Origin of the sequence: uncultured Polaribacter sp. (assembly GCF_947501385.1) — a bacterium.
In the GTDB taxonomy this organism is placed as follows: Bacteria; Bacteroidota; Bacteroidia; order Flavobacteriales; family Flavobacteriaceae; genus Polaribacter.
On sequence record NZ_CANMVP010000009.1, the window covers coordinates 1 to 115,343 of the forward strand.

General features: G+C 31.8%; 83 protein-coding genes and 2 pseudogenes (1 of these 85 running past the window's edge). 54 read left to right on the forward strand and 31 right to left on the reverse strand.

What is annotated here, in order from left to right:
- Positions 1-149: 149 nt before the first annotated feature.
- From Q0998_RS07355 to Q0998_RS07365, 3 genes are all read left to right on the forward strand, one after another.
- Positions 150-1,526, forward strand: a complete 1,377-nt coding sequence (locus Q0998_RS07355; protein ID WP_299668276.1) for a DUF1800 domain-containing protein — start codon at positions 150-152, stop codon at positions 1,524-1,526.
- A 9-nt stretch (positions 1,527-1,535) separates the two neighbouring features.
- Entirely contained in the window at positions 1,536-2,726 is a 1,191-nt protein-coding gene (locus Q0998_RS07360) for a DUF1501 domain-containing protein (protein WP_299668278.1), read from the forward strand.
- 270 nt (positions 2,727-2,996) lie between these two features.
- Complete coding sequence (locus Q0998_RS07365) at positions 2,997-3,302, forward strand: RDD family protein (RefSeq protein ID WP_299668281.1); 306 nt, start codon at positions 2,997-2,999, stop codon at positions 3,300-3,302.
- Between the two features lie 44 nt (positions 3,303-3,346).
- Here Q0998_RS07365 and Q0998_RS07370 read toward each other — a convergent pair whose 3' ends face one another.
- The 6 genes from Q0998_RS07370 to Q0998_RS07395 form a co-directional block, all read right to left on the reverse strand.
- Complete coding sequence (locus Q0998_RS07370) at positions 3,347-4,489, reverse strand: ATP-binding protein (RefSeq protein ID WP_299668283.1); 1,143 nt, start codon at positions 4,487-4,489, stop codon at positions 3,347-3,349.
- Between the two features lies 1 nt (position 4,490).
- Positions 4,491-5,126: a hypothetical protein gene (locus Q0998_RS07375; RefSeq protein WP_299668286.1), complete on the reverse strand. Its 636-nt coding sequence runs from the start codon at positions 5,124-5,126 to the stop codon at positions 4,491-4,493.
- A gap of 2 nt (positions 5,127-5,128) precedes the next feature.
- Positions 5,129-5,884, reverse strand: a complete 756-nt coding sequence (locus Q0998_RS07380) for an SDR family NAD(P)-dependent oxidoreductase (protein WP_299668289.1) — start codon at positions 5,882-5,884, stop codon at positions 5,129-5,131.
- A gap of 240 nt (positions 5,885-6,124) precedes the next feature.
- A complete protein-coding gene (locus tag Q0998_RS07385) occupies positions 6,125-7,054 on the reverse strand; it encodes a hypothetical protein (RefSeq protein ID WP_299668292.1) in 930 nt (309 codons plus the stop codon).
- A 102-nt stretch (positions 7,055-7,156) separates the two neighbouring features.
- Positions 7,157-7,636 (reverse strand): hypothetical protein, encoded by a 480-nt coding sequence (locus Q0998_RS07390; protein ID WP_299668295.1) that lies wholly within the window; start codon positions 7,634-7,636, stop codon positions 7,157-7,159.
- 271 nt (positions 7,637-7,907) lie between these two features.
- Complete coding sequence (locus Q0998_RS07395; protein WP_299668297.1) at positions 7,908-11,969, reverse strand: two-component regulator propeller domain-containing protein; 4,062 nt, start codon at positions 11,967-11,969, stop codon at positions 7,908-7,910.
- 448 nt (positions 11,970-12,417) lie between these two features.
- Between Q0998_RS07395 and Q0998_RS07400 the strand changes: the two genes are divergently transcribed.
- The 34 genes from Q0998_RS07400 to Q0998_RS07565 all read left to right on the forward strand — a co-directional run bounded on the left by Q0998_RS07400 (position 12,418) and on the right by Q0998_RS07565 (position 74,094).
- Positions 12,418-13,890 carry an arylsulfatase gene (locus tag Q0998_RS07400; RefSeq protein WP_299668299.1) on the forward strand — a complete coding sequence of 491 codons (1,473 nt, stop codon included), beginning with the start codon at positions 12,418-12,420 and terminating at the stop codon, positions 13,888-13,890.
- A gap of 176 nt (positions 13,891-14,066) precedes the next feature.
- On the forward strand, positions 14,067-16,601 hold the full coding sequence (locus Q0998_RS07405; RefSeq protein WP_299668301.1) for a fibronectin type III domain-containing protein: 2,535 nt from the start codon (positions 14,067-14,069) through the stop codon (positions 16,599-16,601).
- A gap of 31 nt (positions 16,602-16,632) precedes the next feature.
- Entirely contained in the window at positions 16,633-19,785 is a 3,153-nt protein-coding gene (locus Q0998_RS07410) for a glycoside hydrolase family 2 TIM barrel-domain containing protein (protein ID WP_299668304.1), read from the forward strand.
- A 61-nt stretch (positions 19,786-19,846) separates the two neighbouring features.
- On the forward strand, positions 19,847-22,930 hold the full coding sequence (locus Q0998_RS07415) for a glycoside hydrolase family 2 TIM barrel-domain containing protein (RefSeq protein ID WP_299668307.1): 3,084 nt from the start codon (positions 19,847-19,849) through the stop codon (positions 22,928-22,930).
- Positions 22,931-23,279: 349 nt separating this feature from the next.
- Positions 23,280-26,354: a TonB-dependent receptor gene (locus tag Q0998_RS07420; RefSeq protein ID WP_299668310.1), complete on the forward strand. Its 3,075-nt coding sequence runs from the start codon at positions 23,280-23,282 to the stop codon at positions 26,352-26,354.
- Between the two features lie 5 nt (positions 26,355-26,359).
- Positions 26,360-28,282 (forward strand): RagB/SusD family nutrient uptake outer membrane protein, encoded by a 1,923-nt coding sequence (locus Q0998_RS07425; protein WP_299668313.1) that lies wholly within the window; start codon positions 26,360-26,362, stop codon positions 28,280-28,282.
- A 46-nt stretch (positions 28,283-28,328) separates the two neighbouring features.
- Positions 28,329-31,127, forward strand: a complete 2,799-nt coding sequence (locus Q0998_RS07430) for a SusC/RagA family TonB-linked outer membrane protein (RefSeq protein WP_299668316.1) — start codon at positions 28,329-28,331, stop codon at positions 31,125-31,127.
- Between the two features lie 25 nt (positions 31,128-31,152).
- Positions 31,153-32,928 (forward strand): RagB/SusD family nutrient uptake outer membrane protein, encoded by a 1,776-nt coding sequence (locus tag Q0998_RS07435; RefSeq protein WP_299668319.1) that lies wholly within the window; start codon positions 31,153-31,155, stop codon positions 32,926-32,928.
- A gap of 11 nt (positions 32,929-32,939) precedes the next feature.
- Positions 32,940-33,872 carry a DUF1735 domain-containing protein gene (locus Q0998_RS07440; RefSeq protein WP_299668321.1) on the forward strand — a complete coding sequence of 311 codons (933 nt, stop codon included), beginning with the start codon at positions 32,940-32,942 and terminating at the stop codon, positions 33,870-33,872.
- A gap of 218 nt (positions 33,873-34,090) precedes the next feature.
- Positions 34,091-35,212 (forward strand): ISAs1 family transposase, encoded by a 1,122-nt coding sequence (locus Q0998_RS07445; protein WP_299668583.1) that lies wholly within the window; start codon positions 34,091-34,093, stop codon positions 35,210-35,212.
- Positions 35,213-35,708: 496 nt separating this feature from the next.
- Positions 35,709-37,898 carry a glycosyl hydrolase gene (locus Q0998_RS07450; RefSeq protein ID WP_299668323.1) on the forward strand — a complete coding sequence of 730 codons (2,190 nt, stop codon included), beginning with the start codon at positions 35,709-35,711 and terminating at the stop codon, positions 37,896-37,898.
- A 1-nt stretch (position 37,899) separates the two neighbouring features.
- Complete coding sequence (locus Q0998_RS07455; RefSeq protein WP_299668326.1) at positions 37,900-40,026, forward strand: glycosyl hydrolase; 2,127 nt, start codon at positions 37,900-37,902, stop codon at positions 40,024-40,026.
- Between the two features lie 45 nt (positions 40,027-40,071).
- Positions 40,072-41,238, forward strand: coding sequence for a T9SS type A sorting domain-containing protein (locus Q0998_RS07460; RefSeq protein WP_299668328.1), 1,167 nt, complete (start codon positions 40,072-40,074; stop codon positions 41,236-41,238).
- A 19-nt stretch (positions 41,239-41,257) separates the two neighbouring features.
- Complete coding sequence (locus Q0998_RS07465) at positions 41,258-42,877, forward strand: T9SS type A sorting domain-containing protein (RefSeq protein ID WP_299668330.1); 1,620 nt, start codon at positions 41,258-41,260, stop codon at positions 42,875-42,877.
- A gap of 27 nt (positions 42,878-42,904) precedes the next feature.
- Entirely contained in the window at positions 42,905-44,473 is a 1,569-nt protein-coding gene (locus Q0998_RS07470; protein ID WP_299668333.1) for an arylsulfatase, read from the forward strand.
- Positions 44,474-44,498: 25 nt separating this feature from the next.
- Positions 44,499-46,124, forward strand: a complete 1,626-nt coding sequence (locus Q0998_RS07475) for a glycoside hydrolase family 172 protein (protein ID WP_299668335.1) — start codon at positions 44,499-44,501, stop codon at positions 46,122-46,124.
- A 21-nt stretch (positions 46,125-46,145) separates the two neighbouring features.
- Positions 46,146-47,414, forward strand: coding sequence for a DUF6786 family protein (locus tag Q0998_RS07480; RefSeq protein ID WP_299668336.1), 1,269 nt, complete (start codon positions 46,146-46,148; stop codon positions 47,412-47,414).
- A gap of 74 nt (positions 47,415-47,488) precedes the next feature.
- Positions 47,489-49,042 (forward strand): arylsulfatase, encoded by a 1,554-nt coding sequence (locus Q0998_RS07485; protein ID WP_299668338.1) that lies wholly within the window; start codon positions 47,489-47,491, stop codon positions 49,040-49,042.
- 1 nt (position 49,043) lies between these two features.
- The gene (locus tag Q0998_RS07490; protein WP_299668341.1) at positions 49,044-50,960 is read left to right on the forward strand and encodes a glycoside hydrolase family 97 protein; all 1,917 of its coding nucleotides are present in this window, start codon (positions 49,044-49,046) and stop codon (positions 50,958-50,960) included.
- Positions 50,961-50,970: 10 nt separating this feature from the next.
- Complete coding sequence (locus tag Q0998_RS07495; protein WP_299668344.1) at positions 50,971-52,578, forward strand: sulfatase; 1,608 nt, start codon at positions 50,971-50,973, stop codon at positions 52,576-52,578.
- Between the two features lie 35 nt (positions 52,579-52,613).
- Positions 52,614-54,023, forward strand: coding sequence for a sulfatase (locus tag Q0998_RS07500; protein WP_299668346.1), 1,410 nt, complete (start codon positions 52,614-52,616; stop codon positions 54,021-54,023).
- Between the two features lie 18 nt (positions 54,024-54,041).
- Positions 54,042-55,472 carry a sulfatase gene (locus Q0998_RS07505; RefSeq protein WP_299668349.1) on the forward strand — a complete coding sequence of 477 codons (1,431 nt, stop codon included), beginning with the start codon at positions 54,042-54,044 and terminating at the stop codon, positions 55,470-55,472.
- Positions 55,473-55,532: 60 nt separating this feature from the next.
- Positions 55,533-56,951, forward strand: a complete 1,419-nt coding sequence (locus tag Q0998_RS07510; RefSeq protein WP_299668352.1) for a sulfatase — start codon at positions 55,533-55,535, stop codon at positions 56,949-56,951.
- 192 nt (positions 56,952-57,143) lie between these two features.
- The gene (locus tag Q0998_RS07515; protein ID WP_299668355.1) at positions 57,144-58,232 is read left to right on the forward strand and encodes a glycoside hydrolase family protein; all 1,089 of its coding nucleotides are present in this window, start codon (positions 57,144-57,146) and stop codon (positions 58,230-58,232) included.
- Between the two features lie 29 nt (positions 58,233-58,261).
- The gene (locus Q0998_RS07520) at positions 58,262-58,795 is read left to right on the forward strand and encodes a DUF5946 family protein (RefSeq protein ID WP_299668357.1); all 534 of its coding nucleotides are present in this window, start codon (positions 58,262-58,264) and stop codon (positions 58,793-58,795) included.
- Between the two features lie 32 nt (positions 58,796-58,827).
- On the forward strand, positions 58,828-60,285 hold the full coding sequence (locus Q0998_RS07525) for a hypothetical protein (protein WP_299668360.1): 1,458 nt from the start codon (positions 58,828-58,830) through the stop codon (positions 60,283-60,285).
- Between the two features lies 1 nt (position 60,286).
- Entirely contained in the window at positions 60,287-62,893 is a 2,607-nt protein-coding gene (locus tag Q0998_RS07530) for a GH116 family glycosyl-hydrolase (RefSeq protein WP_299668363.1), read from the forward strand.
- Positions 62,894-62,902: 9 nt separating this feature from the next.
- Complete coding sequence (locus Q0998_RS07535) at positions 62,903-64,459, forward strand: sialate O-acetylesterase (RefSeq protein WP_299668368.1); 1,557 nt, start codon at positions 62,903-62,905, stop codon at positions 64,457-64,459.
- Between the two features lie 11 nt (positions 64,460-64,470).
- Positions 64,471-65,970 (forward strand): GDSL-type esterase/lipase family protein, encoded by a 1,500-nt coding sequence (locus Q0998_RS07540; RefSeq protein ID WP_299668371.1) that lies wholly within the window; start codon positions 64,471-64,473, stop codon positions 65,968-65,970.
- A 21-nt stretch (positions 65,971-65,991) separates the two neighbouring features.
- Positions 65,992-67,437: a sulfatase-like hydrolase/transferase gene (locus tag Q0998_RS07545; protein ID WP_299668374.1), complete on the forward strand. Its 1,446-nt coding sequence runs from the start codon at positions 65,992-65,994 to the stop codon at positions 67,435-67,437.
- 5 nt (positions 67,438-67,442) lie between these two features.
- Entirely contained in the window at positions 67,443-68,453 is a 1,011-nt protein-coding gene (locus Q0998_RS07550) for a family 43 glycosylhydrolase (RefSeq protein ID WP_299668376.1), read from the forward strand.
- 77 nt (positions 68,454-68,530) lie between these two features.
- Positions 68,531-70,126, forward strand: coding sequence for an alpha-L-fucosidase (locus tag Q0998_RS07555; protein WP_299668379.1), 1,596 nt, complete (start codon positions 68,531-68,533; stop codon positions 70,124-70,126).
- A gap of 12 nt (positions 70,127-70,138) precedes the next feature.
- A complete protein-coding gene (locus Q0998_RS07560; protein ID WP_299668382.1) occupies positions 70,139-71,719 on the forward strand; it encodes a ThuA domain-containing protein in 1,581 nt (526 codons plus the stop codon).
- Between the two features lie 11 nt (positions 71,720-71,730).
- Entirely contained in the window at positions 71,731-74,094 is a 2,364-nt protein-coding gene (locus Q0998_RS07565) for a glycoside hydrolase family 95 protein (RefSeq protein WP_299668384.1), read from the forward strand.
- A gap of 275 nt (positions 74,095-74,369) precedes the next feature.
- On the opposite strand, the gene Q0998_RS07570 is transcribed toward Q0998_RS07565, so the two are convergent.
- Positions 74,370-75,494, reverse strand: a complete 1,125-nt coding sequence (locus Q0998_RS07570; RefSeq protein WP_299668387.1) for a leucine-rich repeat domain-containing protein — start codon at positions 75,492-75,494, stop codon at positions 74,370-74,372.
- A gap of 395 nt (positions 75,495-75,889) precedes the next feature.
- On the opposite strand from Q0998_RS07570, the gene Q0998_RS07575 reads away from it, so the two are divergent.
- Positions 75,890-77,425, forward strand: a complete 1,536-nt coding sequence (locus Q0998_RS07575) for an arylsulfatase (RefSeq protein ID WP_299668390.1) — start codon at positions 75,890-75,892, stop codon at positions 77,423-77,425.
- Positions 77,426-77,766: 341 nt separating this feature from the next.
- Here the strand turns inward: Q0998_RS07575 and ssb are convergent, their stop codons facing one another.
- Complete coding sequence (gene ssb / locus Q0998_RS07580) at positions 77,767-78,105, reverse strand: single-stranded DNA-binding protein (RefSeq protein ID WP_299668393.1); 339 nt, start codon at positions 78,103-78,105, stop codon at positions 77,767-77,769.
- 180 nt (positions 78,106-78,285) lie between these two features.
- Here ssb and Q0998_RS07585 point away from each other — a divergent pair, with 180 nt between their 5' ends.
- Positions 78,286-78,639: a hypothetical protein gene (locus tag Q0998_RS07585; protein WP_299668396.1), complete on the forward strand. Its 354-nt coding sequence runs from the start codon at positions 78,286-78,288 to the stop codon at positions 78,637-78,639.
- A 1-nt stretch (position 78,640) separates the two neighbouring features.
- Here Q0998_RS07585 and Q0998_RS07590 read toward each other — a convergent pair whose 3' ends face one another.
- A complete protein-coding gene (locus Q0998_RS07590; protein WP_299668399.1) occupies positions 78,641-79,108 on the reverse strand; it encodes a CBS domain-containing protein in 468 nt (155 codons plus the stop codon).
- A gap of 106 nt (positions 79,109-79,214) precedes the next feature.
- Here Q0998_RS07590 and Q0998_RS07595 point away from each other — a divergent pair, with 106 nt between their 5' ends.
- Entirely contained in the window at positions 79,215-81,521 is a 2,307-nt protein-coding gene (locus tag Q0998_RS07595) for a M20/M25/M40 family metallo-hydrolase (RefSeq protein ID WP_299668401.1), read from the forward strand.
- 331 nt (positions 81,522-81,852) lie between these two features.
- Here Q0998_RS07595 and pyk read toward each other — a convergent pair whose 3' ends face one another.
- The 5 genes from pyk to Q0998_RS07620 all read right to left on the reverse strand — a co-directional run bounded on the left by pyk (position 81,853) and on the right by Q0998_RS07620 (position 86,088).
- Positions 81,853-83,280, reverse strand: coding sequence for a pyruvate kinase (gene pyk / locus Q0998_RS07600; protein ID WP_299668404.1), 1,428 nt, complete (start codon positions 83,278-83,280; stop codon positions 81,853-81,855).
- 1 nt (position 83,281) lies between these two features.
- Positions 83,282-83,752, reverse strand: coding sequence for an IPExxxVDY family protein (locus tag Q0998_RS07605; RefSeq protein WP_299668407.1), 471 nt, complete (start codon positions 83,750-83,752; stop codon positions 83,282-83,284).
- A gap of 92 nt (positions 83,753-83,844) precedes the next feature.
- Positions 83,845-84,582 (reverse strand): ribonuclease III, encoded by a 738-nt coding sequence (rnc, locus tag Q0998_RS07610; RefSeq protein ID WP_299668410.1) that lies wholly within the window; start codon positions 84,580-84,582, stop codon positions 83,845-83,847.
- Positions 84,583-84,585: 3 nt separating this feature from the next.
- Complete coding sequence (gene fabF / locus Q0998_RS07615) at positions 84,586-85,839, reverse strand: beta-ketoacyl-ACP synthase II (RefSeq protein ID WP_299668413.1); 1,254 nt, start codon at positions 85,837-85,839, stop codon at positions 84,586-84,588.
- A gap of 12 nt (positions 85,840-85,851) precedes the next feature.
- Positions 85,852-86,088, reverse strand: a complete 237-nt coding sequence (locus Q0998_RS07620) for an acyl carrier protein (protein WP_004569249.1) — start codon at positions 86,086-86,088, stop codon at positions 85,852-85,854.
- A 171-nt stretch (positions 86,089-86,259) separates the two neighbouring features.
- On the opposite strand from Q0998_RS07620, the gene Q0998_RS07625 reads away from it, so the two are divergent.
- Positions 86,260-86,832 carry a phosphoribosylglycinamide formyltransferase gene (locus tag Q0998_RS07625; RefSeq protein ID WP_299668417.1) on the forward strand — a complete coding sequence of 191 codons (573 nt, stop codon included), beginning with the start codon at positions 86,260-86,262 and terminating at the stop codon, positions 86,830-86,832.
- Positions 86,825-87,460, forward strand: coding sequence for a ribonuclease H family protein (locus tag Q0998_RS07630; protein ID WP_299668419.1), 636 nt, complete (start codon positions 86,825-86,827; stop codon positions 87,458-87,460). The genes Q0998_RS07625 and Q0998_RS07630 overlap by 8 nt, the downstream gene beginning before the upstream one ends.
- A 3-nt stretch (positions 87,461-87,463) precedes the next feature.
- On the opposite strand, the gene Q0998_RS07635 is transcribed toward Q0998_RS07630, so the two are convergent.
- The 4 genes from Q0998_RS07635 to Q0998_RS07650 all read right to left on the reverse strand — a co-directional run bounded on the left by Q0998_RS07635 (position 87,464) and on the right by Q0998_RS07650 (position 88,664).
- Positions 87,464-87,787, reverse strand: coding sequence for a hypothetical protein (locus Q0998_RS07635; protein ID WP_299668421.1), 324 nt, complete (start codon positions 87,785-87,787; stop codon positions 87,464-87,466).
- Entirely contained in the window at positions 87,775-87,972 is a 198-nt protein-coding gene (locus Q0998_RS07640; protein ID WP_299668424.1) for a hypothetical protein, read from the reverse strand. Before Q0998_RS07640 ends, Q0998_RS07635 begins: the two co-directional genes overlap by 13 nt.
- Before the next feature lie 171 nt (positions 87,973-88,143).
- Positions 88,144-88,422, reverse strand: coding sequence for a type II toxin-antitoxin system RelE/ParE family toxin (locus Q0998_RS07645; protein WP_299668426.1), 279 nt, complete (start codon positions 88,420-88,422; stop codon positions 88,144-88,146).
- Entirely contained in the window at positions 88,422-88,664 is a 243-nt protein-coding gene (locus tag Q0998_RS07650; RefSeq protein WP_299668428.1) for a hypothetical protein, read from the reverse strand. The genes Q0998_RS07645 and Q0998_RS07650 overlap by 1 nt, the downstream gene beginning before the upstream one ends.
- Positions 88,665-88,758: 94 nt before the next feature.
- On the opposite strand from Q0998_RS07650, the gene Q0998_RS07655 reads away from it, so the two are divergent.
- The gene (locus Q0998_RS07655; RefSeq protein ID WP_299668430.1) at positions 88,759-89,547 is read left to right on the forward strand and encodes an AAA family ATPase; all 789 of its coding nucleotides are present in this window, start codon (positions 88,759-88,761) and stop codon (positions 89,545-89,547) included.
- Positions 89,548-89,968: 421 nt separating this feature from the next.
- Here Q0998_RS07655 and Q0998_RS07660 read toward each other — a convergent pair.
- Positions 89,969-90,208: pseudogene (locus tag Q0998_RS07660) on the reverse strand (succinate dehydrogenase/fumarate reductase iron-sulfur subunit); the annotation flags it as partial.
- 362 nt (positions 90,209-90,570) lie between these two features.
- Between Q0998_RS07660 and Q0998_RS07665 the strand changes: the two are divergent.
- Entirely contained in the window at positions 90,571-91,731 is a 1,161-nt protein-coding gene (locus Q0998_RS07665; RefSeq protein WP_299668433.1) for a hypothetical protein, read from the forward strand.
- A gap of 1,132 nt (positions 91,732-92,863) precedes the next feature.
- Here Q0998_RS07665 and Q0998_RS07670 read toward each other — a convergent pair.
- From Q0998_RS07670 to Q0998_RS07710, 9 genes and pseudogenes are all read right to left on the reverse strand, one after another.
- Complete coding sequence (locus Q0998_RS07670) at positions 92,864-93,604, reverse strand: succinate dehydrogenase/fumarate reductase iron-sulfur subunit (RefSeq protein ID WP_299668436.1); 741 nt, start codon at positions 93,602-93,604, stop codon at positions 92,864-92,866.
- 68 nt (positions 93,605-93,672) lie between these two features.
- The gene (locus Q0998_RS07675) at positions 93,673-94,050 is read right to left on the reverse strand and encodes a four helix bundle protein (protein ID WP_299668438.1); all 378 of its coding nucleotides are present in this window, start codon (positions 94,048-94,050) and stop codon (positions 93,673-93,675) included.
- A 39-nt stretch (positions 94,051-94,089) separates the two neighbouring features.
- Positions 94,090-96,087, reverse strand: coding sequence for a fumarate reductase/succinate dehydrogenase flavoprotein subunit (locus tag Q0998_RS07680; protein ID WP_299668440.1), 1,998 nt, complete (start codon positions 96,085-96,087; stop codon positions 94,090-94,092).
- Between the two features lie 12 nt (positions 96,088-96,099).
- On the reverse strand, positions 96,100-96,774 hold the full coding sequence (locus Q0998_RS07685; RefSeq protein ID WP_299668443.1) for a succinate dehydrogenase cytochrome b subunit: 675 nt from the start codon (positions 96,772-96,774) through the stop codon (positions 96,100-96,102).
- A gap of 216 nt (positions 96,775-96,990) precedes the next feature.
- Entirely contained in the window at positions 96,991-97,602 is a 612-nt protein-coding gene (locus Q0998_RS07690; protein WP_299668446.1) for a hypothetical protein, read from the reverse strand.
- Positions 97,603-97,608: 6 nt separating this feature from the next.
- Positions 97,609-98,025, reverse strand: a pseudogene (locus tag Q0998_RS07695) (SRPBCC domain-containing protein).
- A 55-nt stretch (positions 98,026-98,080) separates the two neighbouring features.
- Positions 98,081-100,909: a glycosyl hydrolase gene (locus Q0998_RS07700; protein ID WP_299668449.1), complete on the reverse strand. Its 2,829-nt coding sequence runs from the start codon at positions 100,907-100,909 to the stop codon at positions 98,081-98,083.
- Positions 100,910-100,998: 89 nt separating this feature from the next.
- Positions 100,999-101,256 carry a Txe/YoeB family addiction module toxin gene (locus Q0998_RS07705; protein ID WP_299668452.1) on the reverse strand — a complete coding sequence of 86 codons (258 nt, stop codon included), beginning with the start codon at positions 101,254-101,256 and terminating at the stop codon, positions 100,999-101,001.
- Positions 101,256-101,507, reverse strand: a complete 252-nt coding sequence (locus Q0998_RS07710; protein WP_299668454.1) for a type II toxin-antitoxin system Phd/YefM family antitoxin — start codon at positions 101,505-101,507, stop codon at positions 101,256-101,258. The genes Q0998_RS07705 and Q0998_RS07710 overlap by 1 nt, the downstream gene beginning before the upstream one ends.
- Before the next feature lie 356 nt (positions 101,508-101,863).
- Between Q0998_RS07710 and Q0998_RS07715 the strand changes: the two genes are divergently transcribed.
- Positions 101,864-103,180: a DEAD/DEAH box helicase gene (locus tag Q0998_RS07715; protein ID WP_299668457.1), complete on the forward strand. Its 1,317-nt coding sequence runs from the start codon at positions 101,864-101,866 to the stop codon at positions 103,178-103,180.
- Between the two features lie 332 nt (positions 103,181-103,512).
- On the forward strand, positions 103,513-104,808 hold the full coding sequence (locus tag Q0998_RS07720) for an aminopeptidase P family protein (RefSeq protein WP_299668460.1): 1,296 nt from the start codon (positions 103,513-103,515) through the stop codon (positions 104,806-104,808).
- Between the two features lie 42 nt (positions 104,809-104,850).
- Here the strand turns inward: Q0998_RS07720 and Q0998_RS07725 are convergent, their stop codons facing one another.
- The gene (locus Q0998_RS07725; RefSeq protein ID WP_299668462.1) at positions 104,851-105,855 is read right to left on the reverse strand and encodes a sugar kinase; all 1,005 of its coding nucleotides are present in this window, start codon (positions 105,853-105,855) and stop codon (positions 104,851-104,853) included.
- Positions 105,856-105,932: 77 nt separating this feature from the next.
- The gene (locus tag Q0998_RS07730) at positions 105,933-106,715 is read right to left on the reverse strand and encodes an alpha/beta hydrolase (protein WP_299668465.1); all 783 of its coding nucleotides are present in this window, start codon (positions 106,713-106,715) and stop codon (positions 105,933-105,935) included.
- A 286-nt stretch (positions 106,716-107,001) separates the two neighbouring features.
- Here Q0998_RS07730 and Q0998_RS07735 point away from each other — a divergent pair, with 286 nt between their 5' ends.
- A complete protein-coding gene (locus Q0998_RS07735; protein WP_299668468.1) occupies positions 107,002-107,781 on the forward strand; it encodes a hypothetical protein in 780 nt (259 codons plus the stop codon).
- Complete coding sequence (locus Q0998_RS07740; protein WP_299668470.1) at positions 107,771-108,253, forward strand: hypothetical protein; 483 nt, start codon at positions 107,771-107,773, stop codon at positions 108,251-108,253. The genes Q0998_RS07735 and Q0998_RS07740 overlap by 11 nt, the downstream gene beginning before the upstream one ends.
- 4 nt (positions 108,254-108,257) lie before the next feature.
- Here Q0998_RS07740 and brnQ read toward each other — a convergent pair whose 3' ends face one another.
- Entirely contained in the window at positions 108,258-109,523 is a 1,266-nt protein-coding gene (gene brnQ, locus Q0998_RS07745; RefSeq protein WP_299668472.1) for a branched-chain amino acid transport system II carrier protein, read from the reverse strand.
- Positions 109,524-109,567: 44 nt separating this feature from the next.
- Here brnQ and Q0998_RS07750 point away from each other — a divergent pair, with 44 nt between their 5' ends.
- The 6 genes from Q0998_RS07750 to Q0998_RS07775 form a co-directional block, all read left to right on the forward strand.
- Positions 109,568-110,353, forward strand: coding sequence for an alpha/beta hydrolase (locus Q0998_RS07750; protein ID WP_299668475.1), 786 nt, complete (start codon positions 109,568-109,570; stop codon positions 110,351-110,353).
- A gap of 71 nt (positions 110,354-110,424) precedes the next feature.
- Positions 110,425-111,354, forward strand: a complete 930-nt coding sequence (locus Q0998_RS07755) for a hypothetical protein (RefSeq protein WP_299668478.1) — start codon at positions 110,425-110,427, stop codon at positions 111,352-111,354.
- Positions 111,355-111,761: 407 nt separating this feature from the next.
- The gene (locus Q0998_RS07760; RefSeq protein ID WP_299668481.1) at positions 111,762-112,646 is read left to right on the forward strand and encodes an AraC family transcriptional regulator; all 885 of its coding nucleotides are present in this window, start codon (positions 111,762-111,764) and stop codon (positions 112,644-112,646) included.
- A gap of 10 nt (positions 112,647-112,656) precedes the next feature.
- Positions 112,657-113,781: an AraC family transcriptional regulator gene (locus Q0998_RS07765; RefSeq protein ID WP_299668484.1), complete on the forward strand. Its 1,125-nt coding sequence runs from the start codon at positions 112,657-112,659 to the stop codon at positions 113,779-113,781.
- A 3-nt stretch (positions 113,782-113,784) separates the two neighbouring features.
- Complete coding sequence (locus Q0998_RS07770; RefSeq protein WP_299668487.1) at positions 113,785-114,555, forward strand: hypothetical protein; 771 nt, start codon at positions 113,785-113,787, stop codon at positions 114,553-114,555.
- Between the two features lie 265 nt (positions 114,556-114,820).
- A protein-coding gene (locus Q0998_RS07775) for a serine hydrolase (RefSeq protein WP_299668490.1) crosses the window boundary here: on the forward strand, positions 114,821-115,343 show its start. 542 nt of this gene lie beyond the right edge of the window; the window shows 523 of its 1,065 coding nt (coding positions 1-523); its start codon is at positions 114,821-114,823; its stop codon lies beyond the right edge, outside the window.

Here is a 115,343-nt window from a genome sequence, read left to right on the forward strand (position 1 = left end):
TCTTGTCCTTCAAATTGTTCCATTATCCTAGTTTTATTGACTTAAATATACGGAAATTAAATGACTAACTCAATTTAATTATTTGTATTTTTTTTAACAAAAAAGTGTGCTTAAATTAAACTATCTTAGAATTCTGAAGTCTAAACACCATGAAATCAGCACACATACAACATTTATACAATAGAGTTGGTTTTGGAATTTCTCCAAAAGATTTAGAACGCTTGTCTAAAAATAGCAAACGGGAAATTGTAGATGCACTCTTCAGTTCTTCTTCAACGACAACTCCTTTAAAGGTAGATCTTTCTTTTCTAAAAGACATACAACCTGGCGATTTAAAAGACAGGGAAAAGCGACAAGAGCTTCAAAAAAAAAACAGACAAAAGGTACAAGATTTTTCTGTGGCTTGGGTGGAAAGGATTATGAATCCTACAGAAGTTTTTAGAGAAAAAATGACGCTTTTTTGGACAAATCATTTTGTTTGCGAGCGAAGAAACAACATCCTCTTTTCTCAAAACTACAACAATATGTTAAGAGCAAATGCTTTTGGTAATTTTGCAGATTTTACCAAAAAAGTTTCTAAAGAAGCTGCAATGTTGGGGTATTTGAACAACAAACAAAATAAAAAGAAAAGTCCGAATGAGAATTTTGCTCGGGAATTGATGGAACTTTTCACTTTAGGTCAAGGGAATTATACAGAAACAGATATTAAAGAATCTGCAAGAGCTTTTACAGGGTATAATCATAATTTTCGGGGACAATTTATCCTAAGAAAAAAACAGCACGATGAAGGTGAAAAAACATTCTTCGGGAAAACTGGCAATTTTACTGGTGATGACATTATTGATATTATTCTTCAACAAAAACAATGTGCTAGGTATATTTCTACAAAAATCTACCGTTATTTTGTAAATGAAAACATTCATCAAAATCATATCGAAGAAATGACAATGGTTTTCTATAAGGATTATAATATAGAAAAACTGATGCGTTTTGTGTTGCTTTCAGATTGGTTTTATGAGGCAAAAAATATGGGTACAAAAATAAAATCACCCATAGAATTTTTAGCAGGAATAAATACATTAGTACCTTATAGTTTTGAGAGACCAAAACAGGTATTATTAATACAACGATTGTTAGGACAAGAATTAATGAGACCACCCAATGTTGCTGGTTGGAAAACAGGTAGGTATTGGATTGATAGCAATACCCTAGTAAGACGTTTACGATTGCCTTCTATTTTATTAAATAATGCAGCAATTACATATGCTGATACTGGAGATGAAGAAACCATGCTTACAGATTTGAAATCTAAAAAATTAAAACGAAAAGCATTTATTAAAACAAAAACAGACTGGAATTCTTTTGAAAAAAACTACGCTAAACTGTCAAATAAAGAATTGATTTCTTTTGTTTTAACCTCAAAAATAAATCCTGAAACCAAGAATCTACTACTAAAAAATCGACACATACCGAAGAAAGATTTTTGTATTCAGTTACTATCAATCCCTGAATATCAACTTTGTTAAATTGAGCTTATGAAACGTAGAGATTTTTTAAAACAGACAACTTTTGCTTCAGGAATGTTTTTTGTTCCGCAGTTTTTAAAAGCTTTTGAGCAAATTCCTACTAGTGCTTTTAATCATAAAAAAGTAGTCATCATTCAGTTAAAAGGGGGTAATGATGGTTTAAATACTGTGGTACCATTTGGCAATGACATTTACCATCAGCAAAGAAAAAATATTGCTTTACATAAAAATGATCTTCTTAAAATTTCTGATCAAGTTGGCTTGCACAAAAGCTTACAGCCTTTACAACATTTATATGACAAAGGTTTTGTGAGTATTATTAATAATGTTGGGTATCCAAACCCTAATTTATCACATTTTAGATCTACAGACATTTGGCAAACGGCTAGTGACAGCAATGAATATTTACAAAATGGTTGGGTGGGCAGATATTTAGATATTACCAACGGAAAACCAACAAAAGCCATTGAAGTAGATGAGAGTTTATCTTTATTATTAAAAGGAAAAACGCAAAACGGATTGGCCGTTACAGATGCCAAAACATTGTACAATTCTTTAAGAGAACCATTTTATAAAAATATTTTAAAATCTCAGTCTGATGCGCATTTGAATGAGCACAACTTGGGATATTTGTACAATACAATGATAGATGCAAAATCTTCTGCAACGTATATTTTTGAAAAAACGAAGACAAAATCTGCGTCTAATAATTATCCTAAAAATGTATTTGGAAAACAATTAAAAACCATTTCTCAATTTATAAATTCGGGTTTAGATACACAAGTTTTTTATGCCGGTTTATCAGGTTTTGACACACACGCAAATCAACCCAATACACAAGCAAGATTGTTAAAATCTTATGCGGAAAGTATAAAAGTGTTTGTAGAAGATTTAGAGAAAAACAACACTTTTAATGACGTACTAATTCTTACTTTTTCTGAATTTGGAAGACGTGTAAAACAAAACGAATCTCAAGGAACAGATCATGGTGCAGCCAATAATGTTTTTGTAATTGGTAAACACTTAAAAAAACAAGGTTTGTATAACGACTTACCAAATTTAGCCGATTTAGATGCCAATGGAAATATAAAATATAAAGTAGATTTTAGAGAAGTCTACGCAACCATTTTAGACAAATGGCTGCAAGTTAATGACAAAGCTATTTTGAATAAGCAGTTTTCTAAATTGAAGTTTGTTTAAGTTATGTACTTGACTTTTAAGAAAAATAGTTGATTTCGTTTAACTTCTGCTATAAAATACTGGAATGTTCGGTGTCATTATAGTTGAAGCACATTGACGAAAAACTCATAAGAAACAAAATAAACGATAATCAAACACATGGATACAAATTAGCCTCAAAAGGAAAAAGATTTTTTGCTGCTTTAACAGAGGGAATAATTTTTGGACTTGTAATTTTAGTTATCTATCTAATATTGGGAATGTCTGTTTTCCGAATTTTGGGATAATTATTTGAATAGCGACTTTAAATTTTTAGACATCGTTTATTCTTTGGCTGCAGGCTTAGTTATTGGAGCAATATTTTATCCAATATTTATTGGAAATTTAGGACATCGAATTTTTAATTTAAAAGTCATTTCATCAGAAAATGGAGAAGATTATAAAAAACCTGAAAAAGGAGCAATTAGAGAAGGTTTAAAACATGTTCTTGGAATTTTAATAATTCCGAGTATTTGGATATTATGGGATAAAAAAAACCAGAATCTATACGACAAAATAACAAAAACTTTAGTTGTTGAAAAAAATACAGCTGAATAAAAAATGTGCAACTTTTCCTATACAATAAAGTTAAACAAACCCTTCTAATGATACTTCACTTTTCGAATGATACGCAGCGCTTCTTTATAATTGATATACGTAGTTTTATCTTCTAAATTTCGAATATAATTCTTTGCTTTTTTAAGTTTTTCTGAAACCTTTACAAAACCATGTAGATAACAAATTAAATAATTGGTGGGCAAACGCAAAACCTCTTCATGTTCAGTTGCAGAAAGTGGGCTATTTTCTTCAATTTTTTTAATAATTGAATTGCAACTGTTGTAAATATTCATCATAATTTCATCATCAAAAGTTGGTGGCTGAAATAGAAACTCTTTTACAATATCGTGTTTTCCGTTTTCTTTAAAATGAATGATTGTTTTCTCTAAAGGATAATATTTTTCTTGTTTTTCTAATCCTAAATAAATAAATTCTGTAATAATAAAAGAGTTGGTATTATATGTAATTTGAACATCATCTAAAGCAGAGAAAAACAATTGAACTCGCTCGTTTATCAGTTCTATATCTACTCTAGAAAAAAACTCTTCATTATTAATCATTTTTTGTTCTCCTGCCCAACACAACACAAATTGCTCATTAAAAACTTTGTATTGTGGGTTGTGTGCCGGTTTGTGCTTATTTATAAAATCAAACACGCCATCTAGCGTTAATTCTATATTGTTTCTAGCATTCTTTTCAATAGATTTTACAATTTCTGAATTGGTATTTCTTAGTTCAAAATTTTCACCTAAAAAAGGCATCGAATTACTTCCTATTCTGTAGAAAATAGTATTTCTCTTATATTTCCAAGCATTTTTAGCAAGCGATGTTATTTTATTATTTGGATAAATAGAGACCAAACCCACCACTTTATAGCGTGGTAAACGCGGAAAAGGAACATTTTCATATTCAATTTTTGGTGGGTTGTTTAAATACGCATTTACTAAATTCTGAATTTTACTATCATCAAAAAAATCGACCCCAAATATCTTATTTTCTTCGTCTTCTACTCCAATTACAATGTAAGAATTGTTTAACGGGTTTGAATTTGAAAGCGCACAAATGTGTTTTAAAAACTTCGCTTTTCCATCTCTAGAACTAAAAGATAGTTTTTGCTTTTTATCATAAAAACTATTCTCATCATTATGAGAAAGTAAATTTTTGATTAAAAGTCTTTTGTTGATCATGCTAACGAAGTATGCTTAATTCTTTTTGTAGATTCTTTCGCGCTTTCTCTTCAAACAGATTTTGATATTTTTCTGTAAAATATAGTTTTTCTCTGTTTAAAAAACTTTCCAAAACTTTCTTCCTACTCGGTATGTACATAAAATTTGGAAACATTTTATATTCCTTTCTTATCTTTTGAGTATAATCTTCATAAATACCCCAATTTTGTGCTAAAATAGCCAAGTCAAAATCTAGTAAAAATGAGTTGTCAATATCTTTGTCAGCTATAATTTTATGTGCTTTTGTTGATAAAATTAATTGAGATACTTTTTCTTGCTTCAATTCTTTAAGGTTGAATTTTTTTAAAACTTTTTCAGCAAATTTTACACTTTTTTCTTCGTTCTTTTTAGACCTCGATTTATAAATAATATCATGAAACCAAATTGAAAATAGCACTTCATCGAAATCATTTATGGCTGTTTTATTTTCTTTGGCAAGCGTTAGCATACATTCGATGTGAGCTAAGGTATGATAATGCCTATTTCTTTCTCCATAACGTTTTTCTATTTTCTTCCAAGTAGCATTTAAAAATAATAGATCCTGACAATATTTTTGTCCTAATTCTAACCAATCTTTCTGCAAATTCTTGACATCCATTTCTATAAATTTCTATTCAAAATTGTAGCACTTGCTTGCGCCGTTGGGTATACCACCAAATCTTCGATGTTGACATGGTAAGGTCTTGTAACTACAAAGTGAATAATATCTGCAATGTCTGCTGCTTGCAAAGCTTTGTAACCCGCATAAACCGCTTTTGCTTTTTCGGTATCTCCTTTAAAACGCACTTCAGAGAATTCGGTTTCTACTGCTCCTGGATGAATTGCTGCAACCCGAATATTGTGCTTGTTTAAATCTATTCGCATTGACTTATTTAACGCATTTACAGCATGCTTTGAGGCACAATATACGTTTCCATTAGCATATACTTCTTTACCCGCAATTGAGCCAATATTTACAATAAAACCACTTTTTCTTTTTATCATCTGTGGAAAGATGGCTTTCGAAACGTACAACAGTCCTTTCACATTAATATCTAGCATGGCATCCCAATCATCAATATCTCCGTTTTGAATAGATGACAAACCATGTGCGTTTCCAGCATTATTAATAAGAATATCTATTTTTTGGAAGTCTTTTGGGAGCGATTTTATAGCTGTTTCAACTTCGTTTCTTTTTGAAACATCAAATTGTAATGTGGTTACTTCTGTAAAATTACTTAACAATTCTTGAAGCTTGTCTAATCTATCTGCTCTTCTTCCGCAGAGAATTAAACGAATGTTATTTTTTGCAAAAATTTCTGCAGTGGCTTTCCCAATTCCAGAAGTTGCACCTGTAATAAATGCTGTTGGCTTCATATTGATTTATTCTATTTAAAACAGAAATCTATTTTTTATAGGTTATTTTAATAACAAGATTCCTGTTTTTACAGGAATAACCGTTCTTTGATAAAAGTAAATAATTGTGGTTAGAGAAACAATTCTTTAAATCTCAATTTTTCAGCAATTATTAACAAAGAAAAAACCGTCCTCCTCAGGACGGTTTCTCTTTCAATTGGTTATTAAGAAATAACCAACCAAAAATCAACTAACCAAACTTTATTTTAAATTTCTTCTAATCTTTGTTTTTCTTACTATTTTAGTACGTTTTCTATCTGAATTCCTTACAAGAGACTTTGCACTTTTTTGAGTTTTTTCTCCTTTTAAATAAGGTATAAATTCTCTTCCTTCAAAGTTGTACGTGGTTTCTGAATTTACATTGTAAAGACTAATTTTTCCATCATTTATAACGCTTAATTCAAACTCTTCTATATCTCCACCATCATAATTAAGTGTTAAAATCTTTAGGTCTTGATACCCCGTTACATCATACACTTCATATCCACCAACGTAACTCCAATTTATATTTGCAATTTGCGTGCCAAAGTCGTCTTGAGAGCTACGGAATGTTGTGTTATTTTCTGGTGTGAATTGTAAATAGTTCTCATCATCAAATGCATTCGGAACGCCACCAGTTGTGCTCGATTTTTCCCAAGCTTCATATTCTTGTAAAAAATATTCTATATTTTCATAAAATAATTGGTCGTAATCGAATTCATTTATTTGATAGCCTATTAGAAAATAAGTAACATTTTGTCTGTAATTGTACAATCTTATTTCATTATTTGAAGTTACTGTAACTTCAAAATCGTTTCTACCATCTAAATCATGTCTTGTTTCTAAAAGACCCGTAAAAGTATCGTAGGTTCCAACATCTATTCCTAAACCATTTCCTGTAAAACCAATATCTGCAATGTTATTATTTGCATACAGTACTCCATTTAAAAATGATAGTGTAAATGCTTTAGATACAAAAGGAACGTCTCCATTGCCAATTGTTCTATGATAATCTACGTACCACAAATCATAGTCTGATACTACTTGCTCTAAAGAAATCTCATCAACAAAATTATCTTCAAAAACGGTGGTACATGAGCTTACTAAGGCTCCTGTAACAATAATTGTGAAAAGTAATTTTAAAGTTTTCATAAGCTTTCGTTTTATGGTTACGGTTATGAATATTCAAATTACGTGCCAAAAATAAAACCGCTAAATAATTAGCGGTTTGTATATTGATTATAAGTTAATTAGCTACTTTTTTTTTGCTGAAGGAAAAAAGGCTGGTTGTACTGCTTTTATATTTTCAATTTTAAAATACCTTGTTTTTTCTCCTTTTTTATAACTAAGAATTGCTTCATTCTCTTTCAATTCAAAAGGAAATTTCTCTATCATTGGAGGCGTATTGTTGAATTCCTTTTTAGGATCTATATCTAAAATCAAATCTCTATCTGCTCTTTTTGAAGTTGAAAAATGACCAATTACCTGCAATTTGTCACTTAAGTCTGTCAACTCAACTTTGGTTTTTTTATTCTGGAAATAAAGTGAATCGAAATTAATTTCTGATGCATTTGTTAAATGCAACTCTAATTTAGTTCCACTAACTCCGGGTTGCCCGCCAACCCAATTGTTGTAAAATGCTTTTGCTACTTTAAAAGGTGGGTTCTTAACAAACTTATTACTACCACATTGAGAAAAACCAATTAAAATGGTTAAGATTGATAATATTTTCATGACTTTCATTTTCTACTATTTCTTTTCATGTGTTCAAATGGTATGCCAAGATAAAATAAAATCTACTCAAATGAGTAGATTTTATTTCTTTTCACAACAAATGTTTACTCTCTTTTTGAAAATTGGAAATGAATTAAAAAATAACGCTACAATCCCGTTATAGAAATTTATGTATACCAATACCATCTGTACCTTTCATAGACATCTGTTTTCTAATATAAAAAATACTTTGGTCTGAACTATATAAATTTCAAAATAGAGATTCCTTACATTAGTAATACTTCATTTCTTTTTCTTTAGAAGGATCTTTATTTTGTTTGATATACTCCGTAGGACTTATACCATATTCTTTATGAAAGCATTTGCTAAAGTATTTTTGATTATTGAAACCTGTCATGTAGGCAACTTCAGAGATATACAGGCTATTCTTTTTAAGAAGTTGTTCCGCTCGTTTAAGTCTAATTTTTTTAATGAAATTAACAGGTGTTTCGTTTAAAATCACTTTAATTTTTCGGTACAAATTAGCTCTGCTCATACCCACCTCTGATGCCAAATATTCTACACTAAATAAATGATCTTCCATAGAATCTTCAACAATACCAATTAGTTTTTTTATAAATTTCTCATCATTAGATTCAATATCAATTTCAGAGGGTGCTGCAGTAATTATCTTGCTATATTCTTTTTTAAGTTGTGTTCGAGAAACCAACATGTTCTTTACTTTCCATTTCACATAATCTAAGCTAAATGGTTTTTCTATATAATCATCAGCTCCTAAAGCCAAACATTCTATTTTGGTATCTGTTGAATTTCTTGCCGTTAGCATAAAAATAGGAATATTTTTAATTTCAGAAGTATTTTTTACTCTTTTTAGCATTGAAATTCCGTCTTCAATAGGCATCATAATATCACTAATAATAAGATTTGGTTTTTCCTTCATAACCATATCATATCCTTCTTTTCCTGTAGATGCTTCCAATATATTATATTCGCTTATTAATTCTTCTTTTATCATTGCTCTGAGCTCAGAATTGTCATCTACAATTAATATTTTAAGTTTAGAGTTGTTTTTGGTATTAAGTTTTTCATCAAATTCTGAAGATACTTCATCAATAACCTGAAATTCAGAGTTTTTTATAAAGTTTTTTAATAAAGGTGTACTTGTTTTTATAATTTCCTTTTTGTCAAATCTATTTTTACTGATAGGAAGGTAAAAAGTAAACTTTGTAAATTTTTTTTCTTCGCTTTCAACAAAAATAACTCCATAATGTCTTTCTATTAATTTTTGCACTAGTTCCATTCCTATACCAGTTCCAGGAATTTGATTGCTATAGGGTTTAGTTGCCTGATAATACCTGTCAAAAATATATTTTAAATCTTTTTTAGGAATCCCCACTCCATTGTCTTTAACAATACATTTTATATATTTTCCTTTTTCCAACCCTAGCGTAGCTAGTGCTGATTCTTCATTTGTTACAAGTGTCGCAAAAATACTGATTTCTCCTTTTTTTTGGGTATATTTAAAAGCGTTAGATAGTAGATTAAACAAGATTTTTTCTAAAATATCTACATCATACCAACCTTTTATTAGGGGATGTTCTGATGTAAAGTGATAGGTAATTTCATAAATTTTGGCAAAGTCGTCAAAAGCATTTTTAATGATACTAATATCTTTTATAATATCATTTTTAGAGATGTTTAATTTGAATTTTCCCTGATCAAATTTCCGAATGTCCATGATTTGATTGATAAGTCGGTGCATTCTTAACGTATTATTATAAATGCGTTGTGAAGTAAGTGGGCTTAACGTAAATTTTTTCTCTTTCACTACTCGTTCAATGGTGCCAAGAATTAAAGACAATGGGGTGCGTAATTCATGAGAAATGTCTGTAAAAAAAGTCATTTTCATTTGATTAAGTTCGTTGTCTTTTTCTCTGCTGATGGTTTCTTTTACCAGATTATTTTTTAATTTAAACCATCTATTCATTAAAAGAATAGTACCATACAATAGCAGTATGCCCATGACCACATACGCCAGTACTGCCCAGGTCGATTTCCAGACAGGGGGTTGAATTTTAAAAAACAATTCTGTAGGTGTTTCATTCCAGATACCATCACTATTGGTACTTTTTACTTTGAATTTGTAAGCTCCATAGGAAAGATCATTATAATTAGCATTTCTGTTAGAAGCATTTGTGTAAATCCAATAATCATTCAAGCCTTCTAACATGTAAGCATATTCGTTTTTATTAGGAGCGGTTAAATCTAATGAAGAAAACTTTACTACAATACTGTTCTTATGATAGGGTAAAATAATGGGCTGTGTTTTGGTATTGTTTGCAAGGTCTACCGTCTTTAATTCTAAATCTTTATGCTCATCTTTTGTGGCACCAAGTGTTGCAAAACTTGTAATGACTGTAGAAGGGAGGATTCTTTTTTGAGAAAAATTATTACTGTGCACTGTGTAAAATCCACCTGCGCATCCAAAGTAAAGTTTATTTTTATCTGTATTTGAGGCACTTGAATTAAAAGCAAACTGACTTTCTTTAACTCCGTCTTCAATTTTAAAAGGAATAAATTTTTCGTTTTCTAAATCAAAACGAACCAATCCGTCTTGTGTACCCATCCAAATAGTGCCTTTTTGATCTTCTTTTATAGAGGAAATGGTATTGGACAAAAGACCATTTTGACTATTAAAACTTTTAAAACTATTAGAGGCTTCCAGGTATTGATTCAATCCTCCACTTCGCGTGCCTATCCAGATGTTATTATTTTTATCTTCATGCAAACTTAAAATGGCATTAGAAGTCAACCCATTTTCTTTAGATGGCAAATAAGTTTCTATCGTTTCCTTATTGAGATCGACTTTAAAAAGACCTTCTCCTCTTGTGCCAACCCATAAATGATGTTTTTGAGTTAACAGAAAAACCGAAGTATGATTTTTAGCAAATTTAGCAATTACTTCTTTCTTAAATTGTGATAATGGGTTCTCTTTATTTATAATATCTACCCCACCATCCCAAAGAGCTACCCAAATTTCATTTTTATTAATAATGGCAATATCTGTGATTAGCTTTTTAAAAGTTTTTACCTTTTTAAAAGTAAACTTTTTATTAGGATTGTGAGATATATAGAGTGTATTACCCCTCGCTACTAAAAATTTGTTTTTTTCATAGTTTTGGGTAATGCATCCAATACTCCCCATTCCCAAATCTATTTTAACAGCTGTATTTTTCTGGGGATTGTATTTATAAAGACCGCTATTCATTCCTACTAATAGAGCATTAGGAGAATAAAATAGCAAGCTATTCGCTACATCATCATCTATATCATTTACTGCGTTAATTTGGCTATACTCGAAAATGGAAGTCCTTACACGATACTTATTAATTCCTTTTAAAGAACCAATCCAAAGATTGCCATAGGTGTCGTAGGTAATTGAGGTAATAAAATTGTTTTTTAAATTTCCTGTGTCAGATTCTTTAGAAAATTGATTGAATTGAAAACTGTTGTTATGTCGATGGGCTTTTATCAATCCATTTGTAGAGGCGATCCATAGGTCTTCACTATTTGGACTTATTACCAATGAAGTTAGTCTAGTGCCTTTTTGAAAGTTATTGGAAAAGTTTGGATAGGACTCTAACACCTCTAGTGTAGCGTCTGTTTTATTATATTTTAAAATAAAAAGGCTGTTGGCTGTAAGTGCAATAAATCTGTTATTCCCAAATTTTTTAAAAGCTCTAATGTTCTTACGAAAATTAGTATGGTGGTAAGAATTATTATCTTTTAAGAGATACAATCCGTTTGTAGTGCTTACCCAATATCTGTTAAAATCGTCTTCCACAAAAGAGGTTGCCTGTCTCTTAAAAACTATTTCTTTAAACTTCTTATTAGAAGGTAACGATTTATTATTTGGATGAATTACCACCAATCCTATGCCGTTTAAATTGGCAAAAACGTTTCCATTAGAAACTTTTTGCAGCACTTCGGTAGTGGTATTTTTATTAAATCCCTTAAATCTATTTGTCTTTCGGTTAAAATGAATTAAATAACTCTCACTTCCAATCCATAGGTTTTTATGAGCATCTTCTACAATAGAATTGATACTGTTATTAGGGATTGAAAATGGGTCAAATACATCTTGTTGATAAGAAACCAAATTGTAACCGTCGTATCTATAAAGCCCATCGTTGCTTCCAATCCACAAGTATCCAATACTGTCTTCAAACAACACATTTACTCTTTTATGAAAAGGAGCTCCCTGAATCATCAAATCATCAAAATAAGTTTCACCTACTTGAGAAAAATTATATACACTGTAAAAAAAACTCAAAACAAGAATTATTTTTTTAAGTGTTCGAATGTTATCTTTAAAAATCACAGTTGAAATTTTATGGAAGCTACTTATCAAAAGTACTTTTCTAATAGCATCTTATTCTACTCTATAAAGATATTACAAAAAAAGGTTCGTTTTGTTGCTTTCAAGGGGTTAATATGTTGCAAAATAGATAATTTTGCAACATATTTTTATATATTTTTTAAATACATCGCTTATTTAGAAAGTTATTTTTTGGGTAATTTCTGGATAAAAATAAAAGATACAAACTAAAAAGTACTCTTAAAATTTATGCAGATACTACCATTCATAAAAGGGGTTTTTAAAAATGCAACATTCGTAGGGTATTTGTTATACGTTTCTTTTTTTCTTTAATAATATTTTTGAAGTACCTATAAAATCATGAATTTTATCTATCCGTTTAGGATCGCAAAATGTATCTATAATGAAGAAAAGCCTTAACATTTTACTTATTGTAACCTTCGCATCCTTACTGGGATCTTGTAGTTCTAAAAGCACAAAGGAAGAGAAGTTTTCGCAAATTATCCAAAAAGACAATAGAAAACCTAATATTATATACATTTTAGCCGATGATTTGGGATATGGCGATTTAAGCAGTTATGGTCAAAAAAAATTTAAAACACCAAATATAGATAAACTTGCATCTCAAGGTTTACTATTTACACAGCATTATGCTGGTAATACGGTATGTGCCCCATCAAGATCTTCTTTATTAACAGGTATGCATACTGGTCATACCCCTATCAGAGGAAATAAAGAAGTTAAACCAGAAGGACAACATCCTATTCCAGATGAAACCTTCACCTTGGCAGAAGCATTAAAAAAAGCAGGTTATGTTACTGGTGCTTTTGGTAAATGGGGCTTAGGCTATCCAGGCTCTGAAGGAGACCCTATAAACCAAGGCTTTGATGTTTTTTTTGGATATAACTGCCAACGTTTAGGACATCATTATTACCCATATCATTTGTGGTCCAATAACGATTCTATTGTTTTAAAAGGAAATGCAGGGTTTAAAAAAGAAGTATATGCCCCCAATTTAATTCAGGAAAAAGCATTAGCTTTTTTGGAAAAAAACAAAGATACTACATTTTTTATGTATGTTCCTACCATTATTCCCCATGCAGAATTAGCTGCTCCAGATTCTATACTAAATAAATATAGCGGTAAGTTTTTACCCGAAAAAATATATAAAGGCATAGAAAAAGGACCTAATTATAGGCTAGGGTACTATGAATCTCAAAAAGAGTCTCATGCAGCATTTGTTGCGATGATTGAAGTAATGGACAATCAAGTAGGTGAAATTATGGCTAAATTAAAAGAATTAGGAGTAGAAGATAATACGATTCTCGTTTTTACTTCTGATAACGGGCCTCATACAGAAGGTGGTGCAGATCCAAAATATTTTAATAGCAATGGAGATTTAAGAGGTACAAAGAGAGATTTATACGAAGGCGGAATTAGAGTGCCAATGATCATAAAATGGCCACAAAAAATTACACCAGGAACCAAAACAGATTTAGTATCTGCTTTTTGGGATGTATTTCCAACTTTTTCAGAAATTGCAGAGATAGCTGTTCCAGCAGGACTTGACGGGATTTCTTTTCTGCCAACACTTCTTGATCAATCAGAAAAACAAATTCAACATGATTATTTATATTGGGAGTTTCATGAAAAAGGAGGAAGACAAGCCATCAGAAAAGGCAAATGGAAAGCCGTAAAATACAACGTATTGGAAAAGCCAAATGCGCCTATGGAATTGTATGATCTTTCAAAAGACATTGGTGAAACAACTAATATTGCTGCAATGCATCCTGAAATAGTTGATGAAATGAAACTGATATTCCTAAATGCAAGAACGCCCTCAGAAATATTTACATTCAATCAGGTTTCTTTTTAAACTTGAATAAGGTAGTGTTTTTATTGATTAAAAGTAATCTATCAAAATTAGTATTTGCTTTCTAGTATCTCTTATATCGATTCTAAAAAGCATAGTAAATTAAATTTTTTATGGTGCTTAATTTTTTAAAACATTTTTATTTTCCTACTGTAATGTGTCTTTTACAAATTAGTGCTATGTGCGCTCAAAAAATAGAAGTTATAAACATAAACACAAAGCAAGGACATCCCATTAAAAAAAGAGCTAGTGGTTTTAATGTAAGAATAGCAGATAAAGAATGGAGTTACACACATCCAGATTTCATTAAAGTTGTAAAAGAATTAAAACCTGGTTGGTTAAGGTATTTTTCTGGAACCATGGGCGATGCTTTTAGCAGCGCAACTGGGCAATATAATTTAGATTACATTGCAATGTTTGATCACCCAAAACAATATTTGAAAGGACGTCGTTTTATAGAAGTAAAAGCACCGCACAGAATTATAGATTTATACCAACTTTTAAGAACAGTCAATGGAAAATTGATTGTGACCGTAAATGCATTTTCAGAATCACCAGAAATGATTTTAGAATTGGCTCGATTTTGCAAAAACAATAACATAAAAGTAGAAGTGTGGCAATTTTGTAACGAACCGTATTTTTATATTCCAAATAGAAATCGATATTGGTGGAATGATGGCTATGATTACGCTGCTAAAATGCAACCGTATGCAGCAGCGATTCAGCAAATTTTTCCGGAAGCTAAATTAACACTCAATTATACTTGGGATGGTGTTTGGACTTTTATGAAAGAAATTCATAAATTTCAAAAAGAAAACGGTGCATACTGGAATGTGTTTTCAAAACATTCTTATGCACCTCATACTGGAAAAAAAGAAACTTTAACTCAAGCTTATAAGCGCGCAAATACAAAATTATTAGAAGCAACTTCCAAAAATGCAATGGAACAAATTGAAGCTTATACGTGGAAAGAGGTTCCCATGATTATTACAGAATTTGGAGTTTGGAACAGACCTTTAAATGGAATTTATTCGAGTATTTACAATATAGAATATGTAATGCGTCAGTTAGAACACACAAACACACAATATGTTGGAGCACATGAAGTAAGTAGCAAATATTATCCACTTAACAACAAAAAGGAAATCATTGAAAATGCCTATAAAAATAATGTAACCGTAAATACAGATACTTTATTGACAGGCATCCAAAGAGATTTAGAAGGAAAAGCATATACAATATATCATGAAGCAACAAATAATTCCGAATTTTTATACAAAACAGAAATTTCTGATATCGTAAAAGTGGATGGTTTAAAAAACAAAAAAGAAAATGGCATGTTTGCTCAAACCTATAAAGGTAATAACGGATATAACTATTTGGTTGTTACCAACAGAAGTGATCAAACAAAAAAATTTAAGATAAACGTAAACGGAAAATCGTTAAAAGAAGATATGCAAACCACGTTTATTTCTGGCAATTCTCTTAAAGTGAAAGATACAGAAATACAAAACACCACATTCAAAAAAGGAATACTTACAATAGAGCCGTTTAGTGTTTCAGTAAGTAAATGGAAAAACGATATGTATAAGTTAGAGCAACCTACCATATACAAAGCAAATATAGAAAAAGATGGTGTTTCTTTAAAATGGGGCGAAATTCAAAATGCAACTTCCTATAAAATAATGTATGGTACAGATTCTTTAAATTTAGCAGCATCAGCAATTGTAAATAACACCAATAGTTGTTCCATTAAAAATCTTTCAAAAAACAAAAAGTATTTTTTTAAGCTAGTTGCACAAAATGAAATGCAAACAAGTGATCCATCAAAATGTGTTACTGTTAGTTATCAATTACCTCAACAACCGAAAATATTTAAAGTTTCTAGACGAGACAATACCGTTACGCTTTTTTGGCAAAGTGTACCAAATGCAACAAGTTATTTAATAAATTATCTTGATGAAAATAATAAAAACATCAGCATAGATACTGATAACGTTTTTGGCTATACCATTAAAAATTTAAAAGAAAGCAGAACATATGAATTTACAGTAACTGCCTATAATGGATTAAGCAAAGGAATTGCTTCCGAAAAAGAAAATATTTTTGTGACATCAAGAGTGCCTTTGAGTCCTAGAAATGTATCTGCCATAAAAAAGAATTCTAAAACAATTGAAGTAAAATGGATTCCACAAGATAAAGTTTTAAAAAATACTTGTTATAATGTATATAGAGGAACAAAATTGCACGAATTTTCTAAAATAGCAAGTTGTGTAACGGACACTATTTATATGGACAAATCGATTAATGCAAATACTCAATATTATTACACCGTAAAAGCAAAAACAGAAGCAGGAGAAAGTAATTTTCATCCAAATATTGCTACTGCCTTTTCTTTGGAAAAAAGAAATAAAATCAGAATTCAATCCGTAGAAAAACAAAAAGAGGGTTATGTAGTAAAAGTAGCATTGAATCAAGTAAAAATCAAACCAAAAGATGTTTTCGGGATTATCATCAACAATGTTTCTTATTTAAATGTAGAAGATATTAAAATTCTTGGCGAATATGATAAAGATAGAAACAAATCCTTTCAAGTATTAATTCCTTTAGAAAAATTAAAAGAAAAATCAAATTACGCCATTAAAGCATTTTTATCAAAAAATGGAAAACAAATAGAAAGCGCTATTGTAAATCAAAAAATAAACAACAAATAAATTAAAGATTATACTAATCAACATTATAAAAATGAAAAACAACTTCCTTATCCTTATTGTTACACTTGTTCTTTTTAACGCTTGTGATACCGCTGACAAAAAACCGATATATGTAGCAGAAAAATGGGAAAATCCAGAATGGGAGAACCCAGCGGTTTTTCAAATCAACAGAGAAGAACCAACTGCTACTTTTTATAAATATACAAATCCAAAAGGTGCGTTAGAAAATTTAGATTGGAAAAACTCATCGTTATATACGTCTTTAAGCGGAACTTGGAAGTTTTATTATGCAGATAGCGTACAAGCAAGACCTACCGATTTTTATAAATCTGATTTCGATGTTACAAATTGGGACACCATTTCTGTTCCATCCAATTGGGAGTTAAAAGGGCACGGAATTCCAATATATACGAATAGGACGTATATGTTTCCACCAAATCCACCTTTTATTCCTCATCATATTAACAATAATGGCAGCTATAAAAGAGAATTTACTATTCCAGAAAATTGGGATGGTAAGGATATATATCTTCATTTTGAAGGTGTAAGCGGAGCGATGTACGTTTGGTTAAATGGAAAAATGTTGGGTTATAATGAGGGAAGTAAAACCGCAGCAGCATATAAAATTACAGATTTTGCAAAAAAAGGAAAAAACAGTATTGCAGTTCAAGTATTGCGTTGGTCTGATGCCAGTTATATGGAAGATCAGGATTTCTGGAGATTAAGCGGCATCGAAAGAGATGTGTATGTGTATGCAACAGACAAAATTTCACTTCGAGATTTCAAAGTAACTTCTGATTTAGAAAACAACTACAAAGACGGCATATTTAACGTTACTTTAAAAATTGATAATAACAGCAATTCAAATACAGACAAAGAAGTTGTAGTTCAGTTATTAGATGGAGAAAAAGAAGTGTATTCAGCAAGCAAAACTGTAAATCTAAATTCTGGAAGAACAGAAGTAAGCTTCGAAAAAAACATTCCAAATGTAAAAACCTGGAATGCAGAAACGCCAAATTTATATACACTTTTATTAACTGTTAATGGGGAATCATCAGCCATAAAAGTTGGTTTTAGAAACATTGCTATCAAAAACAATCAGTTTTTGGTGAACGGAAAACCAGTGTTGCTAAAAGGAGCAAATTTGCACGACCATAGCGAAACAGAAGGTCATGTAATTTCTGAAGCATTGACCATGCTTGATTTGAAAGTGATGAAGCAAAATAACCTAAACGCAATTCGTTGCAGTCATTATCCAAAAAATCCGCATTTTTATAGATTATGTGACAAATACGGTTTTTATGTAGTGGATGAAGTAAATATAGAAACCCACGGAATGGGCACTACCAACCAAGGTTTAGATAAAAATAAAAAAGCACAAGCAATACATCCTGCATATTTGCCACAATGGAAAGCCATGCATTTAGACAGAACTATTAGAATGTATGAACGCGATAAAAATTACCCATCTATTGTAACCTGGTCTTTAGGAAATGAAGCAGGAAATGGAGAGAATTTTCTTGCAACTTACAAATGGTTAAAAGAGCAAGATACTACAAGACCTACACAATATGAAGGCGCCACCAACTATTCGAACACAGACATACAAGCTCCCATGTATTGGCAGATTGACCGCATGATAAAATATGCAGAAAACAATCCAACACGCCCATTAATTCAATGTGAATATGCACATGCTATGGGAAATAGTACTGGAAACCTTCAAGATTATTGGGATGTGATAGAAAAATATGATGTGATGCAAGGCGGTTTTATCTGGGATTGGGTAGACCAAGGAATTTTAACAAAAGATGAAGATGGCGAAGCATTTTGGGCGTATGGCGGAGATTTAGGAGGAAATGATTTACATAATGATAAAAATTTCTGCTTAAACGGAATTGTAAATCCAGACAGAACAGCACATCCTGGTTTATACGAAGTAAAAAAAGTATATCAATATATAAAATTTAAAGATGTAAATGTCCAAAAAGGAGAAATTCAAATTAAGAATATATATGATTTTACAAACCTAAATACGTTCGATTTTTCATGGAAAATTCTTAAAAACGGAGAAGAAATCGCAAATGGAGTAATCCCTATTCTAAATATTGAACCGTACGAGACTAAAAATATAAAAATCGATTTTCCAAGGCTAGAAGATGCAACGGCACAATTTCATCTGAACATCTATGCAAAAACAAAAACAGCTACAGATTTAGTACCAAAAGAACATGTTGTAGCGTATGAACAATTAGAAATTTCAAAAGGGACGCAGCGTTTTAAACTAAATACTTCCAAAGAAGAGATTTTATTGACAGACCATACAGATATTTTAGACATAACTGGAAAAGACTTTAAAATAGCTTTTAGCAAAAAAACAGGAAAATTAAATCTATTAGATTACGGCAATGGAAATCTTATTTTAGAAGGAATAAAAGCAAATTTCTGGCGACCAAATACCGATAATGATTACGGATTTAAAAAACCTAAAAAAATGAAAGTTTGGAAAGAAGCTTCAGAAAATCAAGAATTCACTTCTTTGAATCATAAAAAAGATACAGATGGCAATGTAGTGGTAACTGCAAAATATCACTTAAATGCTGTAAAAGGGAACTTGAACATTGCATATACCATTTCTTCTAAAGGAGAAATTTTAGTGACCACAAGTATTTCTGGCATCAATACAGTATTACCAGTATTACCAGTATTACCAAGATTCGGAAATAACTTTATCCTTAAAAATGAATTTAACAGCGTAAAATGGTTTGGCAGAGGGCCGCATGAAAACTATCAAGATAGAAATACATCAGCATTGGTTGGTGTATACGAAGCTTCTGTAGAGGAATTGTATTTCCCATACATTCGTCCGCAGGAAAATGGGTATAAGACAGATACACGTTGGATCTCCTTTACAAATGAAGCAGGAAAAGGAATTAAAGTAACTGCCAAAGATTTCATTTCTTTTAATGCACATCATCAATACAACAAAGATTTTGATGCTGGTGATCAAAAAGCACAACGCCATACCACGGACATCAAAAAAAGAGACTTGGTAAACATCAACATAGATTATAGACAAATGGGTGTTGGCGGAGACAATAGCTGGGGGAAAATGCCACTCGAAAAATACCGAATCAAAGCACAAGATTTGAGTTATAGCTATAAGATTCAACCTATAAAATAAAAAAACACTTAACTAATCTATACCTATTGGAATAATATACTATTTAAATTTTTAAAATAAGATGACTACATACTTTAGCAACTATAAAACTAGTAAAATACAGAGTATCCTCTTTCTTATTGTCTTTGGTTTGATTTCAGGATGCGCAACTAAAAAAGTTAAAGAAATAGGTATAGATACGAGAGCGAGATTAAATTTCGATAAAAATTGGAAATTTATTCAACAAGATGTTACAGGTGCACAAAACGTAAAGTTTGACGATGCTTCTTGGCGAAAGTTGAATGTACCGCATGACTGGAGTATTGAAGGCGAATACCATAAAGAAAATCCAATGGCAGGAACAGCAGGGTATTTGCCCGCAGGTTTTGGTTGGTATCGAAAAACAATAGAGGTTCCAAAAGCTTGGAAAGGAAAACACGTAGCAATTGCTTTCGATGGGGTTTTTATGAACAGTACGGTTTGGGCAAACGGAATAAAATTAGGCACAAGGCCTTATGGATGGATTTCTTTCGCCTATGATATCAGTGAAATTGTTGAAAATTCAAAGGAAATAACCTTTGCTGTTCGTGTGGATAATGAAAAACAACCCGCTGCTCGGTGGTATACCGGAAGCGGAATGTATGCACACACTTGGATTGATATCAAAAACAAAACACATATTTCTAGAGATGGTATTTTTATTAAAACGAAAGGCAGTAAAGTTTTTGTAGAAACGACTATTTCGAGTGAATATGATCAACATAAAAAAGGGTTTTTGATTACTTCTATCGCAGATCAAAATGGACATACGGTTGTTTCTAAAAAAAACGAGTTCACTATCAGCAATACTTCAAAAAACAATACGGAATTGACCATTCAAAATCCAGAAAAATGGTCCGTAGAAACCCCCTATCTATATACCTTGAAGAGTGAAGTAGTAGTCGGTGATAAGATCGCGGATATTGTAGAGACCAAATTCGGTGTTCGGGATATCGAATGGAAACCTGAAACAGGCATGTGGTTGAATGGTGAAAATGTAAAACTACAAGGTGCTTGTAATCATCAAGATGCAGGTGCTTTAGGAGCTGCTGTGCCAGATAAAATTCTTCGTTTTAGAATTCAGCAATTAAAAGACATGGGCGTAAATGCGATAAGAACAGCACATAATCCGCAAACGCCTATTTTTTATGAACTCTGTGATGAACTGGGGATGTTAGTGATGGATGAAATTTTTGATGGTTGGAAAAGAAAAGCAAAAAACGATTACGGAGCGCATCATTTTGATAAATGGTGGAAACAAGACCTTACCGATTGGATCAAACGAGATCGAAATCACCCTTCGATTGTCATTTACAGTGTAGGTAACGAAACAGGGGGTGGCGTAGCAAAAGAACTGGTAGAAGTTTGTAATCTTTTAGACCCTACAAGACCAGTAACCTCTGGACACTCTGGCTCCAAACATATGAATGTTTTAGGCGTAAATGGCAGTAGTGAAAAGAAAGGGTTTTTAGAAAACTTAGAAAAACATCGAAAAGGAAAAGTTTTTATCGGCACAGAAAATACGCATACTTGGCAAGTAAGAGGGTATTATAGATCCCAAACCTGGTATAGAGATGGGTTTCCAAATAAAAACCAAAGACCATACAAAATTCCAGATTTGACAAACAAGGAAGTTTTTACGCATGATTGGACAAAAAATGAAGATAGAAAAAACAAAAAGCAGATATTTAATTCTAGTTATGACAATGCTACGGTACGTGTTTCTTCCCGTTTAAACATTGCGCAACTTCGTGATATTCCAGCCTATGCAGGCTCTTTTCGTTGGACAGGGTATGATTATATTGGTGAAGCCAATTATGTGCATGGTGGTTGGCCATTCAAAGCATTTATGGGCGGTGCCATAGATTTAGCTAACTTCGAAAAAGATCTGTATTATCTATATCAAAGTCAATGGACATCAAAACCAATGGTGCATATGTTACCACATTGGACGCATCCAAAAGTTACTCTGGGAACAGAAATTCCAGTTTGGGTCTATTCTAATTGTGATGAGGTGGAATTATTTTTGAATGAAAAATCACTCGGAAAAATAAAACCAGCAAAAGAATGGGATAAAATGCAATGTCAATGGCTGGTACAATGGCAACCAGGGACTTTAAGAGCTGTAGGTTATAAAAACAACAATATAGTTGCAGAAGAGATGATCAAAACAGCTGATGCGCCTTCAAAAATTAAACTCTCTATAGATGGAAAACCACTAAACAACAAATCAAATGATATTGTACAAGTTCGAGTAACCACAACAGATGCCAAAGGAGAATTTTATCCTTATGGCGAAAATAGAACCTATTTTAATATTATTGGAGCAGGAAAAATCAAAGCATTAGATAATGGAAGCCCAGTCGATGTGGAGCCGCACGTTGGACCCAATCATAGAAAAGCCTTTTACGGGTTAACGAGGGCGTATATAGAAGCTACAGAGAATTCTGATGATATTAATCTTTTAGCCAGTTGTATTTTAGGAGAGAAGAAACTGATTACTTCTAATAAAGTAAGCATAGACACTGATATTATTACTTTGAGAGGAAGCAAAATTCAGCCTAAAATAGAAATTTTCTACACCACAAATGGAGATCATCCCACCAAAAATTCGATTAGATATACCGTGCCTTTTAAAATCGATTTAGAAACTACCGTAAAAGCATTAGTAGTTGTTAATGGTAAACCGATTCAGGCTTTAAAAGAAAAATTCGGAAAAAACGAAGGGTTTACATGGAATGAAAATGATGGTTCTAGTAGTAAAATTGGAGAACAAGCAGAAGATGCTACCATAAAAAACGCACAAGTTGTATCAATAGAAAAAAAATACAATGGAACGGGTTATGTAAGTTTGAATAAAAAACAATCTTCCATAACTTGGTATCAAGAAAATGATGGTGGTGCAGGAATGGTAGATTTATCAATCAGATATATTTCAAAAAGTAATAATACCTATCTGAAAGTTATGGTAAACGATAAAGTAGTAAATGATAAATTGTTTATTCCAAATACTACTTCTTGGAAAACAATAACAGTACCAATTAAAATAGAAAGAGGTGCAAATATCATCAAAATAGAAACTTTGGAAAATAAGGGGCTTCTTGTGGATGAAATAGTAATACAATGAGGTGTAAATTTCAATTCAATACTTGAAAAACAACATCAATTCGTAAGGGTTTAATATTTTTTATAGCCATAAGAATTGAAATTCGAATGATAAATTTGCAACAAAAAAACCCATAAATCAGCTTTTCCTAGGGTATTATTGATCTTTTAAAACAAATAAGCAACATTTTGAACCCCAATTTGAGAAAAAGCAAGTATTTAAATCTTATACTTTTGTCTTAAGAGATTGTTAACATAAGCATAAAATCTTTTCAAATAAAATTAAGAATAGAGTAATTGAAAAATTAGGCTTTAAAAAGTGTTATAACTAATGAGATTCCGATATTCTAAAATACAGAAAATAAAAATTTATGAAGAAAATCAATTTAATTTTACTTTTGCTATCAATTTCATTTTCTTGGAATACATTTTCACAAACTGTTATTAAAGGAACTGTAAAAGATGGAAGTGGTATTCCACTGCCAGGAGTAAGTGTTCTTGAAAAAGGAACTCAAAATGGAACAACAACCAATTTTGAAGGTTTGTTTCAATTAACTGTTAAAGACAATTCTGTTATCGTTTTTTCTTATTTAGGTTTTAAACAACAAGAAGTAAAGGTTACAACTAATTTTAATGGTAACATAGTTTTAAAAGAAGATACCGAAAGTTTAGACGAGATTGTTGTTGTTGGTTATGGTGCTCAGAAAAAGGAAAGTGTATTGGGTGCAATAGGACAAATAAAATCTGAAGCAATTGTAGGTTCTGGTACAACAAATATATCAAATGCGTTAACTGGTTTAACTCCAGGACTAAATATTGTGCAAACTAGCGGGCAACCAGGAGTAGATGCAGGACAAATATTTATTCGTGGTAATGCAGATCCTTTAATATTAATTGATGGTGTAGAAGCAATTGGTGGTTTTGAAAATATAGATTTAAGGAATGTAGAAAACATTAGTGTTTTAAAAGACGGTTCTACTACAGCAGTTTATGGTATTAGAGGTGCTAATGGAGTTATCATTATAACAACCAAACGTGGTAAAATAGGGAAACCTGTTATTAGTGCTTCTAGTGAATTTTCGATAAAATATCTTAACGATACGTATGATTCTGTTGATGCTTTTACAGCAGAAAGTTTACGAAATGTAGGGGTTTTTAACGATGCTGCTTTTGATAATGGTTTTACACCTCAGCAAGATTTAGATAATTGGGAAAGTGGAAGTTTTCCTTATTTATATCCAAATACAGATTGGATTGATTATGTTATTAAAGATTATGCATTAAGTAATAATCATACTGTTTCTATTAGAGGAGGTACAGAATTCGTAAAATATTTTGCTTCTGTAGGTTATTTAAAAGAGGGTGACATTACTGAAAGTAGACAGTTTTTTAATTACGACCCTGAAAATAGATTTGAAAGATTTAATTTTCGTTCCAATTTAGATTTTACCTTATCCAAAACAACAAGGTTAAAAACAGGTATAACAAACCGTTTAGAAAACAGAAACTTCAGTGGTAGTGCTAACTTCCTAGGTTTATATACTGCTGCTCCTGGTACTATACCTTTTTATCCTGCAGAAGCATTAGCCCTTTATCCAGATCCATTGTATCCAGGTTTAGAAGAAGTAAGATTTCCAATAGTTGGTGTGCCTGGAAATGATTTATCAGGTTCTACAAATACTAATAAAGCTGTTTTTTCTTTAAATTTAGAGCTTGTACAAGATTTAGATTTTATTACTGAAGGCTTAAAAGCATCAGCTAGACTAAATTATACAAGCAGTAATACATCATCTAGATCTTATAATTTTGATGGCTCCTTGGCAGTTAGGTTAGATCGGTATGATTTAAATAGAGATGGCACTTGGACTTCTTTTGAAGGACCTAATTATGAAAGACCATTAGAATTTATAGAAGGTTCTGAAAACCCTTCAAATACACAAGAAATTACAGATTATAAATTTCAATTAGATTATAACCGCTCTTTTGGAAAACATAATGTAAGTGCTTTAGGGGTTTTTAGACGTATTGAAAGAGTATTAAATACTGCTTTTCCCTACTATGAAGAAGCTTGGGTTGCTAGAGCTACTTATAACTATGATGCTACTTACTTCTTTGAGATAAATGGTTCTTATAATGGAGATGAAGGTTTTGCAGAGGGAAATCGTTTTCAATTATTCCCTTCAGTTGCGGCTGGTTTTAATCTAGCAAAGTTAGATTTTATTAAAAATAACATACCAGCAATTAATAATTTTAAATTAAGATACTCCTATGGGCAATCTGGTAGTAAAGAAGGTTTAAAAATTGCGAATACAAATCCCTCTCAATATCAACGTTGGCAATATTTTAGTTTTTATAATTTTGTTACACCAGAGCAATCTTGGAGGTATAATTTTGGAGAAGGAGATACAGATAGAATAACTGCTATTTTAGAAACTCAACTGGGTAATGAAGACTTAACTTGGTCAACAGTTACAAAACAAAATATTGGATTGGAATTTGGTTTCTTAAATAATAAAATTTCTGGAGAATTAGATTTTTTTAGAGACAATAGAGACGATCTTATAGCAAGAGTAACTTCTTCAAATGTTATAGCTGCTTTTGGCTCTACTGCTGCATTGCCTTTTGCAAACTTAGGGGCGACTGAAAGTCAAGGTATGGAATTATCATTAACCTATAAAGATAATATAGGAGATTTTAAATATTCTATAACAGGAACCTATGGTTTTTATGAAAATCGGGTAGTTTCAAGTGCTTTGGATGGACCAGGGACACCTAGTTATACTACTCTTTCAGGTAAACCAATAGGGACTAGCAATTTATTACAAACAGATGGTTATTTTCAAAATATAGATGAAGTTGTAAATTATCCAAATTACACTGGTATTGGTTTAGGAGATTTAAGATATATAGATTATAATGCAAATGGAACTGTAATTGGTTCAGGATTAGAAGATCAAGTAAGATTTGATTTACCAACCGCTCCTAAACATAGTTTTAGTTTTATACTAAAAAGTTCTTATAAAAACTGGTCTGTATCTGCTCTCGTTGACGGAATTACCGGTCACGAAGGTATTGTTAATGCAAATTTAGCATATGCATTAGTAAATGGTGCTGCCGTTGCAAGAGAAAGCCAATTAGATTATTGGACACCAACAAATACGGATGCACAGTTCCCTGCTTTGCATGTTGGTACAGCTGACCCAAATTTATTAGCTGCAACAACAGATAGAATAATTGATTTAGATTACATAAAGTTACGTAGCATAAATATATCGTATAATTTTAATATGGATAATTTTAAAGACATTAGTAGTTTAAGACTATACTTAACAGGTAATAATTTACTTACATTTTCTGCTTTAGATTATATAGACCCTCAAGGTAATAGACCACAAAACTACCCAATCCCATCAAGATTTAATTTAGGTTTAAATGTAAAATTTTAAAATTTATGAAAACAAAAAAACACCTATTCGCCTTAATCCTTGCAAGTATATTTTTTAGTTGTGAAGATTATTTGGATAAAGTACAAGGTCAAGACGGTATAACTCAAGAAGATGTCTTTACTGATGTCCGTACTGCAGAACAATATATAGATGCTGGATACTTCTATTTAATAACAGAGGTTTCTGCAAAAAATAACACCCCAGATATTCTACCTGGCATGACAATGTCTGGTGAAGGTTATCCTGGTAGATTCAATAATAATGTGCAAGAGAGATACCAATCGTATGCCAATTCAGATTACATTAATATTATGAATCTTGCACCTGGATTTGATCAAAGAGACACACCTAATATGGTATCAAGATACTTTGAAGCATGGAAAGGGATTAGAGTTGCAAATACATTTTTAGAAAATGTAGATTTAATTGCTAATGCTGATGAAGAAACAATAAATGGATTAAAAGGGCAGGCCTATTTTATAAAATCTTTTTTATATCATTTACTTACAAAAAGACATGGTGGACTTCTATATTTAGAAAATAACCTAGACTTAAACCAACCTTTTAATGGATTAGAAAGAGAAAGTTACGAAAGTAATTTAGAAAATATTTTAAATGACGTAGAGAGAGCTATAGAATTTTTGCCTGTAACATGGAATAGTACTAATACTGGAAGACCAACCAAAGGAGCAGCTATGGCATTAAAATCTAGAATTTTACTTTTTGCTGCTAGTCCGTTAGTTAATACAACAAATGACCAACAAAAATGGGTTGCTGCTGCAGAAGCTGCTGCAGAATTAATAAATTTTTCGCAAACCAATGGTTTATACACCCTTAAAGATGCATCAGGCGCTATTACAATGGATGTAGATAGTAATGGTACAGATTTATTCGTTCCAGAACCTATTGCTTTAGAACCTTACCGAAGTATGTTCGTAGGACCTGGTTTATCAAAAGATTTACCACAAGAAGCAATCTTTATGGAGTATAATGACTTTTCTTTTGGTTTTGGGGGAAGATTAGTCCCATTTCCTAGAATGTATTTGACTGCAGGTTTCGATATTGTTAAAGGGAATAACAATCCAATGAATATAGGAGCAACTGCAAATTTTGTGGACAAATTTGAAACTAAAAATGGTTTACCTATAGAAGATGATCCTTCTTACAACGATCAAGAACCGTTTATAAATAGAGACCCTCGTTTTTATAATGCAATACTATATGATGGTATTCCTTGGACAGTTACAACATCTGGACCATTAAACTCTTCTGGTTTTTCCGATTTAGCAGTAGTTAATGAGAATGGAGTACTTGGTTTAGATTTACATAATCCTGCAACTGCAGTTAATAGACTTTGGCAGGTAAGAAATACAACTGGTTATAGAATTCGTAAATGGGTTCCAAACGGATTTTATTTAAGATCTGGTGGTAATGGTGAAGCTGATTTTTACGTAAACAACATAATTTTTAGAATGGCGGAGATTTATTTAAACTATGCTGAAGCTGCAAATGAGGCATACGGCCCAGGAGGCGTTGCTCCAGGAGCGAATCTAACTGCGCTTGATGCGGTAAATATAATAAGAAATCGAGTTGGTATGCCAAACGTAAATGGTATGTATGCTGGTTCTCAAGATTTATTAAGAGAACGTATTAGAAATGAAAGAGCTATCGAATTATGTTTTGAAGGGTTTAGATATGATGATATAAGAAGATGGAAAACTGCAACTTTAGAAGAAAATAAAATAGTTGAATTTTTAGAAATGCGCTGGCAAGGTGGTCCATCTGCACTTTATCCTACTGGTTTTAGTTTTGAGAATGTAGAACAAACTAATTTAAGAAAAACCTTTGATGAGAGAAATTATTGGTGGCCAATTCCAGCTTCAGATTTAGAAGCAGCCCCATCATTAGGACAAACACCTGGTTGGTAAATTTTTTTTACAAAAACTTAAAATTAAAATGCTTAAAACTAAATAAATGAAAATAAATATAAAAAAACTAAAGTTTTTTATTTTCGGTGTATTTAATATAATTTCGGTTAATATTGGTTTAGCTCAAAATACATCTTTAGATACCATTAAAAATAAAGATTCACTTCAAATATATCATGATGAGTATCTAAAGACTCCATTTGGAACTTTTAATTTAAAAAACACAACTGGAAATGTATTTAGAATCTCTGGAGATGATTTAAGGGTAACTGCAGGCGATAATTTAATTAATGCATTAAGAGGTAGAGTACCAGGCTTAAGAATTACTAGAATTGATAGCAATCCTGCTGCTGGGGGATATTCTTATCTTTTAAATGGAAGAACACCAACTGTTTTAATTGATGGTCAGCCAAGAGGATTACAAGTTGATTTACGAGAAGTAAAAGAAGTAATTGTTTTTAGTGATGCAACCTTTAATTCTTTATTAGGTAATTTTGGAGAAAATGGACTAATTTACGTAATAACACAAAGCGGTAATAATAGTAATAATGTAAAACCTACCATAAATTTTAATTACCAAAGAGGTTTAAGTACTGTAACTCGTTTACCCAAAAGATTGACAGCAGCAGAATATGCCAATGTAATAAATAGGGCTTCTAATAATGATGGCTTTGGAGATATATACAGTGCAGAAGCGATTCAAGCATACGAAAATGAGACAGATCCTATACTTTTTCCTAACGTTGATACACAAGAAACATATTTAAACAATTCATCACCAACAAATTTAATGTCTTTAAATGTTTATGGAGGCAACAAAGAGCTAAATTATAGTGGTTTTATAGGTTATTCTGATTGGAAAGGACTTGAAAAAGTAGGTGATCAAATAGATGGTAGGAACATTACTTTTAGAACAAAAATTGAAGCAAAACTAAATAGCATAATTACGGCAAATGCAAGTATATTTGGAAGATTCTCTAAGAATAAAAGACCTGTAATTGACGACAGTACTGTTTTCAATTGGATAAATAATACGCCTGCAAATGCGTTTCCTATTCAGGTTGGAGATACAGCATATATTGTAAGTAATCAATTTCAAACAAATTTATTATCCGAATTAGAATTTGGTGGAACAAGAACAGATTATAACTCTAACATGATATACGATTTAGGGTTAGATTTTGATCTTAATGAATTTGTTAAAGGACTTTCTTACAGTACTTATGTAATGACAAGAAACAATAACGCACATTCACTTGTTACAAATAATAGACCTGCAACTTTTACTATAGAAACCTTACAAGATATAAATGGCGTAGATTCTTTATCGTTAAAAGTATTTACTACGGAATTTGAAGACCTCCAAATTGGTAGAAATAATGCTACGATAACAAGGTACTTTTCTTATGGGGGTAATTTTAATTATATTAAAGAAGCTAATGACGGTGTTTTAAACTTAAATTTAAGTCATCTTTTATATTATCAACCCAATAGAACTTCTACACAGACAGATATACGTAATTTAAATTTTAATCTTAATGCTACTTATGTATTGCATGATAAATACACCTTTTTTGCAAATGCAAATTCTATCAGTAGCTCTAGGTTTTTAGACAATAATAAATCAAAAATATTCCCAACTTTAGGGGTATCTTGGATAGCTTCTAATGAAGATTATTTAAAAAATAACAAAGTTATAAACTATTTAAAATTTAGAACATCTTATGGAATTGTAGGAACAGAATATGATAATTCTTCTTTATTATATTTAGATACTTGGGCTGGTGGTAGAGGAAATAACACCACATATTTGGGAACAGGTAATACTGCACAAGATGAATTTGGTTACAGGTTAGGAGCAACAGGAAATCAAGAAATAGACTGGGTTATTTATAATCAGTTTAATGCAGGATTCGATTTAAGTTTATTAAATAAATTTAACTTATCTGTTAATTATTTTGATATAGAAATTCAAAACCAGATAACAAACGCGAGTGCTCTTTTTGCAACTGCACTAGGTAACGACGTTTATTTACCACAATTAAACTTTACTGAAAGTAGAAATGTTGGTTTTAATGCAAACATTAATTATACAGATAAAGTTGGAGGGTTTAAGTATTATGTAAACGCTAACTTAGGAACTAATAAAATTACTGGAGAAAAAATAGCGGAAGTGCCATTTCCAGACCAATATAGATTAGAGCAAGGACAACCACAAGATCTTATAACTGGTTATATAAGTGATGGTTTATTTACTGCAGAAAATATTGGTAGTGCTTTGCCACAATTTGGTGATGTACAAATTGGAGATATAAAATATGTAGATCAAAATGGAGATAATATTATTGATCCTAGAGATCAAAGAGCTATTGGTAATACTAATCCAAGGTTTAACTACGGAATTAATATTGGAATGGAATATGAAGGCTTTAATCTAGATGTTATTGGAATGGGATTAGCTGGTTATGATGTCAATCTTAATAGTATTTCGTATTATCAACACAGTGGACTAGGAACTTATTTTGGAAGCGTTAACAGCGATCTTCCAAATGGAAATGCAAACCCAAGACTTAGTACTATTACAAGTGTTAACAATTACAGAAATTCTGACTACTGGTTAGTAGATGGGAGCTATTTTAGAATAGCTAATGTAGAGTTAGGGTATACGTTAAAAGACGCTTTAATTTCTAAAAGTCCGTTTTCTAATGTAAAACTATTTTTTAGAGGTAATAATTTAGCTGTATTTAGTAAGATAAAAGATTTAGATCCAGAAGATTTAAGTGCAGGTGTTTCCCAATACCCTATAATGAGGACTTTCGTTTTAGGTGCCTCTTTAAATTTTTAAAAATCGACTAGTAAAAAATATAAATATGAAATTAATTAATAAAATTTTAATTGTTATTATCTTAATGCTTTGCATGGTAAGTTGTAGTTCTTTTTTAGAAGATGATATTCAATATACCGAAGAAGCTGTGGTTACAACTTCAGGGATAAGATCCAGAGGGTTAATTGAAGATATATATACCGATTATTCTTTCCGATATTTTACAGACTTCTCTGGTGAATATTTGTCAGATAACGGTGTGTTAAATTCTTCAGAAACAAATTTAGCAAATAACAATTGGGGTGTTGCTGAAGGTCATCCGTATAATTATATCTGGCAACAGTCTTACAATAACTTAAGACAAATATACCAATACATAGAACTAATTCATAATTCTGGCTTACCTTACCTACCTTCACCTGAACCTTTAAGTGTGGAGTTAAGCGATAGAATTGTTGCAAGGTATTATGGAGAAGCTTTTTTCTTAAAAGCATGGGCAGAATGGGAATTGTTAAAAACATACGGAGGGCAAGCCGAAGATGGAACGATGCTAGGATTTCCTATTGTAAATGGTATTTTAGAAAATGAAGAATACGCTAAATTAACTAGAAATACGTTTCAAGAGTGTGTAGATCAAATTATGCAAGACCTTGATGTTGCTATTGCTGGTTTGCCTCTGAACTATAATAATAGTGTGGTACAGGACGACCCAGCAACTCCAGATGTTAATGAAGCTAGTTTAGGTTTTGATAATTTAGAGGTTGGTAGAGCTTCTGGTTTAGCTGCTTATGCACTAAAAGCTAAAGTAGCATTATTTGCTGCTAGCCCTGCTTTTAACCCTACAAATGATGTAACTAAATGGGAGTTAGCAGCAAAATACGCTCAGGATGTAATCGATATGAACGGGGGATTAAGAACATTATCTAGTTTTAACGTTGGAAATGAAAACAATCCTAATCATATATGGAGAATGCGTAATTCTAGAAACAACAATAGTTTAGAAAATAGACTATATCCACCTAGTTTATATGGTCAAGGAGAAGTCAATCCATCTCAAAATTTGATAGATGCATTTCCAGCTGCAAATGGTTATCCAATTTCAGATTCACAAAGTCTTTATAATGATTCTAACCCTTATCAATCTAGAGATGTAAGATTTTATAGGTTTATCTTTTATAATGGCGATCAAGGGTTCGGTTCAGAAAATGCAACAGACTTCAATCCTTTAGAAATATATACAGGAGGGGCAGATAATTTTGGAGGATTCATTGCCAATGAAGGAACAAGAACAGGTTACTATCTAAAAAAGTTTTTAAATAATCTAAATTTTGACCCTTCAGCTATAAACCCATTAACAAATCAACCAAAAGTTTACGTTCAATTAGGACTTACAGAAATTTATTTAAGTTATGCAGAAGCTGTTAATGAAGCTTATGGCATAATTAATACAGCACCTCCAGGTTTAAATTATTCTGCAAAAGCAGTTATGGCTAGGGTAAGACAAAGAGCAAATTATTTTTTTGATCCTTACTTAGATGAAGTTTCTAGTGATTCAAATAGATTTAGAGAATTTGTAAAAAATGAAAGAAGAATAGAATTATGTTTTAAAGGAGAAAGATTTCATGATTTAAGACGATGGAAAGATTTACTTACTATTGAAGATATTAGAGGTGTTAAAATTACCAAAGATGAAAGCGACGTAATGACTTACGAAAATACTATTGTAGAACGAAGAGGTTATTCCAACAAAAATTTATATTTGCCAATTCCGTATACAGAAACAATCATAAACCCTAACCTAAAACAAAATATAGGATGGTAAAAAAAATAAAAATGATGAAACGTAACAAAATAAATATTTTGAAAAAATTATTTGTTCTTGCATTTATAACATTTATTACAGTATCTTGTTATGATGATTTCGTAGAGAACGAATTTGACTATACAGCAGTGTATTTTCCTCAAGTTACTATAGACAGAACCTTTATCATGGGAGAAGGTATGCGAATTGGAGTTGGTGTGGTATTAGGCGGAAGATTGGTTAATACAGAAGACGTTGAAGTAACCTTCTCTTTGAGTGACACATTATTAGGAACCAAGACAAGATTACCAGATAATTATTACCAGTTTTTAGATAGCGAAGGAAACCTTGCAAATAATAAAATTACCATTCCTGCAGGAAAATCACAAGGATTTGTGTTCGTAAAAGCAGATTCTATCAATTTTCTTTCAGATCCAATGTCTTTAGGAAACAATTATGCATTAGGATTTGGTTTAGATAATGTAGTTGGAGCTGATTCCATTTTAGTAGATTTAAAAACTACCAAAATTACATTTACGTATATCAATCAATTGTTCGGGAATTATATACAGAAAGGTCAATTTACAAAAACGCCATTAGATGATCCAAATACTCCAGAAGATGAATCAGGTCCTACAGAAACAATTGTTTATCCAGGACAAATAACAGATGTATTAGAGCTAACTATGGTTTCTCCAACAACATTAGAATATAGTGGTATTGCAGATTTGAGAGGTGCAGATAAAAAACTAAACATTACAGTTGCTGCAGATAATTCAATAACTATACAAACAGCAACAGGGGGTATTCCAGTTGTAGATGAAAATGGTTCTTCATACAATCCACAAACTCGTGAATTAATACTCAACTATTCTTTTGATTTTAATGGTAATAGTTATAATTGTTCAGATGTATTAGAATTTAGAAACAGAATAGTAGATGGGGTAAATCAATTTGATATTTAATTTAAAATATTTTTTTTACTCAATTTTATATATACTAACTATAGAAATTATAATTTTAGATGCTGATGGTAAAGATTCAAATTACAGGGCAAACGCATTAAAAAAGTTTTTTCGGGTTAAAATAATTAAATGTGTATAAATCATTGATTTTAAGCTAATTATTTTATGTTTTTTAAAATTATTTTTTATATATTATATTGATAATCAATATTTTATACATTTCGGAAACAACAAATAAACTAAAGACCGTATTTGGTCAACTACCCGATTTTAGACGCTCACACAAGCAACTTTATGATCTAGAAAGCATCCTTCTCATTGGAATAATTTCCGTTATTTGTGGTGCAGATTCTTGGAATGAAATGGAAAACTATGCACGTTCAAAAGAAGAATTTCTACGTACCTTTCTTGATTTGCCCAATGGAATTCCATCGCACGACACTTTTAACCGTGTATTTTCTAATATTGATAGCGCTCAATTTGAATCCTGTTCTATCCAATGGGTAAACACATTGTTAGAATTACAACCACAAGAAGTTGTAGCCATTGACGGTAAAACCATTAGAGGCGCCAAAGCAAATGGTAAAAAATCTCCTGTTCATATGGTTAGTGCGTGGGCGAATGAGAATAACCTTGTTTTGGGCCAAGTTAAAGTATCTGAAAAATCTAATGAAATTACAGCGATTCCAAAGTTATTGGAAGTCTTATCAATAAAAGACACGATAGTGACCATAGATGCCATGGGATGCCAAACCGAAATAGCTTCAGCCATTATAGAAAAGGATGCAGACTATATTTTAGCTGCAAAAGAAAACCAAGCACAATTACATCAAAACATTGAAGATGAATTTAGATTTGGTAAATCTTTAAGCACACATCAATCTCTAGAACTAGACCATGGTAGAATTGAAACTCGGATCTGTAGTGTTATGACCGATTTTAAGTTCATTGAAACAAATAATAAATGGAAGAACTTAACAGCTATTATAAAAATTGAAAGCAACCGTGAGTTTAAAAATTTAGAAAAACCTACAGAGCAAGCTACACTATATTACATCTCTAGTTTAGCTTCCACAAATCCAGAAGATTTTCAAAAAGCAGTCAGATCTCATTGGGCTATAGAAAATAAACTTCATTGGACATTAGATGTAGCTTTCTCTGAGGATGCTTCTAGAAAAAGAATCGGGAATGCAGTACAAAATTTCTCAATACTAAACAAGATTGCTTTGAACCTATTAAAAAATGAAAAATCAAGCAAAATAGGCGTCAAAAGTAGAAGACTTAAAGCGAGATGGGACAATCATTATCTTATAAAGGTGCTAAATCTAATGAAAGTTTAATGCGTTTGCCCTGATTCAAATTACTTAACAGTTTCTGTTGTTGATAAGAATAATAATCTTTGTAATACTGTAAAATGGTGCAATTAACTTTCGAAGTTACGTTCTAGTAACTATTAAATTGGTTTCAAATTATTAATCAAACTCTTTAGAAATGGTAAACTTGTCTACTATAAAAAGTTTATTGATAATTTAATCTTTGCTGTTAAATATAAAAATAAAGGTAGTACAATAATTATAATAATAAAGAGGAAAAGGTTTAAAACCTAAAAGTAATATCTAGCACTTAAAGAAAGAATCTTGAATAAAGCTATTTAATTAAAATTTCCCTCTTTTTACTTACTATAAATTTAATGCTAACGTAAGATCTTTAAATGCAACATTTTTGCCCTATAGTTTGGAAAAAGAACGTTTATATACAGCCTATTTTTGTATTAGCAACAAAATGTAGATAAAACATACACTTAAAGTTGCTATCAGTAAAAAATTTATTTTTAAAATGAAAAATATACAACTTTTAGTAATTGCTTTTTTGATAGTGATACAGGGCTACGGTCAAATAGACAATTGCGGTAGTGTTATAAACGATACATTTGATGAAGCTGGAGCATTACCAGCTGGATGGATAGAATATAATACCTCAGGAAGAGTTACGGTAGAGTCTGGTAAGTTAAAATTTAACCATAATACCACAAAACCTTCTGCACAACGAACTTTTGATCCAACTTCAAATAATTCATTTTTTACTTTTGACGTTTCCGCATCACGAAATTCAGTTAACTGTCAAATTCATTTAGTATCCTCTACAGGTAAATATCTGTCTAGCATTGCAATAGGTATTGGTACAGCAACCATAAAATATGCTACTGCAATGCAAAATGGCGTGCCTAGTAATTTTGTGGATGGTTCAACCGTAAAAAGTTTTTCAACAAACACAGTGTTTACACTTGCATCTCAAATTGATTTTACTTCAAAAAAAGTCAATTTTTATAACAACGGAGAATTAGTTTTTGCAGATGTTCCTTTTTTAGAAGACGCAGAAGACACAGCTAAAATTGATATTCAGTTAATTTACATGTATGCTAATAACGGTCAATTCTATTTTGACAATATTGCTTTAATAAATGGTGGAGAAGAAAAGCTATCGCTCAAGACTGAAATTACCAATGCAGAAAATGTAATTGAATCTGCCATTGTGGGAACTAACTATGGAGAATATTCACAAGCCTCTTTAGATACATTTAATTCTGCGATTGATGATGCCAAATCAACATTAGAAAATTGCGATGCAAATGCTAGTGATATTCAACAAGCAATCTCACAACTTAATGCAGCTCAAGATGTATTTACTGCCTCGAGTGTAAATGATCCTGTTCTTAAAATGTATGCTGGATATAATTTTTCTGGAGACAAGCGAGAAATATATTGTGGTTATTACAATGGTAATTTAGAGAGTTATGACAATTTTGGTGTTTCATTTACCCTAGAGAAAGGATATATGGCAACTTTTGCTGAAGATGTTAACGGATTAGGTTTTAGCAAAGTATACATTGCTCAAGATGAAGATTTAGAAATTAACTTACCAACTGATTTACAGCAATCTATTTCTTTTATTCGAGTAAGTCCTTGGTATCCTGTGGCTAAAAAAGGAAGTTTAGGAGCAGATATAAAATGGAGTAGTGCAAATAATTACAATACTACCTGGCATTATAGCTGGGGATTATCACCAAATGCTCAAGTTCCAGATGTAGAGTTTGTTCCAATGTCATGGAGTACTGGAGATAACTGGACATCTTTAGCAAAGATGAAAGAAGTTGGAGAAAACATGAAGTTTAATCATCTTCTGGCATTTAACGAACCAGATAATTCAGGTCAATCAAACTTAACGGTAGAAGAAGCTTTAGCAGCATATCCTAAATTGTTGGCTTCTGGCCTTAGAATTGGAGCTCCTGGTGTTGAAAACGTTCAATACAGTGCAAATAATGATTCTTTCAACGAAAACTCTTGGATAAAACGATTTATGGATTCTTGTGTAGTGCGTGGCTATCGAGTAGATTTTATCCCTGCTCATGATTATGTTCGTCGATCAAGTTCCACTTTTATAGAACGCTTTAAAGCACTTCACGATAGATATGATTTACCAGTTTGGGTAACAGAATATAATTATGGAAATCCTAATTTTGGTTCTGCAAATTTAACATTAGAACAAGGTTATAATAATATAAAAAGTTTAACAGAGGCGCTAGAAGCCGCTGATTTTGTTGAGCGTTACAATTGGTATTATTTCTTTGGAGCAAATACAGGAATAGGCGGAATTACTAATGGAGTACTCAATATAACTGGTCAATTCTACAGGGATTTGCAATCACAAAATCCATCATACTCTCAAGAAGTTTATGAACAAGGAACATTAAGGGTAAATAATTTTGATGAAAATCAAAGCAATATAATGTTATATCCAAATCCAGTAACTAGCTCAATATTTACTGTGGATTATGGAAATCTTTCCACCTCAAACGATATTGATATTAAGCTATTTACTATTTACGGAAAAGAAATAATGACAAAAAAAGGAGTAGCAAAGCAAATTGATATTTCTAGCTTGAACAACGGTGTTTACCTAGTAAATATTGTTTCGGAAAATATAAACATAACAAAAAAAATAATTATTAATAGAAAAAGGAATTAATATGAAAAAAATATACTTATTGCTTATAACTCTTCTTGTTGTAACAAACACTTATTCACAGACTACATGTGGAACTTCAGTTGATAACACTTTTGATGTAGCAGGTAGCTTACCTGATGGTTGGGTAGAATACAATACTTCTGGGCGAGTAACAGTAGAAGGAGGCAAATTGAAATTCAATCATAATACAACAATGCCTTCTGTTTATCATACGTTTAGTCCAACAACTACAGATTCAAAATTTTCTTTTGATGTTTCAGCTTCTCGTGCTTCTGTAAATTGTCAAGTACACTTAATCTCATCAACAGGTAAATATTTATCTAGTATAGCTATGGGAATTGGAACGGCTACTATAAAACATGCTACTTCAATAACAAATGGAGTTCCAAGTGCATTTACTGACGGAACAAAAGTGGTAAGTTTTCCTACCAATACTGTTTTTACAGTCGCAACTCAGGTTAAGTTTGATACAAAAAAAATTGATTTATTCATCAATAACGAATTGGTAGCAACAGATGTTGATTTTTTAGAAGACGCAGAAGATATTGCTAAAATTGATATTCAATTGATTTTTATGTATGCTAATAATGGTCAGTTTTATTTTGATAATATTTCTTTATTAAGTGGAGAAGAAAACCGGTTGCTTTTAAACACCAATGTTACAGCTGCTGAAAATCTTATAGCTACTGCTTCTATTGGAGATAATTATAATCAATATCCGCAATCCGCAGTAGATACTTTTCAATCTGTGGTAGATGATGTAAATACATTGCTTGTAGATTGTGACGCATCTTCAAGTGCCATAGACAGTTCTATTTCAGATCTTGAAGCAGCTCAAACTGTTTTTGAAGCAGCAAGAGTAAATGATCCTGTATTAAAGTTATATGCAAACTATGATTTTACAGGAGAAGAACGAGAAGTTTTTTGTGGATATTACAATGGAGGTTTAGGTGCTTACGATAACTTTGGAGTTTCGTTTACTCTTGAAAAAGGATATATGGTAACTTTTGCAGAAAATATAAATGGTTTAGGTATTAGTAAAGTATACATTGCACAAGATAATGATTTAGCAATTAACTTACCTGAAAATCTACAAAACAAAATATCTTTTATTCGTTTAAGTCCTTGGTTCAATGTTCAAAAAAAAGGAATAGGTGCAAAAGGGACAGATGTTGTAGCGACACTTGATAATAAATGGTGGTATAACTGGGGTAACAATGGAATAGATGTTGACGGAGCAAAATTTGTACCAAATCAATGGGGAGGAGGTTCTGTTACTACTGCTATAAATCTAGGTAAAAGGATGGATATTGACCATTACATGGCTTATAATGAACCGGATAATGATGATCAATCTAATATGACAGTAGATAGAGCCATTGAAAAATATCCAGAATTATTAGCTTCTGGTTTACGTTTAGGTTCTCCAGCAAATACAGATGGAGCTAAAGGTGAAGCATGGAGAAATGAATTTATGACAAAAGCAGAAGCTGCTGGTTTACGAGTAGATTATATAGTAGTTCACTATTATAAAAAAACATCTCCAGCAAATTTCTATAATTGGCTAAAAGCGATACACGATAAATGGAAAAGACCCATTTGGATAAAAGAATTTAATTATGGAGCAACTTGGACAGCACAACCAGCTTCGAATACGGCAGCAGGAAATGGTTTAATTTCTTACATGAATATGTTAGATAATACTGATTTTGTAGAACGTTATGCTGTATTTACCTGGCAACCAGATAAACCAATTTACTCTTTAATGTCCGTTAGAACTCCAGTAACGTTGAGTAGTTCTGGAATAATGTATAGAGATCATGTATCTCCAGCTGCATATACACAAGAAACTTACGAACAAGGAGGAAATTTATCTGTAGAAGATGATTTATTTTTATCAACTATTTCTGTATTTCCAACTTTAGTTACTAATGGTGTATTAAATGTAAGATATTCAGACGATATCCAAAAAGACACGCAAGTAACTATGTTTAATATAATGGGACAACAAGTAAAAAAAGTAAGCTTATCAAAACAAATAAGTGTTGGAAACTTAGCTCCAGGGTTATATTTACTAAAAATAACATCAGGATCAAAAAGTATTGATAAAAAAATAATTATTCAATAAGTAAAGAATTTTAACGCTTGACTTAGTTACTGATAAAATAAAAAAATGGAAAAAGTAAAACAGTATATTCTTCTACTCATATTAAGCATTTCTTTTTGCACTTATGCACAAAGCATAAAGTATGTAAATGATATGGACTACGTTTTGGGTGACGTAAAACAAGCTTTCATTACAAATAGAATAAGTAATCAATCACAAGCAGATAACCTGCTTAAAGGATTCAAAACTATGGGCGTAAATGGCATTCGTATTCCTATTTTTGGAAGAGACGTCAACGGAAATGCGCTTACTCCAAATAAAGAAATGCTCGATTATTTTTATACCAAAGCATTAGAACAAGGTTTTTTAATTTTTGCAAATCCTGCTCAAGGTGGAGGTGGCGCGCGTATTGCCAATAATATGCTTAATGGAACTGTACCTAGTGTTAAAGACAATTCAGCAGCTACTACTGAATTAATATTAAGGGTATTAGAGTTTTCATCAGAATATCCAGATTGTAAATGGATAAATCCTTTTAATGAAGATGGTAGAGCAACCAATAGTACTTGGAGTGTAGATCAGATTAATACAATCTACGCAGCATTGTATAATAATGTGAGCGGAGCAGAATTAATAGGACCATGTACTTGGGGTCTTCCAGCCGGGATTGATATGTTTCAAAATACGCAAGTAGCAAATTACATAACAGTTGCTGCCACCCATAATTTGGGTTTTCATCACAATCAATGGTCTTCATTTATCAATTTAGCCAAAAATGAAGGATTACCAGTTTGGGATTCTGAAGTCAATCATAACGATGCAAAAGGTAATGGGACTCGTTTAGAAAAAGCAATAGAGAACAAAGTAGACGGATTGGTTTTATATAATTCATGGACTAATATAAGTTTAACAACAGGTGCTGTAAATGCAGGTGGAGAAAGGATGATGGCATTATATTTAGATCAAACATCATTATCTACAGACAATTATGAAGATTTTAAATTACAAATATCACCCAATCCTTTTGTAGATAAGTTAAAAATAGTTTCACCAAATGCAAATATTGCTAGTTACACTATTTATAACCTGAATGGAAAAGAAATATTACGAAGCAAAAACGAAATATTTTCAACTAAAATAGAAATTAATACAAGCAAATTTTCTAAAGGACTATATCTCATTAAACTTAATGGAGATAGTTTTTCAAAAAACTATAAATTGATTAAAAATTAAAAAAGAAATAATACATATTATGAAAAATAACCCTAAAAACAATTTTAAAACACTCATTATCATTTTCTTATTTATGTTAAGTGGAAATGTATTTTCACAGTCTATATATACTAATGACATGGATTATGTTTTGGGTGATGTTAAACAACGCTTTATTACTGGTGCGGTAACTACTGAAGCACAGGTTTTGAATTTGTTAAAAGGATTTAAAACGATGAGAGTTAATGGAATACGTATTCCTATCTTTCCTGAAGGAGAAAATCCTCAACCAGAAATAATGGAGTATTTTTATGAGCAAGCTATGGCTCAAGGTTTCCCAATATTTGCAAATCCAGCACAAGATTCTGGTGGGCGAAGAATTGCAAGTGGTTCACTAAAAAGTGCAGATTTAATTGCAACAGAAAATAACCAGGCAGCAACAGAAACCTTAATTAGAGTGGTATCAGAATTTGCGTTAAATCATCCAGGATTAAAATGGATGAATCCTTTTAATGAGGATGGAAGGCCAGGAAATGGATGGAGTATTGCACAAATGAATGAAATTTATAGTCGACTTAAAACTAATTTAGAAACGTATTTCGATGATGGTCAAATTCCAAGTGTTCCAGAAATAATTGGGCCTTGTGTGTGGGGACTTCCTGCATCTATTATAGTGATGAGAGATACCAATGTATCTGACTATATTACCGTGGCAACAAGCCATAATCTAGGTTTTAATAACGGACAATGGACCACTTTTATTAATCTAGCAAAACAGAAAAATTTACCAGTTTGGGATTCAGAAGTAAATAATAGTAGTAACGGTGGTTTATCAAGAATCGATACTGCTATTGAAAATAAAGTAGACGGTTTAGTTATTTACAATTCAGGAAATACGATTAATATGGGTACAGGTAAAATAGGAGGATTAAACGAAATTTACATGTCAAAATATTTAAAACCAAGAGAAAATCTCGCTTTAAATGACCAAGCTATAGCGACCCAGTCAACAACACTGGCTAGTATGCCAGCAAGTAACGCAATTGATGGAGATATTTCAGGTAGTTACAATGGAGGAAATGGCTCAATTTCAATTGCAGGAGCAGATGGACAAGGAGATGTTTGGTGGCAAGTAGATTTAGGATCAGACCAAAAGATAGGAAGCGTAAAGCTATTTAACAGAACAGATGCCTGCTGTATTAATAGAATGTCAGATTATTCAGTAACCATTTTTAACAGTAGTAATACAGTAGTTTTCAATCAAAGATATACAGACATACCAGATCAGGCAGTAGAACTAGAAACTGGAGACGTAACAGGTAGAATTGTAAAAGTACAGCAATATACGGGTTCTTCTTTATCGCTGGCAGAAGTACAAGTTTTTGAAAGCTCTTCAGCATTATCAACTACCACTGAAGAAAAACCAAAAGTAACTATATATCCTAATCCAGTTTTAGATAATTTTACAGTATTAGCTCCAAATGCAGATTTCAATACATATACTTTATATAATATTAAAGGTCAAAAGATTTCAACAGATACTTTTGAAAATAATGCCAATGGAATAGACATAAATGTTAGTGGACTTTCTAAAGGAATTTATTTACTAAAATTAGAAGGAGCTAGATCTTCTGTAACGCACAAAATTGTAAAAGAATAATTTTTTTTTAATTTTGATAAAATGAATATGAAAAAAATACCATTAATAATATCAATTTTAATACTTACAATATCTTGTGGAACTGAAACAAGAAAACAAAAAAAAATAGTTGATTTTAAAAAACCAAACATCATATACATCCTTGCGGATGATTTGGGATATGGAGATATACAGAGTTTTAATCCAGCTGGAAAAATACCCACAGTAAATTTAGATGATATGGTATCAAATGGTGTAATGTTTACCAATGCACATACTTCGTCGGCAGTTTGTACTCCAACTAGATATAGTATTTTAACTGGACGCTATAATTGGAGAAGCCAATTAAAATCTGGAGTGTTAAGTGGATATTCAAAATCACTAATTCAACCCAATCGAACTACTATTGCAGATATGTTGAAATCTAAAGGATATCACACCGCTTATATTGGAAAATGGCATTTAGGTTGGGATTGGGCAATAGAAGAAGACAACCAACAAAACATAGATCAATTAAACGCAAGACCAACAGTTGATTTTACAAAACCCATTAAAAATGGACCTGCTGCTCACGGATTCGATTATTCTTTTGGTTTTTGTGGATCTTTAGATATGCCTCCTTATGTTTATGTTGAAAACAGCATGGCTACAATGGTGCCCACAAAAAAAACAGTTTCTAAAGCTCAAAAAGGATTTTGGAGAAAAGGAATCACTTCAGATGATTTTATGCATGAAACTGCTTTACAAGATGTAACAGACAAAGCAGTCAGTTATATCAATCAAAAAGCAAAACAAGACGCTCCGTTCTTTTTATACTTTCCTTTACCAGCACCTCACACACCTATTTTACCTACTAAAGAGTTTTTAGGAAAAAGTAATACCAATGCTTATGGTGATTTTGTAATGCAAGTAGATGATGTAGTTCGCCAAATAAGAGCAACACTCAAAGAGCAAGGTGTTTCAGAAAATACATTATTGGTGTTTACCAGTGATAATGGGTGCTCTCCAAAAGCAAATTTTGAAGAATTAGCAAAAATAGACCACCATCCAAATTATGTATTTAGAGGAGCAAAAGCAGATATTTATGAAGGTGGGCATCATGTTCCTTTTATTGTTGAATGGCCCAATAAAGCGTTAAAAAATGCAACTACAAATAAAACAATTTCTACTACAGATTTTTTTGCAACTTGTGCAGATATTGTAGATTATCCAGTAAAAGATGATGAAGCAGAAGATAGTTACAGCATGCTGCCATTATTATCAAAAAAAGACGAAAAAGAAATACGAGAATATATTATTTATCATTCTATTGACGGTTCTTTTGCGATTAAAAACGGAGATTGGAAATTATGTACTACGGCGGGTTCTGGTGGATGGAGTTATCCAAAACCAAATCAAATTAAAAAACAAAAATTAGATTTACCAGCAATGCAATTATTCAATCTTAAAGAGGATATTGGAGAAACCAAAAATTTAATAGACGACTATCCAGAAAAGGTTGATGAATTAAAAATGGCATTGAAAAAAATTATTTTAGATGGACGAAGTACTAAAGGAGAAGTGCAAAAAAATGAAGGACTGGAAAGTTGGTCTCAAATAAAAATAATAATTGAATAAAAACCAGTACCTAAAATTTAAATAAATGAAAACAAATCTGTTAAGTTACATAGTATTGATTTTTGTCGCTTCAGCGTGCCAATCAATAAAACCCAATCAAGGTAAAAAAACGGATACTCTAATTAGTATTTCAAGCCTATTAAATGAAATGGTAGATAGAGATGCTATTGCAAAATATCCTAAAACAAATTTTAAGCTAAAGCAGGAAAGCAGTTATAACCGCGCATCCAAAACTATAGAAGATAAAAAGGGATGGTTTAATAACAAAGATTATAATAACAATCAAAAAGATCATAATTTTATTCGTGTTGAAGAAAATAACGGACAAAAAGAATGGGTGTTAATGGATCATAAAGGAGCTGGTGCCATTGTGCGTACTTGGATGCCTTTTAAAAATGCCAAAAAACCAAATACTAATATCCAAATTAAAATATATTTAGACGGAGCTAAAGAACCCGCTCTTGAAGGGAACATGTTGGGTTTGTTAAATGGCACTGGACTTATCCCCTATCCCTTTGCGCACAAATCCTTACGTTCTGCTGTTTCTTTTTTTCCTATTCCTTATGCTAAAAGTTGTAAAGTTACGGTGACCAATCGACCTTTTTTCTACCAATTTACCTACCGTGAATACGATGAAGGCACACCCATAAAAACATTCACAATAGAAGATTTTAACCAAGCGAAATCGAAAATAGAACCTGTTGGTAAATTATTATTATCACCAAAAAATGATACTGAAGGTAAAGATGTTACGCTTTTTGAAACCTTAAAAGCAAATGAAGAAAAGTCTGTGGAGTTGCCTAAAGGAGTAGCCGCTATTCGTGCACTTTCTTTAAAATTAGGAAGTTATCAAGATTCAACAATTACAAGAGATGTAATTATAAAGATAAATTTTGATGATAAACAAACTGTTTGGTGTCCCATCAGTGAATTTTTTGGAACTGGCGTAGGTTTAAATCCTTTTCAAGGATGGTACAGAACCGTTGCAAAAGATGGTACCATGTCTTCTCGTTGGGTAATGCCCTATCAAAAAACAGGAACAATCTCTATTATGAATCGAAGTAAAAAACCAATTGAAATTGAATTAAATGCGAACATTGGCGATTGGAAATGGGATAGTAGTTCTATGTATTTTCATGCTGGTTATCATCAACAATATCCTGTGTCAACACGCCCCTATTCAGACTGGAATTACATAGAAATAAGTGGTAAAGGTGTTTATGTGGGCGATGCATTGACCATTATGAATCCTGTGGAAAAATGGTGGGGAGAAGGAGATGAAAAAATTTGGGTGGATGGAGAAGATTTTCCGTCCATATTTGGAACTGGTACAGAAGATTATTATGGTTATTCTTGGGGTGGTATGAGTACAGACTTCTATGAACATCCTTTTCATGCACAACCACGTTCTCATATATATAACAAACTGAATAGAAAAAAGATAGTTTTCGAAAAAAACACAAAAGGATTCAGTACAGAAACTCGCACGAGAGCATTAGATATCATGCCTTTTAATAGTTCGTTAAAATTAGACATGGAAGTTTGGCACTGGAAAGATTGCGAGATGGAATTTGCAGTAGGAACCTATTGGTATGGTTTACCTGGCGCAATGTCAAATAGAGATACCATTTCAATGAAAGATTTAAAATAGCAGAATATAAAATCAAAATTAATGAGCATACCTATTTTTAAAATAAAAAAAATACCTATCTTTTATTTCCTTTTTATAGGAATGTTATTTTTTGAATGTAAAACAAATCAAAAAAAGAAAGCAAACACTATGAATGAAAAATCTACAGTGACTACCTATCAAAATGATATTGATTTTCTAAAAAATCATACCCAAATTATAGAATTAGCCGGTGAGGATGGCAATGCTAGAATAGCGGTCGCTCCTGCGCTACAAGGGCGCATAATGACTAGCAGTGCTTCTGGGAATGCTGGTTCTAGTTATGGTTGGATAAACAGAGCACTTTTTATAGCTAAAGATACACTAGAACACATCAATGCTTATGGAGGTGAAGAACGATTTTGGCTCGGCCCAGAAGGAGGTCAGTACAGCATCTTCTTTAAAAAAGGAGCTGATTTTACCCTTAAAAACTGGCAAACACCAAGACTTATAGACCTTGCCCCTTTTAATGTAAAAACAAAAACATCCAATAAAGTAGTTTTTACAAAAAATGCTGCTATTACCAATTATGCAGGGTTTCAGTTTGATATGAATATCGAGCGAGAAGTTAGCTTGTTAACCAATCAAGAAATACGAACAGAACTAGGCATAAATAATCTTGAAGGATTACATACAGTTGGCTATAGTACAAAAAATACCTTAACAAATTCAGGTAAAAAAGACTGGAAAAAAGAAACAGGATTATTGTCTATTTGGCTGTTGGGAATGTTTAATCATTCGCCCACAACTACTATTGTTGTTCCTTATGTTTCTGGAGACGAATCAGAATTAGGAATAGCTGTAAATGATACGTATTTTGGAAAAGTTCCATCAGATAGATTAGTGGTTAAAGAAAACGTTATTTTTTTTAAAGGTGATGGTAAGTATAGAAGTAAAATTGGATTGTCTCCACTAAGAGCAAAAGATATTTTGGGTTCTTATGATGCTACAAATAACGTTTTAACACTTGTAACATATAATAAACCAAAAGGTGTCACAGAATATGTAAATTCAATGTGGGAAATTCAAGAGCAACCTTATGCTGGCGATGTAGTTAATTCCTATAACGATGGAGCGCCAGCTCCAGGAGAAAAACCATTAGGCCCATTTTACGAGTTAGAAACCTCATCACCTGCATTAGAACTAGAAGTAGGAGAAAGTGCTACGCATATTCAATATACATTTCATATTGAAGGAAATAAAGAAAAGCTAAGTGCTATTTCAGAAAAAATGTTAGGCGTTTCTTTAGAAGAGATTCATAATGCATTTTAGAGAGATCGTTTGAACTAAAATTTCATAAAAAATTATAAACCAATCAAAACCAAAACACTAAATCACCATTTAAAATGAGGATTTTTTTTATTTTATTACTTTGTTTATATGGATCCTGTCACAAAGAAGCTTCACAAGCAAAAAAACCCAACATCATTCTTATGTATGCAGATGATTTAGGCATAGGACTGCTTGGTCATGAAGGACAACAAATAATAAAAACACCTCATCTAGATCAACTGGCAAAGGAAGGGATGCGTTTTCAAAATGCCTATGCTGGAATGCTTTGCGCGCCATCAAGAGCCTCTCTTATCACTGGAAAACACGATTGTCATTTCCCTAGTTTTGAAATCACAAAAGCAGGTATGTATAAGGGCATAGCAAAAGATAGATTTTCTCTTTCTAAAGTGAAGTCAAAAATAAATAGTTCTTTATCTCCCATTCCTGAAGAGGCTGTGTTTCTTGGAGAAGTAGCACAAAAATCTGGATATACAACAGCTCAATACGGTAAATTAGAATGGGGTTTCGCCACTACACATCAACAAATACAACGGCATGGTTGGGACACTTATTTTGGATATCTAGATCACGGTAGAGCGCATGGTTTTTATCCTCCTTATTTATTTGGAAACGGGAAATTAATTCAAATTGAAGGAAATACACTTTCAAATAGCGGAAAATCTAAAGAGCCAGAAACCAAAGAAGCCTACAAAGAACGCTGGAATAAAAAAGGAAAAAAAGTGTATTCCCAAGAAATTTTTATGGACAGTATTCTTAACTTTATAATAAAAAATAAAGAAAAACCGTTCTTTTTATATTTTCCAACCCAATTGCCTCATGGACCCGTTGCAATTCCTAAAGTGCATAAGGATTTTAAAAATGATGAGCGTTTAACACAAATAGAAAAAGAATATGCCTCTATGGTAAAAATGTTAGATGATAACGTTGGGCAAATCATGAAAGCACTGAAAAAACAAGATATTGATGACAGTACCATCGTTATTTTTACCGCAGATAATGGTCATGAAATCTATTATTCACAAAAAGGACGCATTCATAAACCTTACACCAATATGAAAACAGGAAAACCATTTGATAATTTTGAAGCTAAATATTACAGTGAATCTGGTGGTGATGTATTTGATGGAAATGGTGGAAGAGCAGGACTAAAAAAAAGCAATTTACAAGGAGGTATCAACGTTCCGCTTATTGTAAGATGGCCAAATAAAATACCTTCCAAAACTGTGAGCAGACGTTTGGTAGCCAATTATGATCTATTGCCAACCATTGCTGAAATTACTGGTTTTTCAGGCGATTTAAATTGTGACGGAATTTCATTTCTTTCTGAATTGATTAAAGAAAATCAAAATATCGAACATGATTACGTAGTGTTTTCATCATTTACAGGACCAACTTTAATCACCAATGATGGTTGGAAAATTAGACATTTTAATGCAAAAGATGCATTTGAATTATACTATTTACCAGAAGATTTTAGAGAGGAAAAAGACCTATCAAAAAAATATCCAGAGAAAGTAGAGGAACTTAAAAAAACACTTCTCAAAGCCTGCGACAGAGATTATCAAAATGGACTTTTCTCTTATAAAAAAATAATAAAAATAATTTAATATGCACAGAATAACCAAATTGTTAAAACTTTCTCTTTCAATAGTTTTATTTGTCCTTATTTCTAGTTTTTATAGTTGTTCATCAAAAGAAGAAATTAGCGTACACGCTCCAGATGCTGCTGTACAACTTTTAATTCATGAAAATGAAGGCAAAATTAGTTATCAATTAGTATGGCAAAATGAACTTGTAGTTGATACCTCTTTAGTATCAATTCTTGAAGATGTACCTATTAAAATCACTAAAAGTGAAATCAAATCGATGGACTCAACTTGGAAACCAGTTTGGGGACAATTCAGTACGATGAGAGATCAGTACAACGAGCTCATACTTCATATTGAAGCAGATGGTGTAAAAGGAAAACTTTTTGCTCGTGTTTACAATACTGGTGTTGGTTTTAGATATCAATTAGATGAAGTAAATAACATAAAAACAGCTACATTATATTGCGAATATAATCTTGCTAATGAAGATCAACTGTATTTTCCTGCTGGAGAAAAAGAACCTGTTGGGCCTTTAGATATCAAAAAATTAAAAAGTGCCACCACAAAAACAAAATTTGCAATTCCTATTGTTGTAGAAAAATCAAATCAAAAATTCATTTCTTTTTTAGAATCAGATTTAATAGCTGCCAAAGGTTTCAAAACCATGAACGTAAATTTTAATACACAAAAAGGAGTGCTTTTTTCCTCCAATCAAATTACTGTAAAAGATACTGAATTACTGTCTCCATGGCGCGTAATTTTGTTGGGAGAAAATGCAGGAGATTTAGTAATCAATACTGTTCCTTTAAACTTAGCAACACCATCAAAATTAGAAAATACAGATTGGATACAACCTGGAAAAACAGTTTGGGATTGGCGTGTACATGGTTATACTACTGAAGATGGATTTACTTACGGAATAAACACAGAAAGTTATAAACGATTTATAGATTTTGCTGCCAAAAAAGGCATTGAATATTTTATGATTGATGCGGATTGGAACAGCAAAACCTCTAAAGGAAAATTTGAAGTAGCAAAGGAATTAGATTTACAAGCGGTGACCGATTATGCTTCAGCAAAAGGCGTTGATCTTCTGTTGTATTACGATAGAACAAAGGGGAATTTTGGTGATGACGAATTATTTCCATATTTCAATTCTCTAGGAATGAAAGGCATAAAATATGGTTTTATGGGAAATAATGTTGATTTCTCCAGAAATGCCATTCAAAAAAGTGCCGCCCATAATTTACTAATCGATTTTCACGACAGTCCTGTACCATTTACAGGGGTTAGCAGAACCTATCCAAACGCCATAACTCGCGAATATTGTCATGCTCAGCAAGATTATAGAAAAGCATTTACACCAGAAACTTTTCTTAAAATGGCACTAATCAACGCTATTCAAGGACCGTTAGATATGAACAATGGAAATTTTGATTTGATAGGAATTAATCGTGGAGATCGAAAAAAAGGGCCTAAAAAAACCAATTCCTATATCTCGACAGTAGTTTCAGAAGTAGCTAGAACTTTAGTGATATTTAGTGGTTTAGTTTGTATTCCAGACGCACCAGAAGCCTATGAAGCAAAAGCAGATTTATTCGCCTTTATTCAAAAAATGCCAGTGGGTCAATGGGACGAAACAAAAATTTTAAATGCTTCCATGGGCAAATATATTACAACTGCGCGTCGTCACGGCAAAGAATGGTTTATTGGAAGCGTTATCGATCAAAAAGGAGGGGAACTCAAAGTTGATTTTGATTTCTTGGAAGAAGATACAACGTATCAAGTTACTTTTTATGAAGACACCCCAGAGACACATGGCAAAACAAATCCAGAAGCCTATCAAATACGCACAAGAAAACTCAAAAAAGGAGCTATTTTAAAAATAGTATTGGCTCCGGGAGGTGGGCACTGTATGTGGATTAGGCCTGTATAAAAGTAAGTATATGAAAAAAATAGTATCAATAATTGCCATATTATTTTTAGGGGGGTCTTGTCATCAAGATGGCAAAAAAACAGCACCTCTAAAAAAACCAAATGTCTTATTTATTCTAGTCGATGATTTAGGGCACGCAGACCTAAGTATAATGGGAAGCAACTATTATGAAACCCCAAATATTGATAAAATTGCAAAATCAGGAACCATTTTTACCAACGGATATGCAGCTTGTGCAGTGTGTAGTCCTTCAAGAGCAAGCCTGTTAACAGGGCAATATCCTGCAAGACATGGAATGACACAATTTGAAGGAAAAAATTTAAGCGGACAAGATTGGAAAACGAGAAAACGTCATACCAAATTACTACCACCAAAATTTAAACACCATTTAGATTCTAGTGCTGTTACCTTGCCAGAAGTTTTTAAAGAAAACGGCTATAAAACTTTTTTTGCAGGAAAATGGCATTTGGGTAGCGAAGCACAAAAATCGCTTCCAACAGATCATGGTTTTGATATTAATATTGGTGGCTATGAATCTGGAGGTCCAAATGGCGGTTATTTTTCGCCATATAAAAATCCATATATATCTAATTTACCAGAAGAAAAAGGGCTGAATTTATCAATGAAATTGGCAAACGAAACCAGTAAGTTCATCAAAGAAAATAAAGAGAATCCATTTTTTGCTTATTTATCATTTTACGCAGTTCATAGTCAAATACAAACCACTAAAGAAAAATGGACAAAGTATAGAAATAAAGTAGAAAAAATGGGAATCCAAGAAAAAGGATTTGAAATGGAGCGTGTTTTACCCGCTAGAAAATACCAAGACAATCCTGTTTATGCAGGTTTAATAGAACATGTAGATGATGCAGTTGGTTTAGTAATGCAAACGTTAAAAGAATTAAATTTAGACAAAAACACCATTATTGTTTTTACTTCAGACAATGGAGGGGTTACTTCAGGTGACAATTTTTCTACCAATCAATTAACATTAAGAGGTGGAAAAGGATATCAATGGGAAGGTGGAACTAGAATTCCATATTTTATTCATGTTCCTTGGGTAAAACAAGAAAGTGCAACTGTAGATGTTCCTGTTACAGGTACCGATTTTTTTCCAACGTTATTAGACTTATCTGAAATTCCTTTAAAACCAGAAGCACATGCAGATGGAGTAAGTTTAAAGCCTTTATTACTAGGGAAAAATATTGAAGACAGACCTTTGTATTGGCATTATCCTCATTATGGAAATCAAGGTGGAGAACCAAGTTCTATCATTAGAAAAGGAAACTGGAAATTGATTTACTATTGGGAAGATTTACATACAGAATTGTACAATTTAGAAACCGATTTAGGAGAACAAACCAACCTTGCAGAAAGCAATCCTGAAATTGCAAAACAAATGGAAACGCAACTTTTAGATTGGTTAAAATCGATGGATACACACTATGCAGCAATTGATACAGAATGGGATAAAGAAGCTCGTGAAAAATGGTTAGAAGACAAAGAAAAGGTGTTATTACCAAGACTTGAAAAACAACGTAAAAAGATGCTCTCACCAAATTGGAGACCCAATAAAGATTGGTGGGGAAGTGAAGTAAAAAAAGAAGCATCGAATTAAATAACAGTGTTTGACTGTATTTGTAGAATATGTTTATGAAGAAAATTAGATCTAGTACCTCAATGCTACTTAAAACCATACTTTTTGTGGTATTAAGTATAAATAATGCGTGTACTCATGCTCAAAAACCAAATATCATAATCATTTTTACAGATGACCAAGGATATGCAGATTTGGGTTGTTTTGGCGGAAAACACGTTAATACACCAAGAATAGATAAAATGGCAGCAGAAGGCATAAAGCTAACCAGTTTTTATGTAGCAGCTCCAGTTTGTACGCCTTCACGTGCAGCGTTACTAACAGGTACATATCCAATTAGAATGGATATGGCAAGAGGGTCTAAACATTCTGTATTGTTAGATGCAGATCCAAAAGGACTAAATCCAAAAGAAATCACTATTGCAGAAGTTTTAAAATCTGTAGGTTATAAAACAGGAATGTTTGGAAAATGGCATCTTGGAGATCAGCCTGATTTTTTACCCACAAAACAAGGTTTTGATAAATTTTTTGGAATTCCTTACAGCCATAATATTCATCCATTAATTCCAAACCAAGCAAAACTAAATTTCCCTCCACTTCCTTTGCTTAAAGGGGAAGAAGTTATTGAAATGGATCCAAATGCAGATTATTTTACCAAAAGAATTACAGATAAATCCATAGCATTTATTAAAGAAAATAAGGACAATCCTTTCTTCTTGTACATTCCTCATCCAATGCCACATCGTCCAGTTCATCTTTCTCCAGAAGTGATGAAAAAAGTTCCTGAAAAAGTACAACAAGCCATTAAAAATGAAGATGGCAATATCGGTTATATGAAAAGAGACAAACTATATAATTATGCTATTAATGAAATAGATTGGTCTGTTGGTCAAATTTTAGACGCTTTAAAAAAATACAAAATTGATGAAAATACAATAGTGATTTTCACCTCCGATAATGGACCAATGGTGGGTAAAGCAAAACCATTATCTGGAAGAAAAGGAAGTACGTTTGAAGGTGGTATGCGTGTGCCAGCAGTAATTCGTTGGCCTAAAAAAATTGCTGCAGGACAAGTGAGTAGTGAGTTACTTACTGCAATGGATTTTTTACCAACTATTGCTAAAGTTGCAGGTGCTAAACTTCCCAAAAATCATATTATTGATGGAAAAGACATTTTACCTGTATTGAGTAACAACCAAAAAAGTCCACACGAAGTATTCTTCTACTACAAAGAAAATACGCTTGAAGCAGTTCGTTCTGGCAAATGGAAATTACGCGTAAAAGGATATAAATCACCTGCATTATACAATTTAGAAGAAGATATTTCAGAAAAGAAAAACGTAATCGCAGAAAATGATGCTATCGTTAAAAGATTAAAAGGGTATATAGAAGTTTTCAAAAAAGACATTAAAGAAAATAGCAGACCAGCAGCTTTTGTTGAAAATCCAAAACCACTTTCTAACTAAAAATTTAAAACTAAAGTGATGAAAAAATCGATTTATATATTTAGTATCATTCTGTTGTTTTGTTTGCCTTTTGTGCTTTTAGCTCAAAAGGATAAACCTAATTTTATCATCATTTTTACTGATGATCAAGGATACAATGATTTGGGATGTTTTGGTTCGCCCAACATAAAAACACCCAACATAGATCAAATGGCTAAAGAAGGAATAAAATTTACTAGCTTTTACGCACAACCTGTTTGTGGCCCTTCAAGAGTAGCTTTACTAACAGGTAGTTATCCTATTCGTATTGGAGAACCCAATAATAGAAAGGCATTTCACACCCAATTGCATACAAAAGAACTCACAATTGCAGAATTATTAAAAACAAAAAATTATCAAACAGCATGCATTGGCAAATGGCATGTTGGCGAAGAAAAAGGTCAAATGCCAAATGAGCAAGGATTCGATTATTTTTTTGGAACACCCCGTTTTAATGGTTTTACAAAAGAAATTGAAGATGCTAGTTTTAGATGCAAACTATTACGAAATAAAGACACCATTCAAACTATAAATAATGTAGCAGAAATGGGGCAATTAACCAAAATTTACACTAAAGAAGCAACTAATTTTATAAAGCAAAATAAAGAAAATCCGTTTTTCCTTTATCTAGCACACAATATGCCTCATGTTCCTTTAGGGGCTTCAGAGAGTTTTAGAGGAAAATCGAAAGCTGGTTTTTATGGAGATGTTATAGAAGAATTAGACTGGAGTGTTGGAGAAATTTTAAAAACTTTGGTTGAAGAAGGGTTAGATGAAAACACGCTCGTTATTTTTACTTCAGATAATGGTCCTTGGATAGAAGATAAAATCGGCAACCATTCAGGAAGTGCTTTTCCTTTAAAAGGAAATAAAATGCAAACTTGGGAAGGAGGCATAAGAGTTCCTGCAATAATGCAATGGAAAGGAAAAATAAAAGAATGCATAGTAACTGATGAAATTGCCACTACTATGGATTTTTTCGCAACCTTTTCCGAACTTTCAGGAGCTAAAATTCCTACGAACTTAACCATAGATGGAAAGAGCTTTACAGACATCATTTTAGAAAATAAAAAAAGTCAACACGATTATTTTTATTATTACGCATATACGCACTTACAAGCTGTTAGAGATAATGAATGGAAATTAGTTTTACCAAGACCAGAGAAACCAAAATATATGGGTTGGTGGGCACGTAAAATTGATGCAGTTGACACAATTAAATTATACAACTTAAAAGAAGATAAAGAAGAACAATATAATTTGGCAAATAAGTATCCAGAAAAAGTAAAAGAATTACTTGCTGTAATAGAAAAAGGACGAATCGAGTTGGGAGATAATAATAAGATTGGCAATGGTGCTCGTTTTTTTGAAAATAAGCAGAAGAATAAAAGAATAATTAAGTATAATAAATTGAGTGCTCAAAAAAAATAAAGAACACTTCATAATAAGTTTATATAAAAGCTTGTAAATAAGGAAAGAAAAAAAATAGTCATGAAAAAATCGAATTATATTTTTAGTATTATTTTTTTGCTTTTCCTTCCTCTTATACTTTCAGCACAAAAAGAGAAACCTAATTTTATTATCATTTTTACTGATGATCAAGGCTACAATGATTTGGGTTGCTTTGGTTCACCTGATATAAAAACACCCAACATCGACCAAATGGCTTTAGAAGGGATGAAATTAACAAGCTTTTATGCACAAACCGTTTGTGGGCCTTCAAGAGCTGCATTAATGACAGGAAGTTATCCTTTAAGAAATGCACGTAATGATAATGGTGAATCTCCACATCCAAAGCTATCATTGAGTGAAGTAACTATTGCAGAAGTTTTAAAACCTTTAGGATATGCTACTGCAATGATTGGGAAATGGGATTTGGCAGGTCACAATCCTGAACAATTTAATCCAGACCTTCTTCCTGTACATCAAGGGTTTGATTTTTCATTTTTTACCCCATCAAGTAATGATGCTAGAGTTCATTTGCTTAAAAATAAAAAAGTTGTTGAATTGAACGCAGATATGTCTACGCTAACAAAACGCTATACTGATGAAGCTCTTGGTTTTATAGAACAAAGTAAAGAAAAACCCTTTTTCTTATATTTAGCACACACAATGCCACATACAAAACTTGCGGTTTCAGATGCGTTTAAAGGAAAGTCAAAAAGTGGTTTTTATGGCGATGTTATTGAAGAAATAGATTATAATGTTGGGCGTATTCTAGAAAAGCTAAAAGAAGAAAATCTGGATAAAAATACCTACGTAATTTTCACCAGTGACAATGGTCCTTGGTGGATTAGAGGAGAAAATGGAGGTCATGCAGAACCATTAAGAGGAGCTAAAACATCAGCTTGGGAAGGTGGCTTACGAGTTCCGTTTATTATTAGAGCACCTAATAAAGTTCCTTCTGGAAAAACTTCTGATTTGGTTATTGCTACCATAGATGTATTGCCTACTATTGCCAAAATAGCTGGAGCAAAAATACCAACAGATAGAATTATTGACGGACTTGATGTGTCAGAAATTATTCACGGAAAATCAAACACATTAGAGCGTCCTTATTTTTACTATCAGCACAAAGATTTACGAGCAGTAAGAATGGGGAAATGGAAATTACATTTACCTCATAATGTAAATTCAAATTCAATAGCTTTTAGAAAATGGCCTATACACATTGCTCAAAAAGATAGAGTGCTATTTAGTGACTATGTACTATATGATTTAGAAAATGATATTGGTGAAACAATAGATGTTTCAAAAGAGTTTCCTCAAGTTGTTGCACGACTGCGTAAGCAATTAGAATGGGCAAAAAAGGATATTGGTGATTTTAGCAAAAGAGGCATCAATGCAAGAGCGTTAGGAAACGAACCTTATTTTACGCCTAATGATTTGATTAAGAGGACTAAAAAATAGTTACTAATAAGATTATAGATTTAAATTTTGCTTAATGCTATTTTCTAAAAGTATACATTATAACCCCTGATTGTACTCAAAATTACCCATCAAATTATTTTAGAATAAGTAGTTTTATACTTTTACCCATTTTTCAGTAAAAATCATATAATAACCAGCTAGAATAATTAAAAAACCAAATCAAATTAAAAAATGAAACCACAGAAAATTATTTTATATGTCCTAGTTTTTGCATGTATGTCTTGTAAAACAAACAAGAAAAATGATGCAGAAAAAAAATCAAATACGTATTCCAGCAATATGAAATTTGAATATGTAGGAAGGGCTGCAGAAAACGAAGGTATGCACGTTTGGGGTTCTTCTCCAATAGAAGGAAAAGATGGAAGAATCCATTTGTACGCTGCGCAATGGTCTACAAAAACACAAAAGAATTTTAGTGGTTGGTTTAAAGATTGTGAAATTGGTCATTACGTTAGTGACAATCCAGAAGGCCCATTTGAATATGTAGGCGTAGCTATAGAAGATAAAGATGGTGAATTTAATTCGCCACACAATCCAACTATTAGTTATATAGATGGGCAATACCAATTGTGTTTTATTGTAAATGAAAATGACGATTTAGTATATCAAAGAATTGTAATGATGGTTGCAGACGATTTAAACGATACTTGGAGACCCGCAAAAGGTGCAGAACCAGATGGAACTATTTTAAGAAAAACAAAAGATTCTACAGTTTGGAATTACACTGCAAGAATTGGCGTTTCTAATCCTTCTTTAGTGAAATACAAAGACAAATATCATTTATATCATAAATCTGTAATTAAAAGACTTTCAGGAAAAGGACATGTGTATGTCTATGGAGTTGTAGTTGCAGATAAGGTAGAAGGGCCTTACAATCAAACACCAACACAAGTTACTAGTAGAGCAATGCCATTAGAAGATGCGTATGCGTTTACTATGAATGATTCAGTCTTTTTTGTAAGTAGAGATTTTGGACGCTCTTTGGGAAGTACAGGAGGTGGATTACTATGGAAATCCGCAGACGGTTTTAATTTCCCTAAAGAAGAAACCACACGTGCCTATGAAGATTTAGCACATTATCTTGGAGAAGAACATTTAAAAGATGCAAAAGCATATCGTGGTAAAAAAGATGGTCACTTAGAACGTGCACAAATTTTATTTAAAGATGGTGTACCCACCTATTTGTATTTAGCAACAGGTGTGCAAACAAAACCAGGTTATGGAAGCAGTTCTCATGTATTTAAAGTTGTTTTTGATTGAAAAAAAGTTAGTATCAAGCGAAAAATACAATGCAAGATTATATTGATTTAGCAGTGAAGAATGGAGTTACACTTTTCGATAGTGGACAATGTCAATTTTGTGGAGCAAACACAAAAAGAGGGATACACGAATGCTTAGAGATTTTTAATCTTGGATTTCAGGAAATTGATTTTTCAAATATTGAAAATCACATATATAGATTTCTGATTGTTGACGCACACACATTACAACACCCAGAAATTCACGGTAGATGGAATAATCATTTTCACCTGTCAAGACTTCATTTGATTTTTAAATACGGTATTAATTGGACTTATAAACTTTCACCAAAACTTAGTGATTATTTGAATGTATATAAAGCTCTTAAACAGAATGAATTTCTAACTCCACCTGAAATATTAAAAAGAGGAACTATTACAACAACTGATATTAAAGAGAAATCAACTAATCAAAAAAGCTGTAAAGAGTTGATAAGAAAATGGGCGATGGAAGTTTATGAAAAATGGAACATTCACCATAGTATCGTAGATGAAATTGCTAAAGGATTTTTAAATCGAAAATAAAAAAAATCAGTTGCTACAATTAAACATATAAAATGAAACTAAAGCTATTATCTATTTTAATTTTATTGCTCACTATAAGTTGTGAGCGAAAAAATAATACTCAAGATAATACGCTTGATGAAAATAAAGAACTAATCACCATTAACACCTCCAAAAGAACAAAAGAAATTTCTAAAAATTCTGCTGGAGTTGTTGCTTGTTGGTTATTAGATTCAGATATTGAAAGACCAAGAAAAACGTCTTTTACCAACGCAATGAAAGATATGGGCGTAAAATACATTCGCTTTCCTTACGGTCATTTAGCTGATAATTATTTGTGGGATGATGATGGCGATTATGGAAACACACTCACTCCAAAAATCGCATCTACTTCTCAAGCTCCAGCAGATTGGAGTTGGGCTGTAGATCAATCGACAGGCGAATTTATAAAAGATATGGATTTTGACGAATACATTTCTATTTGTAGAAATGTAAAGGCAGAACCAATGGTTGTTATCAATATTCTTTCTTATAAATATGAAAATGGTCCTACCTATGAAAAACTAAAAGAAATGGCTGCAGAGTGGGTTCGTTATGCAAACATTACAAAAGGATATAAGGTAAAAAGATGGGCTTTAGGAAACGAAGTAGATCATCATTCTGATTTAATTTCTCAGCAAGAATATAAAGAACTATATACTGATTTTGCAACAGCAATGAAAGCAGTAGATCCTAGTATTTGGATTGGACCAGGATTACTGGGAAATTGGCATGCTGCAATGTTGGCTCATGATCCTGATAATATCGATTTTATTTGTGTTCATAATTATTTATACAAATACGATTGGAGAAATCAAGATTACGAAGGATGGAAAAACACCAACGATATTTTAGTAAATAATGTAGAAAAAGTTCAAAAAATAGTCAATAATTCATCCATTCCAGATATAGAAATTCATGTTACTGAAATGAATTCGAGACCTTGGAAAGATAATTTGGATAGCGATGATATATTCAGAGCTTTAGCATATGCAGAAATGGCATTAAATGCTTCCAGTTTTGAAGATGTTACAGCAACTTACGTTTGGAATACACATGGTCCATGGTCTGGTCCTGATGAAAATTCTCCCTACAATATATTAGATTTAGAGAATAATCGTGAGCCACGTGGTGATGTTATCAAAATGATTAACGATAATCTTTTCGGTTATTTTGTTGAAATGCCTCGTGTAAACGGATTTGTAAGAACGTATGCATGTGTAGATGATATCAATGAGAATTTGAATGTTTTTTTAATCAATAAAAATGATAATATAGAAACAGTAAATATCACAACTTCAGCGTTTGATTTACAACCTAATTACACTATAAAATCTTTTTCAGGCAAAAGTCCTGAAGACAGGTTTCCATTATATTCAGAGAAGAATGAAAACCAAATAAATAATCAAATACTAAACATTGAATTAGCACCTTTATCATTCAATATAATTTCACTAAAACTAAAACCATAATATGATTTTTTTAAAAAAATACATAAAAACTACTTTTTTACTGATACTATTTGCATCATCTCCATTTTTATGTTATGCACAATCTAATGATTGGCCAGTTTTAAAAACCTACGAAGGTGAGTATTTAAAGAAGATAGCAATGCCAATTGGTGGTATTGGTACAGGTACTGTAGCCTTAAATGGAAGAGGAGCATTACAAGATTGGGAAATTATGAATAGACCTATGAAAGGTTTTAATCCTAGTTTAATAAAAGGACCTCCTGTAAATAGAACGCCTTTTTTTTCAGTTTATATTAAAGAAAAAGATAAAAATGGGCAAGTTGTCTTGTTGGAAGGTCCTATATCTGATTTAGAATATGAGAGCGATTTAGGAGCTAGTGCTTCCAATCATGGGCTTCCTAGATTTACAAAAGCTGTTTTTAAAACCGCTTATCCTTTTGGTCAAGTAAAATTAACAGATACAGAATTACCAGTAGAAGTAACAGTAGGTGCTTTTAATCCCTTAATTCCTGGAAAGGTGGATGAAAGTAGTATTCCAATGGCAGTATTAAGTTATCGAGTTAAAAATACATCAGCATCTCCTGTAGAAATCGCTATTGCAGGAACCATTCAAAATTTTATAGGAACAGATGGATTTAAAGGAAAACCTAAAAAAAACGTCATCAGTTTTAGAGATGATAATGATATCAAAGGATTGTATTATACTTCAAAAGGCGTTGACAAAAAAAGTCATCAATGGGGTACTATGAGTCTTGTTTCTTTAAATGAAGGAAAAACAACATATAGAACGAATTGGATTCCTGTAAAATGGGGAGATGCAACATTAGATTTTTGGGACGATTTTAGTGCAGATGGATTATTAGAAAATAGAGAAAACACAATAACAGATGCACCAACAGGAACGTTAGCTACTAAAATAGAATTAAAAGCTGGAGAAGAAAAAGAATTAAAATTTTTGATTACTTGGCATTTTCCAAATCGACCAACTTGGCCACAACCAGGATTTCATAAAAAAATAGAAGGTATTGTAGGAAACTATTATGCGACTAAGTATTCAGATGCTTGGGATGTTGCAGTAAAAACAGCACCAAAACTAACAACTTTAGAAAACGAAACAAAAACATTTGTAAACACTTTTTTACAAAGCGATATTCCACAAATAACAAAAGAGGCAGCACTTTTTAATTTAGCCCATTTAAGAACGCAATTGGCTTTCAGAACAGAAACAGGTCATTTGTTAGGTTGGGAAGGTAATTTTAATAATAGAGGTGCTGGTTTTGGCTCTTGTACACATGTTTGGAATTACGAACAAGTAACGCCATTTTTATTTGGTGAATTAGCACAAACTATGAGAGATGTGGAGTTTGGATATGGAACAGCAGATAATGGATTAATGAGTTTTAGATTCTATTTACCATTAGAACACGCTCAAGAACATGGCATTGCAGCAGCAGATGGACAAATGGGAGCTATTATGAAGTTTTATCGAGAATGGCAACTTTCTGGTGAGGATACTTTTTTAAAGAAACATTGGCCAATGGTTAAAAAAGCCTTGGCTTTTTGCTGGATAAAAGGGGGTTGGGATGCCAACAAAGATGGAATTATGGAAGGTTCTCAACACAATACAATGGATGTAGAATATTTTGGTCCTAATCCTCAAATGGGTTTTTGGTATTTGGGAGCTTTAAAATCTGCTGAAAAAATGGCAAAGTATTTGGGCGATAAATCTTTTGCAAAAACCTGTAAGAATTTGTATGATAATGGCTCAAAATGGATGGATAAAAATTTGTTTAATGGCGAATATTATCAACAGGACATTCAGCCTCCAATGGTTGCAGAAAATGTTGCTCCAGGATTAATGCTAGGAATTGGTGCAAAAGACTTAACTAGTCCAGATTATCAATTAGGAAAAGGAGTTTTAGTAGACCAATTAGTAGGTCAAGTACTCGCTCATATTTTAGATTTAGGATATTTAACTGATAAAGAAAATATTAAAGAAACCAATAAAGCAATTATTAAATATAATTACAGAGAAGATTTGTCTAAACACCCAAACTTTATGCGTTCTTATGCTTTGGGTGATGAATCTGCATTGTTAATGGCATCATATCCAGAAGAACGTCCTGCAAAACCTTTTCCATATTTTACTGAAGTAATGACAGGTTTTGAATATACTGCAGCAGTTTCAATGTTATATGAAAACCAGAATACTATCGGTCTAAAAACGATGCAAGATGTTAGAGACAGATATGATGGAAAAAAAAGAAACCCTTTTAATGAAGCCGAATTTGGCAACCATTATGCAAGAGCAATGATGGCTTGGGGAAGTGTTTTAGCGTATACAGGTTTTAATTATTCTGCAGTGAATCAATCAATGAAATTTAATTCCAAAAACGGTTCTTATTTCTGGTCAAATGGATATCAATATGGAAATATTGAAATTATTAGAGAAGGGAAGACAAAAAAAGTAGCACTAACACTTTTAAATGGTTCTTTGGAATTAAAATCATTTGAATTAAAACAATTTGGAGCGGTTAACTTTAAAAAAGGAAAAACTTTTGCACAAGATGAAACTCTAAAATTTACTATTAAAAATAATATTAAATAGCTTTAAGAGATGAAAAGAAGTATTGATTTTAAAAATTTTATTGTTTTTGCAATTCTAATTATGGATATTTCTAGTTTTGCACAAACAAAAGAGATAAAAGCAAACCCCATACTTCAAGTAGGTTCACTTTTTCAAAATCATATGATTTTACAAAGAGATATGCCAATTCCTGTTTGGGGAAAAGCATCATCAGGAGCAACTATAAAAATTCAATTTGCAAATTCAGAAAAAAGTACGATTGCGAATTCTGATGGAAAATGGCGCATCAATTTAAAACCGCAAGAAGCTAGTTTCGAACCCAAAACAATGCTGATAACTTCTTCATCTGATGCTAAAAAAATAGAAATTTCAGATATTTTAATTGGTGATGTTTGGATTTGCTCTGGGCAATCTAACATGCAATTCCCTATAAATAAAGCCCCAGAAGTAAAAAAGTTAGTTCCATTAGCAAAAAATATTAGAAGTTTTGAAGTAAAAAAAACAGTGGCTTTTCAACCACAAGAAAGTTTAGAAGGGTCTTGGCAAGTCAAACATCCAAATAGTGCGGTTGCATTTTCTTTTGCCTATTTTTTAGAGCAATCTTCAGATGCTCCTGTGGGGATTATTTTAACCTGTTGGGGAAGTTCTTCCATAGAAGCGTGGATGCCCAAAGATATGACAGCAATAGTGCCTCATTTTAAAACGATGATGAATGAGTTTGATGCTGATGAAAAAACCAAAACTAGAATAAAAGCCATTTTAGAAGGTCCAAAACCTTGGGGAAGAGAAAATGATATTTTTTTAAGAAGTCAATCCAATATTTTATACAATGCAATGATGCATCCCTTAATCCCCTATGCTTGTAGAGGATTGGTTTGGTATCAAGGAGAACGAAATACACAATCTATGTTTGGAATGTTAAAGGAACCTTGGTTTTCTAGAAATTCTGGAATGTTAAAATATGGTGATGCTTTAAAAGAATGGATAAAACGTTACAGAAAAGGTTGGAATAATGAAAAATTACATTTTTTAGTAGTAATGCTTCCAGGCTATGGAAAAGTGTTAGATTTAGATAAAGGAATTAGTAAAGAAAATCCTGATGCACATTCTTGGGCTTGGATGCGAGAATCGCAATTAAAAGCATTAGAATTATCAAATACATCTGTTGTAAATACGATTGATTTGGGTGATGTAAAAAATATTCATCCTAATGATAAATTACCCATTGGTAAAAGAGCAGCGTTACTTGTAGAGCAAAATGTTTTGCATAAAAAAGTAACAGCTTTTGGACCAGTAATGAAAAAGGTAAAATCAAAAAGAAACACTTTAGTAGTCTCCTTTAACAACGCAAAAAAATTAAAAACAAAAGACGGTAAAACTCCAACTGGGTTTTGGTTGTCAGATAATTATGGGAATTGGTTTCCAGCAAAAGCAACCATAAAAGGTAAAAAAATAATATTATTTTCGGATAAAATAAAAAACCCGTTATATGTTCGTTATGCGTTTACAGGAAAACCAAACGTAAATTTGGTAAACGAAGTTAATTTGCCTGCTTATCCGTTTAGAACAGACTCATTTCTGCCTTAATAATTTGGAATATGAATTATACAAAATCAAACAATAGTAAAGGAATAAAATCATTAAAAACAGTATCTACATTTTTAATGATTTTATTTACAATTTTTGCTATTAAATCCCAGAATATAATTCCAGATAAGAAAATACTTTACAAAGAAATAAATGGCGATAGTTTATATCTACATATTTTTGAACCTCAATTATCTAAAAAACCAACGGCAGTAATTGTGTTTTTTTTTGGTGGTGGATGGGTTTCTGGTTCACCAAAACAATTCTATCAACAAAGCCAATATTTTGCTTCTAGAGGTATTTTAGCAGTTTCAGCAGAATATAGAATACAAAAAACGCACAAAACATCTCCTTTTGATGCTGTGGAAGATGCAAAATCTGCCATTCGTTGGGTAAGAGAAAATTCGAAAGCACTTAATATAAATCCAAATAAAATAATAGCAAGTGGCGGTTCTGCAGGAGGACATTTAGCACTTTGCACGGCTTTGATTCATGGTTTTGAAAATGAATTAGAAAATACTTCATTAAGTTCTGTTCCTAACGCGATTGTAGCATACAATCCAGTTATGGACACCACAAAAAAAGGTTATGGTTCAAAGAAACTTGTTGGACGAGAAACAGAAATATCTCCAGTTCATCACGTAAAAAAGGATTTACCTTCTACGTTAATTTTTCATGGAAAAAAAGACAAAACAGTTCCTTTTGAAAACGCAGAACGTTTTACAAATTTAATGCAAAAAGCAGGAAACAACTGCAAATTAATAGCCGTAGAAAATGTTGGGCATGGATTTTTTAATGGTGATTTTTTTAGAAAAGGATTTGGCAATAAATATTATAATGTAACAACATATCAAACAGATATTTTTTTAGAAAAGTTAGGATATTTAGAAGGCAAACCAACGCTTTCTAAAAACTTAATACAGGTATCTTGTGTTGGAGATAGTAATACTGAGATGAAATACCCTGAATTTCTTCAAAAAGAATTAGGCAAAAACTATCAAGTAAAAAACTTCGGTAAAGGAGGTGCTACTTTACTTGATGGAACAAACCATCCTTATTTAAAAATAGACAAATACAAGAATTCCTTAAAATTTATTCCAGATATTGTTCTTATTATGTTTGGTACAAACGATGCAAATGTTTGGTGGTGTTTAAGCAAAAAAAGAAAAACAGATTTTGTGGGTACACCTCAAGAGGAGTTTAAAAGTCAATATGTAAAATTGATAAATTCTTATAAAAAATTAAATGAAAATGCATCTATTTACATAGCAACACCATTACCAATTTATGAGCATGAAAAATGCAAAGATCCAAAAATAAAAGAACGTAGAGCGCAAATGCATCAATGGGTAATTCCTATCATAAAAGAAGTGGCAAAAGAGCAAAATGTAAAATTGATAGATATTAATACGATAATGAAAAACTCTTATAAATATACTATTGATGGTGTTCATCTTAATGATGAAGGTTACAAAGTTTTAGCAAGTAAAATAGCCAAAGAAATACAATAAAAATAAAAAGGACAGCCAAATATGAAAGTTAAAATAGCGTTTTCAATTGCCTTTGTTTTGCTACTTGTCTTTTTATTTAATGTAAAAGGAACATCTGAAAGTCTATTTGCTTCCAATAAAAAAGAAGCTACTAAACCTCCAAACATTATCATCATTCTAATTGATGATGCAGGTTACGCAGATTTTGGTTTTATGGGAAGTAAAGATTTGGAAACGCCTAACATAAACAAATTGGCAGAAAGTGGGGTTATTTTTACGGATGCTCATGTAAGTGCATCAGTTTGTGCACCTTCAAGAGCTGGTTTAATTACAGGAAAATATCAACAACGTTTTGGCTTTGAAGCCAATAATACAGGAGATGAAAATACAGGTGATATTGGACTTTCAGACGATGTAATAACCATGGCAGATGTTTTCAAAAAAAATGGATACAAAACAATTGCTTTAGGAAAATGGCATTTGGGTGGTGACACATCAGACCATCCCAATAACAGAGGTTTTGATGAGTTTTATGGGTTTGAAACAGGAAGCAGATCTTATTTTCCAATAAAGAATCCCAATAAAAAACAGATGTTACAACACAATGGAAAGCGTGTAAATTTCGAAGGATATATGACAGATGTTTTAGGAGATCAATCTGTTAAATATATTGAAGAAAATAAAAATAATCCTTTTTTTATGTACTTGTCTTATAATGCTGTACATACACCTATGGAAGCCAAAGAAGCACATTTAGAAAAATATAAAAACCATGCTAGACAAAAATTAGCAGCCATGACTTGGTCTTTAGATGAAAATATAGGAAAACTTCAAAACACATTAAAAAAGCTAAATTTAGAAGAAAATACACTTATTTATTTTTTAAGTGATAATGGTGGTGCTGCAAATAACTCATCAAGTGTAGCGCCATTAAAAGGTTGGAAAGGTAATAAATTTGAAGGCGGACATAGAGTTCCATTTGTAATAAGTTGGGTTAACAAAATTCAAGCAGGTCAAACATTTTCTGGTTTAAGTTCTTCATTAGATATTTTTACAACCTCATTGGCAGCAGCAAATATTAAAAAAGATACAACTTTAATTTTAGACGGAGTTAACCTATTGCCTTATTTAACAGGAGAAAAAAAAGGCAATCCACATGATAAATTATTTTGGCGAAAATTAGAAGAATCTGCAGCTAGAATAGGTTCGTGTAAATTAGTTGGTTTAGAAAATTATGGCTATACTTTTTACAATCTTGATACTGATTTAGGAGAAACAACAGATTTATCTAAAACAAAAACAATAGCTTTTAATAATGCTGTAAATGATTTAAAGAATTGGGAAAGTCAACTAATGAAGCCACTTTGGGTTGAAGAAAGAGAATGGATGGACGTTACCTATCATATTCATCAAATGCTAATGGAAAATAAAAAAGTATTGTATGACAATCCTAAAAAAATGAAAGAAGTATTATCAAAAAACAACTAAATATTATGAAAATAAGCTTAAAATTTACATTACTATTATTAATTATTGTAATTACGTCATGCGATTCCAAAAAAGAAAAAAAATCGATTTCAGAAGATTTGACTAAAATTGATGCTGTTAAATTTACATATCAAAAACTATCAGCATTAGGGCAAGAAACTACCTATAACAGACGAGATAATAGCGATATCATCAAAGTAAATGACACGTACTATATGTGGTACACAAGAATGGACAGTCCAATTAGATCTGGATATTGGGGAACTATTTGGTACGCAACATCAAAAGATAAAGGTTATACTTGGCAAGAACAAGGGATGGCATTAGATTTAGGTAAAGCTGGCACATTTGATAGTCATGCTGTTTTTACGCCAAATATTTTGGTGTATAAAGATAAATACTATATGTATTATACAGGTGTAAAGCCAACACCAGACAATAAGAAAAATGAGTTTGAAAACAATGCTACAACAGATATTACAGCTATTGGTTTAGCAGTAGCAGATAATCCGAACGGACCTTTTGTAAGAGTAGAAAACAATCCAGTATTAGAAGTGAGTAAAGTGGCTTCAGATTTTGATAGTTTTAGGATTGATGATGCTAGTTTATTAGTAAAAAACGATAAAATTTGGTTATTTTACAAAGGAAGATCGCTTGCTGATGGAAAACAAGGTCCAAAAAAAACCAAAATGAGCGTTGCCTATGCTGAAAAACCAGAAGGACCTTATACAAAACATGATGGCTCATTATTAGACAAAAGCCATGAAGTGTTAATTTGGTTAAAAGATGGCGGTGTTGCCTCATTAGCATCCATAAACTCAACGATCAATTATGCCAAAGATGGCGAACACTTTTCTATTTTAAATAAAGGATTGAAAAACATTCCAAAAGCACCCGGATTGTATCGACCACATTTAGAAAATGGAAACCCGAATACAGAAATTCCTGGTTGGGGAATTTCGATGATACAAAAGAAAAACTTAGCATATTTAATTCGTTTTGAAATGATAGAATAGCAAATAATTTTTGTTTTGATTTTATTCGCTATCAGTAATTTAAAAAAACAAATAAAAATATTTGAATAAATACTAATATGAACTTAAACAGCATTATAAATTCAGTAACATTACTTTTTCTATTATCGTTTTTGTCATGCAATCAAAAACAAAACAATAGTAGTAAAAAAGAGAAAACAAAGATTCATTATGATGGGAGTTGGCAAGCATTACAAAAAATGCCAGTTCCTGCTTGGTTTGATGATGGAAAAATAGGCTTATTTATTCATTGGGGACCATATAGTGCTATTGGTTACAAAAAAGGCGGACGTGGTTATGCAGAACATGTACCAAAGCAACTATATAAAAATAAATCCCATTATTACCCTTATATGCAAGAACGTTGGGGAGCAACACCACCAGAATTTGGATACAAAGATATTATTCCAGAATTTACAGCAGCAAATTGGAATCCAGAAGAATGGGCATCACTTTTTAAAGAAGTTGGTGTTACATATGTAGTTTTTACAGCAGAACATCACGATGGTTTTTCTAATTGGGATTCTAAAATAAATCCTTGGAATTCAGTAAAAATGGGACCTAAAAGAGATTTGGTAGGAGATTTGGGTGAAGCAGTTAGAAAGCAAGGACTTAAATATGCACCTTCCTATCATCGTGAAAGGCACACAGGTTTTTTTGCTGAAGAACAATATAATGTGCATAGTATTCCTAGAGCAGATATTGCAGAAGAAATCAAACGAGTTCCTAAAGCAGCAACCCTTTATGGGCCATTTAGCTTCAGTAAAAAATTTACAGATGATTATGTGGCGCGTTGGAAAGAAATTCAAGACAAATACCATCCAGATTTTTTGTGGATAGATGATGTACCTGTTTTTACAAGAGATGGTAACAATCCTAAAACAGGCTTTAAACCAGAAATTCAATATTTCTATGATGAAGTAAAAGGAATGATTACAGATTTTATGAATAATGGAATTGATAGACAACAAGCAGTTTACGTAAACAATAAAGGAGCAAATCGTAACTGGCCAGATGGCGTTGGGTGTTTAGAAAAAGACAATTTAAAACTAAAAGTTGTTGGTCCTAAATGGCAAAGTTGCACCACTTTTGGTACTTCTTTTGGGTATTTAGAAAATGATAAATACAAAAGCGTAAAAGCGATTATAACAGAAATGGTAGAAGTAATTTCCAGAAACGGTAATTTTTTGGTAAATATTGGTCCAAAGGCAGATGGAACAATTCCACAGGAACAAATGAAACGTTTACAAGAAATGGGTAATTGGTTAAAAATAAATGGAGATGCTATTTATGGAACTCGTTACTGGAAAGAAAATCATCAAGAAAATGGGCATTTAGCATTTACAACAAAAGATAAAACATTATTTGCTATCGCTCTAGAAAAGCCGACACAACCATTTATTATTGAAGCGACTAAAGATTGGACGAAAAATAATGTAAAGCAAATAGCTCTTTTAGGTTCTAAAGAAAGGATTAACTGGAAAATCACTAAAGAAGGTTTGCAAATTACTCCTCCATCAAACTTGGGAAAAACTAAGTATGCATGGGCTTTTAAAATTGATACAGACTTTATACAACATAAACCAAATGCTATTCAAACAGATGCAGACAAAGCATTAAAAGGAACCAAAAAGGTAGATTTAGAAGGTTTTTAAATGAAAATTAATATGAACAAAAAAAATAGAATTTTAATATTGCTTTTTTTTCTTTCTGCTAATTTTCATATGAATGCACAAAAGACAAAAAATAGTTTAGAGAAAATTGAAACCCTTAATTTTTATGGTGATAATGGATATGTGCATCAATCCCAAAAAACAGGTGTAAAACTTATTGAAGAATTAGGACAAAAAAACGGTTGGCAAGTTATTTCAACAGATGATAATTCTATTTTTAATGACAAAGAGCTAAACTCATTTGATGTAATTATATTTAACAATAATTGCGGAAACAAAGGACAAATTTTGTCTAAAGATAATCAAACAGCATTGCAAAATTTTATCAGAAATGGTGGAGGTTTTGTTGGAATTCATTGTGCTGGTGCAATTTGGAATGAAGGAGGAGAATTTCAAAATTGGTACGAAAAATTAATCGGAACCAAATTAGTAGATCATCCAAAAGTACAACCTGCCAAACTAATTGTAGAAAACAAATTGCATCCAATAACAAAACATTTAGATGAAGAATGGATAGTAAAAGATGAATGGCATCGATTTTCCTATAACCCCAGAAAAAATGTAAATGTACTGTTAGCTGTTGATGAAAATTCCTACGAAGGAACACAAAAAATGGGCGGAGATCACCCTTTTACTTGGTATCAATATTATGATGGAGGACGTTCTTTTTTCACATCACTTGGTCACACCAAAAAATTATATTCCAATTCAAATTTTCAACAATTATTAGAAAATGGCATTAAATGGGCTTCAAATAAAACAAATAACAATTCTATTTTACCAATAAAAGAAGGACTTCTATTAGATTTAGATGCAGATTATAATATTCTACTTGAAGACGGAAATAGAATAAGTTCGTGGAGTAATCGTGTGGAAAATAAAATCAAAAATTTTGTAAAACGAGATGAAGGTAGAAAAATAAAAGGTTCTGGAAGACCAAGTTTAAAATTGAATGTTTCTAAATTAAATGGACACAATTCCGTAGTTTTTCGTCGCCAAGAATTGGTAAATCACAACGAAGATGCTTTTGATCATTTAACCACAGGAAATGGCTATACTTGGTTTTCTGTGATGTCTGTATACACTCAAGTAAAAGGAAAACCAGGTGTTAATTCCTTTTTTGGAAATTTGAGAAATACAAATTTGGATAAAAAAGGTCAGTTTGAAGGATTTTGGGCAGGTGTAAATCTAGAAAATCAATTGTGGATGTCTTCTAGAAACGCATTGCAAAGAGGAACTTGGAATGAGAATAGTCCTCAAATCATTGCGTCATCACCTTTAGAAAAGGAAAAATATTACGTTATAATTGGTAGAATGGATGCTGGAAAAAACAAAGTTGCTATGGAACTTTTTATAAATGATACGTTGCCTTTAGCGACTAAAAACTTTCCTGTAAATACCAAAGCAAATGCTTCTAAAATGGTTATTGGTCAAGAAAGAGATGCCACAAATCATCCAGGAGTAGAATCTTTTGATGGAGAAATTGCTCGTTTTTTAATTTTTGAAAGACCACTTTCTGATGAAGAATTAAAAATGATTGCCAGCTATTTAAAATTAAAATATAATATTAATTAAAAAGAACGTATATGTTAAGAAATTACATTTTTTCAAAAACTAAAACAGTTACAATACTTGTTTTGTCAATTTTTTTATTAGTCACTTTTATTGATTGTGAGCAAGCTAAAGAAGATTCGCCAAAAACACCTTTAAAAATGTGGTTTAAGCAACCTACTACTAAATGGAACCATGGTCTTCCTATAGGTAATGGAAATTTAGGAGCAATGATTTATGGAACTCCGCAAAAGGAAGTTATTTGTTTAAATGAAGAAACGATTTGGACTATTGGAAAAGAGAAGAATATAGATAAAGAAGGAGCTGGAAAGTATATTGATACGATACAAAAAATGTTATTTGCTCGTAAATATGTTGAAGCCGAAAAATTGGTTGACGAAAAAGTACTGAATAAGAAAATTCCATGGGGAGAAAACTCTTATCAAATGTTGGGTAACTTATTTATTACTTCAAATAATCTAGACTCTATAACAAATTATAAGCGAGAATTAGATATTAATAAATCCTTAGCCACAACAACTTTTAAAAGTAGAGGTATAACTTTTAAAAGAGAATATTTTTCTAGTTTTCCAGACAAAGCAATGGTGTATAAATATACAGCAGATGCGAAAGGAGAGATAAATATTGCTGCTTCGGTAAAACGAAATGAGCAAACTAAAATTTTGGTTTCAGAAAATCGAATTGAATTTTCAGAACATGTTGGTAATGGTTTTGGTGTAAAATTTCATGCTATTATTCATTTTGAAACTAAAGGCGGTACATCGAAAATTGAGAACGGTAAATTAATAATCACAAATGCTGATGAATTATTAATTAAGGTAGTTGCCTCTAGTAATTATAGAGGTTTAGACCCTGAAAAAGAAACAAATACTACATTAAATAAAATAGCGAATGTATCCTACAAAAAATTACTTAATGCACACATCTTAGATTATCAATCATTATTTCATAGAGTAGATTTTAAAATTTCAGACAAAACAGGTGAAGAATTACCAACAGATATTCGATTAAATAAAGTAAAAAAAGAAGCTACAGATAATTACTTAACACAGTTACAGTATCAATTTGGAAGATATTTATTAATTAGTAGTTCTAGACCAGGTAATTTGCCTGCTAATTTACAAGGTATTTGGGCAGATGGATTTACACCACCTTGGAATTCAGATTATCACATCAACATTAATATTCAGATGAATTATTGGATGTCTGAAATGACAAATCTTACAGAATGTCATGAGCCTTTTTTAGATTTTGTAGATAATTTAAGAGAAAAGGGACGAATTACGGCACAAAACACCTACAATGCAAGAGGTTTTGTGGCACATCATACAAGTGATGCTTGGCATTCTACAGCAGCTTTTGGGAAAGCAAGACATGGTATGTGGCCTATGGGTGCAGCTTGGTGTTGTCAGCATTTATTTACGCATTATGAATATACAGAAGATAAAGAGTACTTAAAAAACAAGGCGTATCCTATTATGAAAGAAGCAGCATTATTTTTTGTAGATTTTATGGTAAAAGACTCTAATACAGGTTTTTTAGTTAGTGGGCCATCTATTTCACCCGAGAATAATTTTTTAACAAAAGATGGCAAGCGTGCAACTTTAAATATGGGGCCAACTATGGATCGTGCCATCATTTTTGAGTTATTTAAGAATTGCATTACTGCAGCAGAAATATTAAATATAGATAAAGAGTTTCGTACGGTTTTAAAAAATAAAATAAAACAAATGCCACCACTTACTATTGGTAAAGATGGTAGGTTATTAGAATGGGCAGAAGAATTAGAAGAAGCAATGCCTGGTCATAGACACATTTCTCATTTATATGCCTTACATCCATCCAATCAAATTTCGAAATCTAAAACACCAGCACTTTTTGAAGCTGCTAAAAAAACAATAGCAGGAAGACTGGCTAAAGGTGGTGGACATACAGGTTGGAGTCGAGCTTGGATTATAAATTTTTACGCACGTTTGTTAGAAGGAGATAAAGCGTATGAAAATGTTTTAGCACTGCAAAGAAAATCTACTTTGCCAAATCTTTTAGATGTGCATCCTCCTTTTCAAATTGATGGAAATTTTGGTGTAGTTTCTGGAATCACAGAAATGTTATTACAAAGCCATAACGGAGAAGTTCATGTATTACCAGCATTACCAAAAGCATGGAATTCTGGACACATTCAAGGAATTTTAGCCAAAAAAGGATTTGAAATTGATATAAAATGGGAAAAAGGACAATTAGAATCTTTAGTAATACATTCTAAACTTGGCAATGTGTTAAAATTTAGATACAACGAAATCCAAAAAAGCCTAGCCACAAAAAAAGGAGATATCTTAATTTGGAAAAAAGATGAAAATGATTTTCACTTAAAAGAGTAAAAGGATGTTATCATGAATAACATTCAATTGGCTTTTTTATGTTTATTCGCAATTTTTTTGAGTTTTAGACAAAAAAACTCTAGTTTGTTATAATGGAAGTTGGGAATTGCTACAAAGAATGTCTATCCCTTGTTGGTGGTATATGAATAAAGCATTAAATGGAAAAAAGTAAATTTAGAAGGGTTTTAAACTTAGGAAAATCTCAAATAAAAACATTAAAAAAAAGGAGTAACTTCATTTAAAATTACTCCTTTAGTGTTTGTAAAGAATGATTACTATAAATCTTTAAAAATTCTAATGGTTTTAAACGCTAAGCCCTCATTGTTTTTAGCTTTTACCAAGTAAATTCCTCTATTTAGCGAACTTACATCTACACCGTTCACCACTTTTTGTGAACTTATTTTAGCACCCAAAATATTGTAAATTTCAACAGAATCAACATCATCTGAACGAAAGTATAATTTGTTCTTAACTGGATTTGGATAAGCATTTACAGCGATTAGTTCTTGAGATTCTACACCTAAAGCAAAACCACTAAAATCTTTCCAAACATCAGCTTGTTGATAAGCAGCAACATTTTCTGCGCCAGTAACTTTTAAAGTTGCAGTTGAAAGTGCGGTATTAAATATTGAATTTACTCCTGCATCTCCGGCTGGGTTATATGTAAGTGGCAAAGGTGTAGGACTTTCAACAATTACTTCTGCTAAAGTTGAAATACCTCTAAACATATTATAATTTGTTTCATCAAGAAAATCTAATGAAGCAGGAAGTGTGATAGAAGTAAGTCCTGTTCCATTAAAAGCGCCAACATAGATAGAGTCAATAACAGGCATATTTACTGTTTTTAGAGCTGCAGATTGCCAAAAAGTCAATCCTTCTCCAATTCCTAATCCAATTTTAGATACACTTGGTAAATCAATGTTTTCAAGAGCAGTACAGTTTCTAAATGTTTGTACGTTGAGTGATGTTATATTAGGAATGCTAACACTAGTAAGTGCAGTACAATTTCTAAAAGCTTGTCGTCCTAGATCACCCGTAGCTACAGGAAAACTCACACTAGTAAGACTAGCACAATTAAAGAAAGCTTGGTTTCCAGGAACTGCATCTCCTTGCACGACCAAGGATGTAATAGCTGTTCCACTAAAAGCTCCATTGGCGATAAATTTTATAGTATATTCAACACCTTCGTGAGTGACTGAAACTGGGATTACCAAATCATTTGGTATGGTAGCACCATCAACAGTACCTATAATTGAAACTGTATTTGGAGACCCTGCTTCAGCGGCAGTTGAAACTGAATACTGATATAATGAGTCTTCAAAAGTATCACCAGCCACAAGTTGTGCATTGGTTACCGTAATCGTAAGTAGAGTAATAAATAATAGTAACGTTTTTTTCATTTTAATTAAAGATTTTAGGTTAATAATTTTATTTATTTATTTATTAGCAAATTACAATAAAAGCTTAAGTACAGTTGCTGTCATTTGTATCAAAATAAGGGGATAAATGTTGCAATATGCACTTCACCATTAAAAAAAACCACTAGATTTTTTATAAGACTTAAATACTATTGAACAACCAATTTTCCTCTTTTTTTCAACTCTAATTTTTTAATCATTATTGTACGAACATAAAAGAATGCCCTTATTACTTTTTGCAGAGATGGACAAATTAAAAAACAAACCCTAAGCCAATGAATATTTAACTATAGTTTACATTATTCACCTACAATAGAGCGAAAAGTATCCATAAGTTTAGATTCATTTAAATATTTTTATACCATATATTTCACCTTATGCCAATTAAAAAACACTTTCTTAAGTACTTTATGTTCTCTTTTGTTTTATTATGGAGTTGTAAGCAAAATAGAAAAGCAGCAATCAATACTGTTAAGCAACCAAACATTGTTGTCATTTATTTAGATGATTTAGGGTATGGAGATGTAAGTGCGTATGGCGCAACAGCATTGCAAACGCCAAACATAGATGCTTTAGCTAAAGGTGGGATTAAATTTACGAACGGCTATGCCACATCAGCTACTTGTACACCAAGTAGATATGCGTTGCTAACTGGAGTGTATCCTTGGCGAAATAAGAGTGCGAAAATTTTATCGGGCTCTGCACCTTTAATTATTAGCGAAACGCAGCAAACTTTACCAAAACTGTTGCAAAAGCAAGGTTATCAAACGGGTGTTGTAGGTAAGTGGCATTTGGGTTTAGGAAAAGGAAATGTTAATTGGAATGAGAAAATATCTCCAGGCCCAAATGAAGTGGGTTTTGACGATGCCTATATTTTAGCGGCAACCCAAGACAGAGTACCCACCGTTTATATAGAAGATGGACATGTGGTAGGATTGGATAAAAATGATCCTATTCAAGTGAATTACAAAAAGAATTTTGAGGGAGAACCCACCGCAATTTCAAATCCAGAACTGGTAACCATGAAATGGCATCATGGTCATAATAATAGCATAGTAAACGGAATTCCAAGAATTGGGTATATGAAAGGTGGCGAAGCGGCAAAATGGACAGATACAAAAATGGCTGACTATTTTTTAGCCAAAGCCCAAGACTATATAAAGACAAATAAAGAAAAACCATTCTTTTTGTATTATGCGATGCAACAACCACACGTGCCAAGAACACCACATCCAAGATTTGTAGGAAAATCTGGAATGGGTCCAAGGGGAGATGTAATTTTAGAAGCAGATTGGTGTATCGGAGAATTGATGAAAACTTTAAAAGAAGCAGAAATTTTAGAAAATACATTCATCATTTTTTCTAGTGATAATGGCCCTGTGTTAAACGATGGCTACGATGATGATGCCGTTGAAAAATTAGGAAAGCACAATCCAAAAGGAGGCTTAAGAGGAGGAAAATATAGTTTGTTAGAAGCAGGCACTAGAGTGCCATTTATTACGTATTGGAAAGGAACAATTCAGCCTGCAGTTTCAGATGCAATTGTTTGCCAAATTGATCTATTATCATCTTTGGCAACCTTAACAGGAACTTCAGAACTAGCTACAGATAGTAAAGATTTGTTAAGTACTTTTTTGGGGAAGTCAGACAAAGGAAGAGCCCACTTAATTATCGAAGCACAATCCAAGACAGCCTTAAGAAGCGGCGACTGGTTAATGATTCCTCCTTATAAAGGCAATCGATATAATAAAAAAGTTGGGATAGATTTAGGGGTTATTCCAGAGTTTCAATTATATCATTTGAAAGAAGATATAGGACAGTTAAATAATTTAGCAACATCTAATCCTAAAAAATTAGACGAAATGATAGAGATATTCGAATCATTAAGAGGGCAAAGAATTCAGAAAATATAAAAAGTTAATAACCTTTTAAAAGAATAAAAAAAAAGCTACATATCTTTACGCTACACCCAAAGAAAGCTTCGAGGAATTCTATTGGTTAAATTAGTTATGCATGAAATTAAATTATAGATTACCTAACAATAGAGTCATTAATTAGTCAAAATACAGACTCAAAATGGTTTTGTAAATTATTCTTAAACAAAAGGGTTATTGGTATTATTTTTACTTTGAAAATAAATGTGATTTTATAAAATATATTTCTGTTCTTTTGTTTGAATGGAACAGAATATAGAATAAAAAAAGGTTGCTTTATAAAACAACCTTTTTAATCTTTTTCAAAATAGCATTCTCCCCTAAGATTTACTTCCTAATAAAAGCAATTCATTTACTAAAATTTCAGTAACATATCTTTTTTCTCCTTCTTTTGTATCATAAGATCTGTTGGTTAGTTTTCCTTCCACAGCAATTTCTTGCCCTTTATTTACATAGTTTTCTACTACAGTAACCAAACCACCTTTTATAACAACATTGTGCCAATAAGCACGCTCTATTTTGTTGCCTGCTTTGTCTTTGTAACTATCATCTGTGGCCATAGAAAATTTTGCCATTTTGTTTCCGTCTTGGAAAGTTACTATCTCTGGGTCTTGACCCAATCTACCAATTAACTGTACTTTGTTTCTTAACGTATTCATAAGATAAGTTTTTATGCATTTTTTATTTGAATGCAAGTTTATAATTTGTTTTTTGTCAATTCGTTTTGACACTGCAAAGTTGCGACAGCATGCAAGTTTTATTCGGTTACAAAACAATTACTTTCGGTTGTAATTATTTGTAGTCGTTTGTAAACGGATAAATTATTGTATATTTGCCCAATGGAAACTAGAGAATGTTTAGAGTGTAACGAAACGGTAAAAGGTAGAGTAGATAAGAAATTCTGTTCAGATTATTGTAGAAATGCCTATAATAATCGTGTAAATAAAGACAGCAAAAATCTTATCAGAAATATTAATAACCGATTAAGAAAAAATTATAAAATTTTAGCTGATTTAAATGTTTCTGGAAAAACAAAAGTAACAAGAACCCAATTATATAACCAAGGTTTCGACTTTCAATTCTTTACTTCTATCTATAAGACAAAAACGGGTAACACCTATTTTTATATTTATGATGAAGGCTATCTGCCTTTAGAAAATGAAACTTTTTTGTTGATTCGGAAAGAACGATAAACTATTTCCATGTATTACCTTTTACTTTAATGGCAGCTTTTAAAACATCTTTCTGACTCAATTGCCCAATCAATTTTCCGTTTTCTATCACAGGAAATCTTCTTCTATGAGAACTAATAAACTTAAAAGCAGCATCAAAAATATTCATGTTTTTATCAATGGTATCTACATCTCTCACCATATATTTTCCCACCGTATTATTGGTGTCTGAAGGCATATTGTAGTATTTACTTTCCGAAATATGTTTGATACAATCGGTTTCAGAGATAATACCAATCAGTTCATTTTTATTATTAACCACAGGTCCACCAGAAATTTTATAAGTAATTAATTGAGAAATTACATGATCTAAAGAATCTTCTGCCTTAAAAGTTATCAAGTTCGTGGTCATATAATCTGCCACTAAAATTTGCTCTTTGGCTTTTGCCTGATTTGTATCTCTTTTTCCTTGAAAGCTCTTAATACCCATAATATTCGTTTTTTAGTTGGAACTAAAGTTACCAAATTTTCTCTATCGTTCAACTTTTTGATAAAAGTTTTTTTTATTTCTTACATTTATAGAAATATTTTTTTTGATGAAAAGATTTTCTACCATTGTTTCTATACTCATTATTTTAGGAGTTATTTATTGGAGTTTTGCAGATTTAAAACCTTCTTTATCTTCAAATAAAAAAATAGCGGAAACAGATTTCTCCATAGACAACGCACTTCACCATCTAAAAAATATTTCTAAAGAAGCACATTATACTGGTTCTAAAAATCATAAAAAAGTTCAAAATTATATTGTTGCAGAATTACAAAAAATGGGTTTTGAAACTGAGATTCAAACCCAAACAGCATTTAATAAAAAATGGTTTGCTGCAAGCACAGCAGAAAATATCATCGCCAAATTAAAAGGTTCTGAATCTGAAAAGGCATTAATGCTACTAACGCATTATGATTCTAACCCACATTCTTCAGTTGGTGCGAGTGATGCAGGTTCTGGTGTGGTGACTATTTTAGAAGGAATGAGAGCCTTTTTAGCCAAAGACGAAACACCAAAAAATGATATTATTATTTTATTTTCTGATGCTGAAGAAATTGGTTTATTGGGCGCACAAGCTTTTGTAGCCCATCATCCTTGGACTAAAAATATTGGCTTGGTTTTAAATTTTGAAGCAAGAGGAAGTGGTGGCCCAAGTTATGTACTTATGGAAACGAATGGAAAAAATAGCAAGCTTTTGACTGAGTTTATGGCGACCAAACCCAATTTTCCTGCTGCGAATTCTTTGATGTATGCTATCTATAAAAAATTACCAAATGATACAGATTTAACTGTTTTTAGAGAAGATGCGAATATCAACGGATTCAATTTTGCCTTTATTGGAGATCATTTTGACTACCATACAGCACAAGATTCTTATGAGCGTTTAGACAGAGAAACACTTTTGCATCAAGCAGATTATGTAACAACCTCATTAAATTATTTTTCAAATTCAGATTTGTCTCAATTACATTCTGATGAAGATGATGTCTATGTAAATTTTCCGTTCATTAAAATGATAAGCTATCCTTTTTCTTGGGTGTTACCTATGACAATTATTTGTAGCATTGTCTTTTTAATACTATTATTCTTTGGCTTTTCTTTAAATAAGATTACTATAAAAGGAGCTCTTAAAAGTTTTATTCCATTTTTAGTTTCGTTGATTTTATGCGGTGGAATTTCTTTTGGATTATGGAAGTTACTACTCGTAATTCATCCACATTACAATGATATTTTACAGGGATTTACCTACAATGGCTATCAATACATTGCGGCTTTCGTCTTTTTGAATTTATGGTTGCTTTTTACTATTTATAGAAAGACTTCTAAAGAAGAAAAAACAACCAATTTATTAATAGCGCCTATTTTTTTCTGGCTGGTTATTAACATCTTAATTGGTGTGTTTTTAAAAGGAGCTGGGTTTTTTATAATTCCTGTAATATGCGCGCTTTTAATTCTTGCCATTGCTATTTTTCTGAATTTAGATGTAAAGTCTAAACGTATTTTGTTCACTATTTTATCAATACCTACGTTGTATATTTTTGCACCTTTAGTAAAAATGTTTCCTGTAGGTTTAGGCTTAAAAATTTTATTTGTAAGCGCTATTTTTATAGTACTGGTTTTTGGATTGATGCTATTATCCTTTCACCAAAAGAAATCTTTTTGGACACAAAAATGGACAGGAATTTTAGCAATTGTCTTTTTTGGGATTGCCACATATAATAGCGGATTTTCCATAGAAAATAAAAAGCCAAATAGCATTGTTTACATTCAGAATACTGAAGACAAAACAGCCTATTTTGGAACATACAATACTACTTTAGACAGGTATACCGAGCAGGTTTTTAAAGACGATTTTACAAAAGGTGGTATTAAAAATGCGGAAACCAAAAGCAAATACAATACTCGTTTCAAATATCATAAGAAAACTGATTTCAAAAATATTCCTTCTTCAGGAATTAGTACTGAATTAGATACTATTATTGGCAATAAACGTTTTTTAGAAATCATAGTTTCTCCTGAAAGAAAAATTAACAAATTAGAGTTTATCACTAGTAACAAACTGACTTTGTATCAGTTTAAAGTAAACGATGTTTTGGTGAATTCTGGTAAAAAACATCAGTTAGAAAAGGGTACTTTTTTAATGTATCATTTTGGAAATACCGACAAAGAGGTGACACTTTCTTTCACTATAAATTTAGACCAGAAATTAGATCTGATTCTAAATGAAATTTCTTATGATTTATTAACGAATAAAAACTTTAACCTTATACCAAGAACAGCAGCAATGATGCCCATGCCATTTGTTACAAATGATGCAATTATTATTACTACAAAACTAGATTTTGTTAAATTTTAAAAAACTTGGGAAGCATCTATTTTTACTTTTAACAATAAACTATCCTTGTATCACTTTCTAAATTTCGGAAGAGCTTATCGTAGTACTAAAGTTGCTGTAAAATAATCTTCAACAGGCTAGATTGATATTTTGAAGATTAATTGATACTTGCAATTACCAATAAAACTGAGAAGATTTAAGAGTAAAACTTAATTGTTGAACGAAAATAAATCTAACGTAATAATATCGTACTCGAGAATACAGAAAAGCTTATCGGAATGCAAAAATTTCATACAATAAAAAAGCATCCTGAAAGAATCAGAATGCTTTATACGTCTATTTAAAAGTATTTTTACTCTATTTCAGAGACTCTTAAGGTATTTACCATTCCCTTAGCTTCCACTGGCATAGAGGTTAGGTTAATCATTAAATCACCTTCTTTCACATACCCTTTTTCTTTAGAGATTCTATTGATATCTACAACGGTATCGTCTGTACTTAAATTCTTATCATAATAAAAAGCTTTTACACCCCAAAGTAAATTTAGTTTTCCTAAAATTCTTTTTTCTGATGAAAATGCTAAAATTTTAGATTGTGGTCTCCAAGCAGAAATTTGAAATGCTGTATAGCCACTATTGGTTAATGTAGAAATGGCTTCTGCGTTGATATCATTTGCCATTAAAGCTGCGTGATGACAAACTGCTTTTGTAATAAATCTCTTGGTTCTAATATGTGGTGCTTCGTGTGGTACTTTAATCATTCTAGAGTTTTCTACACTCGCAATAATCTCTGCCATTTTTTGAATTACTCGTATGGGATGTTTACCAACAGATGTTTCTCCAGAAAGCATTACAGCATCTGCACCATCCATAATAGAATTGGCAACATCATTTACTTCTGCTCTTGTGGGTACAGAATTATCAATCATGGTCTCCATCATTTGCGTTGCAATAATTACAGGAATTCTTGCTCTTTTTGCACGTCTTACTAATTTTTTCTGAATTAATGGAACGTCTTGCATAGGTATTTCTACACCTAAATCTCCACGTGCAACCATTAAACCATCACAATAAGGAATTAAAGAATCTATATTTGCTACAGCTTCTGGCTTTTCTATTTTTGCAATTACAGGAACTCTATAATCTGAGTGTTGATCGATTAGATCGCGTAACATTCTTAAATCTTCTGGCGTTCTTACAAAAGAAAGTGCCATCCAATCTACATTTAAGCTCAATGCAAAAATTGCATCTTCTTTGTCTTTTTCTGTTAGTGCTGGTAAAGAAATTGCCGTGTTTGGTAAGTTTACACCTTTCTTTGATTTTAAAGCACCACCAACAATTGTTTTTACAACTACCGCTTTGTCTTTATCTGTAGAAATTACTTCGAATAATAATTTACCATCGTCTACTAAAATTTGTTCTCCAACTTTTACATCTTTTGGAAAACGTTGATAGGTCATAAATGCCTTTTCTTTGGTACCTATACATTTTTCTGTAGTAAATGTAAAGGTATCTCCGTCTTCTAAAACAACATCATCTTCCATAACACCTACACGTAATTTAGGCCCTTGTAAATCTGCTAAAATGGCAACATTAAAGTTATTCTCTTCATTAATCTCTCTAATTGTTTTTACAGTCTTCTTAACATTTTCATACGCTGCGTGAGAAAAATTAATCCTAAAAACATTTACACCTGCTTTTGCTAAATCTGTTAAAATCTCTTTAGAGTCAGTTGCGGGCCCAAGTGTTGCTACTATTTTTGTTTTTTTGTAATCTATCATATTAAAATATTAAAAAGTCTTTAGACTTTAAGGTGTTTTTATCTATTGAATAAGAGGTAATAATCTGTTCAATATTTTTAATTTTATGTATTGTATTTACTACAAAATCAAAAGCTACTTCACCAGAAATTTTTATAAAAAAATCTACCTTTTTCTTTTCTGGAATTAAGTATGTTTTTGTTTCTGTAGTTAACAATAATTCGTTTGATTCTGTTTGATTTTCTCTTTTAAAGCTATTGGCTATTAAAAACCACTCAAAGTCGTATTTTTTACTGGTAAAATTATAGATAGAAAACGATGCTTTGTTTGTATCGTTCTCAAATTCTAAATTTTTTTGAGATTTAGAAAAGTGTGTGTTTAAGTTTTTATTTAGCAAATATGCCAGTTTATAATCTTCTAATGCTGTGTGAATACCTATTAAAGAATACTCATCTTCACAAAAATCGTCTAAACCTAAAGCATGAATTTGCATACATTGTAAATTTACTCTTAGTGTTTTTAATACTGCTAAATTACTAATTGTTTATGAGTATTGTAAGTTATTTTAACGAAAACGTTATCGTTTTACTCTAAAGAGATTTGATTTTGGAATGCGTAGTACACCCTTTTGGAAGCTTGTTCTTCTGCTTTTTTCTTAGAAGTAGCTCTTCCTTTGGCAATCTGCTCGCCGTCTATACTTATTTTAACACTAAAATGTTTTATAGGATCATTTCCTGAATCCTCATAAGTATCAAATATATATTTCTTTTTCTGTTTTTGGCACCATTCTATGATTAAGCCCTTGTAACTTGTAATTTTTCCTTCTAGTTTTTCGATATCAACATAAGGAACAATGACGTTATGATAAATAAATTTTTGACAAAAATTATAGCCTTTGTCTAAATAAATAGCCCCAATTAATGCTTCAAAAATATTGCCATGAATATTATCACCAACGTTTGTTTGATCGATATTACTCTTCACAAAACGAATTAAATTTAAGTCTTTACCAAGCTCATTCAAATGCTTTCGACTCACAATTTTAGAGCGCATTTGCGTTAAATAACCTTCTGAACCTTCTGGAACTTTTTTATATAAATAAGCCGCTATAACAGAACCTAGAATAGAATCTCCTAAGAACTCTAATCTTTCATAATTAATAGGAATCCCTTTTCTGTCTAACATTTGAACAGATCTGTGGGTAAAAGCTTTTTTATATTTGTTAATTTTTCTTGGGGAAAAATTGAGTAGTTTTTTTAATTCGTTATGTAGTTCTTCATCTTCTTGAGAATGAGATTTCACTATTTTACGAATAAAATTCATAGGCTAATCCTCTAGTTTCTTAAAAGCTACACATGCATTATGACCTCCAAAACCAAAAGTATTACTCATAGCCACCTTAATTTCTCTTTTTTGAGCTTTGTTTAAGGTTAAGTTTAATGCCGGATTAATATTTTCATCTATATGTTGATGATTAATTGTGGGTGGTACAATACCATGTTTCATTGCCAAAATAGAAGCAATAGACTCTACAGCACCAGCAGCACCTAATAGATGACCGGTCATAGACTTTGTAGAATTAATGTTGATATGCTTTGCATGATCTCCAAAAACTTCAGAAATGGCTTTTAATTCAGCTACATCTCCAAGTGGTGTAGAAGTACCATGAGTATTGATGTGGTCTACATCTTCAGGTTTAATACCGGCATTTTCTAAACAGTTTTTCATCACAGCAATTACGCCAATTCCTTCAGGATGTGGTGCCGTAATGTGATACGCATCAGAAGACATTCCGCCTCCAATTACTTCTGCATAAATTTTTGCGCCTCTTGCTTTGGCGTATTCATATTCTTCTAAAACAATAGCTCCTGCTCCTTCTCCTAAAACAAAACCTTCTCTACTTGCGTCGAATGGTCTTGAAGCAGTTTCTGGACTCTCATTTCTAGATGATAAAGCTTGCATAGAACTAAAACCACCAACGCCAGCAATAGTAATTGCAGCTTCAGAACCTCCTGTAACAATAACGTCACAATATCCTAAACGAATATAGTTTAACGCATCTATCATAGCGTTTGCCGATGATGCACACGCCGATACTGTTGTATAGTTTGGTCCCATAAATCCGTTTTTAATGGAAATATGACCTGGTGCAATGTCTGCAATCATTTTTGGAATAAAAAACGGATTGAATTTAGGACTTCCATCACCAGCAGCATAATCTAAAACTTCATTTTGAAAAGTTTCTAAACCACCAATTCCAGCTCCCCAAATAACACCTACTCGTAATTTATTTATGCTTTCTAGATCTAATTTCGAATCTGCAATTGCCTCATCTGAAGCTACCATTGCATATTGCGTAAATTTATCCATTTTACGAGCATCCTTCCTATTGATAAAATCTGTAGGATTAAAGTTTTTTACTTCACAAGCAAAACGAGTCTTGGACTTGGAAGCGTCAAAATGCGTTATAGGCGCGGCTCCGCTAACTCCGTTAACTAAAGCATTCCAATATGCTGAGATATTATTTCCTATGGGCGTTAGTGCTCCAAGTCCAGTGACTACAACTCGTTTTAATTGCATATACTATAAATATTACTTTTTTGCTTCTTCTATATAGCTAACTGCTTGACCAACTGTTCCAATGTTCTCAGCTTGGTCATCTGGAATTTGAATATCAAATTCTTTTTCGAATTCCATAATTAACTCAACAGTATCTAAAGAATCTGCTCCTAAATCATTTGTGAAGCTAGCTTCTGTTGTTACTTCGTTATCGTCAACGCCTAATTTGTCTACGATAATCGCTTTTACTCTTGATGCAATGTCTGACATAATTTTTTTAATTTTAAATTTTAAATCTGGGCAAAAATACAAATCTTATTAATTATAACTAATATTTGCCCTGAAAATGATTATTAAATGTAAAGAAAATAATTTAATCTTCACGTAAAATAATCGGTTTGTTAATAATTATTCTTTTTTTTGTAGCTTAGAAATGAAGATATGAAGCGTATTGTTATTTTTGCCTCTGGTTCTGGATCGAACGCAGAAGCTATTATTAAGTATTTTAATCACACTAAAACCGCTAAGGTTACTAATGTGCTTTGTAACAATGAACATGCCAAAGTATTTGAAAGGTGTAAAAAACTAAATACCAACTGTTTACATTTCAATAAAAACGATTTTATTACGACAGATACCGTCTTAAATATCCTAAAAAAAGAAGCAGATTACATCGTTCTTGCTGGTTTTTTATGGAAAATTCCCGAGAAAGTCATTGCTGCTTTTCCTAAGAAAATTATGAATATTCACCCAGCATTATTGCCAAAATATGGCGGAAAAGGAATGTATGGAATGCATGTGCATAATGCAGTAAAAGAGAACAATGAAACTGAAACGGGCATTACAATTCACTATGTAAATGCCAATTATGATGAAGGAGCCATCATTTTTCAAGCAAAAACCGCTTTAACGGCTCAAGATACGCCAGAAACAATCGCTACGAAAATTCATGTTTTAGAGCAACGGTATTTTCCACAAGTAATAGAAGAAGTAATTCTAGCGACCAATGAGTAAAAAAAAGTTTTATGTAGTTTGGAACGGGCACAAAAAAGGAATTTATACCTCTTGGAAGGTCTGTAAAAAACAAGTTGATGGTTTTGACGGCGCACAATACAAGTCTTTTGCAGATTTAAATGAAGCTGAAATAGCTTTCTCTAAAAAATACGAAGATTATAAAGCGAAAAACACCAAAAAACCTACACTAACAGCTTCAGAAAAAGCAACATACGGTGCACCCAATTTAGAAAGTATTTCTGTAGATGCTGCTTGTGCTGGAAATCCTGGGAAAATGGAATATAGAGGTGTTCTGACTCATAACAAACAAGAAATTTTTAGAAAAGGTCCTTATAAAAAAGGCACCAACAATATTGGTGAGTTTTTAGCTTTGGTGCATGGAATTGCGCTTTTAAAAAGTAAGAAAAAAGAAGACATTCCTATTTATTCTGATTCTAGAATTGCCATGAGTTGGGTACAACAGAAACGATGTAAAACCAACATTCAATTTGATGCTTCTAACAAAGATTTATTAGAATTGATAAAAAGAGCCGAAAATTGGCTAAAAGAAAACACGGTTAAAAATCCAATTCTAAAATGGGAAACAAAAGCTTGGGGAGAAATTCCTGCAGATTTTGGGCGGAAATAGCATCTACATTCTATTAGAAATACGATTATGATTATTTGAAATGTATGTTACCAAATACGTATTGTCTTCTTTTTCAAAGAAAATATACCAAGTAGTTCTTCTATTGCTTAGATAAAACATATAATAGCTACCTAAATATGCATTAGACAAAGGTGTTAACTTTGTGGGAAATGTTGAAATATTCGCTTCAATATAATCTAAAATATTATTTTTATAGCTTATAGCACTCTCTAAAAAGCCAAAGTATTCTTTTTCATATAGCTCAAAAACTAATGCATTAATATAGTTAACAACCTCTGGTTTGTAGTAAATCTTTACTTTTTCCAATTTAAAGATTTAATATACTCATCTGTTTGTTCTTTTACCTCATCTATAGTAATGGCATTTTCAATCTCTTTTTTAAAACTTTTAGTTTTTAATTTTTGATACTCAAAAATTTGATCTACAATATCTTTGTCATCGATAGATGAAATCCAATCTATAATTGTTTTTTTCTTAATAACTAAAGTCATAATTACTGGTAAAATTTTTATTAAAGATACTATTTTATGGTTTAGAATCAAAATAATAGAATCCTGAGTTATTAGAAAACTAAGCTATTTCATTACGTTTAAAATTCTTGCACATTTTGGGCGGAAGTAGTTTTAGTTTACAGTAAACACTTACAGTTTGTAGTTGAAAAATTACTTATAAAATCTTTTTTGGTGCAAAAATCGCTGTATATAAACAGTATTGTCTTCAACTAAATAATGAATTCCAAAAGGAAATTTTTTTGTATGTACTATTTTGATGTTATGATAATGCTGTTGAAAATGCTCTGGATTGAGCTCTATCCGTTCTACAGTTTCGATAAGTTCTGTATCAAATTTTAGTAATAGATTAGAAGAAACTACAGCATAGAAATCTCGTGTTTCTTTGATATCTAATTTAGCTTCGTCACTAAATATAACTTCATAAGCCATTATTTTAGTAAATCTTTTTTAATGGCACTCCAGGGCGTATAATTGATTTTTTCTTCATTATGATTTTTAATCATTTTATCCATCATAATCTTATATTCTTCCAAAGGTTCAAAAGCATAAGCATTCTCTTTTAGAATATGTTCCATATAATTTTTTAAATTACGACCTTCTTTTTTTGCTTTAAATTCTAAAAGAGAAAGTGTTTCTTGGTCTAAAACGACTTCTTTTCTTTTTTTATCCATGATAATTCTGCTTTTATTACGATAAATATACGTAAATTATACGAGATTTTAATTATCTCATTAAACTCAGATACAATTTATAACAATTTAACAAATGCCTTACTTATCAACATTAAACATAAACACAAATCGGACACATCCATATCCGTATGACATTCCTGCTATAAAATATGCTAAAGATTTAGATCTTTCTAATCAAGTAACTTTTTTAGTTGGCGAAAATGGTTCTGGAAAATCAACATTATTAGAAGCCATTGCTTGTCGATTGCAATTACCACACATGGATGGCAGTAGTTATGCAAAAAACAGTTTTGATGCTGCAAAAACACTTTTGCCTTTTTTAGAATTAACTTGGCAAATAGAGCGTTCTGTAGGTTTCTTTTTTAGAGCAGAAGATTTTGGCGATTATTTAAATAGTGTACATCGAGTTGGTGCGACGATTGAAAATCAAATGGGCGATTTTGGCGAAGACATTCCAAACCATATTATAGCGCAAATGAAAGAAAGTGCCAATTATCAATTGAGGCAGATGCGAAGAAATTTCGGACAAGAACTCAATGCGTTTTCTCATGGTGAAGCTTATCTTCATATCATGAACGAAATGATAAATACAAGAGGTATTTATTTACTCGATGAACCCGAAGCAGCACTATCTCCAGCGAAACAGTTGACATTAATTGCTTTTATTAAAAATCACTTAAAAACTCACAACTCTCAATTTATAATCGCTACACACTCACCAATGTTATTGGCCTTTCCTGAAGCTTCTATTTTTGAAATCACAGAAAACAGTATGGAAAAAACGGAATTAGAAGATACTGAACATTACACAATTACCAAGTCTTTTTTGAATAACCCTGATGCTTATTTGAGGCATTTGTAAAATAGTTGGCAGTATTTCAGTAAGCAGTAAGCAGTAAGCAGTCAAGATTGTTATTTGATTTAGAATATTTGTTAGTTTTAAAATTTCTAGTAAATTTTTTTAGTATACAGGTTTTAGTTTTAGTAAATACCTTTAATGAACACTACAACTGCCTACTGGAGACTGAGGACTGGAACCTATAAATTATACCCAATACTAAACATAATAATTCTTGGTAGAATAAAGGTTTTGTATAAAAGATAAGTTCCTTAAAATATCTTCTCAAGAAGCTTAATACTAACAAAACCCTATTTTATTTAAAACTATTTATTTCTTCTATTAACATTTTTTAGAATATAAAAACCCAAAACTAAATTTAGTTTTGGGTTTTGTGTAATTTACACTTCGACAAGTTCAGTGTGACAGCTGCATTAAAAAAATATTAAACAGATGCCTTCATTAATTCTCTATTCATTCTTGCAATGTTGTCTAAAGAAATTCCTTTAGGATATTCTACTTCACAAGCACCTGTATTTGTGCAATTTCCAAAACCTTCTAAATCCATCTGTGCAACCATGTTTTTAACACGATCTGCAGCTTCTACTTGCCCTTGTGGTAACAAAGCATATTGAGATACTTTCGCACCTACAAATAACATTGCAGAACTACTTTTTTTACTTGCTTACTCTTATCGTTACTCGTCACAGAAGAGCATTAAACTTTAGGTTAGTAAAATGATAATTGTGATGATGTAATTTCTTTGTTATTGCAATATAAATTCTTTACTCCAAACATTTACAAGCATTCTAATTATTGCTTCCATTACCACCTAACCAACTGTATACTAAATGTTACTTTACAGAAAAAAAATTTAATTTTTAATTAAAAATTATATATTGTATCCTTAAAAGCAAGTAGGTCTTTTTATTCTTTAAATGATATCGGCAAGTATAAAAAATATAAGAATCAACTAATTTAACACCCCAAAAAAAAATGTTAAACATGAAAATTTACCATTTCTTTTCCGTCTTTGTCTTTATAATTATGAGTACAACACTTAGTGCTCAATCACTTAATAAAAAAGGTTTTGTTGTGTTACATCGTGGAGACACCCTGCATGGTTTTATTAAATATAAGGCTTGGGAATACAATCCTAAAAAAATAAAATTTTACTTTGGAACAAACAAAATACCAAAAGTTTATAGTGTTTCTGAACTATTGTATTTTGAAATTCTAGGGATGGATGCTTATAGACGCAGAGTGCTTTATAAACCTAATGAGTTAGGAGTTTCTTCTCCAGAATATACTTGGATGCGAGAATTGGTAAGAGGTGATGTGATGAGTCTTTATCAATTGAACGACGGAACCAATCAGTTTTATATTAAAGAAAAGGAAGCAGACTATATTAAACTGAAATACCCTAATAATAGAATAAAAATGTATATTCCTATGCTTAAAGCCTATGCAATGAAGGTAAAAGCTGATGATGCACTTTTAAAAGCAATAGATAATTCTGAATATAGTGAAAAAGACCTCATTGATATTGTAAGACGTTTAAACAATTATGGACCCCAAAAAAACACCGCGATTAGTTTGCCTGCCTCTAGTACTTTGCCAAAAGCAGAAACAAAGCCCTCTTTCTTTATATCAGCCGGGGCGGGCATTTCCACACTTACTCTTAAAGGAGATTCTTATTTAGATGGTTTAATATTTGAATCTACCACCATGCCTTATATTAGTTTTGGTATTCAATTAACTGGTGGGCAGAGACAAAAAATGTCTTTTAGATTAGAAGTAAACTATACTTCGGTGTCTTTTCAAGGGAAATCTATAAATACAAGATCTTTCCCAACAAGAGAAATTTTATACGATTTTAAGCAATCTAATATAACCCCTGTGTTTTCTTTTTTATATAAGCTAACCAATAAAGAACCTTTAGACATTTTAACTGGAGTAGGTATCGGCTATAATTTTTCTAATTACAGTAAAAATCAATACCATCAAATAGCGCCACAAGATATTGTGATTGAAGATTATACGCCAATGGGCAATAGTTGGTTTTCAGGTCAATTAAAATTAATCGGACTCTATAAAAAGAAATTTGAATTAGGAGCCTACTATCAGATTTTTGGCACCTATACTCAATCTATACATTATAGTTATGATCCAAGTACTTTTGCCGTTTGGTTAGGATATCATTTTTAACCTTTAAGTATTTAAATTTAACACTTAAACTTTAGTAACATTGAGCATTGCTTCTCTCTGAAATAGATAAACAAAGCCTCCAATAGCTCTAATAACCCGCTACAAGAACAGCTGGTACTCACTCTTAGAGGTCACCAACTCCAACCCATCGATGACCACTCTAGAATACATCCACACCCTTTTAGGAACCTACTACCCATCCTTTCGAGGCACATCTATAACTATTTTAGAACCTATCTACACCCTATCTTAGACGTATTAACACCTGGTTCAGAACCTATTGACACCTCCTCTGAGACCTATTGCCCCCTCGTTCGGAACGTATCGATACCCCGTCCAGAACCTATCGACCCCTCTATAATTATCCATATAAGTTATGTCTTTTTACTCTTTTAAGAGTTAGCTGTTGCTTCAGATGCTGGTGTACTGCCATCACCAGGGAAAAATTGTTTTAAGTCGTTATAAATGGCGGTCATACCTACTACGTTTTCTTTAGCTAGGTAACGCATATGGCGGTAAATGGTTAAATAGCTTTGGTGTACATCGTAATCTAATAGTATTTTAGTGTGTTAGGCATCGGTAAGAATGTGTTTAATCTGATCTCTCCAACCATCTAACAGCAAACGGGAGGTGTTATCTCGATTGAGTTCTGCCATGTCTACATGTGTGGGAATGGCCCTGGGATTGTTCCCAGCATACTGCAGTACTTTTTGTACCCTAAGTTTATTTTCTTCGTTAATAGCATAAACGTTGGCTTTCTCTCTAGGAAGCTCGGTAGGGCTACTCTACGCCCAGTACCCACAAGGCCTAAACGCTATGCTTACAACGCGACGGAGTTCTAGTTACATCTCTGAAGAGTTGTAGTTACATCTCCGCCGAGTTCTAGTTACTTCTCTGAAGAGTTGTAGTTATATCTCCGCCGAGTTCTAGTTACTTTTCTAGCGAGCTAGAATTAATAGGCTTTATTAATTTGTGGTGAGTTTTTACCACTTAGATAGTTCTGTTCCATACGATGATCTGTTTTTAAATGACCAATTACAGGCTCTTCTTCTAAACTTCTTACGTTTGGTTCTCTTTTTTATTATATATCTGATACTGAAACGAGTTCAGCATGACAACTCATTAAAAAATATTAAACAGACGCCTTCATTAATTCTCTGTTCATTCTTGCAATGTTGTCTAAAGAAATTCCTTTAGGACATTCTACTTCACAAGCACCTGTATTTGTGCAATTTCCAAAACCTTCTAAATCCATCTGTGCAACCATGTTTTTAACACGATCTGCAGCTTCTACTTGCCCTTGTGGTAACAAAGCATATTGAGATACTTTCGCACCTACAAATAACATTGCAGAAGAGTTTTTACAACTTGCAACACAAGCACCACAACCAATACAGGTTGCTGCATCCATTGCTTCGTCTGCTGCATGTTTAGAAATAGGAATTGAGTTTGCATCTTGGGTATTTCCTGAGGTATTTACAGAAATATATCCACCTGCATGCTGTATTCTATCAAAAGCAGATCTGTCTACTACTAAATCTTTAATTACTGGAAAAGAAGCAGCTCTAAATGGCTCAATTGTAATTGTATCGCCGTCTTTAAACATACGCATATGTAACTGACAAGTTGTTACACCTCTATCAGGTCCATGTGCTTCTCCATTGATATACATAGAACACATTCCACAAATTCCTTCTCTACAATCGTGATCAAAAGCAACGGGTTGTTCACCAGCGTTTACTAATTGTTCGTTTAAAACATCCATCATTTCTAAAAAAGACATGCTTCCTGAAATTTCAGCTATTTTATAATCGACCATTTTACCTTTGTCGTTTGCATCTACTTGACGCCAAATCTTAAGTGTTAAGTTCATTGTTTGTGAGTTATTTTGTTATTGGTTATTCAGTTATTTTTGTAAAAAACTAAATAAGCCTCTCTTTTTTACTTTAACTTTTGATTTTTTAAATACTTAATGTATCCATTTAAAATCAAAAGCGTTTTATTGTGTATTGTTCTTAATTCTGTTAAATTTTCTGATGAAACATAACCTTCATCAAAAGCAATAATTCCATGATCTAAAGTTTCAAATAGTGAACCTCTGGCAATTCTACAAAACTGAATATTCTCTTGAAAATGAAATCTTCCATAACCTTCAGCAATATTATTTCCAACAGACCTTGCAGCTCTTTTAATCTGATCTATTAATGCGTACTTTTCACTATTTGGCAGTTTGATAATAATATTATTTTTTACAAATAATATTAAGTTTCTTGCTTCTTTCCAACAAGACAGTTCTTCAAAAGATTTAAAACTACTCAACCTAAATAACTTAATTTACAAAATAATTTAATAACTAAACTATTTATACGAACGCTCCTTTACTTCTATATTCTCGTAAACCAATGCTTCTTTATGTAAAACAGCATCTTTTGGTTCTCCTTTATATTCCCAAGCAGAAACAAATTGAAATTCTTTTATTCTCTTTGCTTCTCCGTCTGGTGTTTGATATTCTTCTCTAAAGTGTCCTCCTGCAGATTCTTCTCTCACCAAAGCATCTTTTGCAAACAACTCTCCTAATTCTAAGAAATCTGCAACTCTACCTGCTTTTGCCAATTGCTCATTATATTCATGGTCATTACCAGGAACAATTACATTCTCCCAGAAATCTTTTCTTAAAGCAGAAATATCTTCAATGGCTGTTTTTAAACCTTCAGCATTTCTAGACATTCCACATTTATCCCACATAATTTTTCCTAATTTTTTGTGGTAATAATCTACAGAATGTGTTCCTTTATTATTGACAAAAAACTGAATTCTTTCTGACACTTCTTTTTCTGCGGCTTCAAATTCTGGAGTATCTGTTGAAATTTTTCCAGTTCTAATATCATCCGCTAAATAATCTCCAATTGTATAAGGTAAAACGAAATATCCATCAGCTAAACCTTGCATTAATGCAGAAGCTCCTAATCTGTTTGCGCCGTGATCAGAGAAATTTGCTTCACCGATTGCATAACAGCCAGGAATCGTCGTCATCAAATTATAATCGACCCAAACACCGCCCATGGTATAGTGTACTGCTGGATAAATCATCATTGGTGTTTCATACGGATTCTCATCTACAATTTTCTCGTACATCTGAAATAAATTTCCATATTTCGCTCGTACAATTTCTTGACCTAATTCTTTAATTTTTGCTTCCGAAGGATTGACAATATTATGAATCTTCGCTTGCTCTGTTCCATAACGAACAAAAGACGCAGCAAAATCTAAATAGACCGCTTCACCAGTTGCATTTACACCATAGCCAGCATCACAACGTTCTTTTGCTGCTCTCGATGCCACATCACGGGGCACCAAATTCCCAAATGCAGGATATCTTCTTTCTAAATAATAATCTCTATCTTCTTCTTTTAATTGCATAGGTTTTAATGTTCCTGCTTTTATTGCTTCAACATCTTTTAAATGTTTTGGGACCCAAATTCTACCATCATTTCTTAAAGATTCAGACATCAATGTTAATTTCGACTGATAATCTCCAGAACGAGGAATACATGTCGGGTGAATTTGTGTATAACAAGGGTTTGCAAAATAGGCTCCTTTTTTATGCACTTTCCAACCTGCAGTTACGTTAGAACCCATGGCGTTGGTAGATAAGAAATATACGTTTCCGTAACCACCAGAAGCAATTACAACTGCATGTGCAGAATGACGTTCGATTTCTCCTGTAACTAAATTACGTGCAATAATTCCACGAGCTTTTCCATCAACCACCACCACATCTAACATTTCATGACGATTGAACATTTCAATCTTTCCACGCGCAATTTGCCTGTTCATTGCAGAATATGCACCTAATAATAATTGCTGACCTGTTTGTCCTTTTGCGTAGAAAGTTCTAGAAACTAAAACTCCACCAAAAGAACGGTTGTCTAACAAACCACCATAATCACGTGCAAAAGGAACTCCTTGTGCCACACATTGATCGATGATATTTGCAGAAACCTCTGCCAATCTATATACGTTTGATTCTCTCGAACGATAATCGCCACCTTTTACGGTATCATAAAATAATCTATAGGTAGAATCGCCATCTCCTTGATAATTTTTTGCGGCATTAATTCCTCCTTGTGCTGCAATAGAATGCGCTCTTCTTGGCGAATCTTGGTATGCAAATGCTTTTACATTGTAGCCCAATTCTGCCAACGTTGCAGCAGCAGAACCACCTGCCAAACCTGTACCTACAACAATTACATCGATATGACGTTTGTTAGCAGGATTTACTAAATTGATATGATTTTTATACTCTGTCCATTTCTCTTTAAGTGGACCTTGTGGTACTTTTGAATCTAAAGCCATAATATTATAAGATTAATGGTTAAAGTGATGGTAAAGTGCAATAAAAATAAAACCTGCTGGAATTATAATTGCATAAGCCTTACCAAAATTATCTAATTTTTTTCTTAAAGAAGCTGCTCCTACAGATTGAAATGCTGATGTAAAGCCGTGCGCCAAATGCAAACCTAAAAACACAAATGCTAAAACATACGCTCCAACTCTAATTGGATTCACAAATTTATGAACCAATTCTTCATGATAACGAAAACCTTCAACTCCTTCCATTGTTCCTGACCAATCTCCTTGAATAAATTTTGTATTGATTTCTGGAAACCAAAAATCGATAAAGTGTAATAGTATAAAAGCTAAAATGGTAACTCCACTCCAAATCATGTTTCTACTCATCCAACTTGAATTTGCAGCACCGTTATTTTTAGCATACGAGACTTTTCTTGCTCTCGAATTTCTAATTTCTAAAATGAAACCCATCACAAAGTGAAACACCACCGCAAAAATTAAGACAGGCTGTAATGCAAATTGAACTATAGGATTTGTACCCATAAAATGTGACACTTCATTGAATAGTTCTGGACTAAAAACCGATAAAATGTTTATTGATAAATGCTGAAGTAAGAAGAACATCAGAAAAAACGCTGAAAGCGCCATTGCTACCTTTCTTCCAATTGAAGATTTGAAAAATCCGCTCATTGTATAAATTGGTTAAAATTTTAACAACAAAAATACGGCTAAACAAATGCCAAAGCAAAGAAATTACAACGTTTTCGTTCGTATTTAGAACAGTTTTAAATTAGTAAAGCACAATTTTTAAAAATCACGAAGTAATGCATTAAAAACTGATAGCTTTACTAATCTCTTTTTTTGAGTAGAATCTTTGAATGCTTATCAAAAAAATCGTAGAATTTTTTAGTTTGAAGCCACTAAACACTTGTTATTTTTCCACTTCCCTTTGAGTTCTTTTTTAGGGATAATTTTACCCTCACAAGTTAAAAAATTGCCTTTCTTATCTTTTTTGATAATTTTCATTTTTCCTTGTTTAATTGCATTTATAATTTTATAAATTAAGCTATTTCTTGGCGTTTTACTTCTTCTCTTTATCAGCTTTAAACCCTCATCATTATTATGCAAATCCATTTCTGATGAAATTTCATCAGGCACAAAACCATCTTCTAGCTTCAATTTTTTGTACGTTATATAATTATCTTTTTCATGTGCTTTTCCTAAAGATTTTGCAGAAGATTTACCGATTTCTTGACGCAATCTTGCCATCCAATAAGCGTGTCTAAAAGCATCTACTTGTCCGCCAGCTGCGTCTCCATCTAGTAAATTTGTATTTCTAATAGAATCTGCTACTTTATTGGTTTCATTAGAAATTTTTAGAGATGTTTTTGCTTTGAACGGATGAAATAGCACCCATCTCTTTATAGGACCAGATAATTTTAGAAAGTTTTTAAAATCAGATTGTGCGTTTACAGAAATAGCTACTGTAAAAAAAAGCATGGGAAGGTGTTTTTTCATAAATAATTACTGATTTTCTGAATAGTTTTTAAAATTATTTAATACAGCTTGCCAACCTGATTTCTGCATGTCTTCTAGATTCATTTTTTCAGGTTCAAAAATGTTTTCAACTATTGTTTTTTGCCCTTTGTCTATAAGTTTTACTTCCACTTTTCTGCCATCATCTAAAGTATAGGCAATCAATTTATGCGCAACAACTTTAGTATAAGTTCCACCAATGTCGAAACTCATATTACCCTCTTTTGAGGCCATTGTTGAAGAAAATTTACCTGCTTTTCATAAATTATTTTCAGCATTTGGACAATACCAATCATCTGAAGCAAAATTCCATTTTGTGATGTGTTCTGGTTGCGTCCAAAATTCCCAAACTTTTTCGATGGGTTTATCAACCGAAATTTCTATTTTTTTGTTTCCATAACACATTGACTTTTATAACCCCTAAAGGGTTTGGAACCCTTTAGGGGCTACGTTATAATTACTACTTTATTTCAAACGTACTTTCTACATCCCCAATTTTTACCATATATTTTCCTTTTGGTAAATAAAACACACCATTTTTAGCTTCTTTTAATTCGGTTTTTTGGTTTGCTTTTTCAAAAGCTCTTTTTCCTTTTTTAGAGAAAGAAACATCAAATAGTGCTTCGTTATATCCTTTGTCTGCATCAAAAGAAATAGCATTTACTTTTACGTCATCACTAAAAACATCAATCGTTATTTTTCTACTTGAATTTGAGTAAAAAGGAATTTTAATCTCTGGTGTAAAAGCATCTCTCCATTGGCTCCAAGAACGTCCCCAATTTTCGCTTTTTCTAATATTATTTATTGCAAAAACATGCATTGATCTTCCTAGAACTTCATCATTCATTAATTGAAGCGCAGCAATATCTGCTTTGTATAAACTTCTTCCGTGTGTTCCTACAATTAAATGTTTTGCTGTTGGCTGAATCACCAAATCGTGCACAGCAACATTTGGTAAATCTTTACGAAACGCTTCCCAAGAATTTCCTTGATTGAAAGAAACATAGAGTCCATTATCAGTTCCTACATACAGCACATTTTCGTTTGCAGGATCTTCTTTAATGACATTTACTGGTGCTGTTGGAATGTTACTGCCAATATTTTTCCAAGTTTGTCCGTAATCATCAGAAACATACACATAGGTTGTAAAATCATCAAATCTGTAACCGTTTAAAGTTGCATATACGCGTTCTTTTTTATGTGCTGAAGCAATGACTCTTGAAACCCATAAATTTTGTGGTAAGTTGTTAGAAATTCGCGACCAACTTCCGCCACCGTTTTTCGTTATGTTGATGTATCCATCATCTGAACCTACATAAATTAACCCAAACTGAAACGGACTTTCAGAAATGGACGTTAAAGTTCCATACGCAACATTTCCTTTCTTTCCACCAGCTGTTAAATCTTCTGAAATGGTTTCCCAATCATCCCCTTGATTTAAAGAACGATGCAATTTATTTCCACCTAAATATAAAATATCTTGATTGTGTTTCGATAAATGAATGGGTGTTTGCCAGTTAAATCTGTAAGGAGTTTCACCCAAAGCATGTTTTGGCTGAATGTATTCGTTCTTGCCCGTTTCTCTATTGATTCTGTAATAATTTCCAAACTGATAGCCTGTATACACAATATTTGGATTTCTATCATCTACTTGCACTTGCATACCATCGCCACCCATAATAGATTCATACGGATTTTGACCTGATTGTTGCCAACTTTTATTGATTCTCGCATTGTTAGGCGCAACCCAAACACCGTTATCTTGCAAACCACCATAGACTTTATAATTTTTCTGATTGTCTGCGTATACCGAATAAAATTGCCCAACAGCAGGATCGTTTAGCTTGATCCAATTTTCACCATCATCATAAGAAAGATTTAAACCACCATCATTTCCATTTAAAATATGACCCGATTTATTCGGGTTTACCCACAGTGCTTGATGATCTGAATGTACATTTTCTTTACTAATAGATGTAAATGTTTTTCCACCATCTTTCGATTTTATAATAGGAACTCCCATCACGTAAATGCCGTTTTCATCTTGCAAATCGACCCTTATTTCACCAAAATAATAACCATAAGAACTATACACACCGTCTAAAAAGTTGTCGTGTGTTTTGTTCCAAGACAAACCACCATTTGTAGTTTTAAAAACCTCTGCACCAATTACCTGTGTATCAAACAACATGGCATTGGCATCTTCTAAATAACTTGCCAAATCTATAGGTTTTACAGTACCAACACGTACCATTTGTTTTACATTTTCGGCTCTATATTTTTCTTGAAATCCGTTATTCTTTAAATAGGTGTTTAATTTTTTATCTGTTAATTTTAAGAAGTCTGCAGCAGACATTGTTTTAAAATCTTCTTTTGTCAAATCGTCTGACGGTTTTTTAGCTGCGTCTTTTGGTCTTCTAAATTGACTATCATGCAACGCATAGACTGTATTTTCGTTAAAAACAGCCAATCCTATTCTACCAACACCGTTTCCTGTTGGAAAACCGCTTTTATCAGCAATTTTTGTCCAAGAAGAACCTGCATCTGTACTTTTATAAATTGCAGAATTGCTTCCATCGCCATCAAAATTCCATGCTTTACGCGCTCTTTCCCAAGAAGCAGCATACATTATATTAAAATTTTCTGGAGCAAAAGCAACATCAATAACTCCAGTATCATTATTTATGAATAAAGATTTTGTCCAAGTTTTTCCACCATCAATTGTTTTAAAAATTCCTCTTTCTTCATTTGAAGAATACAAATGACCTATGACACCAACAATTACTTCATCAGAATTATTTGGATTGATGAGAATTCTACTTACGTGGTGAGCATCTGGCAAACCAACATTCGTCCATGTTTTACCTTTATCTGTAGATTTTAACATTCCAATTCCTGCGTAGGAAGAACGTGAAGAATTTTTTTCTCCTGTACCTACCCAAATCGTTCCAGAATTCCAATCTACGGCAATATCACCCACATTTTGTGTTGGTGAACTGTCTAAAAGGGGCGTAAAAGTGGTTCCATTATTATTTGTGTACCACAAACCTCCAGACGCATAACCCACATAGAATTCGGTTGTATTCTTTGGATTTACAGCAACATCTGCCACACGACCACTCATTACTGTGGGCCCGATATTGGTAAATGCTACATTTTTTACCAATGAAGCATTCATCATTTGAGATTTCTTTGCTAAAGATTGTTGAATGGTTTCTGAATGGGTAGGTGTTTGTGCAAGAAAAGTTACAGAAACAAGCATCATTAAAAGCTGAAAAATAGATTTCATAAAATTAAAGTTTGGTTTGAATTGATGAAATTACAGTTTGTAAAATTAATATCAAAGAAATTAGTATCGGATTGGTTACATATTTATGTTTAATCGTAATGAAATCTACATTTTACAATTCTAATTTCATCTTCACGAACTTGATAAATAAGCCTGTGTTCACTATCTATTCTTCTTGACCAAAAACCTCTATAATTATGCTTTAAAGCTTCTGGTTTCCCAATTCCTTCATAAGGTTGTCTGGAAATATCTTTCAACAATAAATTGATTCGTTTCAGTATTTTTTTATCGATTTTCTGACAATATAAGTAATCCTCCCACGATTCATCTACAAATACATATTTCATTATTCGATTAATTCTTTGCTAAAAGTAGTATTGTCTTTAAACTTTTCTATGGCTGAATCTAATCTTACTTTATTTTTTTCGGATGACATTTCATATTGTGTAGCAAGAAGAGAATTATACTCTTCTAATGAAATTACTACGACGCCAGAACTTTTACCTCTATTAATTATCAATGTTTCAAAATTTTCTGTAACTTTTGTTAAATACCTCTTTATGTCTTTTCTAAAGTCGGAAATTGTAGCTGTTATCATAATTTTAGTACGTTATAAAGTACAAATATACGTACAAAATAAATTTTATGAAAAATAAAATGATTTTGATTCTCTTTTCTTATAAACTTATAATACCTTCAAGATCTCGCAGGAAGTTGGTAAACACTCAATGAGCGTTAGGGATTGAACGGTTTGTTTGAGCTCTTTTTGATTCCGACACTTCGGAGAAAAAAAGCGAGTAGTGAAAGCTCGTTAAAACGCCGAAATAAAAAATAAGCAAATCTTTTTATACCTACAAGGTCTTAGAGACCTTGCAGGATAGCATATTACAAGTTAAAACAACGTATCTTTGCCCCAGAAACAGCTACATAAAGCGAGTTTCAAAAATTATTTTTATGACATTTAAAGATTTAGGTTTATCTCAGGCATTGGTAAAAGCAGTAGAAGAGAAAGGATATACCAAACCATCACCCATACAAGAAAAAGCAATTCCACATATTTTAGAAGGCAAAGATATTTTAGCTTCTGCACAAACAGGAACAGGAAAAACAGCGGGTTTTACCTTGCCCGTTTTACAGCGTTTAGCGGAAACAAAACACCCAAAATACAGACCTTTACGCGCGTTGGTTTTAACGCCAACAAGAGAATTGGCTGCGCAAGTTCATGACAACGTAAGAGAATACAGCAAATATGTAGATATAAAATCTGCAGTAGTTTTTGGTGGTGTAAATGCCAAACCACAAATTGCAACTTTGCGAAGTGGTGTAGATATATTGGTAGCGACTCCTGGTAGATTGCTAGATTTACACGATCAAAAAGCAGTTTCTTTTAAACGAATTGATGTGTTAATTTTAGATGAAGCTGACAGAATGTTAGACATGGGTTTTGTTAGAGATATTAACAAGATTATCAGTTTTATGCCAACAAAACGTCAGAATTTGATGTTTTCTGCTACCTTTTCTAAAGATATTAAAAAGTTGGCGGAAGGGATTTTAAGAAACCCTGTTTCGGTTGAAACTGCTCCGCAAAATTCAACCGCTAAAAAAGTAACGCATAAGGTTTATAAAGTTGATAAAAAGAAAAAAACTGAGTTTACCATTAAGCTAATTAAAGACAATAACTGGAAGCAAATTTTAATTTTTACCAGAACAAAACATGGTGCTAATAAGTTAACAGAAAAACTAATTAAATCTGGAATTTCTGCTGCTGCAATTCACGGAAATAAAAGTCAAGGCGCAAGAACAAAGGCCTTAAAGAATTTTAAAGACAATTCTATAAAGGTTTTGGTGGCTACAGATATTGCTGCACGTGGTTTAGACATTCCACTACTACCTCATGTAGTTAATTATGAATTGCCAAATGTACCTGAAGATTATGTGCATAGAATTGGTAGAACTGGTAGAGCTGGTGCTGCAGGAGAAGCGATTTCTTTAGTGTGTAGCGAAGAGGTTGAATATCAAAATGAAATTGAAAAATTACTAAAAGAAAAATTAAAATCGACCATTGTAGAAGGTTTTGAGCCTACAGATACTGCGCCTCCAAAAAGAGCTGCAACACAGAGTAAAGGTTCTTTTGGTAAAAAGAAAAGATCATCTAAAGGAGGTTCTTCTAACGGAAATACACCAAAAAGAAAACCCCATTTTAAAGGGAATAAACCTTCAACTTCTGGGCGTGGAAGAAGTAGTGGTGCTCCTAAGAAAAGACATGATTAATTTTTTAGACACAGATTTCACAGATCTTGGGATTTACTTTGTCAATTCACATCAACATTTACATACAGTTTGTCATTCTGAAAGAATCTTTAAAAGGTTTCAATTTGATAAAATGAGACGCTTCCAGCGTGACAAACTGAATGTTATTTATCTGTAGAAATTTTTTACTTTCGAAACTGAAAACTGCAACTGTTTACTTTTAATAGAAATGCTTTCAGAATGAAAACTTGAAATTTATACCTACAAGGTCAAAAAAAGACCTTGCAGGATAATTCTAATCTTCTGTTGTTTTTTTATTATCGTTACCTTTGTTTCAGAAATAAAAAATCAACATGAAATACCAACCTATAAATTCACAACTTTTTATTAAAAATCGTAAAAACTTTGCTTCACAAATGCAGGCAAATAGTTTGGCTGTTTTTAATTCAAATGATACATACCCCATAAGTGCAGATAGCACTATGCCTTTTGAGCAACATAGAGATATTTTCTATTTATCTGGCGTTGATCAAGAAGAAACGGTGTTGCTATTGTTTCCTGATTGTCCGAACGAAAATTTAAGAGAAGTTCTTTTTGTTACCGAAACAAACGATCATATTGCCGTTTGGGAAGGCGAAAAACTAACCAAAGAAGCGGCTTTTAAAACTTCGGGAATTAAAACGGTTTATTGGTTGCAAGATTTAGAAAAAGTATTGTTCGAAATGGCTTCTTATGCCGCTACTTTTTACATCAATACGAATGAACATTACAGAGCAAATGTAGCAACAGAAACTCGTGAAGATCGTTTTACAAAAGGGTTGTTGGCTAAATATCCTGCACATTCGGTAGCAAAAAGCAATCCTATTTTACAGCGTTTGCGTGCTGTAAAAGATCCAATTGAACTGGATTTGATGCAACATGCTTGTAATATCACCGAAAAAGGTTTCCGTAGAATTTTAAACTTTATAAAACCTGGCGTTTGGGAATATGAAATTGAAGCAGAATTGATTCATGAGTTTGTAAAAAATCGTTCTAAAGGTTTTGCCTACACGCCAATTATTGCTTCAGGAAATAATGCAAATGTATTGCATTATATAGAAAACAATCAGCAATGTAAAGATGGCGACTTAATCTTATTTGATATTGCTGCAGAATATGCAAATTACAAAAGCGATTTATCAAGAACCGTTCCTGTTTCTGGGAAATTTACTGAAAGACAAAAAGCGGTTTATAACGCTGTAAATCATGTAAAGAAAGAAGCGACAAAATTATTAGTTCCTGGAACTATTTGGAAAGAATATCATATAGAAGTTGGCCATATTATGACTTCTGAACTGCTAAAATTAGGTTTGTTAGACAAAGCGGATGTTCAAAATGAAGATAAAAACTGGCCTGCTTATAAAAAGTATTTCATGCACGGAACTTCACATCATATTGGTTTAGATACGCACGATTATGGTTTGTTACACGAACCAATGCAAGCGAATAATGTGTTTACTGTAGAACCTGGAATTTACCTCCCCAATGAAGGTTTTGGAATACGATTAGAAGATGATGTGGTGATTCAAGAAAAAGGAGCACCTTTTAATTTAATGGGAAACATTCCTATTGAAGCGGATGAAATTGAAGACTTGATGAACCAGTCATAGACTGGACTAAGTATTAAAAGTAAGATTTTCCAGCTCGCTTTTTTACCTGTTTAATCTTCCGGTAGTATTGCCTTCTAAAATTGTCATTACATCTTTTTCATTGGCGTAGTTTACATCTCCTAAATAGGTGTGTTTAATTGCGCACGCTGCAGACGCAAATTGAATGGCTTTAAAATCGTCAAAGTTTTGTAAACCGTGAATTAAACCTGCTGCAAAAGCATCTCCAGTTCCTATTCTATCTACAATATGTGTAATGTCTAAATCTTCCGTTTCTTTAAATTCTTTACCGTTCCACATCCTTGCTCTAATTTTATGCCAAGAAGAATTGATAGCGGTTCTAATTTTATCAAACACTTTTTCTATCGATGGAAATTTTTCCATCAGCTGTTGGCTTGCTTCTACAAAATCTTCATTAGCATACGAATAGTTTGTCTCTAAAAGCTCATTCATTTCATTAATTCCGCCAATAAAAATGGTTGAATATTGCATTAATTCTGATAAAATTTCTTTCGGATTTTCACCATATTTCCAAAGACCACTTCTATAAGTTGGGTCTGCAGAAACCGTCATTCCTTTTTCTCTTGCTAATTTTAAACCTGCTAATAAGGTTTGCTGACTTCCTTTATTTAATGCAGGTGTAATTCCTGTCCAATGAAACCATTTTCCGTTTTCTAAAGAAGTTTCCCAATTCACCATTGTAGGAATAATTTCTGAAAACGAAGAATGTGATCGATTGTAAGAAATAGCACTTGCTCTCATGACTGCGCCAACTTCTAAAAAATAAACTCCTAAAGGTCTTTCAGATCGAATAATTGCTGAAGTATCAATGTCAAACTTGTTTAAATAAGAAATCGCGGTATCGCCAATAAAATCATCAGAAACACAAGAAATATGTTTTACATTTCCGCCAAAATTGGCAATAGAAATGCCTACGTTTATTTCTGTTCCGCCAAAATAAAACTCTACAGAATTAGATTGTATAAACTTTCTGTTTCCTACAGGCGAAATACGCATTAAAACCTCTCCGAATGTAATAATTTGGCTCATTATATCAACATTTAAAAAGTAAATATAGCCTTAAAAAATTGATAAGCGCAATCTGATTGGACAAAAATAAACTTTGATTATCCTAAAGAAGAAATAAATTGTATGGTCTGATTGTTAAACATTTCTGGCTGTTCTACATTGACCACATGACCACAATTATCGACTACAAAAAGTGAAGAAGTTGTATGTTTTGAAACGATATTTTTTATGGACGGTAAAAACAGATGATCTTCTGAACCCATTACATACAACGTAGGAATTTTGATGTCTTTTGTTCTAAAGAAACGCAGAAGTGGATTAATTTCTGAGGTCAACTTAAACCATCGTATAAATTCTTTTTGATATAATTTTTTAGCTTCATTTATAAATAATAACCGCGATTTTTTATGATTTTTATTTGGCATTATTATAAATGCAAAAAGTTTATACAATAGCATATAAGGAACCACAGATTTAAAAAGGTTGCCCACTTTCATTAAAACTTGCGAGCGGAAATTCATCTTTATAATGGCACCACCCATAATCATACTTTGTACTAATTTAGGCTTTTTTTCGGCTAGATTTCTAATCAGAATTGTTCCTAAGGAAATACCTACAAAATGTGATTTTTTAATTTTTAAATGGTCAATTACCTCAACAATATCTGCAGTAATAGAATCGAACGTGTATTTAGAATTAAAGGTGTCTTTTAATTTCGGTTTGCTATTTCCATGACCTCGTAAATCTAAAATTAACACATTAAAATGCTTCTTAAAATCGCGTACTTGCTTATACCAAATAGAACTACTTCCTCCTGCTCCATGAACAAAAGTAACCCATTCTTTAGAAGTTGTATGTGGATATGAGTAGTAGTTTAGCAAAAAATATATAATTGAGAATGTAAAAATAGTGTTTTTAACTTTGACGTTTAGAAAATTCACTTTTTATCTTTATTTGAAAACCAACTCGATGAATGTTTATAAACAATTATGTTTTATGCTCTTTTTATTTTTTATGGAGTTTAAAAATTTAGGTATCTAAACTTCTTCCTACAAAAACACCATTGTCTTCCCGCACTTTTTTAGTAAGCTCTTCTCTCTTGATGATCTGGTTTTTAGGAGCGGAAATTGATATTTGATAAAATTAAATAAATTGTATCTTTGAATTGTGGAAAAAATAGGAGAAATAGAGATTCGAGTTGTCGGAAAATCTGGGAATCAAGAGCTGAAGCCAGATAACTATGATATCAAACACATTGCATCTATTTTGCAAAATGTTGATGATTTACTATACCCAAATAATAAAAAAGACAGACCATTAATTACTTATGATCTTAAAGAAGGTTCTGTAAAACATGTATTTAAAACAACAATTCAATCTGTTATTGGATTCAGCGCAATCTTAACTCAAATACAGATTAATGAGTCTATCGATTTTTTAGAGGTAAGAACGGCAAGAGCAATTGAAAATATTCAAAATTTGTCTCTCCAAAAAAATTATGAATTTCAAATAAAAACCTCTCTAAATGTTGATTATCAACTAATAATCAATCCCTCTACTAAATTTTTTAGAGCTGAAAATATTTGGGCGGATGCAGAATTTTACTTTTACGGTATTTTAAAAGATGCTGGAGGGAAAAATAAAATTAATATTCATTTAGACACCCAAGATTTTGGGTATCTTACGATAGAAACAGGTGAGAAGTTTCTAAAAGAAAAAGAAGAAAATCTACTTTTTAAAACGTTTGGTGTTAGAGCGAAAGGAAAACAAAACATTGAAACTGGAGAGATTGACACAAAATCTCTAATACTATTAGAGTTAATTGACTATCAGCCAAAATTTGATAAAGAATATTTAAACTCATTAATTAAAAAAGCTAAAAGGAGTTGGAGTACTATTAACGCAGATGAATGGTTGTGCAATTTAAGAAGTGGTTATGAAGCATAGTGTATTACTTGATACAAGTTTCTTTATCCGTCTACTAAATGATGACGATTCGCTTCATATAAATGCAGTTGGATACTATAGATATTTCTTGGAAAATGAAATAGTTTTAAAAGTTTCGACAATTACAGTTGCAGAATATTGTGTTCTTGGAAAAATTGAAGATTTACCTTTGAAAAATATTCAAATTTTACCTTTTAACTTAAAAGAAGCAGAAAAAACTGGAGAATTTGCAAAAATTCTTTTTAGAGAAAATAAAATTAGTGCTGAGTCATTATCACCGAGAGCAATAATACCGAATGACTCAAAACTATTTGCACAAGCAGATTCTGATAAAAACATTACTTATTTTATAACTTCTGACATACGTTCAAAAAAGACATTAGCTTTATTAAAAAAAGAAACGAGTCCAAAGTTTGAAATAATTAGCATTGATATTCCTTATACTGAAACTTTTGGAATTTTAGATTTGTAATAATCTATTTTCTCTTCGCCAAATTCAACCCAATAAACACCAAAAAAGCAGGAAGTACCCAACCCAAACTAGAATTTGCCAACGGAATCAAATTCTTAATTCCCACTAAATTTTCTCTCGGAATTATAAACCCTAAAAAATCTGGAATACTAAAAATAAAAGTCACTAAAACAACTGCTCTAAAAACGAGTTTTGAAGCATACTTATCTGGAACAATATTTAGTAAAATCAACACAATGGTTATTGGGTATAAAAACATCAATGCAGGCACTGCCAAGGTGATGATAAAATCTACCTGGTAACTTCCTACAATAATTCCGATAATAGAAGCAACTGCAGCCGTAATGATATAGGCAGTTTTAGAATCTTTACAAATGCCTTTGATGTAATCTGCTGTTCCTGTTACAATACCAACTGCTGTTGTAAAACAAGCCAAAGCCACTAAAACACTTAAAAATGTGGTTCCAAAATTCCCCAAAGTCTGTGTACTTAATCCTGATAAAACTTCAATTCTTGAAGCATCTGCTGCAAATGTTGCACTGAATAAAGAACCACTTAAAATTAAACCTCCATAGATAAGTAACAAACCAGCTCCAGCTATCAAACCTGCTTTTCTAATAAGTTTTCTTTTGGCATCAAAAGTGGTATGGCTACTATAATTTAATGAAATAATAATTACGGCACCTACAACTACACCGCCAATAGCGTCAAAAGTTTGGTAGCCTTCTAAAATTCCGTCTATAAAAGGGGTTGTAAAGGTTGACGGATTCATCGTTCCCGAAGAATTAAAAACCGCAATTCCGATGATGATTAATAAAATCATCACAATAATTGGTGTTAAAAACTTACCAATTAAACCAATCACTTTAGAACGATTGATGGCAAAAATAAAGACCAATACAAAATAGATAACACTTGTTAAAAGTGGGGTAGTTTCAAAAAAAGGTTGCACGGTCATTTCGTGCGTTACCGCTGCTGTTCTTGGTGATGGAATTGCAATGGCAATACTATAAATAAGAAAACAATACACCGTGCTAAAGATTGGTGAAACTTTCTTACCAAAATCATACAAGGCTCCCTGTAATTTTGCATGTGCAAAAATTGCCAAAATTGGTATGGTAACTGCGGTTAACACAAAACCCAAAACTACAATCCACCAATCGAAACCTGCTTTTACTCCTAACGTTGGAGGTAAAATTAAATTTCCAGCTCCAAAAAAGAGTGAAAAGAGTGCAAAACCAGCAATCCAGATTTCTTTTGTTTTGTTCATTTTAATGCTTGTATTGGTGGTCGAAATATACATATTTTTGCGTGATGCAAAAATCAATAACTTTTAAAAATGCAAATATTACTTTTTCTGATGTGGGAAAAGGAACTGCTGTTGTTTTAATTCACGGTTTTTTAGAGAATTCCTCCATGTGGAACGATGTTTCATTTGAGTTAGAAAAGAAAAATAGAGTGATTACCATTGATTTGCTAGGTCATGGAAAATCAGATTGTTTGGGTTATGTGCATACTATGGAACTATTTGCAGAAACTGTTGAAGCTGTTTTAAAACATTTAAGAATCAGAAAATGTATTTTGATTGGGCATTCTTTGGGCGGTTATGTTGCATTGGCCTTTGCAGAAAAAAATCCGCAGAAAATAAAAGGAATGTGTTTACTAAATTCTACTTCCAATGAAGATGATGAAGAACGAAAAAAATTAAGAACGCGTGCTAACAAAATGATACAAAATAATTTTACAGCTATGGTAAGAATGTCTTTTACCAATTTGTTTGATAAAGAAAGCAGTATAATTTTTAAAAACGAGATGAAATCGGCCTTAGAAGAAGCTTTAAAAACTCCTATTCAAGGATATATTGCAGGGCAAGAAGGCATGAGAATTCGTACGAATAGGAATTATGTTTTAACTGAAAATAATTTTAAAAAGTTACTTATAATTGGTGAGAAAGATCCTGTTTTAGATTTTAAAACTTCATTAGAGGAAGCTAAAAAAACGAATTCTAAAGTTGTTGTTTTTCCGAATGGACACATGAGCCATATTGAAAATAAAGAGCAACTAATTTCTACTGTAAAAAATTTTGTAAAATGTTGCTAAACTTAATTTATAAAAATAAACTAACTTCGTTTAACCTTTGTAAGTAACAACTTTATCCCAAAATTCTAAATATGATAAGAATTAGATTACTAATCTCGTTTATTTTTATTTCAAATGTATTACTAGCTCAAAATGAAACTGATATTATACAATTTGACAAAACACTAAATCAATTTTATAACGTACGAGATTTTTGTATTTCTAAAGATGGAGATGAAGCTTTTTTCACTTTACAAAGTCCTGATCAAAAAATTTCACAACTTGCGTATATTACAAAAGAAAATAATGAATGGTCAAAGCCAGAATTACTGCCTTTTTGTGATTCACACATGTATTTAGAGCCTTTTTTATCATTTAATGAAAATAGATTATTCTTTGTTTCCGATAGACCAATAAGAAATGCTACCGATACTAAAAAGAACTTTGATATTTGGTTTGTAGACAGAAAAAACAAAAACGATGAATGGTCAGAACCTAAGAATATAGGAAAACCCGTTAATTCTGAATTAGACGAATTTTATCCTTCTGTTAGTAAAAACAACAATATTTATTTTACAATGATTTCTTCGAATGGTTTAGGAAAAGATGATCTTTATTTTTGCAAATGGGAGAATGACAAATATTCAAACCCTGTTTTATTAAGTGAAAATATAAATAGTGCTGGTTATGAATTTAATGCTTTTATATCAGAGAAAGAAGATTTTATACTATTTTCAAGATATAATGAAAAGGATGGTCAAGGAAGCGGTGATTTATATATTTCTAAAAAAGATACAAATGGAAATTGGACAAAGGCAACAAACTTAGGAGCGCCGATTAACACAAAGTATATGGAATATTGCCCTTTTTATGATGAGAAAAACCAAGTATTGTATTTTACAAGCAAAAGGAATAATAGTACACCAAGGAAATTTAATGACATTTCTGATTTTAAAAAATATCTCTCTGAAAGTAACAACGGCTTGAGTAAAATCTATAAGACACCATTAAAAATTGAATAGAAATTGTTTCCGTCGCTATATAAAACTAATAGTGAGTAAGAAACTATATTCTTGAATTTTCCAATTGTCTTATATTTGAAAAATTATATGCTCAGCCAAGTTTTAATGTTTCTATGATATCAAAAACTGTCATTGCAAAACCTATTTTTTAAAACTATATTTGATATCAACTTAAAATAATGGAAGGAGTTAGTGCGATTACATTTATATCTATTGTTTATTTTTTTATAAGTATTCTACTTGCCTTTTTTCTTTTTTCTGTAAAGTCTAAAAATAAGCTAAGTAATAGGCTTTTTGCTTTTTTTTTAATTCTAAGTGCAATTAATGCTTCAGCTTATTTTCATAATTTATTTCTTACTCGTTTAAGCAATATTATAATTGCTAAAAGTTCTCTTGAATACTTACAAATGCCCGTTTTATATTTATATGTATTATCGGTTTGTTATTCAGATTTTAAATTAAAATCAAAGCATTTATTACATATAATTCCGTTTATTGTTATCAACATTGTTTTATACCCTAGATTTTATAGTTTAAGTGTATCAGAAATATTAAAAATATGGGAAGATTTTAATAGTATTTGGGAATTGAGATATCTTCATATATCCATACATCTCCAATTTATTGTTTACATTATTTTAATTTTCATCATATTAAAAAAGTATAAGAAAATATATCTTCAAAACTTTTCCAACACAGCATCTAAAACTTACAAATGGTTATTTGAATTTGCTTTGGCTTTTACATTTATTCGAAGTATTGTTGTTTTACAAAGCATTCTAAAATATGTGAACGGCACAAATTATTTACCTAAAATGCAATTAATTCTTAACATTGCTGGATTGATAATAATTTGCTGGTACGTGCTAAAAGCCCTAAAACATCCAGAACTTTTTAATCCTGTAAATTCTAAAGTGGAAGTAATTTCTGAAAAAAAGGATAAAGGAACAACACAAAACTCAAAAGAAGTTAGACAGTTAACATTTTACATGGAAACTGAAAAACCTTTTTTAAACGCCTCTTTGTCTATCAGGAATTTAGCAGAAGAAATTCAAATGAATTCGAGAGAGTTGTCTGTTCTTATCAATCAAAATTTGAATCAGCATTTTTTCGATTTTGTAAATGAATATAGAGTGAAGGAAGCTATGGAAATCTTAAAAAATTCCTCTAAAAATCAGTTTACCGTTTTAGAAATTTTATATAAAGTGGGTTTTAATTCTAAATCTTCTTTTAATACCGCATTTAAAAAACAGACAGGAAAAACACCAACAGAATTTAGAAAAACAGCGTAATAGAAAGTAAATGAGAGCAATCGATTTATCAACAATTATTGGCATTATTGCAACATTTATTTCGTTACTTTTAGCAGTATTTATTTTCTCTGTTGCATCAAAAAATAAAATAAGCAATAAACTGTTTTCAACTTATTTAATATTAAATGCTATTGAGTTTAGTGGTTTTTTCTCTAATCTTATATTTGATACACCCTCAAACTTATTAATAGCAAAAATGCAATTATCTTATTTGCAAATGCCTGTGTTTTATTTGTATATTTTATCTGTTTGCTATTCAGATTTTAAGTTAAAATGGTCTCATTTATGGCATATATTACCATTTATTATTGCAAATTTAGTAATGATTCCAAGGTTTTATTTGGCTTCTACAGATCAAAAAATAGCATTATTTAAAAAATTTAATTCACTTTACGAAATAGTATTTAACCACTTTGCATTGCACTTACAGTCTACACTCTATTTAGTTGCTGGTTTTATAGTCTTAAAAAAAGCTAAAAAAATATTTTTAGAAAATTACTCCAGCAACACGATAGAAACCTATAAATGGTTGTTTCAATTACTACTTTTTACATCAATACTTTATGTTGTTGCCATTGTAAAAAATGTTTTAAAATATTTTGGGCAACAAGAGAATTTTGAAATCGCCATGAATATTTTAATTATCTATGTTTTAGGTGTGGTTTGTTGGTATGTTTTAAAAGCTTTAAGGTATCCAAATCTTTTTAATGGAGTAAATTCTAAAACAAGATTAACGCAAGATTTAGTTGAAAAATATCAAAATACCCATAATAGTGCATTTGAAAAAGAAGTAGTACAATTAACTTCTTATATGACATCTAAAAAGCCCTATTTAGACGCCTCTTTATCTATCCGAAATTTAGCCGAACAGATTCAGATGAATTCTAGAGATCTTTCTGTATTAATCAATCAACATTTAAATCAGCATTTTTTTGATTTTGTAAACCAATATAGAATCAAAGAAGCCATGAAAATCTTAAAAAATCCCTCTAAAAAAGAATTTACCGTTTTAGAAATTTTATACGAAGTTGGGTTTAATTCTAAATCTTCCTTTAATACTGCTTTTAAAAAACATACCGGTTATACACCAACTCAATTTAGAAAAACAGCTTAAAAAATGAAAATTTTCAGAAAAATTAGATGGAGTTCAATTACTAAAAACAGTTTTAGCAAATACTTTTTTTATGCAGTTGGTGAAATTTTATTAGTGGTGTTGGGTATTTTAATTGCGCTGTATATTAACAATAAAAAAGACACTTCAGATCGTAAGGAAAAACAAAGAAACCACCTCATATTAGTTCAAGAAGAATTAGAGAATAACTTCCTAATATTAGAAAAAGAAGAAAAAACACTTGCGAATATAATTGTGAATATTAGAGATTTAATAAACCTTGCTAATTCAGAAAAATCTAAGGATACCATAAAAGAAATAAATCTTTCGAAGCTTTTATTTTTACCAATTACAAGAGCTATAGAAGTTGATTATGAAAATGCAGCATTCCATGAGTTTATTGCTTCAAATGGCTTAAAAGATATTAAAAATGATAGTTTAAGAAGTTTCTTGAGATCTTTAGATAGGAAATTACAAACCTTTAAACTTCAAGAAAATGTTGTGCATGAATCGTTAGATAAATCAAACTATTTTATAGAAATTAATGGATCTCTAAAAACTATTTTCGATAATCTCAATTTCTCTGAAAACTATTTTGAAGTTAAGAATTCACCTAACACAATTAGCAATAAAAGTATATTAGACTCAAAACAGTTTGAAAACATACTAATACAATATCTTGGTGTAGCAACACAGCTTTATAAAACAGAGTACCCAACTTTTAAAGAGAGTATTAGTGTATTAATACGCATAATAAAAGAAGATGTAAACAACTAATTAGCAATTCGGTAAAGTTTAAGTTTAAATATATTGTAGAACTTTTAGATTTTATTTTAATACTGCATTAAAAAGCAAACAAATTTAACACCTATCAATCTAATAAAAATTTCTTAAAATCAATTAGTTAACACAAAGTCGAACGTTTATAAAATATAGTCGAACTCATTTCTAGTAAAGAAAAGAGTTCGACTTTGTGTTTTCGGTCGCACAAAATGGTTTGCTGTTGCACATTTGTGGTATCAATAATATTAAACCATGTATCATGAAAACTAAAAACACAATTTCAAGTATTCTTTTTTTATTATTTCTATCTAACGTTACTTTTAGTCAAGAAGAATTTTTAAAAATAGATTCTCTAATTATGGCAACATATAATAAAGACAAAGACATTTCTATAAGTGTTGGAGTTTATAAAAACGGGACTGAATTTTATACTTCCTACGGAAACTTAAGCAGAGAAAATTCTGCGAAAGTTAATGAACATTCACTTTTTGAAATTGCTTCCATCACTAAAATTCTAACCTCTAATTTGATAGCGCAAGCTGTTATAGAAAACGAAATAAAGCTAGATGATTTTATTGACAATTATTTACCAAAGCAATATCAACTTCATAAAAACATTCAACATAAAATAAAAATTTCTGACTTGGCTTCGCATCAGTCTGGATTGCCCGATATCGATTTTAGAACATTAATTACTGCAAATCCACAACAACCTACAAGTACTGTAAATAAAGAACTATTAACCGATTTAATAAACAATGAGGATGCACTTCTTGATTATG

What these genes read in the sequence shown, in the direction of transcription:
- Q0998_RS07750 (WP_299668475.1), top strand. Translation starts at nt 109,568, where the DNA reads ATGCAAAAATCAATAACTTTTAAAAATGCAAATATTACTTTTTCTGAT.
- ssb (WP_299668393.1), bottom strand. Translation starts at nt 78,105, where the DNA reads ATGAATACGTTAAGAAACAAAGTACAGTTAATTGGTAGATTGGGTCAA.
- Q0998_RS07455 (WP_299668326.1), top strand. Translation starts at nt 37,900, where the DNA reads ATGAAAAAAATATACTTATTGCTTATAACTCTTCTTGTTGTAACAAAC.
- Q0998_RS07540 (WP_299668371.1), top strand. Translation starts at nt 64,471, where the DNA reads ATGAATTATACAAAATCAAACAATAGTAAAGGAATAAAATCATTAAAA.
- Q0998_RS07755 (WP_299668478.1), top strand. Translation starts at nt 110,425, where the DNA reads ATGATAAGAATTAGATTACTAATCTCGTTTATTTTTATTTCAAATGTA.
- Q0998_RS07520 (WP_299668357.1), top strand. Translation starts at nt 58,262, where the DNA reads ATGCAAGATTATATTGATTTAGCAGTGAAGAATGGAGTTACACTTTTC.
- Q0998_RS07560 (WP_299668382.1), top strand. Translation starts at nt 70,139, where the DNA reads ATGAACAAAAAAAATAGAATTTTAATATTGCTTTTTTTTCTTTCTGCT.
- Q0998_RS07510 (WP_299668352.1), top strand. Translation starts at nt 55,533, where the DNA reads ATGAAAAAATCGAATTATATTTTTAGTATTATTTTTTTGCTTTTCCTT.
- Q0998_RS07400 (WP_299668299.1), top strand. Translation starts at nt 12,418, where the DNA reads ATGAAGAAAAGCCTTAACATTTTACTTATTGTAACCTTCGCATCCTTA.
- Q0998_RS07355 (WP_299668276.1), top strand. Translation starts at nt 150, where the DNA reads ATGAAATCAGCACACATACAACATTTATACAATAGAGTTGGTTTTGGA.
- Q0998_RS07405 (WP_299668301.1), top strand. Translation starts at nt 14,067, where the DNA reads ATGTGCGCTCAAAAAATAGAAGTTATAAACATAAACACAAAGCAAGGA.
- Q0998_RS07585 (WP_299668396.1), top strand. Translation starts at nt 78,286, where the DNA reads ATGGAAACTAGAGAATGTTTAGAGTGTAACGAAACGGTAAAAGGTAGA.
- Q0998_RS07740 (WP_299668470.1), top strand. Translation starts at nt 107,771, where the DNA reads ATGAAGCATAGTGTATTACTTGATACAAGTTTCTTTATCCGTCTACTA.
- Q0998_RS07525 (WP_299668360.1), top strand. Translation starts at nt 58,828, where the DNA reads ATGAAACTAAAGCTATTATCTATTTTAATTTTATTGCTCACTATAAGT.
- Q0998_RS07375 (WP_299668286.1), bottom strand. Translation starts at nt 5,126, where the DNA reads ATGGATGTCAAGAATTTGCAGAAAGATTGGTTAGAATTAGGACAAAAA.
- Q0998_RS07590 (WP_299668399.1), bottom strand. Translation starts at nt 79,108, where the DNA reads ATGGGTATTAAGAGCTTTCAAGGAAAAAGAGATACAAATCAGGCAAAA.
- Q0998_RS07595 (WP_299668401.1), top strand. Translation starts at nt 79,215, where the DNA reads ATGAAAAGATTTTCTACCATTGTTTCTATACTCATTATTTTAGGAGTT.
- Q0998_RS07550 (WP_299668376.1), top strand. Translation starts at nt 67,443, where the DNA reads ATGAAAATAAGCTTAAAATTTACATTACTATTATTAATTATTGTAATT.
- Q0998_RS07475 (WP_299668335.1), top strand. Translation starts at nt 44,499, where the DNA reads ATGAAAACAAATCTGTTAAGTTACATAGTATTGATTTTTGTCGCTTCA.
- Q0998_RS07535 (WP_299668368.1), top strand. Translation starts at nt 62,903, where the DNA reads ATGAAAAGAAGTATTGATTTTAAAAATTTTATTGTTTTTGCAATTCTA.
- Q0998_RS07435 (WP_299668319.1), top strand. Translation starts at nt 31,153, where the DNA reads ATGAAATTAATTAATAAAATTTTAATTGTTATTATCTTAATGCTTTGC.
- Q0998_RS07505 (WP_299668349.1), top strand. Translation starts at nt 54,042, where the DNA reads ATGAAAAAATCGATTTATATATTTAGTATCATTCTGTTGTTTTGTTTG.
- fabF (WP_299668413.1), bottom strand. Translation starts at nt 85,839, where the DNA reads ATGCAATTAAAACGAGTTGTAGTCACTGGACTTGGAGCACTAACGCCC.
- pyk (WP_299668404.1), bottom strand. Translation starts at nt 83,280, where the DNA reads ATGATAGATTACAAAAAAACAAAAATAGTAGCAACACTTGGGCCCGCA.
- Q0998_RS07420 (WP_299668310.1), top strand. Translation starts at nt 23,280, where the DNA reads ATGAAGAAAATCAATTTAATTTTACTTTTGCTATCAATTTCATTTTCT.
- Q0998_RS07425 (WP_299668313.1), top strand. Translation starts at nt 26,360, where the DNA reads ATGAAAACAAAAAAACACCTATTCGCCTTAATCCTTGCAAGTATATTT.
- brnQ (WP_299668472.1), bottom strand. Translation starts at nt 109,523, where the DNA reads ATGAACAAAACAAAAGAAATCTGGATTGCTGGTTTTGCACTCTTTTCA.
- Q0998_RS07630 (WP_299668419.1), top strand. Translation starts at nt 86,825, where the DNA reads ATGAGTAAAAAAAAGTTTTATGTAGTTTGGAACGGGCACAAAAAAGGA.
- Q0998_RS07625 (WP_299668417.1), top strand. Translation starts at nt 86,260, where the DNA reads ATGAAGCGTATTGTTATTTTTGCCTCTGGTTCTGGATCGAACGCAGAA.
- Q0998_RS07690 (WP_299668446.1), bottom strand. Translation starts at nt 97,602, where the DNA reads ATGAAAAAACACCTTCCCATGCTTTTTTTTACAGTAGCTATTTCTGTA.
- Q0998_RS07680 (WP_299668440.1), bottom strand. Translation starts at nt 96,087, where the DNA reads ATGGCTTTAGATTCAAAAGTACCACAAGGTCCACTTAAAGAGAAATGG.
- Q0998_RS07685 (WP_299668443.1), bottom strand. Translation starts at nt 96,774, where the DNA reads ATGAGCGGATTTTTCAAATCTTCAATTGGAAGAAAGGTAGCAATGGCG.
- Q0998_RS07640 (WP_299668424.1), bottom strand. Translation starts at nt 87,972, where the DNA reads ATGACTTTAGTTATTAAGAAAAAAACAATTATAGATTGGATTTCATCT.
- Q0998_RS07760 (WP_299668481.1), top strand. Translation starts at nt 111,762, where the DNA reads ATGCCCGTTTTATATTTATATGTATTATCGGTTTGTTATTCAGATTTT.
- Q0998_RS07770 (WP_299668487.1), top strand. Translation starts at nt 113,785, where the DNA reads ATGAAAATTTTCAGAAAAATTAGATGGAGTTCAATTACTAAAAACAGT.
- Q0998_RS07720 (WP_299668460.1), top strand. Translation starts at nt 103,513, where the DNA reads ATGAAATACCAACCTATAAATTCACAACTTTTTATTAAAAATCGTAAA.
- Q0998_RS07465 (WP_299668330.1), top strand. Translation starts at nt 41,258, where the DNA reads ATGAAAAATAACCCTAAAAACAATTTTAAAACACTCATTATCATTTTC.
- Q0998_RS07495 (WP_299668344.1), top strand. Translation starts at nt 50,971, where the DNA reads ATGAAAAAAATAGTATCAATAATTGCCATATTATTTTTAGGGGGGTCT.
- Q0998_RS07480 (WP_299668336.1), top strand. Translation starts at nt 46,146, where the DNA reads ATGAGCATACCTATTTTTAAAATAAAAAAAATACCTATCTTTTATTTC.
- Q0998_RS07360 (WP_299668278.1), top strand. Translation starts at nt 1,536, where the DNA reads ATGAAACGTAGAGATTTTTTAAAACAGACAACTTTTGCTTCAGGAATG.
- Q0998_RS07500 (WP_299668346.1), top strand. Translation starts at nt 52,614, where the DNA reads ATGAAGAAAATTAGATCTAGTACCTCAATGCTACTTAAAACCATACTT.
- Q0998_RS07665 (WP_299668433.1), top strand. Translation starts at nt 90,571, where the DNA reads ATGAGTACAACACTTAGTGCTCAATCACTTAATAAAAAAGGTTTTGTT.
- Q0998_RS07370 (WP_299668283.1), bottom strand. Translation starts at nt 4,489, where the DNA reads ATGATCAACAAAAGACTTTTAATCAAAAATTTACTTTCTCATAATGAT.
- Q0998_RS07450 (WP_299668323.1), top strand. Translation starts at nt 35,709, where the DNA reads ATGAAAAATATACAACTTTTAGTAATTGCTTTTTTGATAGTGATACAG.
- Q0998_RS07655 (WP_299668430.1), top strand. Translation starts at nt 88,759, where the DNA reads ATGCCTTACTTATCAACATTAAACATAAACACAAATCGGACACATCCA.
- Q0998_RS07710 (WP_299668454.1), bottom strand. Translation starts at nt 101,507, where the DNA reads ATGATAACAGCTACAATTTCCGACTTTAGAAAAGACATAAAGAGGTAT.
- Q0998_RS07385 (WP_299668292.1), bottom strand. Translation starts at nt 7,054, where the DNA reads ATGAAAACTTTAAAATTACTTTTCACAATTATTGTTACAGGAGCCTTA.
- Q0998_RS07575 (WP_299668390.1), top strand. Translation starts at nt 75,890, where the DNA reads ATGCCAATTAAAAAACACTTTCTTAAGTACTTTATGTTCTCTTTTGTT.
- Q0998_RS07380 (WP_299668289.1), bottom strand. Translation starts at nt 5,884, where the DNA reads ATGAAGCCAACAGCATTTATTACAGGTGCAACTTCTGGAATTGGGAAA.
- Q0998_RS07515 (WP_299668355.1), top strand. Translation starts at nt 57,144, where the DNA reads ATGAAACCACAGAAAATTATTTTATATGTCCTAGTTTTTGCATGTATG.
- Q0998_RS07725 (WP_299668462.1), bottom strand. Translation starts at nt 105,855, where the DNA reads ATGAGCCAAATTATTACATTCGGAGAGGTTTTAATGCGTATTTCGCCT.
- rnc (WP_299668410.1), bottom strand. Translation starts at nt 84,582, where the DNA reads ATGAATTTTATTCGTAAAATAGTGAAATCTCATTCTCAAGAAGATGAA.
- Q0998_RS07705 (WP_299668452.1), bottom strand. Translation starts at nt 101,256, where the DNA reads ATGAAATATGTATTTGTAGATGAATCGTGGGAGGATTACTTATATTGT.
- Q0998_RS07485 (WP_299668338.1), top strand. Translation starts at nt 47,489, where the DNA reads ATGAGGATTTTTTTTATTTTATTACTTTGTTTATATGGATCCTGTCAC.
- Q0998_RS07470 (WP_299668333.1), top strand. Translation starts at nt 42,905, where the DNA reads ATGAAAAAAATACCATTAATAATATCAATTTTAATACTTACAATATCT.
- Q0998_RS07440 (WP_299668321.1), top strand. Translation starts at nt 32,940, where the DNA reads ATGATGAAACGTAACAAAATAAATATTTTGAAAAAATTATTTGTTCTT.
- Q0998_RS07410 (WP_299668304.1), top strand. Translation starts at nt 16,633, where the DNA reads ATGAAAAACAACTTCCTTATCCTTATTGTTACACTTGTTCTTTTTAAC.
- Q0998_RS07715 (WP_299668457.1), top strand. Translation starts at nt 101,864, where the DNA reads ATGACATTTAAAGATTTAGGTTTATCTCAGGCATTGGTAAAAGCAGTA.
- Q0998_RS07645 (WP_299668426.1), bottom strand. Translation starts at nt 88,422, where the DNA reads ATGGCTTATGAAGTTATATTTAGTGACGAAGCTAAATTAGATATCAAA.
- Q0998_RS07620 (WP_004569249.1), bottom strand. Translation starts at nt 86,088, where the DNA reads ATGTCAGACATTGCATCAAGAGTAAAAGCGATTATCGTAGACAAATTA.
- Q0998_RS07490 (WP_299668341.1), top strand. Translation starts at nt 49,044, where the DNA reads ATGCACAGAATAACCAAATTGTTAAAACTTTCTCTTTCAATAGTTTTA.
- Q0998_RS07545 (WP_299668374.1), top strand. Translation starts at nt 65,992, where the DNA reads ATGAAAGTTAAAATAGCGTTTTCAATTGCCTTTGTTTTGCTACTTGTC.
- Q0998_RS07390 (WP_299668295.1), bottom strand. Translation starts at nt 7,636, where the DNA reads ATGAAAATATTATCAATCTTAACCATTTTAATTGGTTTTTCTCAATGT.
- Q0998_RS07415 (WP_299668307.1), top strand. Translation starts at nt 19,847, where the DNA reads ATGACTACATACTTTAGCAACTATAAAACTAGTAAAATACAGAGTATC.
- Q0998_RS07555 (WP_299668379.1), top strand. Translation starts at nt 68,531, where the DNA reads ATGAACTTAAACAGCATTATAAATTCAGTAACATTACTTTTTCTATTA.
- Q0998_RS07765 (WP_299668484.1), top strand. Translation starts at nt 112,657, where the DNA reads ATGAGAGCAATCGATTTATCAACAATTATTGGCATTATTGCAACATTT.
- Q0998_RS07670 (WP_299668436.1), bottom strand. Translation starts at nt 93,604, where the DNA reads ATGAACTTAACACTTAAGATTTGGCGTCAAGTAGATGCAAACGACAAA.
- Q0998_RS07570 (WP_299668387.1), bottom strand. Translation starts at nt 75,494, where the DNA reads ATGAAAAAAACGTTACTATTATTTATTACTCTACTTACGATTACGGTA.
- Q0998_RS07530 (WP_299668363.1), top strand. Translation starts at nt 60,287, where the DNA reads ATGATTTTTTTAAAAAAATACATAAAAACTACTTTTTTACTGATACTA.
- Q0998_RS07700 (WP_299668449.1), bottom strand. Translation starts at nt 100,909, where the DNA reads ATGAAATCTATTTTTCAGCTTTTAATGATGCTTGTTTCTGTAACTTTT.
- Q0998_RS07430 (WP_299668316.1), top strand. Translation starts at nt 28,329, where the DNA reads ATGAAAATAAATATAAAAAAACTAAAGTTTTTTATTTTCGGTGTATTT.
- Q0998_RS07650 (WP_299668428.1), bottom strand. Translation starts at nt 88,664, where the DNA reads ATGGATAAAAAAAGAAAAGAAGTCGTTTTAGACCAAGAAACACTTTCT.
- Q0998_RS07460 (WP_299668328.1), top strand. Translation starts at nt 40,072, where the DNA reads ATGGAAAAAGTAAAACAGTATATTCTTCTACTCATATTAAGCATTTCT.
- Q0998_RS07565 (WP_299668384.1), top strand. Translation starts at nt 71,731, where the DNA reads ATGTTAAGAAATTACATTTTTTCAAAAACTAAAACAGTTACAATACTT.
- Q0998_RS07605 (WP_299668407.1), bottom strand. Translation starts at nt 83,752, where the DNA reads ATGCAAATTCATGCTTTAGGTTTAGACGATTTTTGTGAAGATGAGTAT.